This is a genomic window from Shewanella sp. GutCb (genome assembly GCF_002836135.1).
Lineage (GTDB): Bacteria > Pseudomonadota > Gammaproteobacteria > Enterobacterales > Shewanellaceae > Shewanella.
Genome location: NZ_PJBL01000105.1, coordinates 1 through 115343, shown reverse-complemented (window position 1 = coordinate 115343; position 115343 = coordinate 1). Strand labels below are relative to the sequence as shown.

The 115343-nt window shown below is 44.4% G+C and carries 94 protein-coding genes and 3 pseudogenes (1 of these 97 running past the window's edge); 45 read left to right on the top strand and 52 right to left on the bottom strand.

Annotated elements, in window-relative coordinates; translation table 11 throughout:
• On the bottom strand, positions 1-514 hold the 5' portion of the coding sequence (ompR, locus tag CXF86_RS20625) for an osmolarity response regulator transcription factor OmpR (RefSeq protein ID WP_101090787.1). 212 nt of this gene lie to the left of the window's left edge; only the first 514 of its 726 coding nucleotides appear in the window; its start codon is at positions 512-514; its stop codon lies beyond the left edge, outside the window.
• A 355-nt stretch (positions 515-869) separates the two neighbouring features.
• Between ompR and greB the strand changes: the two genes are divergently transcribed.
• The 3 genes from greB (at position 870) to CXF86_RS20610 (ending at position 6150) form a co-directional block, all read left to right on the top strand.
• Positions 870-1355 carry a transcription elongation factor GreB gene (gene greB / locus CXF86_RS20620; protein ID WP_101090786.1) on the top strand — a complete coding sequence of 162 codons (486 nt, stop codon included), beginning with the start codon at positions 870-872 and terminating at the stop codon, positions 1353-1355.
• 152 nt (positions 1356-1507) lie between these two features.
• On the top strand, positions 1508-3847 hold the full coding sequence (locus CXF86_RS20615; RefSeq protein WP_102039914.1) for a Tex family protein: 2340 nt from the start codon (positions 1508-1510) through the stop codon (positions 3845-3847).
• 431 nt (positions 3848-4278) lie between these two features.
• A complete protein-coding gene (locus CXF86_RS20610; protein WP_102039980.1) occupies positions 4279-6150 on the top strand; it encodes an LTA synthase family protein in 1872 nt (623 codons plus the stop codon).
• 19 nt (positions 6151-6169) lie between these two features.
• Here CXF86_RS20610 and CXF86_RS20605 read toward each other — a convergent pair whose 3' ends face one another.
• Entirely contained in the window at positions 6170-6643 is a 474-nt protein-coding gene (locus CXF86_RS20605) for a hypothetical protein (protein ID WP_102039913.1), read from the bottom strand.
• 86 nt (positions 6644-6729) lie between these two features.
• Complete coding sequence (bioH, locus tag CXF86_RS20600; protein WP_102039912.1) at positions 6730-7500, bottom strand: pimeloyl-ACP methyl ester esterase BioH; 771 nt, start codon at positions 7498-7500, stop codon at positions 6730-6732.
• Between the two features lie 71 nt (positions 7501-7571).
• On the opposite strand from bioH, the gene CXF86_RS20595 reads away from it, so the two are divergent.
• Positions 7572-8294, top strand: coding sequence for a ComF family protein (locus CXF86_RS20595; protein WP_102039911.1), 723 nt, complete (start codon positions 7572-7574; stop codon positions 8292-8294).
• Positions 8295-8330: 36 nt separating this feature from the next.
• On the opposite strand, the gene CXF86_RS20590 is transcribed toward CXF86_RS20595, so the two are convergent.
• Positions 8331-10871: a M14 family zinc carboxypeptidase gene (locus CXF86_RS20590; RefSeq protein WP_102039910.1), complete on the bottom strand. Its 2541-nt coding sequence runs from the start codon at positions 10869-10871 to the stop codon at positions 8331-8333.
• Positions 10872-11082: 211 nt separating this feature from the next.
• Between CXF86_RS20590 and nfuA the strand changes: the two genes are divergently transcribed.
• Entirely contained in the window at positions 11083-11661 is a 579-nt protein-coding gene (gene nfuA, locus CXF86_RS20585; protein WP_101090775.1) for a Fe-S biogenesis protein NfuA, read from the top strand.
• A 98-nt stretch (positions 11662-11759) separates the two neighbouring features.
• Here the strand turns inward: nfuA and CXF86_RS20580 are convergent, their stop codons facing one another.
• Entirely contained in the window at positions 11760-13091 is a 1332-nt protein-coding gene (locus tag CXF86_RS20580) for an MATE family efflux transporter (RefSeq protein WP_101090774.1), read from the bottom strand.
• Between the two features lie 18 nt (positions 13092-13109).
• Between CXF86_RS20580 and CXF86_RS20575 the strand changes: the two genes are divergently transcribed.
• Together CXF86_RS20575 and CXF86_RS23135 are read left to right on the top strand one after the other, a co-directional pair.
• Positions 13110-14156: a polysaccharide deacetylase family protein gene (locus tag CXF86_RS20575; RefSeq protein WP_102039909.1), complete on the top strand. Its 1047-nt coding sequence runs from the start codon at positions 13110-13112 to the stop codon at positions 14154-14156.
• A 389-nt stretch (positions 14157-14545) separates the two neighbouring features.
• Positions 14546-14665, top strand: a pseudogene (locus CXF86_RS23135) (polysaccharide deacetylase); the annotation flags it as partial.
• Between the two features lie 121 nt (positions 14666-14786).
• On the opposite strand, the gene CXF86_RS20565 reads toward CXF86_RS23135, so the two are convergent.
• From CXF86_RS20565 to CXF86_RS20540, 6 genes are all read right to left on the bottom strand, one after another.
• Entirely contained in the window at positions 14787-15293 is a 507-nt protein-coding gene (locus CXF86_RS20565; protein WP_180961125.1) for a GNAT family N-acetyltransferase, read from the bottom strand.
• A gap of 672 nt (positions 15294-15965) precedes the next feature.
• Positions 15966-16598, bottom strand: coding sequence for an SCO family protein (locus CXF86_RS20560; protein ID WP_102039908.1), 633 nt, complete (start codon positions 16596-16598; stop codon positions 15966-15968).
• A 66-nt stretch (positions 16599-16664) separates the two neighbouring features.
• Complete coding sequence (gene cyoE, locus CXF86_RS20555) at positions 16665-17570, bottom strand: heme o synthase (RefSeq protein WP_101090763.1); 906 nt, start codon at positions 17568-17570, stop codon at positions 16665-16667.
• A 107-nt stretch (positions 17571-17677) separates the two neighbouring features.
• Entirely contained in the window at positions 17678-18661 is a 984-nt protein-coding gene (locus CXF86_RS20550) for a COX15/CtaA family protein (protein WP_101090760.1), read from the bottom strand.
• A complete protein-coding gene (locus CXF86_RS20545; RefSeq protein WP_101090759.1) occupies positions 18661-19206 on the bottom strand; it encodes a hypothetical protein in 546 nt (181 codons plus the stop codon). Before CXF86_RS20545 ends, CXF86_RS20550 begins: the two co-directional genes overlap by 1 nt.
• 225 nt (positions 19207-19431) lie before the next feature.
• Positions 19432-20220 carry an SURF1 family protein gene (locus CXF86_RS20540; protein ID WP_101090758.1) on the bottom strand — a complete coding sequence of 263 codons (789 nt, stop codon included), beginning with the start codon at positions 20218-20220 and terminating at the stop codon, positions 19432-19434.
• On the opposite strand from CXF86_RS20540, the gene CXF86_RS20535 reads away from it, so the two are divergent.
• The gene (locus CXF86_RS20535) at positions 20168-20386 is read left to right on the top strand and encodes a DUF2909 family protein (RefSeq protein WP_101090757.1); all 219 of its coding nucleotides are present in this window, start codon (positions 20168-20170) and stop codon (positions 20384-20386) included. The two genes, CXF86_RS20540 and CXF86_RS20535, sit on opposite strands and share 53 nt — an antisense overlap.
• Before the next feature lie 30 nt (positions 20387-20416).
• On the opposite strand, the gene CXF86_RS20530 is transcribed toward CXF86_RS20535, so the two are convergent.
• The 6 genes from CXF86_RS20530 to lexA form a co-directional block, all read right to left on the bottom strand.
• Positions 20417-21292, bottom strand: a complete 876-nt coding sequence (locus CXF86_RS20530) for a cytochrome c oxidase subunit 3 (protein WP_102039907.1) — start codon at positions 21290-21292, stop codon at positions 20417-20419.
• Between the two features lie 103 nt (positions 21293-21395).
• Entirely contained in the window at positions 21396-21953 is a 558-nt protein-coding gene (locus CXF86_RS20525) for a cytochrome c oxidase assembly protein (RefSeq protein WP_101090755.1), read from the bottom strand.
• Between the two features lie 2 nt (positions 21954-21955).
• Positions 21956-23560 carry a cytochrome c oxidase subunit I gene (ctaD, locus tag CXF86_RS20520; protein ID WP_101090754.1) on the bottom strand — a complete coding sequence of 535 codons (1605 nt, stop codon included), beginning with the start codon at positions 23558-23560 and terminating at the stop codon, positions 21956-21958.
• A gap of 9 nt (positions 23561-23569) precedes the next feature.
• On the bottom strand, positions 23570-25105 hold the full coding sequence (gene coxB, locus CXF86_RS20515; protein ID WP_101090753.1) for a cytochrome c oxidase subunit II: 1536 nt from the start codon (positions 25103-25105) through the stop codon (positions 23570-23572).
• A 451-nt stretch (positions 25106-25556) separates the two neighbouring features.
• Positions 25557-26069, bottom strand: a complete 513-nt coding sequence (locus CXF86_RS20510; protein ID WP_101090752.1) for a cell division inhibitor SulA — start codon at positions 26067-26069, stop codon at positions 25557-25559.
• On the bottom strand, positions 26066-26686 hold the full coding sequence (gene lexA / locus CXF86_RS20505) for a transcriptional repressor LexA (protein WP_101090751.1): 621 nt from the start codon (positions 26684-26686) through the stop codon (positions 26066-26068). Before lexA ends, CXF86_RS20510 begins: the two co-directional genes overlap by 4 nt.
• A gap of 301 nt (positions 26687-26987) precedes the next feature.
• Here lexA and plsB point away from each other — a divergent pair, with 301 nt between their 5' ends.
• Positions 26988-29411, top strand: coding sequence for a glycerol-3-phosphate 1-O-acyltransferase PlsB (gene plsB, locus CXF86_RS20500; protein ID WP_101090750.1), 2424 nt, complete (start codon positions 26988-26990; stop codon positions 29409-29411).
• Entirely contained in the window at positions 29411-30667 is a 1257-nt protein-coding gene (gene mtr, locus CXF86_RS20495) for a tryptophan permease (RefSeq protein ID WP_102039906.1), read from the top strand. Before plsB ends, mtr begins: the two co-directional genes overlap by 1 nt.
• A gap of 36 nt (positions 30668-30703) precedes the next feature.
• Here mtr and CXF86_RS20490 read toward each other — a convergent pair whose 3' ends face one another.
• Positions 30704-31726 (bottom strand): AraC family transcriptional regulator, encoded by a 1023-nt coding sequence (locus CXF86_RS20490; RefSeq protein WP_232775018.1) that lies wholly within the window; start codon positions 31724-31726, stop codon positions 30704-30706.
• 147 nt (positions 31727-31873) lie between these two features.
• Here CXF86_RS20490 and CXF86_RS20485 point away from each other — a divergent pair, with 147 nt between their 5' ends.
• On the top strand, positions 31874-32239 hold the full coding sequence (locus tag CXF86_RS20485; protein ID WP_101090748.1) for an MFS transporter: 366 nt from the start codon (positions 31874-31876) through the stop codon (positions 32237-32239).
• Entirely contained in the window at positions 32232-33455 is a 1224-nt protein-coding gene (locus CXF86_RS20480; protein WP_101090747.1) for an HlyD family secretion protein, read from the top strand. The genes CXF86_RS20485 and CXF86_RS20480 overlap by 8 nt, the downstream gene beginning before the upstream one ends.
• A 96-nt stretch (positions 33456-33551) precedes the next feature.
• Here CXF86_RS20480 and CXF86_RS20475 read toward each other — a convergent pair whose 3' ends face one another.
• Positions 33552-34745, bottom strand: a complete 1194-nt coding sequence (locus CXF86_RS20475) for a GGDEF domain-containing protein (protein WP_101090746.1) — start codon at positions 34743-34745, stop codon at positions 33552-33554.
• A 481-nt stretch (positions 34746-35226) separates the two neighbouring features.
• Between CXF86_RS20475 and CXF86_RS20470 the strand changes: the two genes are divergently transcribed.
• On the top strand, positions 35227-36006 hold the full coding sequence (locus CXF86_RS20470) for a VOC family protein (protein WP_101090745.1): 780 nt from the start codon (positions 35227-35229) through the stop codon (positions 36004-36006).
• Positions 36007-36392: 386 nt separating this feature from the next.
• Here the strand turns inward: CXF86_RS20470 and CXF86_RS20465 are convergent, their stop codons facing one another.
• From CXF86_RS20465 to CXF86_RS20440, 6 genes are all read right to left on the bottom strand, one after another.
• Positions 36393-39548: an efflux RND transporter permease subunit gene (locus tag CXF86_RS20465; RefSeq protein WP_102039905.1), complete on the bottom strand. Its 3156-nt coding sequence runs from the start codon at positions 39546-39548 to the stop codon at positions 36393-36395.
• Positions 39549-39563: 15 nt separating this feature from the next.
• Positions 39564-41231 carry an efflux RND transporter periplasmic adaptor subunit gene (locus CXF86_RS20460; RefSeq protein ID WP_101090743.1) on the bottom strand — a complete coding sequence of 556 codons (1668 nt, stop codon included), beginning with the start codon at positions 41229-41231 and terminating at the stop codon, positions 39564-39566.
• Positions 41232-41255: 24 nt separating this feature from the next.
• Positions 41256-41642, bottom strand: a complete 387-nt coding sequence (locus CXF86_RS20455; RefSeq protein WP_101090742.1) for a heavy metal-binding domain-containing protein — start codon at positions 41640-41642, stop codon at positions 41256-41258.
• 129 nt (positions 41643-41771) lie between these two features.
• Positions 41772-42188, bottom strand: a complete 417-nt coding sequence (locus CXF86_RS20450; protein ID WP_102039904.1) for a hypothetical protein — start codon at positions 42186-42188, stop codon at positions 41772-41774.
• 112 nt (positions 42189-42300) lie between these two features.
• A complete protein-coding gene (locus tag CXF86_RS20445) occupies positions 42301-42717 on the bottom strand; it encodes a DUF2057 family protein (protein ID WP_101090740.1) in 417 nt (138 codons plus the stop codon).
• A gap of 92 nt (positions 42718-42809) precedes the next feature.
• On the bottom strand, positions 42810-43247 hold the full coding sequence (locus CXF86_RS20440) for a hypothetical protein (RefSeq protein ID WP_101090739.1): 438 nt from the start codon (positions 43245-43247) through the stop codon (positions 42810-42812).
• A 382-nt stretch (positions 43248-43629) separates the two neighbouring features.
• Here CXF86_RS20440 and CXF86_RS20435 point away from each other — a divergent pair, with 382 nt between their 5' ends.
• Positions 43630-44190, top strand: a complete 561-nt coding sequence (locus CXF86_RS20435; RefSeq protein ID WP_101090738.1) for a NapC/NirT family cytochrome c — start codon at positions 43630-43632, stop codon at positions 44188-44190.
• Between the two features lie 239 nt (positions 44191-44429).
• Positions 44430-44627 (top strand): annotated as a pseudogene (locus CXF86_RS20430) (hypothetical protein); the annotation flags it as partial.
• A gap of 251 nt (positions 44628-44878) precedes the next feature.
• Here CXF86_RS20430 and CXF86_RS20425 read toward each other — a convergent pair.
• Both CXF86_RS20425 and rsmD read right to left on the bottom strand, forming a co-directional pair.
• Positions 44879-45157, bottom strand: a complete 279-nt coding sequence (locus tag CXF86_RS20425; RefSeq protein ID WP_102039902.1) for a DUF1145 domain-containing protein — start codon at positions 45155-45157, stop codon at positions 44879-44881.
• Positions 45158-45775: a 16S rRNA (guanine(966)-N(2))-methyltransferase RsmD gene (gene rsmD, locus CXF86_RS20420; RefSeq protein WP_101090735.1), complete on the bottom strand. Its 618-nt coding sequence runs from the start codon at positions 45773-45775 to the stop codon at positions 45158-45160.
• Positions 45776-45999: 224 nt separating this feature from the next.
• On the opposite strand from rsmD, the gene ftsY reads away from it, so the two are divergent.
• The 6 genes from ftsY (at position 46000) to CXF86_RS20390 (ending at position 51856) form a co-directional block, all read left to right on the top strand.
• Entirely contained in the window at positions 46000-47760 is a 1761-nt protein-coding gene (ftsY, locus tag CXF86_RS20415; protein WP_102039901.1) for a signal recognition particle-docking protein FtsY, read from the top strand.
• Between the two features lie 51 nt (positions 47761-47811).
• Entirely contained in the window at positions 47812-48504 is a 693-nt protein-coding gene (gene ftsE / locus CXF86_RS20410) for a cell division ATP-binding protein FtsE (protein WP_101090733.1), read from the top strand.
• A gap of 8 nt (positions 48505-48512) precedes the next feature.
• The gene (gene ftsX / locus CXF86_RS20405) at positions 48513-49478 is read left to right on the top strand and encodes a permease-like cell division protein FtsX (RefSeq protein ID WP_101090732.1); all 966 of its coding nucleotides are present in this window, start codon (positions 48513-48515) and stop codon (positions 49476-49478) included.
• Positions 49479-49692: 214 nt separating this feature from the next.
• Positions 49693-50550: an RNA polymerase sigma factor RpoH gene (gene rpoH / locus CXF86_RS20400; protein WP_101090731.1), complete on the top strand. Its 858-nt coding sequence runs from the start codon at positions 49693-49695 to the stop codon at positions 50548-50550.
• Positions 50551-50611: 61 nt separating this feature from the next.
• Positions 50612-50764, top strand: coding sequence for a hypothetical protein (locus tag CXF86_RS22885; protein WP_180961124.1), 153 nt, complete (start codon positions 50612-50614; stop codon positions 50762-50764).
• Positions 50765-51517: 753 nt separating this feature from the next.
• Positions 51518-51856 (top strand): hypothetical protein, encoded by a 339-nt coding sequence (locus CXF86_RS20390; protein WP_102039899.1) that lies wholly within the window; start codon positions 51518-51520, stop codon positions 51854-51856.
• An 84-nt stretch (positions 51857-51940) separates the two neighbouring features.
• Here CXF86_RS20390 and menE read toward each other — a convergent pair whose 3' ends face one another.
• Genes menE through menD form a run of 4 tightly spaced genes read right to left on the bottom strand, consistent with a single transcriptional unit; the run spans position 51941 to position 56963 of the window.
• Complete coding sequence (gene menE / locus CXF86_RS20385; protein WP_102039898.1) at positions 51941-53398, bottom strand: o-succinylbenzoate--CoA ligase; 1458 nt, start codon at positions 53396-53398, stop codon at positions 51941-51943.
• 6 nt (positions 53399-53404) lie between these two features.
• Complete coding sequence (gene menC, locus CXF86_RS20380; protein WP_102039897.1) at positions 53405-54448, bottom strand: o-succinylbenzoate synthase; 1044 nt, start codon at positions 54446-54448, stop codon at positions 53405-53407.
• Entirely contained in the window at positions 54448-55254 is an 807-nt protein-coding gene (menH, locus tag CXF86_RS20375) for a 2-succinyl-6-hydroxy-2,4-cyclohexadiene-1-carboxylate synthase (RefSeq protein ID WP_102039896.1), read from the bottom strand. Before menH ends, menC begins: the two co-directional genes overlap by 1 nt.
• A complete protein-coding gene (gene menD / locus CXF86_RS20370) occupies positions 55254-56963 on the bottom strand; it encodes a 2-succinyl-5-enolpyruvyl-6-hydroxy-3-cyclohexene-1-carboxylic-acid synthase (RefSeq protein ID WP_102039895.1) in 1710 nt (569 codons plus the stop codon). The genes menH and menD overlap by 1 nt, the downstream gene beginning before the upstream one ends.
• Before the next feature lie 617 nt (positions 56964-57580).
• On the opposite strand from menD, the gene CXF86_RS23170 reads away from it, so the two are divergent.
• Positions 57581-58066: a type II secretion system protein gene (locus CXF86_RS23170; RefSeq protein WP_101090725.1), complete on the top strand. Its 486-nt coding sequence runs from the start codon at positions 57581-57583 to the stop codon at positions 58064-58066.
• On the opposite strand, the gene CXF86_RS20360 is transcribed toward CXF86_RS23170, so the two are convergent.
• Entirely contained in the window at positions 58063-58407 is a 345-nt protein-coding gene (locus CXF86_RS20360) for a hypothetical protein (protein WP_101090724.1), read from the bottom strand. The genes CXF86_RS23170 and CXF86_RS20360 overlap by 4 nt on opposite strands.
• A 50-nt stretch (positions 58408-58457) precedes the next feature.
• The gene (locus tag CXF86_RS20355) at positions 58458-58886 is read right to left on the bottom strand and encodes an Lrp/AsnC family transcriptional regulator (protein WP_101090723.1); all 429 of its coding nucleotides are present in this window, start codon (positions 58884-58886) and stop codon (positions 58458-58460) included.
• Positions 58887-59029: 143 nt separating this feature from the next.
• Between CXF86_RS20355 and yjeH the strand changes: the two genes are divergently transcribed.
• Positions 59030-60283, top strand: coding sequence for an L-methionine/branched-chain amino acid transporter (gene yjeH / locus CXF86_RS20350; protein WP_101090722.1), 1254 nt, complete (start codon positions 59030-59032; stop codon positions 60281-60283).
• 20 nt (positions 60284-60303) lie between these two features.
• Here yjeH and CXF86_RS20345 read toward each other — a convergent pair whose 3' ends face one another.
• On the bottom strand, positions 60304-60762 hold the full coding sequence (locus tag CXF86_RS20345; protein WP_101090721.1) for a tellurite resistance TerB family protein: 459 nt from the start codon (positions 60760-60762) through the stop codon (positions 60304-60306).
• Between the two features lie 109 nt (positions 60763-60871).
• Positions 60872-61381, bottom strand: coding sequence for a DUF2780 domain-containing protein (locus tag CXF86_RS20340; protein ID WP_101090720.1), 510 nt, complete (start codon positions 61379-61381; stop codon positions 60872-60874).
• Positions 61382-61567: 186 nt separating this feature from the next.
• Here CXF86_RS20340 and CXF86_RS20335 point away from each other — a divergent pair, with 186 nt between their 5' ends.
• The 3 genes from CXF86_RS20335 (at position 61568) to CXF86_RS20325 (ending at position 65379) form a co-directional block, all read left to right on the top strand.
• A complete protein-coding gene (locus CXF86_RS20335; RefSeq protein ID WP_102039894.1) occupies positions 61568-62296 on the top strand; it encodes a hypothetical protein in 729 nt (242 codons plus the stop codon).
• A gap of 107 nt (positions 62297-62403) precedes the next feature.
• Complete coding sequence (locus CXF86_RS20330; protein ID WP_102039893.1) at positions 62404-63813, top strand: DUF4145 domain-containing protein; 1410 nt, start codon at positions 62404-62406, stop codon at positions 63811-63813.
• 282 nt (positions 63814-64095) lie between these two features.
• The gene (locus tag CXF86_RS20325) at positions 64096-65379 is read left to right on the top strand and encodes a hypothetical protein (RefSeq protein ID WP_102039892.1); all 1284 of its coding nucleotides are present in this window, start codon (positions 64096-64098) and stop codon (positions 65377-65379) included.
• Here the strand turns inward: CXF86_RS20325 and CXF86_RS20320 are convergent.
• The gene (locus CXF86_RS20320; protein WP_102039891.1) at positions 65369-65692 is read right to left on the bottom strand and encodes a hypothetical protein; all 324 of its coding nucleotides are present in this window, start codon (positions 65690-65692) and stop codon (positions 65369-65371) included. The genes CXF86_RS20325 and CXF86_RS20320 overlap by 11 nt on opposite strands.
• Positions 65693-65810: 118 nt before the next feature.
• Positions 65811-66806: a LysR substrate-binding domain-containing protein gene (locus tag CXF86_RS20315; RefSeq protein WP_102039890.1), complete on the bottom strand. Its 996-nt coding sequence runs from the start codon at positions 66804-66806 to the stop codon at positions 65811-65813.
• Between the two features lie 100 nt (positions 66807-66906).
• On the opposite strand from CXF86_RS20315, the gene CXF86_RS20310 reads away from it, so the two are divergent.
• Entirely contained in the window at positions 66907-68109 is a 1203-nt protein-coding gene (locus CXF86_RS20310) for a multidrug effflux MFS transporter (protein WP_101090714.1), read from the top strand.
• Positions 68110-68272: 163 nt separating this feature from the next.
• Positions 68273-68875 carry a tRNA-uridine aminocarboxypropyltransferase gene (locus CXF86_RS20305; RefSeq protein ID WP_101090713.1) on the top strand — a complete coding sequence of 201 codons (603 nt, stop codon included), beginning with the start codon at positions 68273-68275 and terminating at the stop codon, positions 68873-68875.
• 205 nt (positions 68876-69080) lie between these two features.
• Here the strand turns inward: CXF86_RS20305 and CXF86_RS20300 are convergent, their stop codons facing one another.
• Positions 69081-71192: an EAL domain-containing protein gene (locus CXF86_RS20300; RefSeq protein WP_180961131.1), complete on the bottom strand. Its 2112-nt coding sequence runs from the start codon at positions 71190-71192 to the stop codon at positions 69081-69083.
• A 410-nt stretch (positions 71193-71602) separates the two neighbouring features.
• On the opposite strand from CXF86_RS20300, the gene CXF86_RS20295 reads away from it, so the two are divergent.
• From CXF86_RS20295 to CXF86_RS20285, 3 genes are all read left to right on the top strand, one after another.
• Positions 71603-71962 (top strand): hypothetical protein, encoded by a 360-nt coding sequence (locus CXF86_RS20295; RefSeq protein ID WP_257982820.1) that lies wholly within the window; start codon positions 71603-71605, stop codon positions 71960-71962.
• 155 nt (positions 71963-72117) lie between these two features.
• Entirely contained in the window at positions 72118-72762 is a 645-nt protein-coding gene (locus tag CXF86_RS20290; protein WP_102039888.1) for a class I SAM-dependent methyltransferase, read from the top strand.
• A 71-nt stretch (positions 72763-72833) separates the two neighbouring features.
• Positions 72834-73805, top strand: a complete 972-nt coding sequence (locus tag CXF86_RS20285) for an eCIS core domain-containing protein (RefSeq protein ID WP_145991705.1) — start codon at positions 72834-72836, stop codon at positions 73803-73805.
• A gap of 27 nt (positions 73806-73832) precedes the next feature.
• Here the strand turns inward: CXF86_RS20285 and CXF86_RS22880 are convergent, their stop codons facing one another.
• Complete coding sequence (locus CXF86_RS22880) at positions 73833-74003, bottom strand: hypothetical protein (RefSeq protein WP_157822901.1); 171 nt, start codon at positions 74001-74003, stop codon at positions 73833-73835.
• A 399-nt stretch (positions 74004-74402) separates the two neighbouring features.
• Between CXF86_RS22880 and CXF86_RS20280 the strand changes: the two genes are divergently transcribed.
• Both CXF86_RS20280 and CXF86_RS20275 read left to right on the top strand, forming a co-directional pair.
• A complete protein-coding gene (locus tag CXF86_RS20280) occupies positions 74403-75734 on the top strand; it encodes a M16 family metallopeptidase (protein ID WP_101090709.1) in 1332 nt (443 codons plus the stop codon).
• A 77-nt stretch (positions 75735-75811) separates the two neighbouring features.
• The gene (locus CXF86_RS20275; protein ID WP_374702346.1) at positions 75812-77209 is read left to right on the top strand and encodes a M16 family metallopeptidase; all 1398 of its coding nucleotides are present in this window, start codon (positions 75812-75814) and stop codon (positions 77207-77209) included.
• 106 nt (positions 77210-77315) lie between these two features.
• Here the strand turns inward: CXF86_RS20275 and mutT are convergent, their stop codons facing one another.
• The 9 genes from mutT to nadC form a co-directional block, all read right to left on the bottom strand.
• Positions 77316-77711, bottom strand: a complete 396-nt coding sequence (mutT, locus tag CXF86_RS20270) for an 8-oxo-dGTP diphosphatase MutT (RefSeq protein ID WP_101090707.1) — start codon at positions 77709-77711, stop codon at positions 77316-77318.
• On the bottom strand, positions 77708-77935 hold the full coding sequence (gene yacG, locus CXF86_RS20265) for a DNA gyrase inhibitor YacG (RefSeq protein ID WP_101090706.1): 228 nt from the start codon (positions 77933-77935) through the stop codon (positions 77708-77710). The genes mutT and yacG overlap by 4 nt, the downstream gene beginning before the upstream one ends.
• A gap of 51 nt (positions 77936-77986) precedes the next feature.
• On the bottom strand, positions 77987-78721 hold the full coding sequence (zapD, locus tag CXF86_RS20260) for a cell division protein ZapD (protein WP_101090705.1): 735 nt from the start codon (positions 78719-78721) through the stop codon (positions 77987-77989).
• A gap of 8 nt (positions 78722-78729) precedes the next feature.
• Complete coding sequence (gene coaE / locus CXF86_RS20255) at positions 78730-79335, bottom strand: dephospho-CoA kinase (RefSeq protein WP_102039886.1); 606 nt, start codon at positions 79333-79335, stop codon at positions 78730-78732.
• Between the two features lie 256 nt (positions 79336-79591).
• Positions 79592-80503 carry a prepilin peptidase gene (locus tag CXF86_RS20250; RefSeq protein ID WP_102039885.1) on the bottom strand — a complete coding sequence of 304 codons (912 nt, stop codon included), beginning with the start codon at positions 80501-80503 and terminating at the stop codon, positions 79592-79594.
• 58 nt (positions 80504-80561) lie between these two features.
• A complete protein-coding gene (locus CXF86_RS20245; protein ID WP_102039884.1) occupies positions 80562-81830 on the bottom strand; it encodes a type II secretion system F family protein in 1269 nt (422 codons plus the stop codon).
• A 90-nt stretch (positions 81831-81920) separates the two neighbouring features.
• A complete protein-coding gene (gene pilB / locus CXF86_RS20240) occupies positions 81921-83630 on the bottom strand; it encodes a type IV-A pilus assembly ATPase PilB (RefSeq protein ID WP_102039883.1) in 1710 nt (569 codons plus the stop codon).
• Positions 83631-83700: 70 nt separating this feature from the next.
• Positions 83701-84141 carry a pilin gene (locus tag CXF86_RS23165; RefSeq protein WP_180961130.1) on the bottom strand — a complete coding sequence of 147 codons (441 nt, stop codon included), beginning with the start codon at positions 84139-84141 and terminating at the stop codon, positions 83701-83703.
• Between the two features lie 1665 nt (positions 84142-85806).
• Positions 85807-86691, bottom strand: a complete 885-nt coding sequence (gene nadC, locus CXF86_RS20230) for a carboxylating nicotinate-nucleotide diphosphorylase (RefSeq protein WP_101090700.1) — start codon at positions 86689-86691, stop codon at positions 85807-85809.
• Positions 86692-87199: 508 nt separating this feature from the next.
• On the opposite strand from nadC, the gene ampD reads away from it, so the two are divergent.
• The 9 genes from ampD to CXF86_RS20185 all read left to right on the top strand — a co-directional run bounded on the left by ampD (position 87200) and on the right by CXF86_RS20185 (position 105766).
• Entirely contained in the window at positions 87200-87742 is a 543-nt protein-coding gene (gene ampD / locus CXF86_RS20225; RefSeq protein ID WP_101090699.1) for a 1,6-anhydro-N-acetylmuramyl-L-alanine amidase AmpD, read from the top strand.
• Between the two features lie 93 nt (positions 87743-87835).
• Positions 87836-88687 carry a beta-lactamase regulator AmpE gene (ampE, locus tag CXF86_RS20220; protein WP_101090698.1) on the top strand — a complete coding sequence of 284 codons (852 nt, stop codon included), beginning with the start codon at positions 87836-87838 and terminating at the stop codon, positions 88685-88687.
• A 320-nt stretch (positions 88688-89007) separates the two neighbouring features.
• On the top strand, positions 89008-89760 hold the full coding sequence (pdhR, locus tag CXF86_RS20215) for a pyruvate dehydrogenase complex transcriptional repressor PdhR (RefSeq protein ID WP_101090697.1): 753 nt from the start codon (positions 89008-89010) through the stop codon (positions 89758-89760).
• A gap of 69 nt (positions 89761-89829) precedes the next feature.
• Positions 89830-92496: a pyruvate dehydrogenase (acetyl-transferring), homodimeric type gene (gene aceE / locus CXF86_RS20210; protein ID WP_102039882.1), complete on the top strand. Its 2667-nt coding sequence runs from the start codon at positions 89830-89832 to the stop codon at positions 92494-92496.
• A 12-nt stretch (positions 92497-92508) separates the two neighbouring features.
• A complete protein-coding gene (aceF, locus tag CXF86_RS20205; protein WP_102039881.1) occupies positions 92509-94455 on the top strand; it encodes a dihydrolipoyllysine-residue acetyltransferase in 1947 nt (648 codons plus the stop codon).
• 424 nt (positions 94456-94879) lie between these two features.
• Positions 94880-96310, top strand: a complete 1431-nt coding sequence (gene lpdA, locus CXF86_RS20200; RefSeq protein WP_101090694.1) for a dihydrolipoyl dehydrogenase — start codon at positions 94880-94882, stop codon at positions 96308-96310.
• A 467-nt stretch (positions 96311-96777) separates the two neighbouring features.
• On the top strand, positions 96778-101271 hold the full coding sequence (locus tag CXF86_RS20195; RefSeq protein ID WP_102039977.1) for an EAL domain-containing protein: 4494 nt from the start codon (positions 96778-96780) through the stop codon (positions 101269-101271).
• A gap of 64 nt (positions 101272-101335) precedes the next feature.
• Positions 101336-103552, top strand: coding sequence for a patatin-like phospholipase family protein (locus tag CXF86_RS20190; protein ID WP_101090693.1), 2217 nt, complete (start codon positions 101336-101338; stop codon positions 103550-103552).
• Positions 103553-103708: 156 nt separating this feature from the next.
• A complete protein-coding gene (locus CXF86_RS20185) occupies positions 103709-105766 on the top strand; it encodes a M13 family metallopeptidase (protein WP_101090692.1) in 2058 nt (685 codons plus the stop codon).
• Between the two features lie 79 nt (positions 105767-105845).
• Here the strand turns inward: CXF86_RS20185 and hxpB are convergent, their stop codons facing one another.
• On the bottom strand, positions 105846-106523 hold the full coding sequence (gene hxpB, locus CXF86_RS20180) for a hexitol phosphatase HxpB (RefSeq protein WP_102039880.1): 678 nt from the start codon (positions 106521-106523) through the stop codon (positions 105846-105848).
• Between the two features lie 400 nt (positions 106524-106923).
• Between hxpB and acnB the strand changes: the two genes are divergently transcribed.
• The gene (gene acnB / locus CXF86_RS20175; protein WP_102039879.1) at positions 106924-109521 is read left to right on the top strand and encodes a bifunctional aconitate hydratase 2/2-methylisocitrate dehydratase; all 2598 of its coding nucleotides are present in this window, start codon (positions 106924-106926) and stop codon (positions 109519-109521) included.
• A gap of 148 nt (positions 109522-109669) precedes the next feature.
• On the opposite strand, the gene rsd is transcribed toward acnB, so the two are convergent.
• A complete protein-coding gene (rsd, locus tag CXF86_RS20170; RefSeq protein WP_101090689.1) occupies positions 109670-110137 on the bottom strand; it encodes a sigma D regulator in 468 nt (155 codons plus the stop codon).
• A gap of 522 nt (positions 110138-110659) precedes the next feature.
• Here rsd and hemE point away from each other — a divergent pair.
• A complete protein-coding gene (gene hemE, locus CXF86_RS20165; RefSeq protein WP_101090688.1) occupies positions 110660-111724 on the top strand; it encodes a uroporphyrinogen decarboxylase in 1065 nt (354 codons plus the stop codon).
• A gap of 274 nt (positions 111725-111998) precedes the next feature.
• Here hemE and CXF86_RS23235 read toward each other — a convergent pair.
• Positions 111999-112067, bottom strand: a pseudogene (locus CXF86_RS23235) (histidine kinase dimerization/phospho-acceptor domain-containing protein); the annotation flags it as partial.
• A gap of 646 nt (positions 112068-112713) precedes the next feature.
• Here CXF86_RS23235 and CXF86_RS20160 point away from each other — a divergent pair.
• Positions 112714-113715 (top strand): LysR family transcriptional regulator, encoded by a 1002-nt coding sequence (locus tag CXF86_RS20160; protein ID WP_101097968.1) that lies wholly within the window; start codon positions 112714-112716, stop codon positions 113713-113715.
• Between the two features lie 237 nt (positions 113716-113952).
• Here the strand turns inward: CXF86_RS20160 and CXF86_RS20155 are convergent, their stop codons facing one another.
• Positions 113953-114918 carry a LysR family transcriptional regulator gene (locus tag CXF86_RS20155; RefSeq protein ID WP_101097969.1) on the bottom strand — a complete coding sequence of 322 codons (966 nt, stop codon included), beginning with the start codon at positions 114916-114918 and terminating at the stop codon, positions 113953-113955.
• Positions 114919-115343 lie beyond the last annotated feature (425 nt).

Sequence of the window (115343 nt, the reverse complement as noted above, 5' to 3'; positions counted from 1 at the left end):
CTTTTAATACTGCAAACTCACCGCTGGTAAGGGCAATTGCCTCTTCGCCGTGATGCATTTCACGCGTCGCAAGATTGAGTGAGAATTCACCAAAAGTGATCTCCTCTTCTTGCTGGGTCGGTGCACCGGGTACTTCAGGCGTTTGGCGGCGCATTACCGCTTTAATCCGAGCCAGTAACTCTCGTGGATTAAAAGGCTTGGGCAGGTAATCATCTGCACCCAGTTCTAGACCGATAATCCTATCGACTTCATCTCCCTTCGCGGTGAGCATAACGATGGGGATAGTGTTACCTGTTTGACGCAGTCGGCGACAGATGGAAAGACCGTCTTCACCAGGGAGCATCAAGTCCAGTACCAGTAGATGGAAGTTTTCGCGCTCTAATAAACGGTCCATTTGTTCGGCATTGGCCGCACTGCGGACTTGATAACCTTGCTCCATCAGGTAACGCTCCAATAAGGCGCGCAGCCTCATATCATCGTCGACAACGAGAATTTTTGAGGTTTCTTGTCCCATGCGTAGGATCCTTTTTTTGCTAGGAGGGCCAATAGGTATAGGCAACTGGCTGATATTGAAAATGAATTAGCCTAATATAGCCGCTTTAATATGTTGATGACTAGCGAGTTATTCCGCAATCGCACATTTATGTCGTTAAGACTAAATGAATAGAGTTGTTAAGGTATTGAAACATTTAGTAATAATTCTTTTGTTTGACTGTATTTGAAATTGTAACCAAATTGAACAAATTGCTAATATAAATGCTCACAAGTTGACGCAACATTTCTGCCGCGTTGTAAAGTGCCTCGACAGAGCTGAATTATGCTATGATTTTTGGCCTCAGATTATCGTTAACCTTTAAAAAGTAGTCCGTATGAGAACAAACATCGTCACCCGAGCAGGTTTCGAAAAATTGCAGAAAGAGCTGAATTACTTATGGCGCGAGCTTAGACCTGAAATCACTAAGATTGTCAGTTGGGCTGCGAGCTTAGGCGATCGAAGTGAAAATGCGGACTACACTTTTAACAAGAAGAAACTGCGAGAAATAGACCGTAGAGTGCGTTATTTGCGCAAGGCCATCGAAAATACTAAAGTTGTCGATTATTCACCAGCGCAAGAAGGTAAGGTCTTTTTTGGTGCTTGGGTTGAGATTGAAAATGATGCTGCTGAGAAGCGGGTATTTAAAATCGTCGGATATGACGAGATCTTTGGCCGTAATGACTACATCTCGATTGATTCCCCTATGGCGCGTGGTCTGTTGAAAAAAGAGGTTGATGACGAAGCCGTGATCCATACGCCTGTTGGCGAACAGGTATGGTATATCAACCGTATCTCCTATCAAGGATTTGAGGAGGCTTAGCAAGCAAGATTGCTGCGGCCTCACAGATTAAAGATCAATTAAATTAGCCAAATAGATTCCTCATCGATAAAACAGCGATTAGTGACATTAAAATTGCTTCTCAGCTGTGTTATCTTGAGCGTAATATTACCTTTTTGGCATCACTTCTATATATGCATAACATTGCACAGCTTATTGCTGAAGAACTTAACGTCCGTCTTCAGCAAGTTAACGACACTATTAAATTACTGGATGACGGTGCAACAGTACCGTTTATCGCGCGCTACCGTAAGGAAGCAACGGGTGGGCTTGATGATGTGCAGTTGCGCACGCTGAACAGTCGCCTTAGCTATTTACGAGATTTAAATGAGCGCCGCAATGTTATTTTGTCGAGTATTGAAGCGCAAAGTAAGTTAACGCCTGAGCTAAAAGCTGCAATTAATGCTGCTGACAGTAAAACGCGCCTAGAAGATCTTTATCTGCCTTACAAACCTAAACGCCGTACTAAGGGTTTGATAGCGATTGAAGCGGGAATTGAGCCTTTAGCGGACTTTTTACTGGCTAATCGAGATGCTGATTGTGACGCTAAAGCGGCTGAATATTTTAATGTTGATGCCGGTTTCAGCGAGGCTAAAGCCGTATTAGATGGCGCCCGTTTTATCTTAATGGAACGCTTTGCTGAAGATGCTGAATTACTGCAAAAAATTCGTACTCACGTTGAGCAAAATGCCGTATTAGAAAGCCGCATGTCTAAAGGCAAAGAGAAAGAAGGTGCTAAATATCGAGATTACTTCGAGCATTCTGAAAAGTTAACCAAAGTCCCATCGCATCGCGCCCTTGCAATGCTACGCGGCCGCAATGAAGGCATGTTGAGCCTAAGCGTGAATGCTGACCCAGATAAAGAAGCCAAACAAGCAAGTTACTGTGAAGTCATCATTGCTGAACACTTCAAACTTGCAATTAAAGACACCGCAGTCGATCAATGGTTGAAAACGGTTGTTGCTGCAACTTGGCGAGTAAAAACAGCGTTGCAGATGGAAACCGAGTTTTTTGGACGTATGCGTGATAGTGCCGAAACGGAAGCGATTAACGTCTTCGCGCGTAATTTAGGCGATCTTCTTATGGCAGCCCCAGCGGGCGCCAAAGCCACTTTAGGCTTAGATCCGGGTCTTCGTAGTGGCGTTAAGGTTGCGATAGTGAATAACACTGGCAAACTGGTCGCACACTCCACTATTTTCCCTCATGCTCCGCAAAAACAGTGGGATAAATCGTTAAGAACCTTAGCTAACTTAGCAAAGATGCATAAGGTTGAGCTGATTGCTGTCGGCAATGGCACGGCATCTCGCGAAACAGACAAGCTCGCGGCCGAGCTCATCACCTTAGTTAAAGCCGAACTACCGACATTGACCAAAGTGATGGTCAGTGAAGCGGGCGCTTCTGTGTATTCAGCCTCTGAGCTAGCCTCGGAAGAGTTTCCTGATGTTGACGTGTCTATTCGTGGTGCAGTGTCGATTGCGCGTCGTTTACAAGACCCATTGGCAGAGCTTGTCAAGATAGAGCCAAAGGCCATTGGTGTTGGTCAGTATCAGCACGATGTGAGCCAAAGCATGCTTTCAAGTTCACTCGAGGCGGTTGTTGAAGATTGTGTAAACAGCGTTGGTGTGGATGTGAATATGGCGTCAGCGCCGCTGCTGGCACAGGTGGCGGGCTTAAATAAAACACTGGCACGCAATATTGTCAGATACCGCGATGAACAAGGACAGTTCACCAATCGTAAAACACTGCTAAAAGTGGCACGTTTAGGGCCTAAAGCCTATGAGCAAGCTGCGGGTTTTTTACGGATCAACGATGGTGAAAACCCACTTGATGCATCATCAGTGCATCCTGAGGCGTATTCACTGGTTGAATCTATCGCGAGTGCAAAACAGCAATCTGTTGCGACGTTAGTAGGGAATACTGAGCTGCTAACCAGTTTAGAGGCCAAAGACTTCATCAGTGGCGATTTTGGTTTACCGACGGTGACCGATATTTTGCTTGAGTTAGACAAACCTGGACGCGATCCGCGTGGTGAGTTTAAAACAGCCACCTTTAAAGATGGCGTTGAACAGATTAATGACCTAAAGCCTGACATGGTATTAGAAGGCGTGGTGACCAACGTCACCAACTTTGGCGCCTTTGTTGATGTTGGCGTGCATCAAGATGGCTTAGTGCATATCTCATCGATGACTGAGAAGTTTATTGATGATCCGCATAAAGTCGTGAAAGCGGGCGATGTGGTCAAAGTTAAAGTGATGGAAGTCGATGCTGAAAGGCGCCGAATTGGCCTCAGTATGCGACTTACCGATAAAGCCGGCGAAGCGCCGAAAGCTGCACCTCGGCCCGCAAATAATGGTACTAAACATAAAGGCTCAAAACCACAATCTCAGCCGCAGAAAAATGTTAAGCCAAAGCAGGCGACCAATGCCGCGATGGGCAATGCGTTTGCAGATGCCTTTGCTAAGATGAAAAAATAACGGCTTATATCGACAACGTTATCTGTAACCTCTGTGAATAGAAAAACACCGACAATATTTAATATTGTCGGTGTTTTCGTATATTCCACGTAAATGATTGTTGTTTAAGTAAATTAATCTATTTTTAATATGACTGTATTAAGATGGATATTGAAGATTTTAGCGTGCAGAAATGTGCTCTAAACAGGATAAACCGATAAAGGCTGCAGCATAATGCCTAAATAGCTTGAATTAAACGCAGTAAAGGATATGTTGTAAGCCGTTTGATATTTGAAACTTATTATCGACAAGGAGGTCTTAACTTTACTTTTAAACGCTTTATAGAAAGCGATAATTTAAAATGATTAGGATTAACTATTTTGACACGTTCACATGCGTTAGGGCCATTTCGGTCGATTATCATATTCGCGGCCATCTCTTTGCTGGTTATCATGCTCAGCAGGCTGGGTCTGGCCCTTTGGCAGTTTGACCGGGTTGATGCAACCTCGGGTTGGTTAGAGTTGTTGGTTCAAGGCTTACGTGTTGATTTTGCAACATTTTGCTGGCTTTGGGGCGCAGCTGCACTGGGGACGGCTATCTTTTCTGGCGAGCATGCAATTGGTCGAATTTGGACACTAATATTGCGGGTTTGGTTGACCTTAGGTTTGCTGACGATCGTTGTCCTTGAAATATCGACGCCCTCCTTTATTGCTGAATACGGCATCAGACCTAACAGGCTGTATGTTGAATATCTTATCTATCCCAAAGAAGTGTTTTCAATGCTTTGGGCGGGTAGAAAGGTCGAACTTATTCTGTCGGCATTGATCAGTACTGCGGTGTTCATTGGTGGTTGGAAGCTCAGCGGTAAACTCACCCAAAATCAAACATACCCACGTTGGTACTGGCGTCCAGTGCTTGGTGTTTTAGTCATTGCGATTACTATTTTAGGCGCGCGTTCAAGCTTAGGGCATCGCCCGCTAAATCCATCATTGGTCGCTTTTTCAAGCGACCCATTAGTGAATTCTTTAGTGACTAACTCGGCATACTCTCTTGTCTTCGCAATTAAGCAGATGGGCAGTGAGGCAGATGCTGCCAAGATATATGGCAAACTCCCTGAAGATGAAATTGTGAGTATTATTCGTCGTGAAAGTGGCCGACCATTAGCCGATTTTCAGTCCAATGAATTCCCGAGTGTGTCTTATAACACTGCCAGTTATCAAGGTAAGCCGAAAAACTTAGTTATTATTCTACAAGAGAGCCTTGGGGCACAATTTGTGGGCAGTTTAGGCGGTTTACCGTTAACACCAAACATTGATGAGTTATCGAAAGAGGCATGGGCTTTTGATCGTATGTATGCCACTGGCACGCGCTCGGTTCGTGGGATAGAAGCCGTTGTGACCGGATTTACCCCGACCCCTGCTCGCGCTGTGGTCAAATTAGGTCTGAGTCAAAGTGGTTTCTTTTCGCTAGCATCATTGTTAAAGCAACACGGTTACCACAACCAGTTTATTTATGGCGGAGAAAGCCATTTTGACAACATGCGTAACTTTTTCTTAGGCAATGGTTTTACGGATATTGTTGATGAAGATGATTACGAAAATCCTAATTTTTCCGGCTCGTGGGGCGTGTCAGATGAAGATCTTATGTATCGTGCTAACGATGAATTTGAACGTTTACATAAAGAAGGAAAACCATTCTTTAGCTTAGTGTTTAGTTCTAGTAATCATGATCCATTTGAATTTCCTGATGACCGCATAGAACTGTATGAGCAGCCAAAGCAGACGCGAAATAATGCGGCTAAATACGCTGATTATGCTGTAGGTGAGTTTTTCAAACATGCTAAAAAATCTGATTATTGGAAGGACACTGTATTTGTTGTGGTTGCCGATCATGACAGTCGAGTGGGTGGCGCAGAGTTAGTGCCAATTTCACGCTTCCGTATACCCGGCCTAATTTTAGGTGAGGGGATCGAGCCTAGAGTTGATAAGCGAGTGACTAGCCAGATTGATTTAGGACCGACGTTATTGTCATTGATTGGCGTGAGTGATTCGTATCCTATGTTGGGTCGAGACCTTACTAAAACACCTGAAGATTGGCCTGGTCGCGCGTTAATGCAGTACGACAAAAACTTGGCCTATTTACGCGGTGATGATGTGGTGATCCTGCAACCTGAACATCCAGCATCTGGCTTTACCTATGATCCAGTGGCTGAGAAACTAACTGCTAGCCCACAGTCTGATGAAATGAAAGAAACGGCATTAGGTTGGGCGCTTTGGGGCAGTATGGCTTATCAAAAAGGCTTGCATAGCGACAATAAAAAGTAGCGCTAGTTGCAGTGACTTTTTAAACGCTTGTCAGCATATCGGACTCAGTCTTTGGCTGAGTCCGAGCTTGATAAAAGGCGTCGATATGGGCGCCAAATGCACGATAGAATTGTAATGTTTCATTAGGCATACGCTTACTGTCAGCGCATGCTGGTTTCTCTACTGGCAGGCTTGGCAGTTTAATATCGCTGCGTTTTAATGACGAACGATAGCTTAGCAGTTGTTTTAAATCGAACGGTGCAGGACGTTTTTGCTGCTCTTGTTGCGAGTCCCCTTGTTGCTTACCTTGTACCGATCCTCGTAACTTTGCTTGTGTTTGAGCCTGCTCTGCGGTGCGCTCGTGTTGTGGATTAAAGGCGCGTTCTTCATGGCCTTTACTCGCTTGTGGTGGCGGTAATACGGGTGGTTGTTGTTGATTATCCGTGCGTGCAGCATCGGTCGCTACGTTAGACGTAGAGAGCGGCACGTTGGGATAATTCGTTACCACTTGCATAAACATTTCCACTTTGAGTTGTGGTTAAATCTTAACCAAAAACAACGCAAAAATAAAGCTGTTTTACGCGCTAACCTTATTGTTAATTAGTGTTTTTTAAGCCAGCGGTCTAACGCCGTAACAAAGTCGCCGGTATGGCTTATGAACGGTGCATGAGAGGCTTTCGGCAATATAACATCTTCGCTATTACTCAAATTAGGCATCAACTTAATCACTCTACGTGGCACGAGCCCGTCGAGCTTCCCCCATATCCTTAACCAAGGCTGCTTGATCAGTGGCAGTTGGTTTCTTAAATCAACCCGAGCTAACATATCAAGCCCTTGATCGAGTGCGGTGAATTGCGGCTGAGGTTTAGCGAGTACCCATTCGCGCAGTTGCTTGATGTCGCCCTTAACTGTTTGGCTACCCATGGCTTGTATTGCTAGAAATCGTTCGATGGTTTTATCGAGATCTTGGGTGAGTTGAGTCGCGAACTGAGCGAGCACATTAGGGGGGATCCCGGGCCAAGACTCCTCTTCTCTAGCCATAAAGCAAGGTGAAGACGAGATAGTACACAGGGCACTGACATGTTGTGGATACTTAAGTGCTGCTAAGGTGGCGACCAAACCGCCGAGGGACCAGCCTATCCAGATAGCAGATTTTGGCACATTGGCTATGATGCTTGCCAACCAATCATTAATATCACCAGCAACGACATTACTTTCGCCAAAGCCGGGCAGATCAACAAAGTGAAATCTATACTGAGGTAACAGATCGGGCAAAGCGGTAAATACAGCCCCATTGACTCCCCAACCATGCAGCATTACCACATCGTGGCCTTGGCCAATTGATTTGACATGTAATTTAGTTTGACTCACGTATTAGCCTTGTATTGAATTTATATTAGTGCTGTCGTATTGGCGGAAATCGCGTATGAAAAAGGAGTTTCATGATGACTCAGCCCTCTTTGCAGCGATGGCTCGCGGCTATATTACCCAATCGATGCTTAATGTGCCATCAGCAGATCACGTCCACACAAAGTGGTATTTGTCGGGTTTGCCTACAGGCCTGCCTTTACCAAACACCCGTTTGCTTAGGCTGCGGTAGAGAGATGCCGCTAGAGCTTGCCTATTGTGGAGAGTGTCAGCAGCACAACAGGCTAAAGGTGGTAGCCCCTTGCGGTTATCATGATGGACTCGGTCATTGGGTTGGCCAGATAAAATATCAAGCACAGTTTGCCGTTATCGAGGTGATGGTTGATGCGCTTATCCGTCGATTACATCATTTAATTGAGTTAGGCTTTGTTCAAATGCCACAAGTCATTATCGCCGTGCCATTACACTCAAAACGATTACGGCAACGTGGTTTTAATCAAGCATGGTTAATCGCTCAAACATTGTCACAAAAGCTTGAACTGCCGTTGCTTGACGATGTGCTTATTAGGCAAACCAATACCGCTCCACAAGCGGGGTTATCAGGAAAAATGCGCCGTCAAAATTTATTAGATGCTTTTACGCTAGTGGCTGACATTAATTGGCAACGTATTGCGATTGTCGATGATGTGGTAACCACGGGCACAACGGTCAGTGAGATAGCGCGATTATTTAACAAGCAGTATATTGAAACTCAAGTCTGGTGCCTTGCAAGAGCAGAGGCACCCGGACTTAACTAGTGTTTAACGAGCACTTAGCAAGTTAAACGCTAATACTTAGTGAAGCGCGGGAATAAAGTAAAGTGCATTGGCGTAGAGTTTTTCTGACCCTAGCCATATGTTTCTAAATAGCAGGTTATCAGCAATGGCGACGACTGCGCCTTTTGACCTGGACTCAACAATAATCGCGGGGGTGTTGGCGAAACTGCTTTGATATTCTTGCGCCATATAACCACTTAATAGGGGTTGTGAAGCGTAGCTTGCCGCAACGCTGAAGTCGTTACTGGTGTGCGCAAAACCGAGAGCTTTATTCTTCATCACTGGTAAGCGGTCGCCATTAATACCAAAATTAATCGGGTGACTTTTATCCAGTGTTAATTCGACGATGGCCCCGCCGATCTCTTGTCTTGCACTAAACGATGACTTTTGATCAAAAGCCAGTCCATCAGCGTTAAAGAGTTGCTTGTAAAAACGTTTACCTCGCAGGCTCGTTTTTAGAAAGTTGGCTTTACTCAGCCAAGTTAAGGCTCCCTTTTGGGCGATAACGACACCACCATTAGCAGTAAAGGGCCCCAGTTTACGGCCAAACTTTTCATCTAAGCTTGCATAGCTGCCGCCAGCAAAAATAATATGAGTGTAATCAGCCAGCTTGATTGAGTTGAGTTCACTGGTATCCACTAACGTGGTGGGCACTTTAAGCTGAGAGTCTAGGTAATACCAAATTTGACCCACTTCAGGGATTGATGTGCCTTTGCCGCTGACGATTAATGGCCGTATAGGGCGGATAACGTTAAAGTCAGGGCTGCCTAAATCGATGCCACTGACAGCGCCACTGGTATAAGCGGCTGTGACACTAATGCGAAACTCTTGAGCTAGTTTACTCACTAACTTGCTAAGGTCACTGGCGGAGTAGCCATCTTGTTTTAAGGGGATTTGCAAGGTGCCAGCGGGAAAATCGAGCTGGCCGGGCTTACTTGCTAATGTAAAAGGCTTAGCGGCAAATTTAACTTGCACCCCTTGGCTTAATAATTGTTGTAATACTGGGGCAGCCTGACTTTGACGCCAGTCGATAAGTAATGCGACTGCCTTTTGTGTCCATTTAGACGGCGTAAACGTTGGCGCTGTTTTACTTAAGACGCTGAGCTCGAGCTTAACGTTCTGGCGTATCGTTAAGTCAAATGCATATTGCAAGTTCCAAGTAGAAACATCATAAAAGGTAGGGTCCTCAAACTCAGTTCTATTGTCAAACAGGGCGGTTAACAACGTGGCTTGTGCTTGATGATCGGGAATGAATACACTGTTTTCAACCGTGAATGTTTTGCCCCCTTGAGTGAGCGTGTTGGTTAAATAGTAATATTCAATTTGGTGTTGTGCTAACAGCTCTGTAAGTTGCTTTATCCGCCAGCTGTCGTTGGCAGCAGAGATCAGTCGACCCGCTTGTCTTGGCTTCTTTTTCTTTGATTGCTGGTGTTTTCCGCTGAAGAAATCGGCTTGATACTCTTGCAGTTCAGTTTTAAGTGCCAGCGCGCCTTTTAAGCTCGATATAGACGTTGCGTACTGGTTATCTATCGCCTCTTGAAAGCGAACAATGCCGTTAACAGAGTCTTGCTGCTGGCCACGCGCACTGGCTTGTTCAAACAACACACCGATAGCACCGTTGATGTCTGGATAGGTCGACCCTTTCCCGTAAAAGAAATCATCAAACAGTTGGCGGCTGAAATAGCTCTGTTTTTTATCGTCTAATGCCGCTTGATGATAACCAGCAAGTTTACTGGTTAACGTTTGATTTGCGACCGGCGTTAGTGGATGGGTTCTTTCAGGAACACCCGGCTGGAAGAAGTAGGTTTGGTTGTGGCCCATCTCATGGAAGTCCCCCACATAATGTGGTTGCCAACGATGAAATAGCGCGACTCTTCCCTGAGATTCTGGGTGACGTAGAAACAGCCAGTCTCGGTTTAAATCTGCTAGGTAATGGTTGGTTCTGCCACTCGGCCAGCGTTGCTTATGCTCTTTGTGGTTGGGGTCGCTCACGGCCACTTTACCGGCGTAACCATTGGCCCAAGTGGAAAATCTATCCATGCCGTCCGGATTTTGGCTCGGCGTAATCAGCACTACTGCATTTTTAAGTAGATTGGTCACCCACTTTTCTTCACTAGTGGCCAGCATATGACTCAGCTTCAAAGCAGCATGGGCGCCACTGGCTTCATCACCATGTATCGAATAAGCGAGCCAAATAACGATCGGCCCAGTTTGTTTAGTGTGATATTTGACTTGCTGGCGCTGCTTTAAAATTTCATCTAACTGCTGCTGGTTTTTAGCGGAGGTGATGACAGCGGTGAGTTGCTGGCGACCCTCATGACTCTGGCCAGTATTTTCGAGTGACACTCGCGGATTCTGTTTTGCTATCTCTTTAAGGTAGTAGTTGACCTGATCATGGCGTAGCAAATGTTCCCCCAACGGATAACCAAGAAAAGCCTCTGGGCTAGTAGTGGTAATTCCGTAGAGTGGATTGTCGGTTAGCCGAGTTTTTTTTGCCTCTGCCGAAAGAGAGAGCAACATCATAAAAGCGCATAAAAAAGTGAGAGCAGTTTTCAGCATCGAAATAGTCATTATATTTATAATATTACGGTTAAATTACCAGCTCAGCAGCGACAAAACCACTGCCAATCTAGATAAAAAATTGTGATCAAAATAACGTTAATTTACATAGTGTGAGCATTGGGGGCTACAAAGCGCAGCAGAGTAAGAGTATTATAGGGTTAATTCTCACTAAAACACTCAGGTATATTCCTGACGGAGCTATGTTTTCATGATTACCATTTCCGAAACAGCTCAGGCGCATTTTGTTAAATTGCTATCAGATCAGCCTGAAGGAACTCACATTCGAGTATTTGTTATCAGCCCTGGCACGGCGCAGGCTGAGTGTGGTGTTTCTTACTGTCCACCAGATGCTGTTGAAACAGATGATACCGAATTCGAGTTCAACGGCTTTAACGCTCAGGTCGACGAAAAGAGTGCTCCTTTCTTGGAAGAAGCGACTATCGACTTTGTGACTGATCAGCTTGGTTCACAGCTTACGCTAAAAGCACCTAACGCGAAAATGCGTAAAGTGTCTGGCGATGCACCATTGGTTGAGCGCATTGAATATGTGATTCAATCAGAAATTAATCCACAGCTGGCAAGCCACGGCGGTAATATTTCACTTGTTGAAATAACCGAAGACGGTATTGCTGTGCTTCAGTTTGGTGGCGGTTGTAACGGTTGTTCTATGGTCGATGTGACATTGAAGGACGGAATCGAAAAGCAACTTCTCGATATGTTCCCAGGTGACTTGACGGGCGTTAGAGATGTTACCGAACACCAGCATGGCGATCACTCTTACCAGTAAGCTTGAGATTGTTAAGCATAAAAACGCGACTAATAAGTCGCGTTTTTTTATGGCCGTAAATGCTGATCTTTGTTGATAAGTTCAAATGTAATGGGTTATCAATCGAGTGCTTTTCTAAGCCTGAACCAGTAATGCGCCGTCAGAGTAAGGCTACGGGCCAACATAAATGTGCTCATTGCTGCCCATAGTGCTTGGTTTCCTAACGATTGCAGTAGATACCAGGTGGGAAAGAACACCCCAAATGTGGCAATGATCATGCTATTACGCATGATTTTTCCTTGCGCTGCACCAATATACACCCCGTCAAATAGGTAAGATCCAAACGCGAGCAGGGGTAGGAATATCACCCAAATCAGATAACTGTTTGCGACCTGTTGCACTTCGGTAAGACTGGTTAGCGCGCTGATGACACTGCTACCAGCAAGCGCAAAAAATAGTGTAAAAATAATCGCGGCGATAGCTGACCATGCCCAGGCTAAAGTTACCGACTCTTTCATCAGTCGACTATCTTTTCGGCCATAAGCACGGCCGACTTCGGCTTCGGCGTAATAGGCTATACCATCCAGTGCATAGGAGATTAATAACAGTAGATTGAGCAATATTGCATTGGCTGCCACTGTATTGTCACCAAGGCCGGCACCGTAGAAGGTCATAAAGGCAAAGGACAGTTGCAAACATAAGCTACGCACAAAGATATCGGCGTTAAGGCTAATAAGCTTATGGTAGCTCTGTAATGATAGCTGCTTACAAACAGTGATAAAGTGAAAGTCGCCTAAACGTTTAAGTTGGCGCCTAACGAATGTCAGCGCAACCGCAAAGCCAGCAATATCTGCAATGACGGACGCATATGCAGCACCTCTAACGCCCCAGTCTAGCCCTATAACAAACAGGACATCTAGAATGATATTGACTAAGTTGGCGACGATTAATTGCCACATTGCTGCTTTTGGTTGCTGTCTGCCAAGTAGCCAACCGAGCATGACTAAGTTCATTAATGCGAAGGGCGTAGACCAGATCCGCACTTGAAAGTATTCGCGGCAATATTTTTCAACTTCGACGCTGGCATCGGACAATGTCATCGCCAAATTAACGATCGGGAGTTGTAACAAGACTGCGGCCAAACCTAATATTAGGGCTAAGCTACCCGCTTGGAGCAGCAGTCTATATTGCTGTTGAGTGTCGTTGGCACCATAGGCCTGCGCGACTAACCCTGTCGTTGCCATGCGTAAAAAACCAAGTAACCACAAAATTAGGGTTATAATTGTTGATCCAACTGCCACGCCACCTAAATAATAAGCATTACTTAGGTGTCCAACAACAGCTGTGTCGACCAGTCCCAATAGCGGGACGGTAATATTCGACAAGATCATCGGCAGTGCGAGAGCGAGTAACTGTCGGTTTTTTTGTGGGTTTAGCAGTATGGCATTCATTTTAGAGGTCTAATATTTATGTTTAAAAATATGTTGTTAGCGCTGTTAGCGCTGACGGGTTTTTCGGTGCAAGCCGCGGTGATTTTACAATATCATCATGTGTCTGATGATACGCCAGCAATCACTAGCGTTACGCCTGCGCAATTTAAAGAGCAGATGCAGTATCTAGCGGAAAACAATTTCAATGTCGTGCCACTGTCTGAGGTCGTCGCTTCGGTAAAAGCCAAGCAACAATTGCCCGCTAAAACGATCGCAATCACTTTTGATGATGGTTATCCCAGCATTGCTAACACGGCGCATCCCATCTTAAAGCAATACAAATTCCCCTACACGCTTTTTGTCTCAGTGGAACCTATTCAGAAAAAGTATGGCGAAATGATGAGTTGGCAACAGCTGATTATTTTGTCAGAAGAGGGGGCTGAAATAGCCAACCATACATGGGGACATGAACACCTCATTCGCATGGAGAAAGGCGAGACTGAGCCGCAATGGTTAGCGCGTATAGAGAATAATATTTTGCGCACCGAAGCTGAGATTGCCCAAGCGACGGGTCAGAATCACAAAATGCTGGCTTACCCTTATGGTGAGTACAATCAGCAGATAGAAGATATGCTCAAGAAACATGGTTTTGTGGCATTTGGTCAGCAATCAGGTGCCGCGGGTCCATACTCACCTTTAACGGCATTGCCAAGGTTCCCAGTCGCAGGAGCTTATGCCAACCTCGATAGTCTAAAGGTCAAGCTGCATAGCCTTAATATGCCGGTAATGGAACAGACCCATAGTGACCCACAACTGCAATATGGAAAGTGGCGTCCTGAGATTAAAGTGAAGCTGGATATGGAAGACATTAATGCGTCGCAGCTGATGTGTTTTATTCAAGGGCAGGGGGCAAAAAAGCCCAACTGGATTAGCGACGATGAGTTTACCATTCGCGCTGAACTTGACCTTCCCGCGGGGCGTTCACGTTATAACTGTACTGCGCCCAGTAAGCATCAAGGCGGTTATTATTGGTTTTCACAGCCTTGGGTTCGACCAAAAGCTGATGGTACCTGGATTGCAGAATAAGGTCTCAGAGTCTTAATCTGCAAGGGGTTTGCTGCTAGGGTTTACCAAGGGTGTACAGTTCTTATTTAGGATTGCCCTTGGTAACTCGATTTTGGGCAACAGTGGTTCCAATGACCTGCGGTCGGCGCATGTGTAGACGCAACTGAGGCTCGCTGCTAGTACATCCCTGTAAGCTCAACGAAAACATCCCTGTTTTCGAAGGCCTCAGCCGCATCTACACTGGGTTATAAAAGCGTAAACTTTCAACATTTGAGTTAGAAATAGAAACTAGATGTATGAATGCACAAATCATCTCACAGAAAACGCTAACTCCTCATCGAAGTTGCCGAAGTGCGTTGGAGTAAATGGCGTAAGTCCAGACATGGATGTCTGGCTAGCTTTCGCGTGACCTTCCCGTGGGGCGTTCACGCTATAACTGTACCGCACCCAGTAAGCACCAAGGTGGTTATTACTGGTTCTCACAGCCTTGGGTTAGAGCCAAAGATAATGGCGAGTGGGTAGCGGAATAGGGCACCGATCCTTATCACTCGTTGAGCTAGTGATAAGGCCTCGTGGTCAGTGTCATTCTATGACTTAAAATAGAATGACACTGGCAGAGGAGTTGTTTTGATGTAAGCGAGTTAAACCCAGTTATCCCTTAGCTAAAAATGCCTCATGATAAGTCACAGCTCCCGTTGGGCGGACACCTTGCAGTAATACAGCTTGAAAATATTCAGCTGGAACATCAGCAAGCACTAAGCCCTCTATCGGCTCAAAGCCAAATTGACGATAAAAACCAGGGTAGCCCAGTAATACACAGCCATTCGCGTTGAGATTGTTTAACTCCTTCAGGGCGGCATGCATTAGCGCAGAGCCTATGCCCTTACTTTGCTCTGTTGGAATGACAGAGATTGGTCCTAAACCATACCAATCAACAGAACCATCTGTAATTGTTACTGGTGACAGAGCAACATGGCCAACTATTTTAGCTGAGTCTTCGGCGACAATAGAAACAGATAGCGCTCCGGAATCTCGCAAAGCATCGACAATAAATTGTTCAGTATGATCTGTATGTGGTGCATTAAAAAATGCAGTAGCAGTAACCTGATGAATAGTAGCAATATCGCTAGGTTTTTCTAATCGAATGTTAATGGACACAGAAGCTTCTCCAGGTTGGGTTTTCGCCTGTTAATAGGCGAAGTATAGCTTGGCTAAAGTCGGTTTAGTAATAGCAAAATCCAACGGTATTTTATCTGATTTTAATTGTTTGTTATGTATCGCTTAGGCATAAGTGTGAAGGGGAATTGTAAGTATCGAGTCAGCTTTAGCATCTGTAGTTCCAATGACCAGCGGTCGGCGGATGTGCAGACGCAGCAGAGGCTCTTTATATAAAGAGAGGGACCATGTGAGTTCAAAGGAAACATCTGACCTCCATGGACGGAGGAAATGCTAAATTCTGTATGGAACAGAATTGGGCCTGTTTTGGATGGCGTCAGCCGCATCTTATATGGATTTGAAAGCACAATTTTTCGGCACTTTAGTTTTCAATTTAAGACAAAAGATTAGATAGTTAATCTATAGCTGACGGATAACACCAATCTTCCCCGTTGGAAGTTTCGCTTTTCAGAAATTTCGCCGGGGCGCTGAGGGATTGTCAAGGGGCGCAAGCGCTTTGCCCCTTGGCTCTGGTGTGGGTGAAGCGCCACGACCTTGGTCAAGCTCAGCTTGACGTATTTGTGGTTCCAGTGTTCTACGGTCGGAACTGGATAGCATGTCCTAATTACCGTGATCGCATCGAGGACAATGAAACCGCCAGACTAAACTGGCTAGCTAACCATTATTATACTTATCAATCAAAGCCTTCACATCGTGGATTAATGCACTGTTTTTAATTTGTGGCAGTTTGCCAGGAGTGTCTGACTTTGGCTTGATAATCGCCACTTTCTCACCTTGCGGTGAAATCAGCGCAAATGAAGCACTGTGATCCACTTGGTAATTATCGCCGTCACCCACCATGGCATAAACAAAGCCCAAACTGCGAGTGAGGGGGTAAAGCTGTTTATGCTCGCCCGTTACGGCAACAAACTCAGGATTGAAGAAGTTGGCATAATTGAGCAAGGTGTCAGTCGAGTCCCGGTCAGGATCCACTGATAGGAAAATGACCTGCAGGTCGGTGTTTTCAGATAATAGTGGGTAAGCTGCTGTTAGCTTACCCATCGTGGTAGGACATACATCTGGGCAGGAGGTGTAACCGATGAAAAAGAGGCTCCAATGGCCCGTTAAGTCATCATTACTAAAACGATTACCATGCTGGTCAGTGAGTGTAAAAGGCGCAATGGCTTGTGGTGTCGGAAATTCGAAGCTGGTTTGTAAGGCCAGCGTTTTAGGCTGACTGAATTGTATCGCTGCCAACACCCCCGCTGCTGCCAATATTACAGCAGCAATAATCCATGATAGTTTCATCGTGTTTAGCCTTTTCTTTTGTGGTGCTATTTACCGAGTATGACAGCCAGAATTTAAGCCTATAACTTACACCCAGAGATAGTGGTCAACTAGCAACGCAATAAACAGCAGCATGAGGTGATAGATAGAGAACCTAAATACGTTCATTGCTAAGCCGGGCGTTTCATGGAACTTAAGTTGCCATGCTTTGTAGATAAAGCCTGCGCTTAATAGCGTAGAGCTGACCAGATACACAGGACCACACATGCCGACAAGCACTGGTAATAGGCAAGCAATGGCTAAAAGAATGGTATAGAGGAAAATACAGGTCTTAGTGAATTCAACTCCATGAGTGACTGGCAGCATCGGAATATCAACTTTGGCGTACTCGGCTCTTCGATGAATTGCTAACGCCCAAAAATGAGGTGGAGTCCATGCAAAAATAATGATCACTAGCAACAAAGCATTACCGTGAAACTCACCTGTGACCGAGGTCCAACCCAATAGAGGAGGCATGGCACCCGCAAGTCCTCCGACGACGATATTTTGCGGTGTTGCACGTTTCAAATAAGCAGTGTAAACCACGGCATAACCAATCAAACTGGCAAAGGTTAACCAAGCGGTTAACTCATTGACTAACGTATAAAGAATGACAAAGCCCAATATGCCAATACCAAAAGAGAACACCAGCGCTTTGGCGATAGAGACTTTGCCTTTGGGCAGTGGACGGTTATAGGTTCTTGCCATTAATCCATCAATACGGCGGTCGATAAGATGATTAAAGGCTGCTGCGGCACCTGCCATCATGCCAATCCCCGCCATACCGGCAATCAGTGGTTGTAATGGTACCGTCCCTGGCACAGCCAAGCACATTCCGACCAAAACAGTCAGTAGCATGAGTGCCACCACTTTGGGCTTGGTCATTTCATAATAGGCACGCCACTGGAAGAGTGGCGTAGCTGGGTTTCTGGGTAGTGTTATCTGTTTTTCCATGGCTGAAACCTCGTTATATTCACTCGTGGAACATAAATTAATTAAGTCGGTACATTGATTATTATTGCTTTTTATATCGTAAAACTGTCTCTAGTAAAGCGTTGCCGTTATGCCTTACGCCACAAGGCATAATTGATAAAGACTAACGTCAGTAATAACAAAGCCGCGCCAGCGTTATGGGATACTGCGATGCCCAAAGGCAAATGTAAAACCACATTGCTAATACCAAGAATGACTTGCAATACCACTAGCACGGCCAGTAACCATGCCGCATTGCGGATAGTTGAAGACAGCGCTTTAGTGACTAATCTGAAGGCTAAAAACAGCAACATGGCAGCGGTAATAATGGCACCAATACGATGTGCTACATGAATGGTCATGCGTGCTGAATAATCTAACACACCATATTCATAGCTTGGATGGTCGCCTTGAAACGGTGAAAATGCGCTGCTAAAATTTAAGTTATCGACCCAATTACCTTCGCAAATAGGCAGAGAGGTGCAAGCCAGTGCGGCATAGTTAGATGAAGTCCAACCGCCTAAAACAATTTGTAATAGCAGTACGCCGATGCACATCAAAGCCAAGGTTGATAACTTTCTTGCAGGCGCATCGCCGCCTGGGATCCGCAGTGGTTTACTGCGTAAATAAAGTAGCAGTAGTAACGAGAAAAGAGCGAATCCGCCAATCAGGTGCGACATCACTACAATGGGCATTAATTTCATGGTGACAGTCCACATGCCGAGCACTGCCTGAAAAACAATCAGTGCTGCGATGAACATAGGCAGCTTTTTCGGTGCGTCTGCTTTTCGTAGGCTCATGATTAAGATAACAAGCACCATTAAGCCTAATGCACCGGCAATGTAGCGATGGATCATCTCAAGCCATGCTTTATCAGCCTCAACGGTATATTCAGGAAAGGCATCTTTAACTGCCGTTAACTCATGGCTTGCTGTGGGAACCTTGATCATACCGTAGCATCCCGGCCAATCAGGGCAACCGAGACCAGCATCAGATAAACGCGTATACGCACCCATCATAATCACGCATAGAGTAAAAACTAAGGTGATCTTTAGCAGCGGCTTAATATCCATTAGCCAATCCTCGACAGTTTAAGCATCTTCCTTAAATCGGCAATGATGGCTTTGCCTTGCATTATTTGTGCTTGATGATCGGTTGTTATGGGGTAACTCATCACCATACTGCCGAGGGGGTCAACAATGATGAACTCTTGATTGTTGAGTAGTTTGCTCAAAGCTACATTAGGGGTGGCAGTGACAAAATCAAATGACTCGAGCGCTGCAAGATCACTGTGCTCATTTAGCATAATAATCGTATGAACTCGATCTTGATTTCGCCCGAGTGCAGTATGGCTCTGTTGTAAAATATACAGTCTATCTTTGCAGGTGTTATCGCAAATGGTGGGTAGCTGATAGAGCAGTTGCCACTCTTGAGGTTGGGGGTTGGGCATGTCAAGACTTTGGTAGTTAATCCCAACGTTAAGCAGCTCGCCTTTGTTGGTTGCCCCACCGTTATACAGCTCAAAACTGAGGATCACTTTGGCAGCAATTACAGGGATAGCAAAAGCCAGGCATAGCAGTAATAAAATCTTTTTACCGTTCTTTTGGGGGGAGTTCATTCCATCTCCTCTATGTTATTTTATGTCTCGCATCACCTTTGCGGCCGCTTTACCCGTTTAAAGGAAAGTGGCCAGTCATTACCAATACAGCTTTGTGCTATAAGCAAAACTACGGCGATAGCGAACAGTTTAATATCAACACTTCCCGGAACGGCTAGGAAGTCTATTTTCTAACCTACATTGTCTATTCTTGCTTAGCAATAGCGATGTAAGTTTTTAATTTGGTTATTTATCTTGTTGTTTTAATTTGCGAAAAAGTAGATACAGCATGATGATCCCAAATACAGCAGCCATGCTAAACCATTGCACGGCGTACCCCTGATGTTTCTGCGCCGATAGCGGAATGGGTTGCCATGGATGAATGCGCGTATCGTTTGGGATATTGTTGGGTTGCAGTACCGCGCGCGCTAGCGGCTGGTCTATCAATAAGGCCAACTGCTCAATATTTAAGTTTTGAATACGCTTGGGCCAACCGAGTTCAGGCATTAAATCGGAGCTCATCGGGTTCATCTCTTTTTGGTAGACCCGACCCGTAAGCTGCAGAGGTTTTGTGATTGCTGCGACTTTGGGCAACACCGCACGATCAATGCCGCCTTGCGCAAATCCTAATTCGACTAATAACCAGGGTTTAGCGGGAGCAATTTCAAATGCTTGGTAAGCCAAATAACCGACTCTGCCATCGACCGTCTGATTATCGAGAAGAAAGACCTGTTTCAGAGTTGGTGTGGCTTGAGTGCTAAGTTTGTAGCCTGTTAGATTTTCATTGTTAGCTTGGGCGAGAAGCTGGTCAAAACTGAGCACCGTTGCGTTTTGACGTGCGCTCAGCGCAGCTTGCCATTGTTGCTTTTGCTCCGCGCGCTCCAACTGCCAGAAACCGAGCTTGACCAAAATAGAAAACACTATCAAAGTAGAAAGTACAATAAAGCACCAAGCACCCACAGCCCCTATATTAGGAAACTTAATGAATACACTATTGGTTTTTAAATTGGTTTTAGTACTGCTACTACTGTTCATATTAGTTAATTTAGGCCGTGCCTTGTTTGTGATGGTTAAAGGAGAAAAGAGTGTTCCTATGAGCCAATATTTGGGTCGCCGAGTTGTCTTTTCTGTGCTGGTGGTCATGTTGCTTTTATTGGCATTAGGGACTGGGATTATCACGCCCAATCCCAGACCTTATTAAGCCGTTATTTTTGTGCTATTTATGTTTAAATTAGAGTACATAAACAAATATAAATAGGCACAACCAAACTACGTCAACAAAGTGCCAATACCAGCTACCTGCTTGAAAAGCAAAGTGATGTTCTGGTGTGAAATGGCCTTTAAGCACTCTAAAAAACAGTACAATTAGAAACACAGTTCCTAAGGTCACGTGCATACCATGAAAGCCGGTAAGTAAGAAAAAGGTATTACCGTAGACGCCAGAATCCAGCGTCAGCCCCATCTCTTGGTAAGCGTGAATGTACTCCTCAGCTTGCAGGAATAAAAAGCCAATCCCCAACAAGATAGTGAATGCTAGCCAGATAGTGAGTGCTTTGCGTTTATTGCTCTCTAATCCAACGTGAGCAAAATGCAAAGTGACTGATGACGTTAGTAGGATCAATGTGTTGTATAGCGGTAATCCGGTCCAGCCCATGGCTTCAGTTGTGGTGCCTCCAGGCGTGGTAACCAGTGGCCACACGGCTTCAAATGCTGGCCAAAGCACTTCATGGGTCATCGCATTGTTTGATGCGCCGCCCAGCCAAGGTATAGCAATCATTCTGGCGTAGAACAGCGCACCAAAAAAGGCGCCGAAGAACATCACTTCTGAAAAGATAAACCAACTCATGCCTTGTCTAAATGAGCGATCCATCTGTTTTGAATAAAGACCTGCCATTGATTCTGCAATCACAGTTCTAAACCAGCCAAAAAGCATAAAAATAATGACCGCGATGCCAGCAAGCAAAATATAACCGCCGTTGCCGCCGCCGTTTTTTAATTCAGAGACATAGCTACCCGCACCAAATGCGATGAGGAAGAGTCCAACTGCACCAATAATCGGCCAAGCACTTTGTGCAGGCACATAATAAGGTTCGTGCTTGGTCGTCATGGTGTTGCTCCTTGCTCTACACTATCGACAGCGCCAATTAGCAGCCCGGTGTGCAGTGCTAGCACATTGTTCGGTACATATATTTTGTTCATCTTGCAGCTCCTTACTCTGCAACATTTTCGACATAGCCTTTGTCGGTGATGTTGTAGAGGGTATAAGAGAGGGTCAAGGTTGAAATGGAGTCCGGTAATTCAGGGTCCACATAAAAGATGAGTGGTAGATCTGCGCTAGCGTTTGCGGCTAACACTTGCTGATTGAAACAGAAACATTCAGTTTTATTAAAGTAGGCGGCGCCTAGTCCAGGAGATACTGACGGTATTGCTTGGCCAACGATGTGTTTCGCTGACAAATTCTTAGCAACAAAGTGGGTACGTATTAACTCTCCGGGGTGGACCTGCATGGTGTTCACTTCAGGTTTGAATTCCCAAGGCATATCACTTTGCACTTGGGAAACAAACTCAACAGTGACCGTTCTACTTTTATCTACCGTGATGGGCTTATAAACACTGGCAGTACTTTGGGTTTTGCCATTAATACCTAAGGTGTCGCACAGCACATCATATAAAGGCACCAAAGCAAAACCAAAGCCAAACATACCGACAGCGCCAAGCAGGAGCATACCGATAAGCTTACGATTAGACTTACTCTGTGCCTGATTCATCTCTACTTCACCTCAGGTGGTGTGGTAAATGAGTGATATGGCGCCGGACTTGGAATGGTCCATTCTAAACCTTCGGCTCCTTCCCAAGGCTTGGCAGGGGCTTTCTCACCACCGCGGATACACTTGATCACTACAGCCAAAAAGATAAATTGAGACAAACCAAAGGCAAAACCACCAATCGATACAATCTGGTTTACGTCAGCAAATTGAATCGCATAATCGGGGATTCGGCGAGGCATACCTGCTAACCCGAGGAAGTGCATTGGGAAAAACAGTACATTCACTGAGATAACTGAGCACCAAAAATGCCAGCGTCCTAAAGTTTCGCTGTACATGTTGCCGGTCCACTTAGGCAGCCAATAGTACGCTGCTGCCATGATGGAGAATATGGCTCCGGTGACAAGTACATAGTGGAAATGAGCCACCACGAAGTAGGTGTCGTGATACTGAAAATCAGCAGGGGTAATAGCCAACATCAAGCCTGAAAATCCGCCAATGGTAAAGAGTATGATAAACGCAACTGCGAATAGCATTGGGGTTTCAAAACTGATTGATCCGCGCCACATAGTCGCAACCCAGTTAAAGACTTTTACCCCCGTAGGTACTGCAATGAGCATAGTGCAATACATGAAGAAAAGCTCGGCAAACACCGGCATCCCCGTGGTAAACATGTGGTGTGCCCATACCAAAAATGACAGCACGGCGATACTCGCGGTGGCATACACCATCGACGCGTAACCAAATAATGGTTTGCGACTAAAGGCGGGAACGATGGCAGAGATAATACCGAAAGAGGGTAAGATCATGATGTAAACTTCAGGGTGGCCGAAGAACCAGAAAATATGCTGGAACATCACGGGATCACCACCACCTGCGGCATCAAAGAATGCAGTACCAAAATACTTATCGGTTAATACCATGGTGACGGTGCCCGCAAGCACCGGCATCACCGCGATCAACAAGAATGCGGTTATTAACCAGGTCCAAACAAATAACGGCAGCTTCATCCACGACATGCCGGGGGCGCGCATATTGACGATGGTGACGATAACGTTAATCGCCCCCATTATCGAACTTATCCCCATGATGTGAATGGCAAAAACGAACAGCGCAGTACTGTCTGGGCTATAAGTGGTCGATAGTGGCGCGTAGAAAGTCCAACCAAAGTTGGGCCCTCCACCTTCCATAAACAATGAGCTCAATAGAATTGTGAAAGCAAAAGGTAAGATCCAAAAGCTCCAGTTATTCATACGAGGCAGTGCCATGTCAGGTGCACCGATCATCATTGGAATAAGCCAGTTAGCCAAGCCTGTAAAGGCTGGCATAACCGCACCAAATACCATGACTAGGCCGTGCACTGTGGTCATCTGATTGAAAAAGTTAGGTTCGACTAACTGTAAACCGGGCTGAAATAACTCGGCGCGAATAACCATCGCCATCGCGCCACCCGTAAGGAACATAATAAAACTGAACCACAGGTAGAGCGTGCCGATATCTTTATGGTTGGTGGTTAAAATCCAGCGCATGATGCCTTTCGGCGCACCATGATGATGGTCATCATGGTGATCGTCCTGAGCTGCTGGTGAGTCTTGTGTGATTGTGCTCATTTTAATCCCTTACTTTCCGTGACCAACAACGTCAGAAGCTTGAACAGCATCACCTGAGTTATTACCCCATGCATTGCGCTCATAAGTCACCACAGCTGCAAGCTGTTGTGGTGTCAGTAGCGAGGTAAATGCCTGCATAGCAGTACCCGGTTTGCCATTGATAACAGTATCGAGATGACCCGTTACTGGGCCGGTAATCACTGCGCTCCCCACTAACGATGGAAAGGCGCCGGGTAAACCCGTTCCTGCCGCTTGGTGACAAGCAACACAACTGGTCATGTAGACTTTCTCTCCCATGACCATAAGCTCATCCATTGTTAAGTCATCTAAAGCCACAGCTTTAACTTGTTCTGCCTCAGGTAAGCTGGCAGGTAAAGTGACCGGGATTACGGTGTTGGGATCGCTGGATGCAGCTGGGCTTGAACTCGCGCTAGCAGAGCTCACATCCGCGGCTTGAACTGTATCGCCTGAGTTATTGCCCCAAGCATTACGCTCAAAAGTCACCACGGCAGCAATTTCAGTTGCAGTCAGCTGTTTAGCAAATGCTTGCATAGCAGTACCAGGCTTACCATTGACGACGATATCGACATGGGCGCCGACGGGGCCGGTGGTAATTGGGCTGCCAATAAGAGAAGGGAATACGCCAGGCAGACCTGCACCATTGGGTTGATGACATGCAGCACATTGAGCGAGATAGATTTGCTCACCTTGAGCCATGAGTTCGTCCATGGTTAAGGTTTGCGAAAGTGCGGCCTCTGCTTCAGCTTCAGCATTATTAGCTTGTTGCTGCTGGGCAAGTAACCACTTATCGAAGTCTGCTTCTGAAAGCGCTTCGACAACAATCGGCATAAATCCGTGGTCTTTACCGCACAATTCAGCGCATTGACCACGATAAATACCGGGCTTATCAATTCGTGTCCAAGCTTCATTGATAAAACCGGGGTTAGCATCTTTTTTGACAGCAAAAGCCGGGACCCACCATGAGTGGATAACGTCATCAGATGTCATCAAAAAGCGTACTTTACGATTAATGGGTAATACGAGATGTTTGTCTACTTCAAGCAAATAGTGTTCACCTTTAGCTTCGGTGCCCTCTATTTGTGCTCTAGGAGTCGACATTAAGCTATAAAACTCAACGTCTTTATCGAAATAGCTGTAATGCCACTTCCACTGCGAACCTGTTATTTTAATGGTGAGGTCAGCATTACTGGGGTCTTCCATTGCAATCAAGGTTTTGGTTGCGGGAATAGCCATGATTATAAGAATAATAAAAGGCACTACAGTCCATAAAATCTCGACTTTAGTACTTTCATGAAAGTTGGCGGCGACTGCGCCTTTTGATTTGCGATGGTTGATCATGGCATAAATCATTGCGCCAAAAACAACAATGCCAATAGCACAGCAGATATAAAGGATAATCATATGGAGGTTATAAACCTTACCACTGATCTCCGTCACGCCTTCTGTCATATTAAACGGCATTTCTGATGCAAACAGTGTAGGCGAAAATATTAGCGCCAACACACAGTACAACAATTGCTTCACTAGACTTCTCCTCTGTCAACAAGACAAAGAAGAGTCACACAGTAAGTCTCTGCTCTATGTAAACTCTTCAGTTCCCAAAAAAGCAACGATGACTTCAAAGTGCGCGAGTGGTTTATCCATCGTGTCGTTATGTTTCGACTATCGATTAGACTTTATATAATTTCAGTATTTTAATACTGGTTAGTGTAACCACACTGGCACCTACGGCTGAAATATATCAGGCCGATCTCAGTCTTCATATACTCTTTAAGGATCTACAGTCCATACATAAAGACCGACGACTAAATCGCTCGGATATAACAATATATCGTTGTTATCAGTACCTACCCTACTTGGTGTTGAAATATTGATCAAGATCACTTTTTGATTCATTTGCTTAGCAGCAGTAATAAAAAAGCTCCCGTTAAGGGAGCTTTGCTTTAGAGACTAGATTTGTAATAGAAAGAATTGCTTAATGGACTGCTGCGAACAGTGAACCTTGTTTAAACCGCTCGTCCTGTGTATTTATTGTGCTGTCAGGTAAGTGAGCATTCGCATTTTCAATAATGATACCCACCGCTTGAGCACTCTTTGCGACTAACTGCAGTCGTCTACTGTCTCGTGCATCGACTTCATTCGTCCAGGTTATTACCGCGCTTGATGTGCCACTCGTGAGCGCTTTTTCCATAGCCCAAAGTGTTTCGAATTCATCTTTTGCGTGTACCAGTAGGATTCTATCCATGCGGACGCCAGCAGAAGCGAGCATCTGTTTGTAACCGATATTAGGTGGGCTAATTAATACAATCCAGCGACCTTGTTGGCTCAGTTGAGCAAGTTGGCCACTAATCTGTTTTAATTCAGTGCGCCCCTGAGTGTGAGATACCATAGTTTCGATATCTGTATTTACCTTTTTAGACATAGCTTGAGCAGGTATATCTTGCCAAAGGCCAGGGTGACGCGGGCTTACACCTAATAATTTGTTCATTGCCAATCTCCATTACGGATCACGCCAACGGCTAAACCTTCAATACTTAAGCTTTGGTTTGCCAGATCAACTTCTATCGGTGAATAATCTTCATTCTCAGCATGTAAATAAACTTTATTGCCTTTCTTTTCAAAGCGTTTAACCGTGACTTCATCTTCTACTCGTGCCACCACAACTTGACCGTTGCTTGCATGTTGGATCTTATGCACTGCAAGCAAATCGCCTTCAAGTATGCCGATGTTTTTCATGCTGTCACCGCGTACTTTAAGCAGAAAGTCGGCTGACGGGCGGAACATGGTAGGATCAATTTTATAATGTTGCTCTACATGTTCTTGAGCCAGAATAGGTTCACCTGCGGCCACTTGACCAATAAGCGGTAAACCAAGGTCGGCATCTTCGGTATCATCTTGAATTAACTTAATTCCTCGAGAGGTACCTGGCATGATCTCAATACAGCCTTTCTTCGCTAAAGCTTTTAAGTGCTCTTCGGCTGCATTGGCAGATTTAAAGCCTAAACGTTTGGCTATTTCAGCACGGGTGGGTGGCATACCTGTGTCTGTAATATTGCGTTTAATTAGCTCTAAAATTTCAGCTTGACGTGGTGTAAGTGGTCTCATTATTAAGCCTGTCTTTCCATACAGTAACTGTCAGTATATACAGTATTTCTGTTCGCGCAAGTATTAACCAAATTTATGTTAAAGTTGAATTTATTAGCACTAGGGTGGGGCTGAGAGATTAAGGAGGGATGAACGAGATTTAATCCTGATAGGCAGGATATACATAGACTTATGATGGCTTAAGTCATTGTTCTATAAATACGCAAATGTTTCCGAGTGCCATTATAAAGCAATTGCGCAAACACTCCGAAATTCTGGTATTCTACGGGGTTATTAGAAGCGACTATACTGCAAGCGAATCATGTCGAAAAAAGACTCTCTTTGGTTTAAATCATTACGCTGGATCCAAAAAAAGCTCGTGCACACTATTGTAGTGCCTCATGATCCTTTTGAAGACCTCAATCTCGATCCAAGCAAGCCACTCGTTTATGTCATGAAAACAGAATCTGTTAGTGACATAGCAGCTCTTAGTGAGATAACCGGTAAATTCGGTTTACCTAGCCCATATAATGACTTAGAGGTTAACGGGGTGACTGCGCCGCGCGTTGTCTGCCTTGAAGGTAGCAAGCCTCTATTTGGCGAAAGAGAAAGTGCCGAACAGTATTTGCATTGCTTTAAGCGCCTATTGAGTGTGCATAAGCAAAATGAAGAATTAGATATTCAGCTAGTTCCTGTGAGTCTTTATTGGGGACGAACCCCAGGCAAAGAAGACGACACCATGCGCGCTGCTGTGTTGGAGCGTCAAAATCCGACTTGGTTACGCAAGTGCTTGATGATCTTGTTTCTCGGTCGACACAACTTTGTGCAGTTTTCTAATGCTGTTTCTCTGCGTTATATGGCAGACGAACATGGTACTGATAAGCGCATCGCACAAAAACTAGCCCGTGTCGCGCGAGTGCATTTTCAGCGTCAACGTAAAGTAATGACTGGGCCTCAGCTGCCTAAGCGCCAAGCTCTGTTCCATGCTTTGCTAAAGTCAGAATCAATTACCCGAGCCATTAAAGAAGAAGCGACAAATAAAAAAATCTCCGAATCAGAAGCGCGTGCAAAAGCGATGGAGTATCTAGATGAAGTCGCGGCGGATTACTCCGATAGCTTAGTGCGTATTACCGAGCGTTTTCTTACTTGGTTGTGGAATAAGCTTTATAAAGGTATCAATATTAAGGGTGCGGAGCAGGTTCGTCAGTTGCACCATGATGGTCATGAAATCGTCTATGTACCGTGTCATCGCAGCCACATGGATTATTTGTTGCTGTCTTACATCCTCTATTATCAAGGCATGGTGCCGCCGCATATTGCTGCCGGCATTAATCTTAACTTCTGGCCAGCAGGACCTATGTTCCGCCGTGGTGGCGCATTCTTTATTCGCCGAAGTTTTCGCGGTAATAAGCTCTATACCGCGGTATTCCGTGAATACCTCGATCAACTCTTTACTAAGGGTTATCCGGTTGAGTACTTTACCGAAGGTGGCCGCTCACGCACAGGTCGTTTATTGGCCCCTAAAACAGGCATGATCGCCATGACGCTTAACAGTGTACTGCGCGGTGTTGAACGTCCTGTCACTTTAGTGCCGGTTTATCTTGGTTATGACCATGTAATGGAAGTGGCGACTTATCACAAAGAATTAAGTGGTAAAAAGAAGAAGAAAGAGTCGGTTTGGCAAGTGTTTGGTGCGATTCGAAAGTTAGGTAATTTCGGCCAAGGCTATGTGAATTTTGGTAAGCCAATTACCTTACACAATTTCTTGAACGATGAAGTGCCAACGTGGCGTGAAGATATCGTCCAAGACCCAGAACAAAAGCAACCATGGTTTACACCAGCGGTGAACAAGTTGGCCAGAGAGGTGATGACTAACATTAACGATGCTGCTGCGGTAAGTGCAGTGACGTTAACCAGCTTAGTTTTGCTAGCATCTGAGCAAAATGCGTTAGAGCGTAGCCAGCTAGAAAAGCAGTTGGACCTTTATCTCACGTTATTAAAAGAGTTGCCTTATACCGAATACACATCGGTACCAGAAGGCAGCGGTAAAGACCTTGTATCTCATGGTCTGGAACTGAAAAAGATTAAAATTGAAAGTGATTCGCTTGGGGATATCATTTCCATCGATGATAGCATTGCAATTACAATGACTTATTATCGTAACAACATTATTCATTTAATGGTTGTCCCCTCGCTAATTGCCGCTTGCTTGCTGCGTAAAGAGCAGTGTACTCGTGATGATGTGCTTAGCTTTGTCAGTGATTTTTATCCGTTGCTGAAAGCGGAACTGTTTATGGGCATTGAGGATCCGGCAGCCTATACACACCGCATTCTAGATATTTTTGTCGCGCAAGGCTTAGTGGCTGAAAATGGTCATTTCACTGTTGCTGATAATAAGGTGAATAAGTTGCTGCTGTTGTCTGGCACGATAGACGAAACCATGCAACGTTACGCCATTTTGTTTAATTTGTTGGCAGTAAAACCGAACATGGAACGCTCGGAGCTTGAACGCGACAGCCACCGTCTTGCACAAAGGCTGGGAGCGCTTCACGGTATTACGGCGCCAGAGTTTTACGACAAGAAGCTATACGCCACGCTCAGCGTTAAATTAAAAGAGTTAGGTCATCTAACGGATAGCGAAGGGTGCAGTGATATCAAACGGATTAAAGACAGAGCCAATTTACTGCTGCGTTCATTGGTAAGGCAAACAATAGTCGATAGTGTTAATGCGGAGCAAAATAGCTAATGGCCAATCATATGAACGCGGCCAAGAATAAGTCTGCTGGAAAATCGGTGTTAGGCGGCGCAATGATCATCGCCGGCACCACTGTTGGAGCGGGCATGTTCTCGTTGCCTGTTGTGGGCGCTGGGATGTGGTTTGGCTATTCAATGCTGATGCTGGTTGGCATATGGTTTTGCATGTTGGTGTCGGGGCTGATGTTGCTCGAGACTAATTTGCACTTTAAACCGGGTGCGAGTTTTGACACATTAACGAAAACAACATTGGGTCAGTTCTGGCGTATCATCAACGGGCTCTCAATTGCCTTTGTACTGTATATTTTGACCTATGCTTACATTAGTGGCGGCAGCTCGATTGTTAACCATAGCCTTGCAGGGCTTGGGATTAACTTACCGCAAAGTATTGCCGGACTAATTTTTGCCGCCGTATTAGCGTCAATCGTTATTATCAGCACTAAAGCGGTCGATAGAATTACCACTATTATGCTGGGTGGTATGATTATTACGTTCTTTATTGCCGTAGGTAATCTGCTGATCGATGTGGATACCACTAAGTTGTTTGTGCCTGATGGCGAAACCAGTTATGCGCCATATTTACTTGCGGCTTTGCCCTTTGGCTTAGCAAGCTTTGGCTACCACGGTAACGTGCCTAGCCTGGTAAAGTATTACGGTAATCAACCAAAGACGATTATTAAAGCCATCTTCATTGGTACCTTCATCGCACTCGTTATTTATAGCTGCTGGTTAGTGGCGACCATGGGTAATATTCCACGCAGTCAGTTTATTGATATTATCGCTCAAGGCGGCAATATGGGCATATTGGTTGGGGCATTGTCAGAAGTGATAGCCAGTCGCTGGCTTAACACCATGTTGTCGTTATTTGCCAACCTTGCCGTTGCTTCATCATTCCTCGGTGTCACCTTAGGCTTATTTGATTACCTTGCGGATCTGTTTGGTTTTGATGAATCTCGTCAAGGCCGCTTAAAGACCGCCGCAGTAACATTTATACCGCCAACTATTTTGGGCTTGCTATTTCCCAACGGGTTCTTAATTGCTATTGGTTTTGCAGCATTAGCGGCAACTATTTGGGCAGCGATAGTCCCTGCTATGATGGCCTATAAATCACGACAAATATTTGCAGACAGTGACAGTTTTAAAGTGCCAGGTGGCACGCCTTTGATCGTCGTCATCATCATTTTTGGTTTGGTCACTGGCGCATGCCACTTACTGGCCATGGCTGGTATATTGCCCGTTTACGGTTAATCAGCATCATTCATCTGTATGATTAAAAAGCCTCTTTTATAGAGGCTTTTTGTTTTGTCGGTTTATCTTGCTCATATATTGCGTCGGGGTTTGCTTTCTAAAGCGAGCAAAGGAGCGACTGAAACTATGAGCATTTGCATAGCCTAAGCGTTGTGCTATCTCGGCTAAATCTTTTCCTTCCAACATGTATTTGATTGCTTGATTACACAATATATAACCCGATATGTGGGTGAAGCTAAAGCCTATTTTTAGCAAACGCCGTTGCAGTTGCTGCCCTGAGATCCCAAAGAGTTCTGCGACAGAAACCACCGTGGGTAGATCATAATAGCGAGCATAGTTGATCATTTCGTAGAGCACTTTGGGTAGGTCAGAGGGCTGTGGCATGTTCAAATAACTTTCAAGCTGAGCGAGTGACACTGAAGTGGTTAACGTCTCGGTGGGAAAATAATCCATCGGTGATGAACTGAATAAGTCGTCGATACTTATCCATAACTCAGTTTGTGCGGCATTCCAAGATACGGGGCAACCAAATATCGCTTCAGTCTCTTTTTGCTTAATCGGCGGGCCGCTGAGCTTGAGCTTTTTTAAAGTGTAATGATTGCCGGTAAAGTGTTTGATGGCATTAAACAAAGTGATCGCCACCCGCAGTGAATCATGTGAACGAGCCCTTTCTTTGGCATAAGGGTTGTTGTAGCACCATTTCAATATGTTACCTGATTGCAGCGCATAATAGCTTGCCCCAGAATGAAAGCTACAAATCCCATGGTTAATCCGCCGAAAACACAGGGCTAAATCAGGCGCCGACAAGAACCAGTTTCCCGGTATCTCTAGTGCCGAAATATCCAGGTAATGCTGAATTTTCACCATATAGTCGGTATCACCCGTTAGCATCTCTAGTTGTATAAACCATTTAGATACTTCGGTAAACGGGATGAGTGCCATTCGTTCGTCAAACAGAGCGGCTGGGATCGACAGCTCGTTTAAACTAATTCCATAGTGAGCTTCAACACCCTTAAAAACCGGCGCGATATAGCTAGAGCGGATAAATGCCGTATCCATTGTGATAACCATCTATATTTCGAATGTGGATACCATATTGAATCATAGAATAGAGCTAAATGATATATAGAGGTATCCTGGCTTGTTCTAATTTATAGACAGGGCAAACTGCTTTTTCAATCAGTCGATTTTAAGGTCTAGTTCCCTATGAGTTTATTCAGTATGCCGTTCGTCGATACCGGTGTTGATGCCGCTTTACATGGCGTTGCAGGTGTCGTGATGGTGCTGACAATTGCCGCTGCCGCATTTGGCTTCTGGAAGATCCATGAAATGCCTATTAACAAGGCCCATAAAAAACAGCACCAACAGATAGGGCTCATTACCGCGCTCACCTGGATAGGCTTTGTCTGGCATTGGGTGTGGGTCATTGCGGTGATTGTTGCGTTCGTTGATAGCGAAAAAGCATTGCGCCGTGTGCGAGATATCTGGCGAGAAAACAGTAACGATGACACGAGTGATAACAATGCAGAAATAAAGCCACTTGAGATAAATGAGGAGCAAACCAATGCTTGAAGGTTTAGCGGTTTGGGCTCTATTGATCTACCTGCTGCGTTTAGTCGGCATGCCGTGGAACACTTATAGTAAAAGCTTCGCTTATTTAGGCGGAACGGGGTGGCTGATGTTTGTTTGGGTTGGCCTGCTCAACTACACCCCAATGGACATGTCGGGTGGCTCTTTGGTGCAATCGCCACGTATTCAGTTACGGCCTGCCAATACCCAAATAAAAGGTAAGGTAGATAATATCTATGTACAACCCAATCAAACGATTGAGGCTGGTCAGTTAATCTATGATCTGGATGATGAGCCGTTTCAGATTGAGCTCAATAAGACGTTGGTGGCTAAACAGAGCGCAACAGTGGCACTGTCGCTAGCCAGCGAAGATGTGAAACTGGCACTGAAGCAACATGATGTCGCCATTGCTGATGTGAGCATTAGTCGTAATGAGCTGCATGCTGCAACTAAAGATCTACATTGGAAACAGAAAACGCTCGCCCGCTATATTGAGCAGAATCGCGTAGTGCCTGACACAGTGACCAAGAGTTTACTGGATGAACAACAAACGGCGGTCGATCTTGCCATGGCACAAGTGAACACCTATGGTAGCCAAATCGAAAAGGCAGTTACGGCTGAGCAAACGGCGCTACTCAATATTGAGAAGTCTCACCTTAACGTGCAAGGCCGTGAGTCGGACCTTAATAGCGAGATAGAAAATGTAGCGCAAGCACAGTGGAAGCTAGACAACACCAAGGTATACGCACCTGCGGACGGTTATGTCACTAACTTCATTATGCGTGAAGGTCAGTATGTTGGCGTTGCCCCTAGAATGCAGATGTATACCAACGAAAAATATGTGTTAATGCGAGTCAATCATCAGGCTATCCGTAATGTTAAAGTTGGCCAGATGGCGGAATTTTCCTCGGCTGTTTACCCTGGAAAAGTGTTTAATGCAGAAGTTGAAGGGATAGTCGAAGCCACGGGCGAGTCGCAAGGATCGTTACTGGGTTTTGATGACAATGTGAGGCAAACTACGGGGCTAAATGCCAGTAATAAGCACCATTTTGTCAGGCTAAAGCTGACCGAAACCGGTGACTATGATATTCCCGTAGGCTCTGTGGGGTTAGCTTGGATTTCGGGAACCAAACCCATCGCATTCCTTAATTTCTTGGACATTATTCGCGGTATCGTGATCAGAATGAAATCACAAATCTACTATTTTTATTCTTTATAATAAACGTCGGCCATGTGGGCTTCGAACTGAGACCGTGCATGGCTTTTATACTCAACGCCTTAGAAGCCCTCCTTTAAGAGGCTAGGCTCTGGTTAACTAAGCAAACACTCGATCTCTGCCATTCTTTTTGGCGATATAGAGCGCTTTGTCTGCTCGTTTTAGCGTCTGCTCAAAAGTGGACTCACCGTGATGCTCAGAGACGCCAATAGAGATGGTAATGTTGGCTGATTTGGTTGGAATTTGCGCGCTCTCTTTCCGGTTTGATTTACTGGTTAACATTCGCGAATCATTTCGTATAGCGATCTTATAATCCCTCACTTTAATTCTAATCTCCTCTAAGTGAGGCATAATCTCCTCCACGTCCTTATTGGGGAATACTATGGCAAATTCCTCGCCGCCATAACGGTAGACTTTACCCCCACCTCTAATTTTATTCAGTTTACAGGCGACCAACCGTAAAACTTGGTCGCCAATGTCGTGACCAAAATTGTCATTAAACTTTTTGAAATGGTCGATATCGACCATCGCTACGCTGTAGTGACTATTAAGTGACGGCGCCATGGTATTGAGTGCTCGACGAGAATAAAGCCCGGTGAGATCATCGCGGTAAGCCAACTGGTGAGACTCAAACAAGATGGCAAGCAGATAAACGAGAGCGAGCAAACAGAGTAGCAGTGCCAGTGGTAATTCAGCCGGTAAGTAAAATTGAAATAACCAAATAAACAAGGTGACAGTGATAGTCGAATCGATTCGGCTACCACGTGACACACAGCTAATGCAGGTGACCAGCGTTGCGATTCCTATTGGAACCTGCATCGGCGTTAGTAGCTCCAGTACAGTAGGGATCGTATTGGCAGGCGGTTGGTTAATAAAGGAAATCATCGCTATTGAGCCAAACGCGATGGCAAAACAAAGCGCGATACCGAGTATAATCTTGATTGAATACACTGAGAACAAGGCTCTATCGCGAGTTATCGCGAATAGCATAATGATTAATGTTCCGGCGAGAAAGATAGGTTCGCTTATTGGCTCAATAAGACTCGCGTCAACAATATCACCATACTCAAGCAGGTAATAGCTAAGCAGTAACAGTGCCAGGTAAGTGATGCGGCTAAAGTTAAATTGCAACGCCAACAACGCCGCCACTGGGAGCAGGTAGAGTGGCAGTTCACTTATTGTTGGCATCCACGCTTGCCAAATGTACTCATAATATTGCGCAGCGGCAATACCGCTGAACACAATAAAAATGGGCATAAAGAGGTAGCGGACGCTACGTAAAAATACCGACACTGAATATCCTTATAAATGGCCTCTTCAATATTATAGACGAGGCTCGCAGATATCAGTCATTAGTTGTCCTTTGAGATGTATATACCCGTTCTACTTTAAAGTGCATGTTTCAGAGCTGCTTGAGCGGGTTCAATTCAAGGCGCAGTGTTGTCATAATGGTGGTTCCCTTATAAGAGAATGCAACACGGAAGTGGATCCGCTCAGGCGCTCCCGTTGGGTGGGTTTAAAAGTGATTTATACTGCGTCACAGACCTTGGCAATAGACCTGCTATTCCACAACCGTCTTGGCCTTGTCTAAATCACTTTTAATTCCCACTGAAAGCAAGCATCTTGAGAGAGAACGGGGATATATACCCATCTAAGCAATTGACAAGTCTCACTCAATATTTTAATCAGCCAACAATGCCTCATTAGTTGGACAGTCCGCATAAATCAGTCTTAACTTCAAAGAGGGTAAACTGAGTTTGTGATGGGAATTAAAATGAAAATCGATCAATATTTTCAAGGCCAACCTTGCTGGGTAGAGTTAGCATCGTTAGATATTGCGGTCAGCAAGCCTTTTTATCACGCATTGTTTGCTTGGGATATTGTTGACATGCCCATCCCACAGGGTACCTATAGTATGTTCAATCTAGAGGGGGACGATCTCGGGGCTATGTATCAATTGCCTGTTGAGATGATCAAAACGGGTGAATTAAGCCAATGGCTGATCTACTTTGCTGTAGAGGATCTCGATAATACGTTGGTGGATGTGGCAGGTGCAGGCGGCACCATAGTGCTTGGGCCTCATGATGTTGGTGAGGCAGGAAGAATGGCAGTGATTACTGATCCTGAAGGTGCAAAGTTTGCGCTATGGCAGGCCAACAATCATATGGGCGCTCAGCGCGCTGGTGAGAAAGGTACTTTATGCTGGGTGGAACTGGCTTGTCGTCAGCCTAAGATCGCAAAGCCTTTTTACTCTCATGTCTTTGGATGGGGCTCGCGAGTGACGGACATGGATGGTATGGAGTACACCGCGTGGCAGGTTGGAAGCCAAGAGGTTGGCGGTATGATGACAATGACTGACGAGTGGGGCGATATGCGAGCCCATTGGATGAGCTATTTTACCGTCGGCGATTGTGATGCAAAAGCACTGCAAGTGGTTGAACTTGGCGGCGCGATTTGCGTTCCTCCGACCGATATAGCCAATGTGGGTCGTTTTGCTGTGGTCAATGATCCTAATGGTGCCGTGTTCTCGATCATTGAACTGAAAATCGCGTAAACATCAGTTTTGTGTGAGTAATTGTAAATTAATGGTTTTTTATGTTGTCTAATCTTTATTGTTTGGTTAATTTGTTTGGCTCCGTAGGACGGAGCCTAATCAAAGATGGTTATTTGATTATTAATAAAATTAATTTAGGGAAGACTACAAATGGTAAAGAAATGGATTGGCTTGATGTTGCCTATTGTATTGGTTAGCGTGATGGGATGTGCGTCAACTAGCGACTCAGAGAGTGGAAATGAGACTGTTGAAAAATCAAAGAAAAGCTGTCAAAAAGTGAAAACAACTGGTTCACGGTTAAGTCGCTGTCACTAGCCTTTATGAGTAAAACATAAAAAAGCACTGCTCTAGGCAGTGCTTTTTTGTTTTAGGACTAAAGCAAAGCATTACTCATTATTAGTGGTGATGCCTTTATCTAGATTTCTGCCATAGATAAGCAGGTAAATAGCAGGAATAACAAATAGCGACAGTAATGGTGCGGTCACCATACCGCCGACCATAGGGGCTGCGATTTTCTGCATCACTTCATTACCTGTACCACTACCCCACATGATCGGTAGTAAACCGAAAAAGATCGTCGCTACGGTCATGGCCTTAGGGCGAATACGCATCACGGCTCCGTGGATCAGTGCTTCAGATAAATCGCTACGTTGATTGTATTGCCCTGCTGCTTTGCGATCTCTGATGCTGTTATTCAGGTATACCTGCATCACCACACCAAACTCTGCTGCCACACCTGCAAGTGCAATCATGCCCACCGATACTGCAACCGAGAAATTGAAGTCCAAAAAGTACAACAACCATGCGCTACCCACGAGTGAAAAGGGCAGGCTGAGCATGATCACTGACGCTTGGATGAACGAGCTGAACGTCATCATCAGTAGCATAAAAATCACGATCAGCATCAGTGGTACAACCAACTCCATTTTGGCTTCGACTCGCTGCATATACTCATACTGCCCGGCAAAGGTGTAGCTATAGCGTGATGGTAGCTGGATCTGCTCATCAAGTGCTGTTCTTGCTGCCTTAATGTATTCACCAATAGAGATATCTTTTAAGTCAACAAACACCCAACTGATTAAGCGACCATTTTCACTTGCCAACATGGGGGCACCATCGCTTACAGTAATACTCGCTAAATTGCCTAAAGGTAAGTATTTACCGGTTTTAGTCATTACCGGTAAATCCTTGAGTTTCTCAAGACTATCGCGCAGTTCGCGCGGGTAACGAATATTGATGGGATAGCGCTCTTGGCCTTGAATCGATTGGCCAACTTGCATACCACCAATGGCCATTTGCACCACGTCTTGGATATCTCTAAGTGTCATCCCGTAGCGAGCCGCATTCTTAAGATCCGGTTCAATATCGATATAACGTCCACCACTGGTACGTTGGGCAAATGCCGATGCGGTGCCTGGCAGCTTGCTAACCACAGCCTCAATCTCTGTCCCAATCCGTTGTAGCTCATCGATATCGGCGCCTGATATTTTGATGCCGACAGGCGTTCTCACCCCTGTAGAAAGCATATCAATACGGGTTTTGATAGGCTGCACCCATGCGTTGGTCATGCCTGGTACTTTGACGGTTTTTTGCAATTCAGCAATAATCCCCTCAAGTGTCATCCCTTCTCGCCATGTCTCTGGCGGGTTAAGCATGATGGTGGTTTCTAACATAGTTAACGGCGCGGGATCGGTTGCCGTCATTGCGCGGCCGACCTTACCAAATACCCGTTTAACTTCAGGCACGGTTTTAATCAATCGGTCTGTTTGTTGTAAGATCTCGGCCGCTTTACCCGCACTGACGCTGGGTAAGGTGGTCGGCATATAGAGTAAGTCACCCTCTTCAAGCTCTGGCATAAACTCGCTACCCATTTTCGTCATTGGGTATACAGCACTGCCAAGGGCCACAATAGCCAGCAAAATCGTGACTTTAGGAAAACGTAATACCAAGCGTAGCATTGGCTCGTATATCGCAATCAATACTCGGCTGATGGGGTTTCTGCGTTCGTCAGGAATTTTGCCGCGAACAAAGTAACCCATTAATACCGGGATCAAGGTGATCGCCAATATCGCACTGGCCGCCATGGCGAAGGTTTTAGTAAATGCCAGTGGATGGAATAAACGTCCCTCTTGCGCTTCAAGTGCAAATACAGGCACAAAGCTCAATGTGATGATCAGCAAACTGAAAAACAGCGCTGGCCCAACTTCAACTGAGGCTTGCCGGATGAGCTCCCAATGAGCATCGCCTGTTGGCGCTTCACCGTTATGTTTTTCACGATAGTGCTCTAGGTGCTTATGGGTGTTTTCGACCATCACAATGGCGGCGTCCACCACGGCACCAATGGCGATGGCAATCCCCCCTAGACTCATAATGTTGGCGTTAACACCAATAATATTCATCACGATAAAGCTGATTAATATCGAGATTGGCAGTGAAATAATCGCCACCAGTGTCGAGCGGGCATGCAGCAAGAAGACGAGACAAATAATGCCAACCACTAACATCTCTTCTAGCACTTTATGTGTCAGGTTCTCTACCGAATTGAGGATCAGTGTTGAGCGATCGTAAGTGATCACTAACTCAACCCCATCGGGTAAACCATTTTCAATCTCTTTTAGCTTATCTTTTACATTGTTGATGGTGGCTAGCGCGTTTTCGCCGTAGCGCATCACTACAATGCCGCCAACGACTTCGCCTTCACCATCCAACTCGGCGATGCCACGGCGAGCGGCTGGACCGGTACGCAGCTGCGCGACATCTTTCATCAAGATAGGGGTGCCAGACTCAGACACTATGCCGAGCGGGATCTCTTCAAAATCATCTAAGGTTTGGCGGTAGCCAGACGACGTGATCATGTACTCCGCTTCTGCCATCTCAATGACAGAACCGCCCGTTGAGCTGTTGGAGTTGTCTAAGGCATTTTTAACCGTCATCAAATCGATTTGATATAGGGCTAACTTATGCGGATCGACAATGATTTGATACGACTGCTCCATACCACCGATAGTGGCTATTTCTGATACGCCCTCAACGCTTTGTAACTCAAGCTTTAAGAACCAATCTTGCAAAGAGCGCAACTGAGCGAGGTCATGTTGACCCTTGCGATCGACCAAGGCATATTGAAATACCCAGCCTACTCCCGAGGCATCAGGCCCTAGGGTAGGTGTTACGCTGGCTGGCAGCTGTCCTTGGGTTTGCGACAAGTACTCCAATACTCGAGATCGTGCCCAATAGATATCGGTGCCGTCTTCAAAAATAATGTAGACGTAAGAGTCGCCAAACATTGAAAAGCCACGGACGGTCTTCGCACCAGGCACGGCCAACATGGCAGTTGATAATGGATAAGTGATCTGGTCTTCTACCAACTGTGGTGCTTGCCCTGGGTAAGAGGTTTTCACAATCACTTGCACATCTGATAGATCGGGTAATGCATCAAGGGGTGTCATGCGCATAGCTTGGTAGCCAATTAAGGCGATTATCGCAGTAAGCGCTAACACCATCACCCGCTGTTTAATCGCGGCGCTAATAATTTTCTCTAACATATCGTAGCCCTCCGATTAATGACTTGCGTGTGGATCGTCAGTAACATTGCTATTACTGCCACTTAAGCGCTGCAAACTGCCCTGAATACTGGCTTCTGAATCCAATAAGAATTGGCCAGACACTATCACTTTATCGCCAGCTTTTAGCCCTTCGATAATTTCAGCTTTTCCTTGGGAAATTATGCCCACTTTTACGCTGACAGAGGTAAATTTATTATCGTCTCGTTGCACCACGACTCGGTTCTCTCGGCCGGTAAGAATGAGCGCCTCGGTAGGAATGGACAGTACATTTTTCTTTGGACCACCAAAGAGCGTGACATCAACTAAGGTGCCTGGCTTGAGTAGTTTTTCGGTATTTTCTAGCTTGATACGTACTCGCATTGCCCGCGAGACAGGATCCAGCTCTGGGTAGATGTAATCAATAGTCGATTCCAAATCAAACAAACCTTGAGAGGCGGAAGTGACCTCCACGGGGCGACCTTGTTCTAGCCAGCTTTGTTCGTTTTCAAACACGTCGGCAATTACCCACACACTGCTTAAATCAACAATTTCAAACAGCGTATTGCCAGGTTCAACATACATCCCATGGCGTACTGACAAGAGACTAACAAAACCATCTTGGTCGGCGTAATAAGGGACGCGATAAGTAGTTTCACCAGTTTGCTCTAAATGCTTGATGGTATTGGAGCTAACGCCTAATAGTTCGAGACGTAAACGCGCTTTGCGCAGTAATCCTGCACCGCGATTCTTGTCTTGTTTGAGGTAATCGATAGCTTGCATGTAATCGTCTTGCGCATTAATGAGTTCTGGAGAGTACAATTCATAAAGAAGTTGCCCTTTCTTTACGCGTTGACCAACGGTATGCACCATTAAGGTTTCAATCCAGCCGCTAACGCGTGTATGCGCATGGCCTATAGCGTTTTCATTGTATTGCACGGTACCAATGGTCTTGACCTGCTTCCACAGAGTGCCCTCGGTGACTTGCTCGCTGCGCATGCCAAGAGCTTGCTGCATGCCGCCGGATACGCCGACAACGACCTCTTCAGTAACCCCACCTACAGTGACCTTTTCTAAGTTCATGCCGCATATAGGGCAAGTGCCTGGCACGTCAGAAACGACGTGAGGATGCATTGGGCAGACATATTTTATATTGCCATCCCCATTTGATTGAGCGGCAGGAATTAACGTCGGTTTTGGCTGACTTAGCAATTTCTCTGCTTTAGTTTGTGGCGCAACGGCTATTTTAGAGGCGTCACTTTGATGACTTGCATGATCGTGGCCAGCATGTTCATTAGGGAGAGCTTCCTCCTCCTCTTCCTTGACTAAAAACATGTTACATTTTGGACATCGACCCGGTTCATGGCTCGTGACTTCGGGGTGCATGGGGCAGTAGTAATCTTTGTTCACTGCTGCGACAGTATCTGCTATTGATGTTCCACTCGATGATTCATCTTTGACGAGGAACATCTTACATATAGAACAACGGCCAGCTTCATGGCTGGTCTCTTCTGGATGCATTGGGCAGTAATATTCAGCGTTATGTTGCTGATTTTGTACTGTGGTTTCAGATTGCTCTTGTGATAGAGCTTGGCTGTAGCCAAGTATCGGGGTTGCAGCAACTAATAAGCTGCTTAGCGCACACACTGCGTTTTTACGAAACTGTTTTGATTTGAATAAACTCATAATGCCTTATCTCCACCCTAGCTTTTAGTGATGCATGTGACTTTTTTTATCGGCGTTTTCGCTATTTGCGATAGGCGTTAAGTCCATGCCACATTTAGGGCAGCTATCACCCGCTTTACCCGTAATTGCAGGGTTCATTGGACATGCGTGAGTGTCAGCAGTCATCTTATGATGAGCTGTCTTTCCCTTTTTTGGGCAAGAATCACAGTTATGTCCAGCGGCTTTTGTTGCTTTCAAGTCCATACCGCATTTAGGGCAAGAGTCGCCCTTAGCGCCGGTGACTTCAGGATGCATTGGGCAAGCGTAGCTTTGACTCTGCTCGGCGCCGTGATCATGTGCATGCGCTGATACAGCAGGTGCCCAGGTTAAAAACAAAAAGGTAGTTAATACCATGCTAATAAAGGTTTTCATAACTTAACTCCATCAAAGAGATGGCCGAATGCTGTAAGTGCTAATGCACAAAACAATTAACGGCTTAAATAATTGCTTAATAAGAATAAATAACGTTTTAAAAATGTAGAGACAGGGGGGCGTCTCGATTTACGCTATTGGAGGTCTTAAATCTTGTGGCAATGAGATAGAGTGGAAATGAGGCATTGGAGTGGCCATTGCAATATCGGAGGTGTTGTTGCCAGGCCATGACAACACATTAAACAGTGAACCTGTTACTGAAATTACCAAGCAATGGTTACAATCACTCTGGCATGATCCGTTGCCGTTGCAGCAATTCTTAGAGTTGCCGGGAAGCATTTGCGTATTCTCATCAGAATCACAGCAATGAGTGTTGCTATCTATTTGCTGTTGGTGGCATTCAGCCCCATCTTGCATGCTCATCATTGGCATATCATCAGCCATCGCATTCGGTACCATCAATGATCCATTAGATAGCATTAGCTGACTCAACAAAGCGAGTAGCGTAAAGGCTATTAATGTATGACGGCGAAGGATGCTAAACATGATGGTTCCAAGTAATGTGCTTTGATTAGTCTAACACAGCAAAAAAGTTACACATTGATAAAGTTCACAAATTCACTTTATCAATGTGTTAACAGCAGCGGGAGCTAGATTACTATTTTTGCAGTAATATTTTAGCCATCAGTTGGCTATGAGTCATCAATGCGACCTGTTTCTCGCTACCGCTATCATCGGTTAACTTAATATAAGGCGAGTTGATAAACTGGTAAGCATCCTCTTCAGATAAAATACTCGGGGTGATCGCTTCATAGTTAGCGGCCGTTTCCAGATCGATATAGAGATATAGCGGTTCAGAGCGGACCCAATTAGAGTCATCGGCATTTGATTCAAAAAGATCGCGGTACTGTAGCTCAATTAAGTTTTGACCGTTCTCCAGTTGCAGGTATCGACTGTCAACATTATTTAACCCATTCACTCCGAGTACTTCAAGTGATTCAGGAAAAGAAACAGAGGCTGCCATACTGGTGAAACTGGCAAGAGAAAGTGCGATAACGCTGATAAATTTTTTCATAATAAACTCCAAACAAAACCGGTAACCATGGGCTGAATGCCTATGGATAAATTACATAGATGTAAATTGCGCTGAGCGCTTGTGATTTAAGGTTAAGCTTGCAGTGAGATCGGTGGTGGGTTAATTGATGCTTGTTCCGCAGTTTGAGGAGACCAAAAGATGGTTTGTAGGCTCTGTCCCGCTTGTTGAGAGCCGAGGTTGAGCTGAGCTTGTGCAATAATAGCGGGGATAGAAACACAGTGTGATACACAATCACCCATGCCTAACACCTCACACAGTGCGTCACAATCAACCATGCTCGTGTTAATGCTTAGCATGGCGCTACCACAGCTGGGTGTATCTTGATGGGGAACGGCTATTGAGCTTATCAACACTGGGTTTATCGGTAGCTGAGTTAGTTCGATTTGCTGAACATGTTGGGAAGCGTGCGAGCTGGCATGCAAAAATTTAGGCATAGCCATCGCTGGTGAAAGCAAAAATTGCCCGACCAGTGAGATGAGTAATGCTAAATATGCGATGCGTTTGCACATGTTCAACTTTTCCAAATAATGATGATGTAACTAGATAGACCTTGCTACTAGGTAATTAGTTTCAGGCTACACATATATTTTTTATATTTGTTTGAACGCTGACTCATTTTCACATCTTGAAAAACTCAATTAAATGCTTTAAATACCGCATTATCAAGCCGATAAGACATAATCCTTGCGATAAACAAGGCTTTAGGCTAACTTTAGTGAAAGCGCATATATAGTGAGCAATTTTTGATTCAGTTGAGAGAGTTAGAGCCATGTCTCATTTTGCACTTTTAGTCCCAGATTAATCAGTAGGATATGGTTTATACTAGACCGCATAAATAGAGATGAAGTAAAACTTACATCGATATAAAAATTAAATATTTGGAGATGAGTGATGAACTGGCGAGCACTATTTAAACCTAGCGCAAAATTTTCGATTCTAGCATTGTTGGTCGTTGGTATCGTAGTTGGTGTTGTAGGTTATTTTGCGACACAACAAACTTTGCATGCAACAAGTTCAGATCAGTTCTGTATGAGCTGCCATAGCAATCATTCATTGAAAGATGAAGTGATGGCTTCTGCTCACGGCGGAGGACGCGCAGGTGTTACTGTGCAGTGTCAAGACTGTCACTTACCGCACAATCCAGTTAAGTACCTAGTTAAGAAAATTATTGTGTCTAAAGACCTATATGGTTTCATGACTATCGATGGTTTCAATACTCAAGCATGGTTGGATGAAAATCGTAAAGAGCAAGCCGATCACGCACTTAAGTACTTTAAAGGCAATGACTCAGCTAACTGTCAGCACTGTCATACTCGTATTTACGAAAACCAACCTGAAGCAATGAAGAAGATGGCGAAGAGAATGCACGCTAACAACTTCAAGAAAGCTGATGATAAGCGTAAGACTTGTGTTGATTGCCACAAAGGCGTTGCTCACGTTTACGTTAAATAAGACTCAGTAAACAACAAGCACTATGAATGCCAGTTAGATGAGCTAGCATTCACAGCTTAAAGCCCCATGATAGAAATATCACGGGGCTTTTTTGTGGCTGTTATTTGGGAATCGATAGGGCAGAGACGGTAAGTCGGATGGAACCGAGATGGTGAAGCCGGATAGGGCTGAGACGGTGAAGCCGATAGAGCTGAGACGGTAAGTCGATAGAGCTGAGACGGTAAGTCGATAGAGCTGAGACGGTGAAGCCGGATAGGGCTGAGATGGTAAAGCCGGATGGGACTGAGGTGGTGAAGCCGGATAGAGCTGAGGTGGTGAAGCCGGATAGAGCTGAGATGGTGAAGCCGGATAGGGCTGAGATGGTAAAGCCGGATGGAACTGAGGTGGTGAAGCCGGATAGAGCTGAGACGGTGAAGCCGATAGAGCTGAGATGGTGAAGCCGGATAGGGCTGAGATGGTGAAGCTGGATGGAACTGAGACGGTAAAGCCGGATAGAGCTGAGACGGTGAAGCCGGATAGGGCTGAGATGGTAAAGTCGATAGGGTTGAGGCATAGGCTAGGAATAACCGAAATAGCAAAGAATATGCAGCTTGCTGAGTATCCTTTGCTTTGCCGTCAGCGAAGCGCCCGTCTTAGACTTTTTCGTCTAAGCACTTGTCGACTTAGTATATTTCGGCTGTTAACCGTTCTAGCTTTTTTGTTGAGCCAAAACCTGTTGGCGATATTGCAGTAAGCTAAAGACGCCGAAAATAAACACTTGTAGATAATCGCCCTTTTTTAACGCTATTAGGCTTTTAAAAATAGTGTGAAAGATCATCGTTTGGAAGCTGTGCATAAGCACTGTCACGGCCAGAAGAATATTCAAAATAACGGCAATGTTTCCGTCAAATGGCACCGCTAGATTATAAAACATCATTAACCATGCCAAGGCGGTGGCTAGCTTTCCTAACAGCAAAACCAGTTTCATTTAAACACTCTCCTCAACACCTTGTGTATCGTCAGTTTCCTGCTGCGGACTGTATTGATATAAACGATAGATCACTTGTCCTGCTTTTTTCTCTTTAAGTTGTGTCCAACTCGCGGGCACATCAAGCTGTGCTAATTCAGACTCAGTTTCAACATAGATAAGTGCGTCAGCGAGTAACCATTGTTGCTGATCTAGCAATTGGATACTTTTCTCTGTCAGTGACTTTCTGAAAGGCGGGTCGATAAATACAATATCAAAGCCTTTATCAGGCGTTGTCGCTAATAGCTTTAAGCTATCGCCCTTAATCACATCGGCGTCGTCACACTTTAACGTCGTTAAGTTTGCAACGAGTTGCTTTGCCGCCTGCGGTTGTAGCTCAAATACTCGGGCATAGGCAGCGTATCGTGACAAAGACTCTAAACTCAGCGCACCACTACCACCAAAACAGTCCAGCACTCTGGCGCCACGTACATCGTTTGCTATCCAATTAAACAAGGTTTCACGCACTCGGTCAGTCGTGGGGCGCAATCCTTCTAGATCATGAATAGGCAGTTTGCGTGATCGCCACTGGCCAGAAATAATCCTTACTTGGCCACTTGAGAGTATTTTTTTGACCATGGTGTCCTCGTGATTTTGCCTTATGGCAGAAAGTGGTAGACTATAGCGTCTGATTTAAGGTCGTTATTTTATATCAAAGCATCACTAAAAGGTAAAAAGCCGTCGTGTACATACGATTCGGTTATATTTTTGCTGCTTTAAGCAGCGTAATTTTGCCATGCTTTTGATATAACGTCCTCCTCCTAACGCATTTATGTACAGCTATTTGAGCATCGGTAAAACACATGGCAAAGAAAGGTTTTTTTTCCTGGTTCCGCAAGGATAAATCTACAGAACAACCACAGGAAGCTGAAGCAGAGTTAAACGTATCAGCTTCGGCTGAAACTGAGCAAGCTGACGCTAAACAAATTGAAGCTGATAACGTTGCTGCAGAGCTCGTTGAATCAGAAAGAGTCGCTGCCGAGCAAGTCGCAGAAACGGAAGCTGCACGTATTGCCGCTGAGCAGGCAGAGGCTGAAACAGTCGCTGCCGAGCAAGTCGCAGAAACGGAAGCTGCACGTATTGCCGCTGAGCAGGCAGAAGTTGAAAGAGTTGCTGCCGAGCAAGCCGCAGAAGCTGAAGCTGCGCGTATTGCCGCTGAGCAGGCAGAAGCGGAAGCTGCACGTATTGCCGCTGAGCAGGCAGAGGCTGAAACAGTCGCTGCCGAGCAAGCCGCAGAAGCGGAAGCTGCGCGTATTGCCGCTGAGCAGGCAGAAGTTGAAAGAGTTGCTGCCGAGCAAGCCGCAGAAGCGGAAGCTGCGCGTATTGTCGCTGAGCAGGCAGAGGCTGAAAGAGTTGCTGCCGAGCAAGCCGCAGAAGCGGAAGCTGCGCGTATTGCCGCTGAGCAGGCAGAAGTTGAAAGAGTTGCTGCCGAGCAAGCCGCAGAAGCGGAAGCTGCGCGTATTGCCGCTGAGCAGGCAGAGGCTGAAACAGTCGCTGCCGAGCAAGCCGCAGAAGCGGAAGCTGCACGTATTGCCGCCGAGCAGGCAGAAGTTGAAACAGTTGCTGCTGAGCAAGCTGCACAAGCTGACAATATAGCAACAGAGCCGCAAGCTAAGCCGGTAAAAGAGGGATTATTTGCCCGACTTAAACGTGGTTTAAAGCGTACGAGTGCAAGTATTGGTAGTGGCTTTGTTGGTTTATTTAGCGGCAAAAAGATTGATGACGATCTTTTTGAAGAGTTAGAAGAGCAGCTATTGATCGCTGATGTCGGTGTTGAAACCACCACCCGCTTGATTAAAAATTTAACCGAGCAGGCCAGTCGCAAACAGCTCAAAGATGGTGAAGCGCTGTATGAGCTGATGCGTGATGAGATGCAAAAAATATTAGATCCGGTATCAATTCCACTAATTCCAGAAAATGCAGATGGTCCGTTTGTTATTTTAATGGTCGGTGTCAACGGTGTGGGTAAAACCACGACTATCGGCAAGCTGGCTAAGCAATATCAAGCTGAAGGTAAAACAGTTATGCTAGCGGCGGGTGATACTTTCCGCGCAGCAGCCGTTGAACAGCTGCAAGTGTGGGGACAGCGTAATGATATTCCGGTAATAGCACAGCATACGGGTGCCGATAGTGCATCAGTGTTGTTTGATGCTCTGCAAGCCGCAAAGGCACGTAAGGTTGATGTGCTGATTGCCGATACCGCAGGTCGCTTACAAAACAAAGCACACTTGATGGACGAATTAAAGAAAGTCGTGCGTGTGATGAAAAAGCAGAACCCAGCAGCCCCGCATGAAGTGATGCTCACCCTAGATGCAAGCACAGGCCAGAATGCGATTAACCAAGCAAAAATTTTCCAAGAGGCTGTGGGAGTCACAGGGATCACTATTAGTAAGCTAGATGGCACCGCAAAAGGCGGGGTGATTTTTGCAATTGCTGACAAATTTGGTATTCCTATTCGTCATATTGGTGTTGGTGAGCAGATTGACGATCTTCGTACTTTTGATGCAAAAGACTTTATTGAAGCACTGTTTAGTCAATCAAAAGACGACATAGACACAAAATAGCGTTAGTTTATAAACCTTAATAGCGATATCGACGACGAAGAAATCTAATTAATGATTCGATTTGAGCAAGTAAGTAAAGTTTATACCGGCGGGCAAAAAGCGCTATCGGATGTGAGCTTTCATTTAAAGCGTGGCGAAATGGCGTTTCTTACTGGTCACTCTGGTGCGGGTAAGAGTACCTTGCTTAAGTTGATCACGGTAATTGAACGCGCTAATGGCGGCAAGGTGTCAATTAACGGTCATGACATTGCTAAGCTCCGCCGTGCTCAAGTGCCTTATTTACGTCGGGATATCGGGATGATTTTTCAAAATCATCACCTATTAATGGAAAAGAGTGTATTTGATAATGTCGCACTACCGTTAATTATTGAAGGTTTTTCGCATGGAGAGATCCGTAAGCGAGTGGCTGGTGCACTTGATATGGTTGGCCTCTATGGTAAAGAACGACATCATCCCATCATGCTTTCAGGCGGTGAACAGCAACGTGTCGGTATTGCCCGAGCGATTGTGAATAAGCCGCCGCTATTACTTGCCGATGAACCCACGGGTAACTTAGATCCTAAATTATCGATGGACATACTGCGCCTGTTTGAAACTTTTAATGATTCAGGTACCACGGTATTGATCGCAACGCATGACTTAGGTCTTATCGCCCGCATGAAATACCGCACACTCACGCTTAAGCAAGGTCGTGTGCTTGGCGCTCAAGAATTAGATCAATCTGACAATTTAGGTGCCTACTGAGGATTATGATGAATAAGCAACCTCAGTTAACTCGCAGCAAACTACCCATATCTGGTCAAATAGTGATGTTTTTTATTCGCCATATCCAACACGCTATGGCGAGTTTAGGTGAGTTATGGCGCAATCCCATTTCATCATTAATGACGATGGCGGTACTTGGAGTCAGTCTCAGTTTGCCAGCTGCGTTGCAAGTGCTGGTTAAAAATGCCGAAACTATCACTCAATCATGGAACAGTGCTGCCGAAATATCGTTATTTGTCGATGAAGGGCGCAGTGAAAAAAGTATTCAAAGTTTGATCGCTCGGCTCAAAGTTTACCCCGAAGTGGCAGAGGTTAATTATATTAATCGTGATCAAGCTCTAGAAGAGTTTCAACGGCTTTCAGGCTTTGGTGAAGCATTATCCTATTTAGATGTTAACCCACTTCCAGCTGTCGTGATGGTGACGCCCAGTCTTAAATATTCAAGTGCTACGGGCGCGCGCGAGTTGCTGAGAAAGCTGGAGCAAGAAGCTGAAGTGAGTTTTGGTCGACTTGATATTGAATGGTTAGAACGATTACAAGCCGTAGTGCGTTTACTTGAACGCACGGTATTGGCGATTGCAGCGCTACTGGTGTTAGCGGTTGTGCTTGTTATAGGTAACACTATTCGCCTCGCTATTATGAACCGCCGTACCGAAATCGAGGTGATGAAGCTTGTTGGTGCCACGGAAGCCTTTATACGAAGGCCATTCCTTTATACCGGTATTTGGTTTGGTATCATTGGTGGCATATTAGCCTGGGTGATTATTAATTTACTGGTATGGTATTTAGACTCCGCACTGGCTGAGTTACTTGGTTTGTATGGCAGCCAGCTGCATATGGAATCACTGACATTAACAGAGCTCGGGCAACTGGTTCTATTAGCTTCATTTTTAGGTTGGCTTGGCTCATACCTCTCCGTACGCCAACATTTGCGGGCTATTGAACCTTCATAGTTATATATTAGGTATAGATGAGGCGCAAAGGCAAAGATGAACTATCCTTCATTTGCGTTGTCTCTATGTAGGTGTGAAAATTCAACCGTATTAGATAACGCCGATGGTTGACATATTTTGTCAATTAGTCGATAGTTCACGGTCCATCTCAATAGAGGTGTGATTTTCAGGTTTAGTTAGACCGTAGTATTAGTAATAAGTAGCAGGAGCGTGAATGACAGATCAAACGCAAACAATGGCACTAATGGTTCCTCAAAGTAGTGGAAGCCTCGAGTCTTATATTCACTCTGCGCATAGAATTTCTATGTTGGATGCAGAGACAGAACATGAGCTGGCGAAGCGTCTGCAGGAAACCGGTGACCTACAAGCTGCGAAACAACTGATTATGTCGCACTTGCGCTTCGTGGTACATGTTGCAAAAGGCTATTCTGGATACGGTTTACCGCAAGCCGATTTAATTCAAGAAGGCAATATTGGCCTGATGAAAGCCGTTAAGCGTTTTGACCCAGATGTGGGTGTGCGCTTGGTGTCATTTGCTGTTCATTGGATCAAAGCAGAAATTCACGAATATGTGCTTAAAAACTGGCGCATAGTTAAGGTCGCAACCACAAAAGCACAGCGTAAGTTGTTCTTTAACCTTCGTAAAACTAAAAAGCGTCTTGGCTGGTTTACGGATAATGAAGTAGGCATGGTTGCAGAAAGCCTAGGTGTTGCAAAATCTGACGTGACCGAAATGGAATCACGCATGGCAGCCCAAGATCCCGCTTTTGATTTGGCCAGCGATAACGATGATGAGAAAGACTATGCACCTATGCATTATCTTGAAGATCATTCATCTGATTTGGCTAACCAAGTTGAAAATGATAACTGGGAAAAAAATAATCAAACGCGCCTGCTTTCAGCTATCAAAACACTTGATGAGCGTAGTCAGCACATTCTTCAGGCTCGTTGGTTAAATGAAGATAAAACAACGCTACAAGAGTTAGCGACCACTTATCAAGTATCGGCAGAGCGAATCCGACAACTTGAAAAGAATGCCATGAACAAACTAAAAGGGCGAATGGAAGCTTAAGGCTTTTTATTTGCACTGACTGAAACCTGCTACGGCAGGTTTTTTTATGCCTGGAACATTTATGCCGAAGGCCCATGGATGGGCAGCTTACGGCTTTATGTCTGGAACATTTATGCCGAAAGCCCATGGATGGGCAGCTTACGGCTTTATGTCTGGAACATTTATGCCGAAAGCCCATGGATGGGCAGCTTACGGCTTTATGTCTGGAAGTTAGCCAGACATGCAGGTTGTTTCTTATCAATCAAACTTCGTTTGATACAAGGTCGTGGTGCTTCGCCCCACATTGGTAATGCATCAAGCTGCGCTTGACCAAAGTCGTGGGATTCCATCCCACACCCGGCCAAGAAGGGGTCAACAGCAACCCCCTCTTGGATCACCCCTGCCGCCCCAGACGAAGTTGTCTCCCTCGTACTTATGGATAAATCACTAACGCTTCCGATGGGGCATCCTGCCCCGCGAAAGCTAACCCGACATCCCTGTCGGGCTTACGCGATTTATTCCAACGTACTTCGGCAACTTCGATGGGGAATAGGTGTTTTCTGTTCGTTAGGTATGAAATCTAACTGTTGAGTTCCTATTTTTAAACTCAAATGCTTAATGGATGCGCTTTTCGAAACCAGTGTAGATGCAGCAGAGGTCGTCGAAAACAAGGCCAATTCTGTTCCAGACAGAATTTGGCATTTCCTCCATCCTTGGAGGTCAGATATTTTCGTTGAGCTTACAGGGATGTACTAGCAGCGAGCCTCAGTGGCGTCTGCACATACGCCGACCGCAGGTCATTGGAACCACATAGCTCAAAAACTAACTCGTTTGCTACAAATGCAGATAATGCTCTTTCAAGCATTACGATAGATAATATGATATTTACAACAATACCTTAGCAATGCTAGCGTGTACTCAAATGACTTTGTTGTCGAGAACTATATTGATCGGCTAATGAATAAGTTGTAAGGCGGCGGAAATTACCATGGTTGCTGTAAAAAGGATTCAAGCAGGTCATTACTCTGTTTCTGATGGCCGATATATAGTCAAAGATGGTTCGAGTTGGTACGTATTGAATAGTGAACAACAGCAGGATTTTGGGCCTTTACCAACGCTGGCAGCTGCCAAGGAGTATGTTTCTGACGGCACAACACCTTTAGGTGAACATAACATTGCTTCAAAATACGGGCGTCGACAAAGCAAAAAAGAGTTTAATGCATATCTAGCTTCTGAGACTGAGAATGGAAATCCGGGCCCAGCAATTTTATATGTTCTAGCTATGATTGCTATCTGTGTGTTTTTCTTAGTCGTTCGTGGTTATTAAGCATCGGACAATTTGGCAGGCAATCGCCGAATAAGGCACTTGAATAAACAAGTCACAAATTGCAGCACGTTAGCCAGCTATTACTTACCGCTTAACCGCTGCAATAATCTGTTTGCGTACAACCTTAATCCCTACTGTAGCGACATCTGGCCACGGGTAATAATATCTTGGCCGCTTGAAGCGGGCAATTTTGTCGGCGAGAAACTCTGTTAACTCTGCTTCTGACGGCTGACTTGCTAAATCATTAGCAAGTTTGATAATTGCTACAGGTAAGTGACCAAACTTGTCATCAGCTTTAGCGAAGACGATGGCATCAGCAATCAAAGGGTGCTGCTTTAAGACGGCTTCAATCTCTTCAGGTTGCAGATTTTCACCACCGCAAACAAACATGTTGTCTAAACGGCCGTCAATGCACAGATTGCCGTTTTTATCCCAATGTCCTAAGTCTGTACTGCGAAACCAACCTTGTGTCTCTAATGACATGTCCTGTGGCTTATTAAGGCCATCGACACCAAGGTAGCCAAGAAACAAACAGTCGCCTTTTAGCCATATCTCACCGTCGACTATTTTTAACTCTCGTTGAGGTAAAAGTTGGCCGCTTGAGCTATCTGCACGGGCGATGCCAGTGGTGATCTGTGAGCCCATCTCGGTCATGCCGTAACTGGTAAAGGCGTTAATATTGAGCACTGCAAGTTGGTTGAGTAGATCGGCTGAAATCGCGCCACCACCGAGTAGCATGGCTTTGACTTGGTTTAAACAGTGGGTGTCAGTTCTCAGTAACTGCTGCAGTTGCGCGCTGACCAATGACAAATGGCTGACTTGGTCTCTGGTTAACTGCTCGGCGAGGGTGATTGATTTATCTTCAAATACCACACAGGCACCCACGAGTGCGCAACGATTGAGAATAGCCAGCCCACCGATATGAAACAGCGGCAGCGAGAGTAACCAGCTATCAGTCTCGATAATATCGATCAGCGTTTTAGCACCTTTGGCACTGGCGATATGGTTCTGCAAGCTATGCACCGCGGCTTTGGGTAAGCCAGTACTACCTGAGGTGAGAATGGCATCTACTGCTTGCGCAGGATCGATCTTGAGCGGCTGTTGAGGACTTGTTTTGTCAAACTCAAATTTTAGCAAGCGAGTGTTATCTTGGCCCAATGTTAGTAGTTCAGCTTTTAGATCTGGTAATAGGGCTTGGGTGTTATTGGATAGCCAACAATAGCGATATTGATGAGTTTGGATTAATTCGATTAGCTGCTTTTGTGCAAAACGTGGTGAGACTGGGCAAAACAGTAGACCGTGGTCGACACATGCCCAGTAAAGCTTGAGTAGCTCGGGGCTATTATTGGCAATACAAGCGACTCTATCCCCTTGCTGCAGCCCTGCTTGCTTAAGCTGCTCACCAATAGCGACGACGTACTGGCTTAGCTGCTGATAACTGACGGCGTGGCCGCTAATCTTATAGGCGATTGAATCAGGTCGTTGCGTAGCAATCTGATGAATAGGTGACAGGATAAGGGCGTTAGCAGGACGGTTCGGCATAAGGGTCTAGTCCAACGCTAGTAGTAGTTGCAGATCGTTTAGCTGCAGGCATTTTGCTTTACCTGTACTTTGTACTAGGTCCTGGCTAAATGCGCTTAATGTGTCGATCCCTGGGATCTCATCTGGAGTCATAATGCTGGCCAAACGGCTGAGGGCTGTAATACCTAAACTGGCTTCCAAACTTGAGCTTAATATTGAGCGAACCCCGTGTTCGGTGGCCAAATGCTGCAAAGACTGCAACTTCTGTAAGCTACCCAGTAGCATAGGTTTGATGATGATGGCACAAAGCCCAGCTTGCATCTCAAACTGGTAGTGTGGGTCATTGAGTGACTCATCGAGTGCCCAAGGTGCTCCAATCGCGTTATAAAATATTGGGTTATCGGCAGGTCGGCTGCAAGGCTCTTCAATGTACTCAATCGCATGAATAGGGATACAGGCGATAAACTCGATGGCTTGTTGCAACTCAAAACCACGGTTTGCGTCGAGTCGTAGTTTTAAATCGGGACGTATGGCTAAGATCTGATGGATCAGCTGGATCTCATCTTCAAGGGACGTTTGTGCGACTTTGACTTTAACGGCGTGAATGTTGTTAGCCAGCGCGGCTACGCGCTCGGCAACTGCAGTTAACGGCTCATCCTGGTTTCGGTAAATTAACGGAATGGTGCGAACTTCAAGACTGTGTCCATCGAGTGAGCCCATCAGTTTGGCGTGCAGTAAACTTAAACCATAGGCTATGGCGTTTTGTTCGGTTGTATCGGCAAAATCAAGCAACTTATCGGCAGGCTGTTGATGCAGCGCTGCTAGGTACTCACTGAGTTGTGCACTCGTTTGCAAAAGAGAGTGCTGACTAAAACCGGTGAGCTGATGTCCATCGACATCAATACCAGAAAGCGGTGCAATCTCCACCTGCTCAGTGCGCTCATCGGTACCGGAATTGATAGTCGCACAGAGCACCAAACCATGGCGCTCATCGATGCGTTGCTTACCCACGGGCAATAATCTATCGAGATCAATCGTGTATTGATGAAGGCTAAGTTTAGTGAGGATCATTAAGTGGGCCTATTGGATGATGGATTAAATGACGATGGCTTAAGCAGCTGTAATACTTGTTTGCTAAACGCAATGGGTGCAGCGCTATGGATATTGTGGCCACTAGCCGCAACAGCATACATAGCGATGGGATATTGTTGTTGCCAACTAGTCGCGAGTGAGAGAAATTTTTGGTCGTCAGAACCGGCAATAAAATAGCATGGTGCAGATATTATCGCTGGAGTGTCCCAAAGGTCAGCTTGCTCAGCAAGTGACGTGGCTTGATAACAATTGCCTAGGGCTAAGGCTTGGTTACCACGGCGCTGCTGGATCATTGCTTGACGTTTGCTGGCACTAAGGTCGGCAAATACGGCTTGTTGATACCAAAGCGCTAAGAAATTCTCGATAGTCAGGCTATTTAATTTAGTTGCCCATAGTGCATCACTGGTTTTTCTTGCGGCTCTGTCATCTGCAGATTTAAGGCCTGGATGGCACGACTCGAGTATTAGGCTCAAAATATTCTCGGGGGCTTGCCGCGCAAGGTGCAGCGCAATACGGCCACCGAGCGAATAACCAACCAAGTGATACTGCTGAACCTTAAGCTGTAACAGTGTTTGCTGGATAAGTGCGGTGCAGGCATCAAACCCTGGTGTTGGCAATGTATGGTTAAGGCTCTGGCCGTGGCCAGGTAGATCGATGCTAATGCAATAATATTGCTCCGCGAGCACCTCTATCACCGCGGACCAATCGGCTTTACTGCCTAAAAAACCATGCAGCAGCACCATTGCTGGCATGCTGGGGTTACCTTGGCATTGATATGCCAACATCAGCTTTGTTTCACCCAAGTCGCGATATGCGCAATCTGATCAGTGGCTTGGTTTTGTGAAACGCTCACCTCGATGACTGACGGCCCTGCGTAGGTCATGGCATATTCGTAAGACTCGATAAAGTCATCGAGATCTTCAACTTGGTTGTAGGCTAAACCAAACATTGCCGCACCAAAACCAAACTCAAGCCCATGGGACAAACGATAGTAATCGGTTCGTAGCTGCTCGTTTGGCACTGGCAGTAAATTGAAAATGTTACCGCCATCATTATTGAGGATCACAATGATTAACGGACTGGTGACGCTGCGCGCAATCGCCAGAGAGTTGAGATCGTGTAGTTGTGAAATATCGCCAATAATCAGTGTGGTTGGCTTTTTTTCCGCAATGGCAACGCCGCATGCGGTGGCGAGTAAGCCATCTATCCCTGAAGCACCACGATTGGTGAAGACCGTGGCGTGTTCTGCGCTAATAGGGGCAAACATATCAAATAGTCTGACAGGCAAACTGTTACCAATAAATAACTGGTGCTGGCTCGTTTGGCGTTTGGCTATTGCTCGTATGGCTTGCGCTTCACCGAATTGAGCATGATCAATTTGCTGCTGGTATAAGGTTTCTAGCGCTTCATTCTGCTGCACTAGTGCTAAGGCCCATTGAGCCTGAGATGAGCGTGGCCAAGGTAGCACGCTAAAGGTGTTAGCCTGCGCAATCCATACCTGTTTAGCTTTATGGTTAGGGTCGAGTCTTTGTTGCTGCGGTAATACTTGCCAGTAGTCTTTCCAGTTATGCTCGCTCAAATAACTGCTCAAGCGTTTTGACAAGATACGCCCGCCAAACACAATCACTTTTTCGGCCTGTGCTAGCAAAGATTGCGACTTAGGTTGCAGTAACAATTGGTCGATATTACCAATGGCGGCACTGCTTTGTCGCAGTTGTGATTGGGCATCGGTCACTATGGGCCAGCCGAGCTTTATCGACAATGCGATCAGTTGCTCTGGGTGATGCTCTGGAGCCAGTGTCGCCGCGACAATAATGCCTTTACCATGGACAAACCTTGCTAGCGCATCGTGGGTTGGCAGTTGTGAAGCAGTTTGGGCTGCGTACTGAATATAAGGTGCTTTAGTTTGCTGCCATTGGGCTATCGGCTTTAAGTAATGACTAAAGTCTGCTTGAGGCGCTGCTGGATAGAGTGGCTCGCGGTACATACAGTTTATATGCACGGGTTGTGTTTGGTTACTGACGGCATCATCGATTGAGCTCAGTAATGCCGCTGGGCTAATGCTCTTGTCTGGCGTGGGCAAGTTTAGTGACTTGGCATATTGAGCGAAAATAGCGGGCTGAGTCATCGCTTGGTTAGCGCCACAGTCGATAAGCTCTGGTGGACGATCGCCTGAAAGCACAATCAGTGGCACTTGGGTTAGCCAAGCTTCAATAATCGCGGGGTAAAGGTTAGCCACTGCGGTGCCAGAGGTGGTAATAATAGCCACTGGCGCGCCACTGGCCTTGGCAATGCCCAGCGCCATAAAGCCTAAGCCTCTTTCGTCAAAATGCAGATGTTGGCATAGCTTGTCCTGCTTAGCCGCAGCAAGGGTTAACGGGGTTGAGCGCGACCCCGGCGCCATACAGACATGTTTGACCCCTAGACGAGCAAGCTCCTCTAAGATTAATGTTCCCCAAAGCAGGTTTAATTCAGCTGTATGTTTAGTTTGCATAGTTAATTACCATCCCAATGATAATGTTAGTTTAACTTGCTTTAGTGCAAAGGAATATGATCGTCCTTGGTTTTCTTAAATCTAAGGATTTTCACTGGCAGCGAATAAATCAATAGTCGGTTTTCGACAGTTAAGCACCTAGTAATAGGTGTCATCGTGATTAACATATCGGAGTGTTGAATTTATCGCAGGGCTTATGAATGTACTCACTATAAGTGGAGCTTTTAAATTTATATCCTTTGGCGAAAGCCATCATTTCTGTCTACGACCAAATGCCATTGTTAACCCGCTGTGAGGTCAACACAAAATGTTATTGTCGACTTTGCCACTACTCTAGGTTCTCGCACTTCAATGATTGCTTTAACATGCCGTACAAAGTAATACCAATTGTATTAAATACCTGTTCATTCAGTGCTTTGAAAGCCACCCTACGGGAAGCGCTAAATACTTAATAGAATGACTATAGCGGCGGTTATTTACGCAAGCTATCAAGATGATTTTCCAAGGCATAAATATCATATACGCCATTTGGACGATGCTGTAAAATAGCGGAGTGACAATAATATAAGTTCAAACGTTCTATTTACATCGAGAAGAAAATTGGAGTTAAAAAAACATTGAAAAGTAAGGGCTTTACACTCATCGAGCTGGTGGTTGTTATCATTATATTGGGGATCCTTGCGGTCGCCGCAGCTCCAAAATTTTTAAACATAAGTAGCGATGCACGTATAGCATCCCTAGATGGGTTTGTAGGCGCTGTTAAATCAGCGAATTCAATTGTAATGAGTAAGGCTGTTCTCGCGGGAGTTGCATCGGCTAAAGTTGAAACAAACATCCCGAATACTGATTTATATGTGCTTGACGGTTCTATGAGTATTAAACCTGAACACATAAAGGCTGCAATGAATGTTGATGGGTTTATGATTACTGATTATCCAAACAATTCGACTATGCTAAGTACTTACGTATATTTGGGGGATAAAATATTAGAATCGCAAGAACTTAGAGCCCTGAATTGTTTTGTTCAACTTTCACGATCAGTCGGCGTTGGTAATATTGTTAATAGTGAATTGAAGGTGAACAAATTTTACGATGGCTGTTAAATTGAATTAGACATATGTGGGCCAGAGTACAATTTAGTGCCAAGCGTTCGGCTTTGGATTTGGCCTTTAATCGAAAGTTGGCAGTTACTCCTTAAGACTCTCTTGTCAAAAATAGTGTTAGCAATGACTGATACACTCCTATCGAAGATAGTCATAACCGCGTAAACGCGGGAGTGGTTAGCATAACGCTGACTGCTAACCAGCAGACAGATTGCGACTGATAACCACTTAGAGAGTGTTGGCCAGCTTAGGGCCATTGCTTGATCAAGCATCAAGGCCTGCGCCAAAACTGAGTGCGGAGGGTATTGCCATAACATGCCAGTGGCAATGACCAGCGCCATGGCAAGTCGATTATCGCTTTCCTTCTTACGTCATTTTCAGTTTTATATGATTAACCTTGATTGTCTATCCACTCACTCATCACCACATGGGTTTTAATTTTGGTGATATCGTCTTGAGCATCAATAAACTCACGGATCTCGTGTAGACGTTTCATTGATGCCGCAGTGGCATAGATCAGTAGATCCATATCGCCAGTGATGCCTTTACAAGTAATAATTTCTGGGATGGTATGGAAAATTTTGACGATATCGGCGCAGTTGGGGCATTTGTGTTGGATTTCAAAGTAGGCTGAGACCCCATCAGTTTGGGATGCACTTAATATCACTTGATAACCACGAATAGTACCCGATGATTCCATCTTCTTTATTCGCTCAGTGACCGCAGAGCGTGATAGATTCACTGCCGCCGCAATGTCTGAGATGCTGCGGCGTGCATCTGATCTTAAGGCACTTAAAATGGCATTATCAAACTTGTCCATGATCAATTCCAACATAATGACGGCATTAAAGTAAAATACCGACAAAATGACGGTAGATTTGGTGAAGGTGACGGCGATTAAACGCAGAAAGCTAGTCAGTCTAGAATTATAATGGTGCCATTGTAAACCAGAGCATATAAGACATGAATCAAATACAAGGAACCATAGGCCGTTGGCAAGGTGCCGGGCTTATGGCCACCACTTTGTTGGGTACTGGCGTGTTTATCCTGCCACAAATGACTATCGTGACCGCAGGGCAAGGCGCATTAATCGCCTGGCTAGTATTAACGCTAGCGATTATTCCGGTGACGCTGGTGTTTGGACGTTTAGCCAGTGTGCTACCGCATGCCGCAGGGCCGGCCTATTTTGTAGAGCAAGCGTTTGGTCGTACTGCTGGACGAACGATTGGCTTGATGTTTTTACTGGTGGTGCCCATCGGTGCACCGGCCGCTATTCTAATGACCTTTCAATTCGTTAATGCGCTAGTGCCGATAAATGGTTGGGCGCAAGTTGGCACCGAGTTGTTATTGCTAGGAGTGCTACTGTTACTTAATTTACGCGGCATTCAAGTTTCTGCAAAACTGCAGTTCGGGTTAACTTTAGCAATTGTCTCGGTCGTGGCAGCGCTATTTGGCGGTGTTGGCTTGAGTTTATCGGAGCTTGAATCTTTTACCCATCAAGATGCACCGAATGCGAGCCTGATCATGGCCGCGGTCGGTATTGCATTCTGGAGTTTTTTGGGTATCGAAGCGATGACACATCTTGCCAATGACTTTCGTCAGCCGAAGCAAGATATGATCCCTGCAATGCTCATCGGCACCGTGCTGGTTGGCGTGGTTTATTTAGCCTGTACCTTATTACTATTGGTCGTGCCAAGCGATACACCAGTGGCGATGGTCGGCGTGTTCGACAGTTTACTGGGCGGCTATGGGGCACAGGTGATTGGCATATTGGGGATCGTGAGTGGTTTGGCTACCGTCAATGTTTATACCGCGAGTGTCTCTAGATTAATCTGGAGCTTTAGCCGAGATGGCGTATTGCCAAAATACTTTAGCCAATTGAATCAGCATCATTCACCTGCTCGCGCTGCAATAGCGGTGCTGATTGCGATGGCATTAGTCATTATAGTGACCTACGCAACAGGTCAGCAATTAGAAGATCTTATTGCGTGGAGCAATGGGGTGTTTGTGATTATCTATTTGGCCACTATGTTTGCTGCGGCTAAATTACTGAGCAAGCGTTACTTGCCATTGGTGATACTGAGCTGTGCATTATGCGCTGTTATTGGTTTTGCTTTAGGTTGGAATATGACCTACGCGATAGTATTAATGCTGGTTCTGTTTCCCATGTTGTGGGCGCAGAAAACCCACCTTAATCGAAAGCAATTCGCGTTGTAGCAGCGGCAATAGCCGCTTACTCAAGGTTTTTGTTGTGTTTCAATCGCGATATTGCGCATCTGAATGAGTTCGCTATGCCTAAGGTGTAGCAATTCAGAGGTGCGGCGGATCATCTGGTCTTCATATTGACACAGGTGCCCGTCAACATAGGCTAAACGCCACATTGCGAGGATCAAATGCTGTTTTTGCTCTATATCGAAGTTGTCATTAATCGCTTGAGTAAACTCATAAAGTGAGGTGGAATTCTGTTGTGACACGGTCGCATTGGCGATTAATGCGCTGACATCTTCTATTGATAAGCCCAAAGTGGTGGTGAGAAGCTCAGGTAATATCTTGGCTTCTTCATCTGACATGTTCTCATCGGCCATGACGACTTCTAATAGCAAGCTGGCAGCGGCAAGGTTAAGGTGCTGCGCCTGCTCTTCAGCAGAAAGCGTGTGGTGTTGAGCTTCAAAAAACTGTTTTAGCTTGGCAAGCATGCAAGAGCCTCAAAGGTGATTATAAAAATTAGAGCATTAAATCGCATGAGAGTTCCATCTTGACTTAGCTGAATGCTTCAACAATAGCCAAGATGGATAAATCCTTGGTTTACAATATAGCGCCAAGTCCTTTCATTAATAGGTCAGAGGTGCCAGAGGTGCCATTCGTGTCGAGGTAACCCTTTACGATATCAATCATAGGTGCGGCTAAGTCTTTAGAAATGCCTAGCTTTTCAAAAGCGTCGTATACCATAGCACCGCCCTGCAGTGAATCACCTAATCCACCCGCTTTAGATAATAAGCCTGACATACCTGAATCGTTGTCGAGCTCAGGCACTGCACCTAGCAAACCATCAATACCGGGGATAGAGTCCGAAATTGAGCTGAAATCACTACTGCCCAGTGAAGACTGTGCGAGTGATAACAAACTGCCTAAACCGCCCTCAGCTTGACCTTGGCTTAAGCCTAATTGCGACATAACATTACCGACTAAATCATCAGACTGCGAAGGGGTTGAAATCGCTTTGGTTGCTTCTGCTAATGGGTCGAATCCGTGGGCGTTAATCTGAGTTGAGAATATGCTGAGAAGCGTCAGAATACTTGCAGTCAATAATTTCATAAGGGCCATCCTTTTAAGGTAATTCTGTTGTGTTATTTAACGAGTTTAACGGTTTTAACAAACAGTTTGCAGTTTTTTTACTTTTAACAAATAGCTAATACGTGATTTCAACTGTGCATTAATTACCAAACTTGGGTATCCTTAGCCCTAATTCGTGTTACTCGATTTCATTTTTTGGAAAACTCTATGTCATTATCAGCAATCTTGACTCAAGCATTTAACTTTTTTCGTAATAATATTAGCCAATTAGCGGCTTTGACTGTTCCTGTGTTGTTTATCCAAGTGGGTATTCAACTGTGGTTGAGTTTAGAGATAAACGCTGCTGATCTTGAAAACCCTCAGTTTGGCACCAGTCATATGGTCGCTATGATGGTGTTGTTGCTGGTATTTTCATTTTTAATTGCAGCATTAACGCTGTTTTTAGAGATCCGTTCACAGGGACACAGTCCTAGTAACGGCATGATATTAAAAACCAGTTTGAACTTTGTTCCTGCACTATTGTTGGCTGGCGTCTTTTCGGGTCTAGCGGTACTGGCGCCTTTCTTCGTGCTACTCGCGATCAACCCTATGCTGGGAATCATTGGTTTGGTGATTAGTGTTTATCTTTTTGCTCGGCTGGCCTTTGTTAACTTCATGGTGGTCGTTGAGCGATTGACACCCATGGAAGCTATTAAGCGTAGCTTTGCATTTAGTGGACCGATAACACTGAAAACAATAACGGTATTATTACTGTATATTCCGGTCTCTTTGGTGGGCAGCGTGCTGGCTATGGCGACACAACTTGGCGGTCTACCGTTACAGTTAGTGGGTGAAGTTATTGTGGCATTTTTTGGCTTATTCGTTAACGTGGTTCTATTTCGTTTATATATGGTGTCACGTGAACAGCCAGATACAGCCGGTAATCTAGAGCCATAACCCTCAGTATTGAACATCGGCAATGATGGCGAGTGTTTTAGATGACATGCGCCATTGTTCTAGCTAATTCAACGTAACGCATGTGGTAAACGGCGTGGGAGCATATCTTGTTAAACGATATTGAATTCGTTAATCAGTTTTCAGTCGAGCTGGGACAGGATTATCGCAAGGCTAAAAGCTTTGTAACTGATGTGCCAACGCAAGCTTTGCTTCATGTAAGAAGCTTTAGCCATAAGCTAACCAGCTTACTGGCTGAAGAGTATGCTATCGATTTCGATAGCCCCAACCTTTACGATCGCATTGAGCTGCTAAACCAACGCAGACTTATCGATGTTAAAACCACCCGAGCTCTGCATAAACTGCGTGCCGATGGTAATCGTGGTGCCCATCCCGAAAAGTATCACCTTACTCCTGAGCAATTGCAGGAGTTAAGTCAGCGCGCAATAAAAAATCTACTCTTGCTGGTGGATTCAATGTTCAGTCAGGTGACGAATACGAGCAAGCCTGAATATTACTTTGAAGAGTTTGATGCCTTAGCGGGTAGAGACTTATGCTATCGCGCGGTGATGGAGCGAGACGCGGAATCGCAATATCTAGTCGGTATGTCGCTTAAGACGCGAGCGTTAATGCAAAGAGAGCAGGAATTAGCATTACAGGAAAGCCGTGATGACAAGGTTGAAGATCGCTCTACTGCATCGTTTAAGCAAGCCAGCTATTGGTTTGCGCAGGCCGCCAATGATGATGTGAATGCCTTATATGAACATGGCGTATCATTAGTCCATGGTTACAGCGGTGAATTTGATGTTGTAGGGGGTGAGCAGGCCATTGCTTCAGCGGCAGCTGGAGGCGTCGCTAATGCCATGGCGTTGTTAGGTTACTTCTATTTAGTCGGTAGTCAGCATTTTGAAGCCGATGTGCAGCTTGCTGAGCGTTACTTGAGTCAAGCGGCAAAGCTCGAGCAATCAGAAGCAATGGCAAATCTGGGTGTACTTTATTATCAGCAATCTGATCTGAAAACGGCTTATAAATATATCAGTCGCGCGGCAAAAGTAGGTTTCCCGCATGCACAATACCATCTGGCGCTGATGTTAGCCCGCGGTGAAGGCTGTGATGCTGATGCGGTACAAAGCGAACATTGGTTGGCTGAAGCTGCTGAGCAAGGCCAAGTCGATGCTATGTTCTCTAGAGCACAGTCGATGCTGCATGATGACACTGGATTAGGGGATGATTACTCGCAGGCAGAAAGCTATTTACGTGAAGTGATTAAATACGGTCATAGTGTGCCAGCAATGATAGAGCTGAGTATTGCGCTTGCCGATGGTATGTTAGGGCGTATCGATGTTGTGTCTTCAGCCTCCTTATTAAAACTGGCTCGAGAGCACGCTAATGATGATGAACTGGCGGTGATCGAACCTCTATGGGCTTCACTTGAGCAGCAAGTACTCTCTGTGATGGAAATGACCAACTCACCTCAAGAAAAAGAAGCGTTAGCAAAAGCGGCTGAATTACTTAGCTAAAATGCTCAATACAGATACTCTTTTGCTTCAGTCTTAAAATGCAACTAGTGTGATTTCTATTCCCTTTCCTTCAATAAGCAGTGCGGGCTGCATTTATTGTACAGCTCTAGATTGATATCTATACACACGCCGCGTAGTAGATTTTTCTGTCCTAAATTCTTTCCTAAGTAGAAAACAGGGTAAATGATTCCATACTCATATAATTAACATATTCTCAAATTCCAGTTGTATACATTATTCTATATGTGTACATTGACGACAATCAAAATGCTGGAGCGCCCTATGCCTTATTCTGCTGACAATGAAGCTAAATCAATTCTTATCTCTCCCGCTTATTCAAAAGCGAAAAACCAAGAACTGAATAAGTTTGCAGAGCGCTATACTCGATTTGCACTTGCAATCGGACAGCATGACGAACTCTACGTTGATGCGTATTTTGGCCCTAGAGCATGGCAAGAGGACGCTTTTTGGCAGCCATTAACGGAGCTTAGGTTGCAATACGAAGAGGGTTGCCAGGTGCTTGCGGCTGTTGGTGAAAATCATCTTGATATAGAGTTGAGTGGCCGCTATTGCTTCCTCGAAAAGCAATGGCTATCGATTGGCGCGTATTTAGATCTATTGGAGGGGAAGTCCCTTAGCTTTGAGGAAGAAGCTCGTCGGTTGTACGATTCAGCGGTCGTTGAATACTCATTAGCAGAACTTAACAGCATCCATATAGAACTCAATAACTTATTGCCCGGCGAAGGGACATTCGCAAGCCGTTTGGCCGAATTTAAGTTGTCTTATATTGTACCGAAAAATAAAGCCGCTGCAGTATTTAACGCGGCGATTGATAAGGCGCGTGAATTGACTAAAAAGCAGTTCACATTACCTGCGCATGAGCATTGTGAAATTGAGTATGTTAATGACAAAGTGTGGACCGCATATAACTGGTACAAAGGTGATTACCATAGCCTAATTCAACTCAATCAAGATCAACCGTTAACGATTGACCGATATTTGGAGTTAGCGACTCACGAAGGCTATCCTGGTCACCACGTCTTTAATGCCCTGCAAGAGCAGTTGTTGGTAAAAGAAAAAGGCTGGTTGGAATATTCAATCTATCCCTTGTTCAGTCCGATATCTTACCTTGCTGAAGGCAGCGCTAATTATGCTTTGCGTCTATTGATGAGCCAAGATGAGATTGTGTTGTTTGAGCGTGATGTATTAATGCCGTTGGCTGGCCTCGAGGCGGACCTTACTCTGTTTCACAAGGTGTTTGCTTGTATTAAGCGGCTTGGATACTTTGAAAACCATGTCAGTAAATTATTAACGGATAAAAAGATTAATTATAAAGAGGCGACTCGTCTGCTGGTTGATGATGCATTTTATACCCACTCAAGAGCGGAACAACGCACTCGTTTCTTTGACCAAAATCGTTCGTACATTATTAACTATAGTGTTGGGGAAGATGCTGTTGCTGAGTGGGTGGAGAGTGGAACTGCTGATAAAGCGATACACTGGCAGCGATTTGAGGCCTTATTATCAAGACCTCGTAGCGCATCTGCAATGAAAGTTATTCGTTAGGATTATGCTCAAAGATACGGCCTGCTGCCGTTGATTGAGAAGTATTTTCTCGGGAAACGTTTTCTTGAAAAGCATCGTCTTTCTGAAATTTCTGTCCGGTTTGCTGCTTATTAAAACGCGCGAGTTGACGCTTTAGGTAAACGCGACCAAACAAGCTTAATGCCATAAATGTGATTGCGCCGAAAAGCAGTAAAAAAGGCAGCGCAACGAGCGCTAGAGTCATAAAGGCCAAACCGATAATGAATGCTAACCAGCCGCGAGAGCCAGAAAATCGATTTTGCATTGGGTTGCTTTGAAACGAGTTGTAAATCATATTTTCTCCAAAATGTCTTAGTTGTTAGCTTACACTAAAAAGATGAATAACAACTGAATGGGCAAGTTAACGGATTTAATATTGCCGATTATCTAAGCAGAGATCACGTTAATAAAGGTTAATCTTGTTCTGTTTTCAAAAAGTGTTTTAAGTCTGGTGAATCGAAAGCGGTTGCAACACTTTGACAAATAACATTTTTTACCCACTGATGCCCTGGGTCATCATCGTTTCTTTGGTGCCAAAGCAATACATAGGCTAGTGGCATGAATTCGAAAGGCAGTGGGAGTTCCGCTAGCGGGTACAATTTCTTTGCATGTTGGGAAAAACTCGCGGGAAGGGTAAATATCAAATCACTATGGGCGCAGATACTCGCAGCGCCATAAAAGTCAGGCACAGTGGTACTGATCCGGCGATGGTGCCCTAGATCTGCCAGATGATAATCTAATGCCCACCAATCATTGCCTTCACAGCGCACCTGTACATGAGACATCTCTAAATAGATATTTAGATCCCAGAGGCCGGTTGCTATCGTAGCCAGCAAGGGGTGATCTTGCCTCACTAAGCAAACTTGCTTATCGGTAAATAGGGTCTGGTGTGCAATGCCATCGGGCAGGCGATCAATTTTAAAAGCGGACTGTGGGTGAAGATCACGCCCTGAAATACCGAAATCTATCTGACCTTGCTGAATCGCTAGGGTCGAGTTTTCCGTCCAAACATAGCTGTCTAATTTAAGATTGGGTGCCTTGGTCAGCAAAGGGCCGATAAAGTAGGGGATCAGTGTTTCATATGCACTCTCCACCATAGAAAATGAAAACTGCCGAGTACTGCTACCGGGCTCAAAACTGGGGGGTAAAGTCAGTTGATATAAGCTCTGTAAGCTTTGAGGCAGCAATTTTCCAAGTTGTACAGCATGGGCGGTAGGCCTTAAGCCATGTGCCGTGCGTAAAAAAAGTGGATCGCCTAAGGTATCTCTCAAACGATTAAGGCTCTTACTCAATGCTGACTGACTTAGATGTAAGCGATTTGCAGCTCGGGTAACACTTTGCTCCTCCAATAGTATTTGTAGAATGACGAGTAGGTTTAAGTCGATACGTGCCAAATTCTCTAATTTCACGAGATATTCCTCAATGGAAATTCATTATGGAAATAATATCATTTCTGTTCATACCATAGTTTGATTAATATAGTCGTGTTTACAATATTTGAGAAAGATAATGCGCCGTAATTTACTCCCTATTTTAATGTCGATGGTTGTACTCAGTCCATTGGCTATCGATATTTACCTTCCTTCTATGCCTGCTATGGCGACTGAATTTGCTGTTTCGGCGAGTCAAATACAGTCGACTTTAGTGTTGTTCCTTTTTGCTATGGGAACGGGACAATTATTAATTGGACCGTTAGCCGATAGATATGGCAGACGACCTGTCGCATTGGGCGGTATTATTCTTTACATCGCCAGCAGTATCCTTGCCGCCGTTTCCGTTGAATTTCACTGGTTGCAGTTTGCGCGTGTATTGCAGGGCTTAGCGGCTTGTTCGACCTCTATTGTGGTCTTTAGTGCGGTACGTGATTGCTTCACTCCAAAAGAGAGCGCGCGTTATTATAGCTATCTTAACGGCATGATTTGCGTTATCCCTGCATTGGCACCAACCTTGGGTGGTTTACTGGCGCTGCAATTTGGTTGGCGCTCGACCTTCGTGTTTATGACGCTCTACGCGATATTAATCCTGATCTTTGTGGGTTATCGCTTACCGGAAACACGCCCTAAAAGTACCGATAGTTCAGGGCCATTATACCGTTGGGCTCGCTATAAACCCGTAGTGATAGAGACACACTTTTTGTTCTATGCATTTGCCTGCATGGCGGGAATGGCCGCGATCTTAAGCTATGTTTCATATGCGCCGGTGTGGTTGATTGACCGATTAGGGGTATCAGAGTTGATGTTTAGTGGATTGTTCGGTTTAAATGCTGTCGTCAACATCGTCGCTTGTTTTGCTGCACCTTTAGTCATCAAAAAATTAGGTAACCGTCCCACTGTAATTGTCGCACTTTGGTTTATGTTAGCGTCTGCAGCCACTCAAGTATTGGTGCAGGTGGTTGGCCCACAAACTGGCTTAGCGGCAGCGATTAGCTTTATGTTGCCAATGATGTTGCTCTGTATTGGCTTTGCTTTATTGCTTGGCCCTGCAACCAGTATGGCGTTATCTGCATTTGGTGAGAGAGCAGGCACTGCGACGGCAATGCTCGGTTTTATTCAGATGAGCGGCGCGTCACTGCTGACTGCGATAGTGCAACAAACGAGTTTGCCTGCACCTTATGCTGTTGCCATTATTATGGGCGGATTGGCGATTATCTTGTTGGTTATGATGGCGATGTCTCGCTTTGATCATTGGCACCAAGAGCAGTATGCTCACTAACAAATTAAGGATTAACCGTTAGCGTACAGCGACGATTAACCGTAAAACACCCTTTGACCTGTATGAATTAACCATTCATGCAGGTTTTTTTTATCCATAAATTGGCTTGGAATTGGTATAAACTAAGCACTATCGAGTTTGTCCCATTATTAGGTTTACACTTTTGTCTCGTCCTAACTGCCCTTCGTGCCACTATCCACTAAAAGCCTGTTTGTGCGCCAGCATAAAAAAAATGCAGGTTAAAACTGAGCTGATCATTTTGCAAGATCCTACTGAAGTGGGTCACGCTAAAAATAGTGTGCGGCTGTTGGAGTTAGTTATTCCTCAGACGCAAGTTGTGGTCGGTGAAACCGCAGAGGACTTTGCTCTGCTACGTGAGCAATTGGCTTTGGCCAATAAACCGATATATTTGGTGTACCCATCAACGGCAAGTCAGTCAGTGGCTGATATCGTCATTGATACGGATGTGATTCTAATCTTGCTCGATGGTACCTGGCGCAAGGCATATAAATTATTGCAATTGAATCCATGGTTACAGGCTTTTCCGGCTTTGCATCTTGATTTAGATTGCGCTTCTAACTACACGATTCGTAAAGCCAGCCGCAGTGATAGCGTGTCAACATTGGAAGCGAGTGCGATGATGCTAAAGGTGATAGAGCCTCAGCAAGATGTGACACCACTAACCGATGCGTTAGCGGCTTTAGTCGAACAGAGGTTAGCGTCAATGCCGGCTGATGTGCGCGCACGATACCAAGAAAATAAATAGAGGTAGGATTTGTGAATTGCATCGTCTCTTACTTAATAAAACCCTATTCAAGTCACGCTAATTCATTAAGAGATAGGGTTTAATAGAGATGTCAGCTAGATTAGTTGAATATAAGAGGCTGCCTCATTCACCGCTTTTGCAGGGAGCGACACTGAATTTATTCAGGTGATTGATGCAGCCATCTTTTAGTCAAATCGTACTTATTTTAAGCTTTTTTGAGCAAGCTTAATGACTCAGATGCAAAAACCTCGGCCGTTGCTGGCCAGCCAAAGTAATAACCTTGGCCATATCCTTTGCCCATCATCAGTAATAGATCTTTTTGAGCTTCGGTTTCGACCCCTTCAGCGATATAGCAAAGATTCAATGTATGAGCCAGTTGCACCATGGCTTTGCATAACTCTTTGCCTTGAGGTTCATGCAGTCGCTGTGCGAAACTGGAATCGATTTTTAAACAATCAATTGGCAAGCTGCCTAATCGACTTAGCGAGAATAGACCGGCGCCAAAATCGTCGATGGCTATGCTGATATTAAGTTGTTTGAGCTCGTTTAATACTGCTGACATCATTGTGGGTTTGCGGATCAAAGCTGACTCTTCAATTTCAATCACCAACTTGTCGGAAGGTAATTGAGTTTGCTGCAGAACCTTGGTTAACATCGACACAAAGTCTGGGTGTTCTAGTTGTGAAGTGGATATATTGACCGTGATTTTCAACTGGTCATTGTACTGCGCATGCCACTTGCTCATTTGTTCGCAAGCTTGCTCTAGAGCCCATAGCCCTACGCTCACCATTGAGTTGGTTTCTTCTAGTAATGGGATAAATTCACGGGCTTCTAATATTTCGCCGTTACTGCGCTTCCATCTTAATAGTGCTTCGACAGCAATCAAATTATTGTTTTCGAGGTCAATAATCTGTTGGTAAACCAAACTGAATTGACCCAGGCTTTGCGCATGCCTTAAATCATTGAGTATAAGCAGTTTCTTCTCTGCTGCTTCTCTGATCGCCGCATTATAGAATCGAATATGATTTGGGCTTTTCTTAGCGGAATACATGGCTGTGTCAGCCATGCTGAGTAATTGATTTGCCTCGTCGCTTTGCTGTGGAAATAACGATATGCCGATACTGGTGCTTAAATAAAACTTTTGACCATCGATCTCAAAGGGGACATCAAACAAGGACAGTACCAGATCTGAAAAAGCTTCTATCTCTTGTTTGTTTTTGCACTTTGGCAGCACTAAGGTAAATTCATCGCCCCCTAAGCGGGCTATCTCTGCATCGTCTAGACAACAGGTTTCTAATCTTGCGGCCACAAGTTGTAAGACTTTATCACCCGTGGCATGACCAAAACTGTCATTAATATTCTTAAAACCATTGAGATCCAAAAACATCAAGGCACCAATCATTGTGCTGTGTTGCTTGATATTATTAATGGCTTTATTCAAGATTTTAATAAGGTGGAATCGATTAGGCAGGCCAGTCAGTTTGTCGTACATTGCTTGCTGAGTGAGCTTGGCTTCCAGTCGCTTCTTTTCACTGATATCGCTGAATAAGTTAACAAAATAGACGGTATTGCTAGCATAAATGCGCCTGCAACTTTGCCAGGCAGGAAATTTTGAGCCGTCGGAACGATATTTCCACACCTCTCCTTGCCAGCTACCTTTGCTTTTTAATGGATTTGGAGCAATGCCATCATTAATCATCGCCTCAAGGTTAAGCTCACTGGGTGTTTTACCCAACATGTGCTCAGCGCTATAGCCGCAAATGCGGCACATCGCCTTATTTACCGCAAAAATGTGACTGTCTTCGTCAGTAATATAAACAGCTTCAGCACTGTCTTCTAAGGTGATCGACATTAACTCTTTGGGTAGATTTTCAAAGCCATTACTTGAGTGTGAACGTCGTTTCCCACGTCTATCCATAGGCGTAAATTGGATTAATACCACATTATTATCATCAAGACTAAACGGATAAAGCGTGACTTTTGTTGGGAGTTCAGTGCCTTGCTGACTTAAGTATAACCAGTTAAAGGAAACGATCTTTCCTTTGGCTGCTTCACGCAGCTGTTGTTGGCCATATTCGACACTATTTCTTCCAGAAGATTGGATCCTCGGGGAAAAATCATAGGGTGTGGAATGGATGAAGTTTTGCTCAATGCTTTCGAAATAGCTTAGGGCGACTGGGTTGGCACCAATAAAGCGGTGGTCTTGTACAATCGCCAGAGCAGGTAAAACATCAGCAATTTCAAATTGAATAAGCTGATCGGAAAGAGAAGGGGTGGCAGATTTCAGACGAGAGTATAACTCTGACCACTTTTGCATACTCATTTTTCCCGTTCCTTCATTACATTATTCAAATAGCAGACACTGGCTAAAAGTGAATAAATCTAGCGTTTAGCAACTGCTTTCCATAAGCGTCAAAAATACCTTTATTTGACGCTTTGTACAAACTTGTTGTAACAAAAATTTTATATTTTGTGAGTTTATGGGGCATGAATCTTATTTGTTAAGGAGCTTCTAGCTAAGAACTAACGTTCACACAAAAGCATAGCATTGTTTGAACGTTAGTTACTTGATGCCATCGTCACTATGTCTTTGTCGGTTTTAGGTTTAATTGGCGTGTCCATGAACTTGTGGAGCTTAGACATACGGCACAAATAAAAAGCGATAAATGAGCCAGGCTGTTGTTAGAATGTGAATTATTGACTGACACTGATCAAAGGACTTGTTCGATGATGGTACTTAAACGACCTTATACAGCATGGTTATACGCAATTGTCTTGTGCTGCCTCAGTAGTAATATCATGGCAGCTGATAAGCCTTCACTCGCAGAAAAAGGAGAGTTAGCTAAAGAGCGCTCTTTGACAATAGAACAAGAACAGTTGAAAAAAGCACGCGAAGCGTCCAGTTTACATGCTGAACAAGAGGAAAAACTGTTGTCGAAGGCTGAGCCAAGCGATTGGGAAAGTGAGCAGTATGAAAAAGCACAGCAGCACTTTGAAGGGCGTGAATCTAGAGAAGAGAAGTACTTACGTGAGGCAAAGGAAGCGGCGAGTAAAGAGCATAAAATGGCTAAACCTATTAAGGACTAACTCATTATGTTGAGGTTAGTCTTTTTGTGGCTGTTGCTTATCAGTAGCAATAAATAAGCGCGGTATGAGTGCAAATATGCGATGAAAGTTAAACTGCCCCTTGGTACTTATCATCAAAATAATAGCTAAGACTAACCTGAGTAGTGAGACGTCATTTGAGTTTATGTCCTTTATGCCAACAACCAAGTTTGAGCGCATTTCATCAGGATAACGTTCGGGCGTATCAACGCTGTGACAACTGCTATTTAGTCTCGGTGGCGGCTGCGTTTAGATTGAGTGTGATAGACGAAAGAGCGATTTACGATCAACATCAGAATGATCCTGATGATCAACGCTATCGACAATTTCTTGCTCGAGCCATTAATCCGCTATTTGAGCGAGTAGAGCCTGATGCAGAAGGGTTAGATTTTGGCTGTGGTCCGGGGCCGACCATTAGTGTGATGGCTGCGGAGTTAGGGCTCAAAACTCACAATTATGACCTGTACTACTTTAACGATCTTGAGTTGCTTAGTCGCCAGTATGACTTTGTCACTATGACTGAAGTGATTGAGCATGTGGCAGATGCACTGCCATTGTTGCAAACGTTAGACTCATTGCTTAAGCCTGGCGCCATTTTAGTGGTGATGACTAAGCGTGTTATTAGTGAAGCCGCATTTTCAACATGGCACTATAAGCAAGATTTAACTCACATCAACTTTTACTCAATCGAAACATTTGAGTGGATCGCGGCCAAGTTTAATTGGACGCTTGAAGTGATAGGTGCCGATGTGGTGTTTTTGACAAAAGCCGCTAATAGCTGAGGTTAATCGTTATACTTAACGGCTGAGTGTTTCCCCTTTTTATCCATCATGATTTTAACGGAATAATAAATATGATAAATCGAATGTCACGTGTTATTGGTTACGCAGTATTGGTCTCTGGGCTGCTATTAAGTGGCATTGTGCAGGCAAAGGCGCCTTATTCAATTGCATTTCTCAATAAAACTGAAGCTGCACTGGTGCTGACCCAAAATGATGATTTCATTCAGCGTGTGAGTCAGTTTGATATCGACGCCAGAATGAAGCAGCCCAATGCGCAGTCAAAAAGTGATTACCTTGCTTTTGTCGCGCAGCAGACAATGGATTGGAATGAGCAAGAGCAGTCAGTGCTCACTAAGGCATTTGACAGTATTAGCGCTAAGCTAGTGGATTTAAATATTCATTTACCTGAACCGATTCAGTTTATTAAGACCACAGGATTAGAGGAGGGCGGTGCCGCTTACACTCGTGGGCAAGCGATAATTTTACAGGCTCGCCAAGTGGCTAATGAAGAAGAGCTTCCACGGTTATTAGCGCATGAACTGTTGCATGTTTATTCTCGATTTAACCCCAAAGTTAAACAGCAATTGTATCGCGCGATTGGTTACCACTATATTGGTGATATTGATTTTCCGAGCAAACTTGCACAGCAAAAAATCACTAACCCCGACGCACCGGTCAATGACTTTGCAATACGAGTTAACTATAAAGACCAGCCAGTGTGGGTTGTTCCCATTTTATTTGCTGACGTTGCGCAATATGATCTTGAAAGGGGCGGTGAGTTCTTTGATTATCTAACCTTTGAATTTGTCATTGTTGGCCGGGATACTGAAGCTAGCAAAAGCACTTATGATGCCGCTGCAGTTGAAATAGTTGCAGTGCCTGAGCTAAAGGGCTTCTTTAGCCAAGTGGGTCGTAATACCAATTATATTATTCACCCCGAAGAGATTATTGCCGACAATTTTGCTTTATTGGTTATTGAAGAAACCGAATTGAAATCACCAAAAATCCTGTTCAAAATTGAACAGGTCTTTAAGCAAAACTAACCGCCAGTCATCATAGATTACTGATTTTTAGGGTTCTGTAAATAAGTGGTGCAAGATAACCTTTTGCACCATTTTTTCTGTTTCATCGTGTTCAGTTTCTAAAATTAGCCCATATTGGATCTGTCCTGTTTTACCCTCAAGGTCGACTGGCAACAGATATTGACGACCAAGTTCGAAGCCTTCTATCTCGTCACCCACAAAAGTGCCCCCTAGTGTAAAAACTTCATTTTAGCGGCGCTGATCATTACCTTTTATTAACCAATGTTACGATTGATTTACCGAGCGTTACAAATAATAAGCTGGCTTAATTTGATTTTCTCGACGATTTGCTTTGTTATGTCAGCTGAATAATACCAATCAGATTAAGTAAGTGGTCTATTTATTAATGTTAATCAATGGGTTTATACCAGACGTGAATGGCGATAACGAGTGCCTTAATTATAGCGTTCACCACAAGGTATAAGTGCATTCTAGCCATTAACAGTGACCAGATAATAAATGCGATTGATATCAGTCAATATCGGTAATTAAAACTGATATTTATAGTCATTTAGTTGCTTGCGACGATGACGTAAGTGCTTAAACAAGGAGCGAATAATGAAGCGCTATACAAAGGCATTGTTAGTGTCTGTGGGTATGCTATTGACAGCACCTGCAGCTCAGGCAACAGAAGCCAAAGATATTCAAAGTTTCACGCTGGATAACGGCATGAAAATAATGGTGTTGGAAGACAGTTCAATCCCTAACGCCAACATGTACCTTTTTTGGAAGGTCGGATCTCGAAACGAGGTACCGGGTATTACCGGTATATCGCATTTCTTTGAGCATATGATGTTCAATGGCGCGAAAAAGTACGGCCCGAAAATGTTTGACCGCACCATGGAGGCGGCAGGTGGAGCAAACAATGCTTATACCACCGAGAATCTAACGGTGTATACCGATTGGTTCCCCGCCACTGCGATTGAAACCATTTTTGAGTTGGAAGCAGATCGTATCGAGAACCTCGATATTAGTGCCGACATGGTTGAAAGCGAGCGAGGCGTTGTTGCCTCAGAGCGATTAACCGGGCTCGAAAACTCTAATTGGCGTAACTTGCAAGAGGAGCTTAAAGGCGCTGCCTTTAGAGCGCATCCATATAGTTGGTCGGTGATTGGTCATGAGTCCGATATTGCTGCTTGGACTTTAGATGATTTAGTTCAATACCATAAAACATACTATGCACCGAATAATGCAGTCGTGGTTATTGCGGGTGATGTGAAATTGGCTGACGTTAAACGTCTTGCGGATCAATACTTAGCGCCTATTCCTGCACAAGCCCCGCCAAGAGAAGTTAAAACGGTGGAACCGCTGCAAAAGGGTGAACGTCGTGTCTATGTTCAAAAAGCTTCGGTGAGTACACCCAATGTGATGTTGGGCTACCACGTGCCTTCGACTTCAAATGCTGATTATTACGCACTAGATCTGTTGTCTTCTATTTTAACGACCGGTAATAGTTCACGCATGTATCAAGGCTTGGTCGATAAGCAAGTCGCGATTGAAGTTGAAACCTACATGCCAATGTCTTTCGATGCCAACCTATTTTATGTGATGGGCGTCGCCAATCCTGGCGTGACAGCAACTGAACTTGAAAAAGGCATGATTGCTGAGATCAATCGCGTTGCGCGTGAAGGTGTGACTGAAAATGAGCTTGAGAAGGTTAAAAACATTAAGTTAATGGGCTTTTATCAAGCGATGGAAACCATTAATGGTAAGGCTAATACAATAGGGACGTATGAACTGTTCTTTGGTAGCTACGATAAGCTGTTCAATGCACCGCAAGCCTATAACAAGGTAACGCCTGCTGATATTCAACGTGTGGCGCAAACTTACCTTAAACGTTCGAATAGAACCGTTGCTGTGCTGGCTGCTATTGAGGAGACTGACGAATGAAAACACTAACGACAGCACGAGCACGTACTTTGGTATGGTTGCCCAATGTGGCGAAAACAAAACAAGTTGTGAGTGCAATGACCATTGCAAGTGTTATGGCACTTACAGGTTGCGCAGCAACAGACATGAAAGCCACCACTGTAGATACTGGCAGTTTTAGTATGCCTGCCTATCAGCAAATGACGCTTGATAATGGCCTGACTATCTATCTTATGCCGCAAACAGAAGTGCCGTTAATAACTGTGAATGCGACTATCCGTGCTGGTGCGGTGAACGACACTACATCGGGCGTCGCGCAGGTTACAGCAGCGAGTTTGATGTTGGGCGCTGCGGGTAAAACGAAGCTGGAAATAGAACAAGAGATCGACTTCTTAGGCGCCAGCCTTTCAAGTGGTGCGGGTAAAGAGGGCAGCTATCTCAGTGCTGACTTTATGGCAAAAGATGCTGATATCATGCTGCCTTTGATCCAAAGTATCCTGTTATCACCAGATTTTGACGCGACAGAGTTTGATAAGCTGCGTCAAAGAGATATCGCCGGATTAGGGCAATCTAAAGAGAGTCCTCGCGCTGTAATCAGCCGTTATTACGACAAATTAATTTTTGCTGACCACCCTTATGGTAATGCCACGTCAGGTAACAGTCGTTCGCTAGCAGAGCTTAATGTGTCACAGTTGCGTGCTTTTCATAAGAGTTACTACCAGCCATCAAATACCGCCATTAGCGTCGTGGGGGATTTTGATGCAACGGCAATGAAAGCTAAATTGCAGCAGTTATTCGCTAAGTGGCAGGATACTGAGACAGTCACTCGTTTAAACCTAAAGCAGGGCTTGCCACAGCTTGATTCAAGCAATGTGTTGTTAGTCGATAAAGGCGATGCTGTTGAAACGACTTTCTTGGTGGGCGGCATGGGTATAAGCCGTGACAATCCTGATTTTGTTGGGTTAACCGTGGTCAATACTATTCTGGGTGGGCGTTTCACTTCATGGCTAAATGATGAGTTAAGGGTCAATGCAGGGTTAACCTATGGCGCCCGTTCAGGCTTTAGCGCTTATTCTGCGGCGGGGACCTTTAGAATTAGTACCTTCACTAAGACGGCGACGACTAAAGAAACCATCGATTTGGCTTTGAAAACCTATAACCGCTTATGGGAGCAAGGGCTAGATCAAGCCACGTTAGATTCGGCTAAGGCTTACGTTAAAGGGCAATTTCCGCCTAAGTATGAGACCAGTGGCCAGTTAGCTGGGCTAATGTCGGATATGTATCTTTATGGTTTCGATGATACGTTTATCAATGAATTTCAGGCAAAGGTCGATGGCTTAACGTTGCAAGAGTCAAAACGTTTAATCGATACTTACTTCCCTAAAGATAACTTACAGTTTGTTATTATTGGCAATGCCGCCAAGATAGCGCCTATTGCTAAGCAATACGGCACGGTAAAGCAGGTTGATATTAAAGATGTTGGTTTTGGTGGTTAACCGATAATCAGACACTCATTATTTCGAGTTTAGATTAGGTTACCAATAAGAAAAGCCGCGATGAATGTCGCGGCTTTTTTACGCTTAATTTTTGATTAAAACATAATTAGTCTGTCGCTAAGATCTTATCGACAATCGCTTTATTGGCTGCGGGGAACTCAAACGAGGCTAAATCTTTCTTAGCGACCCACTGCACCTCTTGGCCTTCTACGCCATTGGCAATCCCCGAAAAATCGGTCACCCAATGAATATCAAGCATGACTTTTTTATCACCGTAATCATGATGGATCTCCATCATAGGCGTAGTGCTTGATACACTGAGGTCGACCTCCTCTTTAAGCTCTCTTATGAGCGCTTGAGAAGTGGTTTCACCAGACTCTACCTTACCGCCTGGAAACTCCCATTTTCCGCCTTGATGTAGGTGTGCGTGACGTTTAGCCAACAAAATTTGCTTGGCGTTGTTTTCAATCACCCCTACCGCGACGTGAATTTGTTTACTCATTGCTTATTGTCATCGTCGTTGAGAAAGAAGTCCGCATCATCGTAGCCGAGCTGATCGAGCATCTCGGGATCAAATTCAGGCTTAACAGGGATCGCGTGCTTCTCTGACGCCCAATCTCCGAGATCAATCAGCTTGCAGCGGTCACTGCAGAAAGGCTTAAATTTAGCATTGTTGTCCCAAGTGACTTCTGCTTGGCAGGTCGGGCATTTTACAGTAAGAGGCATAATTTAATTAGCTAGTGCTTCAAAAATGAGGGTGCCACGATTTTATCGCTTTTAAGGACAGGTTGCCATCTGAAACTGAAAGGATTGATCTGAATGCTTTTGTTTATCAAATTGCACAAAATGGATTGCATAACGGTTTTTATGACCGCTAATCGTAGGGTAGCAGCCTTGTTCGGCAGCAAGCTTAACTCTGATCAGCGATAACGCCTGGTCGCTGTTGCCTTGATAAAACCCAGCCACCGCTTGGTGCTCTGTATACTCGGTTGATTGTCGTGTTAAGTCGAGTAGCAACTTAATCGGTGATAGAAGGCAAGCAAACTGGCTCATCCATTCTTGATACTCAGCCTGACGAGTTTCCCAAGGTTTAGCCAGCCAAAAATGCAGTTGCGGCAGGTCAAAGTTACAGCTTGCACCAGGCATGTTAAAGCGTTGTCTAAGTGCTGAAAGAAAGCGATCCTGCTTTAACTGCATACCGGTGCGCTGCGAAACTTGTAAAATCTCTCGCGCTACACTGAGTTTGTCGATATACGTTTCGACCTCTGCGTTATCAATAGTGGGTAGAGATTGCCATTTAGACAACGCAAAAAGCTGCCTGTCTAAGTCTTTAAGCACTTCACCACGATAATCGCAGCGCTCGGTGAGTTCACATAGTGAGAATAGAGGATAGAAGCAGCGGTGCTGGTGGTCATGATCTAAGTTGGCCTGCAATTGTTCAGCCAAATACTCTAACCGTAAATAGCGGCGTATTTTTTCGTTGAGCGGTTGTTCATAGATCAAATCAGTCATGGCGTTATTTAAGCACTACTTGATAATTTTAAATAAAGTGTGTTTAGTGCATTTACCTTGCACTTTAACGCTGATACCTCTCCATGATTGTCTATGACATCATCAGCTTGTGACAGTTTCTCGGCTCTAGTGGCCTGGCTGCCTATTATATTTTTTACTTGTTTAGCAGACACCGCATCTCGCGCAATGGTTCTCTGCTGTTGTAGCTCCGGTGAAATATCCACCAAAAGTGTACGATGCACTAACCTATCTAACCCGTTCTCAAATAGCAAGGGAACAACCATAATTACATAATTTGATTGTGCTTCTTTACATTTTTCCAGCATGGTTTTTCGGATCAACGGGTGCAATAAGCCATTCAACCATAAGCGTTCGTCATTGTGATTAAAGATACGCTCTCTTAGCTTGGAGCGGTCTAAATTACCATCGCTGAGCAAGATACTGTCGCCAAAATGGCTCACAATTGCATTGAGTCCTTCAGAGTCGATACTGACCACTTCTCGCGCTACAATATCGGCATCCACTAAGGTGACGCCAAGGTCCGCAAACAGGTTCGCCACCGTGGTTTTACCGCTGCCGATCCCTCCCGTTAGCCCTACGATATAATCAGCCATTTTAGCTATCTCACTATTGGATTTTGTAGGTTGATAAGGTCCTAGGTACTAGGACGTTCGCCTGCTCACTGCTAGGACGGACTACGTCCTGCTAGGAAATCAACAGAAAACACCCTTTGGTTTTTGATGTTGATTTTATGCCGTCGCTTTTCTCTTTTCTAGTTTTCACCGTAAGCGAAGCGTTCCGTAGTGACGAAGTCACGTGCCCTAGGCCGTTCGCCTAAGATTTTACCGTCTTTGCTAGAACCTAGAAGCCTTATAACGTTGATATGTACCATTGGGTAATAGACTCTCCCCATATCATTGCAATCCAGCCTGCGACAGCAATGTAGGGCCCGAAGGGGATCGGGGTGCCTTGGTTAAGCTTTTTAAACGCAATCATGGTAATGCCAACAATGGCGCCGACTAATGACGAAAGCAATATCACCAATGGTAATACTTGCCATCCAAACCATGCGCCAAACACGGCTAACAGCTTAAAGTCGCCGTAACCCATACCATCCTTACCAGTGAGCAACTTAAAGCCCCAGAACACACTCCAGAGGCTCAAATACCCTGCGGCGGCACCAATAATGGCATCTGACATTGGTACAAACGTTCCGCTCAAGTTTAAGATCAGGCCTAGCCATAATAGTGGCAGCGTGATTTGATCTGGCAGCAGCATTTCATCAAGGTCGATACCGGTGAGAACCACAAGTGCAAAGGTCAGTATGCTGGTAAATACAAATTCAGGTGTTGGGCCGAAATGCCAAGCAAGAAAGGCGACTAAACCGCCAGTGAGCAGTTCAACAATCGGATAACGTGCCGATATGGGATTACTGCAAGCCGCGCATTTGCCCCTTAATGACAGCCAGCCGAGTATGGGCAAGTTATGCATTGGCTTAATATTGGTTTTGCACTTTGGGCAAGCAGAGCCCGGCACCACCAAGTTATACTTTTCTGGAAAAGCATCAATAGGCGCGTTGAGGGCTTTTTCGTTCTGTTCAAATACTGATTTCTTATATTCGGCTAGGTAATGATTACACTCCTGTTGCCAGTCTCGTTTCATCATCACCGGCAATCGATGGATCACCACGTTCAAAAAGCTGCCGATAACGGCGGCAAATACAAAGCTAAGCGCAACAAATAACCAAGGGTGCTGGTTAAAAACAGTTATTAATTCAGTCATTATTTTTCTTTATGTTGTTATGTGTGAATGCTTTAATTCAATGACGCTACACATGTAGCTAGCTAACAATCTTACCCATTTGGAAAATGGGCAAATACATGGCGACAATCAGTCCACCCACTACGGTACCAATCACTACCATCATAATCGGTTCTATCAGGCTTGATAAGCCATCGACGGCATCATCGACCTGCATCTCATAGATATTGGCGACTTTATTGAGCATATTATCTAGCGAACCTGATTCCTCACCAATCATTACCATCTGGATCATCATGTCCGGAAACAGCCCAGTGGTGCGCATCGCCACATTCATCTGCATCCCCGACATCACTTCGGTGCGAATATCAAGTACCGCTTTTTTATACACCGCATTACCAGAAGCGCCGGCAGCAGATTCTAAACCATCGATTAATGGCACACCCGCAGCGAAGGTGGTGGCAAGGGTGCGAGCAAATTTTGCCATCGCGCCTTTGTGTAAAATAGTTCCAATGAGTGGTATTTTTAATAGCAAAGCATCAATCTGGTTTCTAAAGTGCTGAGAGTTATTATGAGCTCGCTTGAAGAGAAAAATACCGATCATGATCGATAGAGCGAAGAAGTACCAGGAGTTTTGTAAACCTCGAGAAATACCTAAAACAAATTGGGTGAAAGCGGGCAGTTCAGCACCGAAGCCCTGAAAAATCGATTCAAATTGTGGTACGACAAATAGCAAAAGCAAAGACGTTACCAGTATGGCAACGATAACTACCGCCGCGGGATAGAACATGGCCTTTTTTATTTTCGACTTTAGCGCTTCGGATTTTTCTCTATAAGTGGCGATGCGATCAAATACCGTTTCCAATGCTCCAGAGTGCTCACCGGCGGCGACTAAATCGACATACAGGTCGTCAAAGTAAAGCCTATGTGGTCTGAGCGAGTCAGACAGCGGAATGCCCGATTGTACGTCATTGATGATAGTGGTCAACAGCTCGCGCACTTTAGGCTTTTCATGGCCTTTGCCAAGCAGTTCCAAGGTAGTCACAATCGGTACACCGGCGGCGAGCATGGTGGCTATTTGGCGGGTGATCATGGCGATATCCATGGGCACTATTTTTTTTTCAAAATTGAACAACGGCGCCGATTTTTTACGCACCGCTTTGGGGATAACACCTTGGGCTTTTAGCTGGGCGCGAATCTCTGCGCTAGAAGTTCCACGCAGTTCACCACTGGTGCGGCGGCCATCACGGCTGACGCCTGCCCATGTATAAGTGACGACCTTGGGTTGGCTTTTTTGCTTTTTTTTTCTATCTCTAATTTGCTTAGATTGTTTGCTTGCAATAGCCATAGGGGCCCTTGATGCTCTTTAGTTAGTGTTATTATTGGCTTTGGTCAACTTGTATAAAATCTCAAAAAATAATGCTTAGAAATAAAAAGCTTAGAAACTGGTGACGCGGTTGATCTCTGCAATGCTGGTTACGCCTTGAATCACTTTTAACAAACCGGAATCGCGCAAGTCGCGCATCCCTTGTGATTTGGCTTGTTTGAGAATTTGCAGTGAATTACCGCCTTCCATGATGGTGCGGGCAATTTCATCGGACATTTTCATCACTTCATAAATACCGACGCGGCCCTTATAGCCGCCAGAGCAAAGCTCGCAGCCGACGGGTTTATGTGGGGTAATGCCCTCTTCTATCTGTTGCTGGCTAAAACCAAGTTTGAGCAGCTCATCCTCGGGAATCATCTCGGGTGTTTTACATACTGGGCATAAGCGTCTTGATAGACGTTGGGCAATAATTAAATTAACCGAGCTGGCAATGTTATAACCTGCCACGCCCATATTGATCAAGCGGGTGAGGGTCTCTGCCGCGGAATTTGTGTGCAAGGTCGATAATACCAAATGACCGGTTTGTGCGGCTTTAATGGCGATTTCGGCGGTTTCTAGATCGCGAATTTCTCCGACCATTACCACATCGGGATCTTGACGTAAAAATGAGCGTAGCGCCGAGGCAAAAGTGAGCCCCGCCTTTAAATTAATATGAACTTGGTTAACGCCTTCGAGGTTTATCTCTACTGGATCTTCGACGGTAGAGATATTACGCTCTTCGGTGTTAAGAATATTGAGCCCAGTATACAGGGAGACCGTTTTACCGGAACCTGTCGGGCCGGTCACCAAGATCATCCCTTGCGGCTTGCTGAGCATCTCTTCATACATCAATCTTTGGTCATCTTCGTAACCGAGTTTTTCGATACCCAATTGAGCCGAAGAGGAGTCCAAGATGCGCATTACGATCTTTTCGCCCCAAATAGTGGGCAAGGTGCTGACGCGAAAATCAATCGATTTAGTGCGCGACATCTTCATCTTGATGCGGCCATCTTGTGGTACGCGACGCTCCGCAATATCAAGTTTGGACATCACCTTTAAACGTGCCGATATACGGCCTGACAAGTTGACTGGCGGCTCAGAGACCTCTTTTAAAATGCCATCAATACGAAAACGGATGCGGTAACGCTTCTCATAAGGTTCAAAATGTAAGTCCGATGCGCCTTTACGTATTGCGTCAGTGAGAATTTTATTAATATAGATAACAATCGGTGCGTCATCTTTACCATTCCCAGTTTGCTCTTCATCGCGCTGATTGGTATCGGCAACCTCGATTCCTGCAAGGGCTTCTTCATCGATACCATCGAGATCGAGAGCACTGATATCCTCTTCAAGCACCTTCTCAAGCGCTTTCATCAGCTTATCATCTTCAACTAATATCGCTTCAGCGTGCAGACCCGCACTGAACTGAAAATCTTCCAGTGCGGCAATATTAGTCGGATCAGAGGTAGCGATATAGAGGCGATTACCGCGCTTAAACAGCGGCAAACATTTGTGCTTTTCTATCAGCTTTTTATTGAGAAATTCATCGGGAATGGTAGCAATATCAAATTCGTTAAGATCGAGTAGCGGAGTGGCATACTCTTCATAACACAATTCAGCTATGGTGCGAGCTGAAATTAATTTTTCGGAAATAACTGCTGAGACAAGAGATTGCTTTGTTTGACGTGATTTTGTTATAGCTGCTGCTATCTGCTCTTCTGACAGCAGATTTTTACGAAGGAAAAGAGTGGATAGACCTAAGTGTAAGCCTGTAGTCGGCATTTTCAACTCATAAATTGATTATTGTAGAAATTGGGTGAAGCAATATCGCTTCACCCATAATTACTAAAGTTTAAGCATCTGCGCCTGCGCCTGCGCCTGCATCTGCGCCTGCTGGTGCATCAGCGCCAGAACCTTCTTGACAAAGAGTATTATCATCACCGGTGCCTGATTTACTTACAGCTGTATAAGTAACACTGCCATCGATAGCTACGATACCGTTAACTGTGCATTTGTCGTTTGACATACTAATGGTAGCTGTCTTACCTTCTTCAACGGTTACTGCCGTTCCTGTAACTGCTGCTACATTTTTAGTAACAGTTGCACAATTAATTCCTGAAGTTACACAAGCTGATGCTGTGGATGTAAGTGAGCTAACTCCTTTCATTGCTGCACCACCGCTTGAAGAAGTAATGTAGTCTTTATAGGCAGGCAATGCTACTGCTGCCAAAATACCGATAATCGCCACAACGATCATCAATTCAATTAGGGTGAAGCCCTTAGCGTTGTTCATTTTTGCTCTATTCATCATCTTGTTCATGTCTATCTCCATTAGAAAGCTTTAAGGCTGCGTGGTTTATGGCAGCTGCTTAGTTTAATAGCGCTTCAACCTTGCTTGATGCTCCTGCGCTAGCGTGTCGCAATATCCAAAGCTATGAGCCAGTGGTTGAGGTTTTTAAAAAAGACCTATATACCGATGTTGGCTGATAGCGCGACCTAAGGTGTCAGTGTCTATCTTGTTATTAATTCTTATTACTCTTTATTTCGAACTTTTTACTGACTCATTCCTTTTAGCTACTACATGAATAAAGCCGCTTTTGGTGACTTCATCTATGTCAGTTTTCAAGTTGTCCGAAAAGTTAGTCCCAACGTATCTGCGCGATATTTTGGGGCTCTCTTTTGTTGAACCTAAAGCACTAATTCAATCTACTCGGCTGATGCAATATGCTACTTACTTGATGGTGCATTGAGCATTCTCATTTGTTGATATCGCCAAGAATAACTTCAGCGTTATATAGCCACTTGAGATAAAGCACGTTTTACCGTACTCGATAGCAGTTAATAGCAAACAAATAACACGCTGGTGTAGCTGCCAGTTTGTCTATAGGCAAAGTTAGTACAAAGTTAATGTAATTGGAATAGGTAATGACGACAAAGTTGCAATATAACGGATAATTAATCTATAAGTTGCGTTTTTGCTACTAAAAAGTGATAACAGTATATTGGCAGTCGTAGGGTTATTGACGAATTATGACAAAACGTCATTTTTACGACGCATGGAATAGGCTGAGGTAATTTAGAGCGCGCTGAAGCTATGCGGGCTGTTTGTGGTTTTAATACTGCAATAGATGTCGTATTTTCGACATCTGACGTTAACCCAGCAAGTGAATCTGCTCAGGCTGTTTTTATATAAAATCGCGATCTTTTTGTTTACTTTTTCGCAACATAAAGGGCCGTCAAAGTACATTGCATTAGCCAGTATAAATTGAGCTGCGGGTTATTCAGCCGTAAATAACTGCAGCAATTTATGCTCCCAATACGCCTTGTACCCTCAGTACAATATCCTCTATATGCGGTTATATGATGTGACGAGTGAGGCCTAGGTACCACTCGGCCGAATTTGATATTGGGCCGCTGATGCTATTAGCTGCTGATGCTATTAAAAGCGGTTCTATGTTTTATCACCTAGCTGGAGTAGGCATGAAAGCACAAATAATAAACAACAAACCATAGAGCGCTTATTATTTATGCGGTATTGATGCTTGTCCAATTATAGTCACTTTACACCAGCAACTGATTTCGATTGTTTAATAATTCCGCTAAATGGGTCATTGTTATTCTAAGGCTATTTTAATCTTGACTAATTATTCATCAAATAATTAGTCATTAGGAAGATAGTCATTAGAACATTAGTAATCAAAAAATCAGTTCAATACGGTTCAGCTTTGGTCTATTGATTTGTGCTTTTAATTAGGTTGTTTATTGAGCTGTTTAATTGAAAAATGAAATAATGCTTTAACTCAGCGGTTACGCTTAACTGCTTGAGTCTTGCTTGAGTCGAGTGAAAAGTGAGGTTGGGGGGAAAGCAAAAAGGTCTCAGCGATGAGTCGCTAGGACCTTCTTTATATTGAGTGCTCAATAAATACTATATCAACACTATATCAATGCCATGTCAGTACTATTTAAGCCTTAAGGACAGATCCAACGCGCGCACGTGTTTGGTGAGGGCCCCGACGGAAATATAGTCGACACCGGTTTTGGCAAAGTCGCTAATGGTATTGAGTGTCACATCGCCAGAGACTTCAAGCTTTACGCCCATGCCTTTGGCTTTGTAATCATTGTTGAGCTCTACCGCTTCTAACATCATGGTGACATCAAAATTATCGAGCATGACGATATCTGACTCTGCGTCTAATGCTTGAGTTAGCTCATTGATACTCTCAACTTCCACTTCGACCGGCTTATTAGCATGTAACGCTCGAGCAGCAGCAATCGCTAAGGCGATACTGCCACAGGCCATGATGTGGTTTTCTTTAATTAAGAACGCATCAAATAGCCCAATACGATGGTTTTTACCGCCACCACAAGTGACTGCATATTTTTGCGCGGTTCTGAGCCCTGGAATCGTTTTGCGAGTATCTAATAGGTGCGTATGCGTCCCCGATAGACGATCGACATAATGCTTAGTTAATGTGGCAACACCAGAAAGCGTTTGAATAAAGTTCATCGCGGTGCGCTCACCGGTCAAAATAGCGCGTGCTGGCCCTTCTAGCTCACATAATAGTTGGTTTGGCACCACTAAATCGCCATCGTCCACATGCCAGTGCAGGGCGACATTACCACCGAGTTGATTAAATACTTGCTCGGCCCATGCTTTACCACAAAAAACACCCTCTTCACGCGTTATTAGCGTGGCTTGGGCTATTTTGTCTGCTGGGATGAGCTGTGCGGTAATATCGGCATCGAAACGTTGTGATAAAGATAGATTGGAGTGGTCATCTTGATGGCCTAAATCTTCGTCTAGTGCGGCTTTGACTGAGAGTCGGATGTCATTTTCAAGCATCTTAGGCTGTCCTTACTGACTAAATGTAGCAATGGAATAAGTGTATTTTATATCTGTAATCTTAACATAAAGCCTTGTGATATAGCCTAGCAATATTGTTTGAATGTTTTAGATGAATACATTTTTTATGCTACTTATTGGGGACGCTTTTTCATGGCGTTATTTTCTGGTGCTAGTTTCATCGCGGTGGTTTAAGCACCGTTTTATACGACCGTTTACCACTGTTTGGTTTGCCGTTTTAGTAAGGCTGAGTCGTTTAGCGGGTCTACAGTCATCAACTTTAACAGCGTGAAAGCGCTAACACTGGGCTGACTAGAGCGGCTATTATTGATGTGGCTAAGCCTAGATGTATTACATTAAAGCTTTGAATTTTAACAACAGCTTAGCTCAATTTATTAACTCAAAAAACAGCCCGAAAGATTGACCGCTACGATTAGGTTAGCTGCTATATTCATAGGGATAAACCTGATAAAGTGTGCATTATCTACGTCGGTTAATCGGGGTGTCTTTGCGTTATTCTCTTATTGATGGTTGGTTTACGCAGGCGCGCTTGTGTTTATCGCCACATTTTAACGCGCGGCCGCTAAATGAGGTCAGCTTATTAGTGGTGCATAATATAAGCTTACCAGCAGGTCATTTTGGTTTGCCTTATATCGACCAGCTTTTTCAAGGCTGTTTAGATGTGAGTGCACAGAGTGGTTTTAATGATTTGAACGGGCTACAAGTGTCGGCGCACTTTTTGATCCGGCGTGACGGCGAGCTAGTGCAATATGTGTCGTGTGATGACAGAGCTTGGCATGCTGGTGTGTCTCAATATGACGGGCGGACGGGCTGCAATGATTTTGCCATCGGCATTGAGCTTGAAGGCACAGACGATATTGATTATACCGATAAGCAATATGTGTGTTTGGCACAGCTAGCTCACAGCCTTATTGAGTATTATCCTAATTTAACGCCTGACAGCATTGTCGGGCATTGCGATATTGCACCCGGGCGGAAAACAGACCCCGGTGACAGTTTTGATTGGCAGCGTTTTAAAGGGTTGCTTTAGCACTTTTTATAACTGTTTTAGCAGCGTTTCTAGCACTGCTTTGACGGTAAATGGTCACACTTTTTAGGTTAGGCAATCGAGGGTGGAAAATCTATGGCTTTATTTTCATTATTAATCGCAATTTTTGTTGAACGCATGCGCTTGTTACCAGACGCTTTGCAGTTTGATGTGATCTTGTCTAAATACCATCAAACCCTGTTTGGTGATAAACAAGTTCGCTCAACCTTTATGATGGCACTGGCGCTGCTGTTACCAGCTTTATCAATCAACATCATCTCTTGGTTTATATCCGGAATGTTCTGGGGCGCGATTAGCTTAGTGCTGTGGGTGGCAATTGCAGTGTTATGCTTTAGTCATAACCAGCAAAGACAAGCGTTTAAACGCTATATTCAAGCGGCTTGTCGTGGTGATTCGCAGGCCTGTTTTAACTATGCTGCAGAGCTGGATTCGAGTACGTGTCTCGAGTCCGTCAGTGAGCAAGATCTTGGTGAACGTGTCGGCCAGAGCGTGGCTTGGATAAACTACCGTTATTACGGTGCCATTGCTTTGTATCTTATTCTGCTCGGCCCGGTGGGTTCAGTACTGTATTGTACTGTGCGCTTTTACAGTGAAGAGAATCGTAATCGCGATCTTGAATTACCCTTGGTTGATACGCTGTTATTTATTCTAGATTGGCTTCCAAGTCGCATCTTTGCATTTGGTTATGTACTTAGTGGTCACTTTAGACTGGCTATTTCATCTTGGATTAGCCTGGCCTTTAACCCTAAAACGGCTGCCAGAGACATTATTACTAAAGTGGCTACCAAAGCGGAAACGTTGCCAGAATCCTCTTCAGCCCCCGTTTGCGTGCAATCGACCATTGCACTTTTACAGCTCAGTAAGCGTAATTTCATACTGCTTATTACCGTATTATCGCTGATGACTATTTTTGGTGTCGTGAGTTAAATACGATAGCAACTCGTAGACTAAAATGTGCTGGATAAGAGGGCTTGCTATATAACGGTAGCCCTCTTTTTATTCGGGACCCTTATATCATTGCGGATGTTTCCGTGAGGCGTTAATGAACCACGGTTTGACGCGTTGCTCAACAACAATCAGCTAATTGGAACATTGGTCTGACCCCATCTTGAAAAAAATCAGCTATGCTCACACATCGCGCATGAATATGATGCAGATCACTAACTAGACATATAAAGTGTGATTTGATAAAGTGCGCTCAGTTAATGAAATTGGTAAGACCAATTTACAATAGGAGCTGAGGCCATATGGCTTATAGCAAAATAAACCAGCCAAAAATATCTGACGTCATCATGGGTCAGTTGGAACAGATGATCCTGGAAGGCAGTATTCAACCAGGGCAGAAGCTTCCACCTGAACGTGAATTGGCGCTGCAGTTTGAGGTTTCACGCCCCTCTTTGCGTGAAGCGATTCAAAAGCTAGAAGCAAAAGGCTTGTTGATGCGTCGCCAAGGTGGCGGTACCTATGTAAAAGAACAGTTATGGCAAAGTCTTGCCGATCCCATCGTTGAGTTAATGCATTCTGATTCAGAAAGTCAGTACGACTTACTGGAGTTTCGTCATGCCACTGAAGGCATGATGGCTTATTTTGCTGCACTTCGTGGTAACGACGCTGATATGCAAAATATCCAGCGTTGCATATTAGAAGTGGAAACAGCAGAAGAGATAGAAGCGCAAGCCGATTCAATTGTACGTTTTTATCGTGCAGTCGCCGAAGCATCTCATAACGTGGCGATGCTACACCTTGTCTTAAGTTTATCTCCTGTGCTGCATAAAAACGTGGCACAGAACTTAGAGCTTTTAAGCCGACGCGAAGAAGCCTCTACTATGGCGAACGAGCACAGACGAGCTTTGCTCGCTGCTATCGTGCGTCGTGATCCTGAAGCAGCCCGAGAAGCTTCCAATGAACACTTAAGTTACATTGAAGAAGTGATGTTGTCTGTAAGAGAAGAAGATAGCCGGTTGCAGCGTAGTCTGCGCCGCTTAAAAAGTGGTGCTTAGGGACTAAGTCAAACACCACTTTATTCATATAATTCATTATTATTAATGTATATAGGGAAGGACAGCGTCATGTCTGAACATATGCTACACGATTTAGATCCACTAGAAACTCAAGAATGGGTAGATTCACTGCAAGCGGTATTAGAGCAAGAAGGCCCTGAACGTGCGCACTACTTATTAGAAAAGTTGATTGATAAAGCCCGTCGTAATGGTACTCATCTACCTTATAAAGCGACGACCGCTTACTTGAACACGATTCCTTCAGGCCAAGAGCCACATATGCCTGGCAACCAAGAGATGGAGCGCCGTATTCGCGCTATCGTCCGTTGGAATGCGTTGGCGATGGTGCTACGTGGTTCTAAGAAAGATCTGGAGCTGGGTGGTCACATCTCAAGCTTTGCCTCTAGTGCAACCATTTATGACGTTTGTTTTAACCACTTCTTCCGCGGTCCAAATGAAAAAGACGGCGGCGATTTGGTTTATTTCCAAGGCCATATTGCTCCTGGTATCTATTCACGTTCTTTTCTTGAAGGGCGTATCACTGAAGATCAGATGAATAACTTCCGTCAGGAAGTTGATGGTAAAGGTCTGCCTTCGTACCCACACCCTAAGTTAATGCCTGACTACTGGCAGTTCCCTACGGTATCTATGGGTTTGGGTCCTATCCAAGCTATCTATCAAGCACGTTTCCTGCAGTATCTGACTGACCGTGGTATTAAAGATTGCTCTGATCAAACGGTATATTGCTTCTTAGGTGATGGTGAGTGTGATGAGCCTGAAACATTAGGTGCTATCGGTCTTGCTGCACGTGAAGAGCTCGATAACCTTTGCTTCATCGTTAACTGTAACTTACAGCGCCTTGATGGTCCTGTGCGTGGTAACGGTAAGATCATCCAAGAACTTGAAGGCGAATTCCGCGGCGCAGGCTGGGAAGCGGTTAAAGTGATTTGGGGTCGTTATTGGGATCCACTACTTGCCCGTGATACTAGCGGCAAGTTATTGCAGTTGATGGAAGAAACCGTTGATGGTGAATACCAGAACTGTAAAGCTAAAGGTGGCGCTTATACGCGTAAGCACTTCTTTGGTAAGTACCCAGAGACTGCTGAAATGGTGGCTAACATGTCAGATGATGACATTTGGCGTCTAAACCGTGGTGGCCATGATCCAGTGAAGATTTTTGCTGCGCTTCAGCACGCTAAAAATACTAAAGGCCGTCCAACCGTTATCCTTGCTAAAACCGTTAAAGGTTACGGTATGGGTGATGCTGGTGAAGGCAAAAACATCGCGCATAACGTGAAGAAAATGGGCCTTGATTCCCTTAAATACTTCCGCGATCGTTTCAATATCCCAATTAGTGATGATCAGTTAGAAGATATTCCTTTCTATCATCCAGGTGCCGATTCAGAAGAAGTTCAATATCTTCAAGCGCGCCGCGCAGAATTACATGGTGCTATCCCTTCACGTCGTCAGAAGTTCTCTGGTGAGATTGAAGTGCCATCATTGAAGATCTTTGATTCGGTACTTAAAGGCTCAAACGGCCGTGAAATTTCAAGCACAATGTCATTTGTGCGTATTCTTACTGCACTGCTTAAAGACAAGAAAATTGGTAAGCAAATCGTACCGATTATCCCTGATGAAGCACGTACCTTTGGTATGGAAGGTCTATTCCGCCAGGTAGGTATCTATGCTCACGAAGGGCAAAAGTACATCCCACAAGATTCAGATCAAGTGGCGTACTACCGTGAAGATAAAACCGGTCAAGTACTGCAAGAAGGGATTAACGAGCTAGGTGCTATGTCATCTTGGGTCGCTGCGGCAACGAGTTACTCTGTTAACGACACGCCAATGATCCCGTTCTATATCTACTACTCAATGTTTGGTTTCCAACGTATTGGTGACATGGCTTGGGCTGCAGGTGATATGCGTGCGCGTGGCTTTATGATTGGTGGTACATCGGGTCGTACAACGCTTAACGGCGAAGGTCTACAGCATCAAGATGGTCACAGCCATGTGTTGGCTAACACGATTCCAAGCTGTATCTCTTATGATCCAACCTACGGTTATGAAATTGCGGTTGTAGTTCAAGACGGTATTCGTCGTATGTATGGTGAGCAGCAGGAAGATGTTTTCTACTACTTAACTACAATGAACGAAAACTACGAGCAACCAGCAATGCCTGAAGGCAGCGAGGAAGGTATCGTTAAAGGTATCTACAAGCTAGAAACCCTTCAAGGTAGCGGTAAAGGCGCAGTCCAGTTAATGGGCAGTGGCACCATTCTAGAGCAAGTGCGTAAAGCGGCAATTGCACTGTCTAAAGACTTCGGTATCTCTACTGACGTATACAGTGTTACTAGCTTCAATGAGCTAACACGTGATGGCCAAGCGGCAGAGCGTTACAACATGCTGCATCCAACTGAAACACCAAAAGTGCCTTATATCACTGAAGTGTTATCTAGCGATGCGCCGGCGATTGTAGCCACAGATTACATGAAGATTTACGGTGAGCAGCTACGCGCTTATATCCCAACAGATTACAAAGTGCTGGGTACCGACGGTTTCGGCCGCAGTGACAGCCGCGAGAACCTACGTCATCATTTTGAAGTTGATGCTAAGTTTATCGTTATTGCTTCACTTAAAGCGCTTGTTGACCGTAACGAGCTACCTGTTGATGTGCTTACCAAAGCCATCAAAGAATATGGTATCGATGTTGACAAGATCAACCCACAGTACGCGTAAGAGGGAAACAAAATGGCTGAATTAAAAGAAGTTTTGGTTCCTGATATCGGTGGTGATGACGTTCAGATTATCGAAATCTGTGTTGCTGTAGGCGATACGCTCGCAGCAGAAGAATCAATTATCACGGTTGAAAGCGACAAAGCGACCATGGATATTCCTGCACCTTTTGCTGGCGTATTAAGCGAGCTTAAAGTGGCAGTAGGCGATACCGTATCAGAAGGTACTTTGATTGCGATGATGTCTACCGCAGCAAGTGCAGCACCGGCAGTTGAAGTATCGGCTCCAGCGCCAGTCGCTGCAGCAGTTGCAGCTCCGGCTCCAGCTCCAGTAGCTGCACCTGCTACTCCGGTTGCTGGTGGTACTAAAATTATTGACGTGATGGTTCCTGATATCGGTGATGCAAGCGATGTTGAGATTATTGAAGTCCTAGTGGCTGTTGGTGACAAGATTGATGTTGACACCGGCTTGATTACTTTAGAGACAGATAAAGCGACCATGGAGGTGCCTGCACCTTCAGCGGGTATCGTTAAAGCACTTAAAGTGACCTTGGGTGACAAGGTCTCGATGGGGTCTTTAGTACTGACACTCGAAGTTGGTGATGCCGCTCCGGCAGCATCAGCTCCAGCGGTTGAGGCTCCTGTAGCCACGACTGTTGCCGTTAGCTCTGTGCAAGAGATTGCAGTACCAGATATTGGTGATGCAGCAGATGTCGACGTGATTGAAGTTCTGGTTGCCATTGGCGATGAAGTGACGCTCGATCAAGGTCTAATCACGCTTGAGACAGACAAAGCGACCATGGAAGTGCCTGCACCTGTTGCCGGTAAACTGGTTGGCCTGACGGTTAAAATCGGTGACAAGGTATCTCAAGGTAGCGTGATTGCGACCATTGAAGCGGTTTCTACCGCGCCAGTTGCCGCTGCTCCTGCAGCAAGTGCTCCGGCTCCGGCTCCAGTGGCAGTTGCTCCAGCTCCTGCAGTAAGCAAGCCACCCGTTCCGCATCACCCAAGTGCAGGTAGTCAACCTAAAACAGGTGCTGTACATGCTTCACCTGCAGTGCGCCGTTTAGCACGTGAATTTGGTGCTGACTTAACTCAGGTTACTGGTACGGGTCGTAAAGGTCGTATTCTGAAAGAAGACGTTCAAGCGTTCATCAAGTATGAGCTCAGTCGTCCTAAAGCATCTGCCGCTACTGCTGTAGCGGGTGGCGCTGGCGGATTAAACGTGATTGCTGCACCTAAAGTTGATTTCGCTAAGTTTGGCGAAGTTGAAGAAGTGCCGTTAAGTCGTATTCAGAAAATATCCGGTCCTAATTTGCATCGTAACTGGGTGACTATTCCCCATGTGACGCAGTTTGATGAAGCCGATATCACTGAAATGGAAGCATTCCGTAAAGATCAAAACGCGATTGCTGCGAAGAAGAAAGCGGATTATAAGATCACGCCTTTAGTCTTCATGATGAAAGCGGTTGCTAAAGCGCTAGCTGAGTTCCCAGTATTTAACTCAAGCTTAAGTGCTGATGGCGAGTCGTTGATCAAGAAGAAGTACTTCCATATTGGTGTTGCGGTTGATACGCCGAACGGTCTTATGGTGCCAGTGGTGCGTGATGTCGATAAGAAAGGCATTATTGAACTTTCACGTGAGCTGATGGACATCTCACTCCGTGCGCGTGACGGCAAGCTTAAGTCTGCTGATATGCAAGGTAGCTGTTTCACTATTTCAAGTCTTGGTGGCATTGGTGGTACGGCATTTACCCCTATCGTTAACTACCCTGACGTGGCCATTTTAGGTGTGTCTAAATCTGAAATAAAGCCGAAGTGGAACGGTAAAGACTTCGAACCTAAGTTAATGTTGCCGTTGTCATTATCTTACGATCACCGAGTTATTGATGGCGCGATGGCGGCACGATTCAGCGTCATGCTTTCAACCGTCCTCAGTGATATTCGCACGCTTATTTTGTAAAGTTGAAGGCTGCTCATGATGAGCAGCCTTTTTTCTATTACGACTAGGATTGTGATCAGTATCAAACAAAGGTTAAAATGCGGTCACCTACAAAGGGTCTGTTGATCTTTCATGGTTGTTTTTGCCACAGATTATTGGCTATTTTGGCAAGGCGAAGACTATGCGGTTTAGTCATTCTCCACAAATTGGCTGTAACGCAGTAAAAATAGCCAAGAAGCGCGGCCCTTCGGGTTCGTTTCAATGCCTTTATTACAGCGTTGTAAGCTTTTCGCTTAGCGAGCTAAGCGTCATCGCTAAAGCCTTGTACTAAAAGCATTGAATTCGAACAAAAACTAAGCTCGAAAGGTAAACAGACCCTAATTTGGCCACACTTTATCGTTGAGACGGTGCTCCCGCCAACGAAATAAAAAGAATAGAGGAAAACATGAGTAACGAAATCAAAACTCAGGTAGTTGTACTAGGCGCAGGCCCTGCGGGCTATTCATCGGCATTCCGTGCTGCGGATCTCGGCCTAGATACTGTCATCGTTGAACGCTTCAGCACATTGGGTGGCGTTTGTTTAAACGTTGGCTGTATCCCATCTAAAGCACTGCTTCATGTTTCTAAAGTGATTGAAGAAGCAAAAGCTGTTGCTGATCACGGTGTCGTTTTTGGTGAGCCAAAGATTGATCTTGATAAGCTTCGTGGCTTTAAAGATAAAGTTATTGGTCAGCTTACTGGCGGATTAGGCGGAATGTCTAAAATGCGTAAAGTTGATGTTGTTAATGGTCTAGGTAAGTTCACTGGCCCAAATACAATGGAAGTGACTGCGGAAGATGGCACGGTTACAGTGGTTAACTTTGACAATGCGATTATTGCAGCGGGTTCACGTCCGATTAAACTGCCTTTCATTCCCCATGAAGATCCACGGATCTGGGATTCAACTGACGCGCTTGAGCTTAAAGAAGTTCCTGCTAAGCTGCTAGTTATGGGCGGCGGTATCATCGGTCTAGAAATGGGGACCGTTTACTCATCTCTAGGAAGCGAAATCGACGTAGTTGAAATGTTCGATCAAGTTATTCCTGCTGCAGATAAAGACGTTGTACGCGTATTCACTAAGCAAATTAAGAAGAAGTTTAACTTAATCTTGCAAACTAAAGTGACTGCAGTTGAAGCAAAAGAAGACGGTATCTACGTTACAATGGAAGGCAAGAAAGCACCTAGCGAACCTGTTCGTTATGATGCAGTACTGGTTGCTATTGGCCGTTCTCCAAACGGTAAAGGGCTAGACGCAGAGAAAGCAGGCGTTAATGTTGATGAGCGTGGTTTCATTAACGTTGATAAGCAGATGCGTACTAACGTCCCTAACATCTTCGCTATTGGTGACATTGTTGGTCAACCAATGTTGGCACACAAAGGTGTGCATGAAGGGCATGTTGCTGCTGAAGTTATTTCAGGTCTTAAGCACTTCTTCGACCCTAAAGTTATCCCTTCTATTGCCTATACAGACCCAGAAGTTGCTTGGGTTGGTCTAACTGAGAAAGAAGCAAAAGAGCAAGGTGTTGCTTATGAAACTGCGACTTTCCCTTGGGCTGCAAGTGGGCGTGCAATCGCATCAGATGCAAGCGAAGGCATGACTAAGTTAATCTTCGACAAAGAGACTCATCGTGTTATCGGTGGTGCTATTGTGGGTGTTAATGGCGGCGAATTACTCGGTGAAATTGGCCTAGCAATTGAAATGGGTTGTGATGCTGAAGACTTAGCATTAACCATTCATGCTCATCCAACATTGCACGAATCTGTTGGTCTTGCTGCAGAAATGTATGAAGGTTCAATTACTGACTTGCCTAACCCTAAGGCAAAAAAGAAAAAGTAAGCTTTTTCTAATGAATAAAGCGCTCTTATGAGCGCTTTTTTAATGCCTGTAACCCAGTAAATTCGGAGTTTTTCCAATCAAAGCGTGATTCTGTGTTACCTAAATGATACATTCAAGTTAATCTAATAAAGCCTAATATCCAAGCCACTTCAAAATACCCGTTTTAAAGCTTCTGTAGGGCCGCTGAATATGGCTGTGATTGAGAGAATGGTTATTTCCTTTTTTGATATCACTAACGCAGTGCAGGAATTTCACGGGAACTCCAGAAGGGTAAGGCATGAAGTCACATTTTTCTGCATTTTTGCTTATATAAGAATAAATATTGAACTCGAATAATGAGTATCAATTTCATGAAACCACCAAGGACGGTGGGAATGTCGTTTATGCAGGAGCAATTAACGACCTTTAACTCTGTCACTTCTCGACTTGCTGAATCCAGTATTTCGAGCTTGTATGGGGAAATACCTGTGAGAATAAGAATTATAAAAACATGGTTTAGCGTTGTCGTATTAGTGCTTATCTGTTCCGTACCGGCGTTCGCCAGTGGCGTTGTTCAGCGTATTTTTACCGCAAGTGATGGGTTGATTAACGGCACAGTATGGGATATTAGTTTTGATGCCCATGGTTTCACTTGGCTGGCGACAGAAGAGGGGCTTTACCGTGTTAGTAGCACCAAAATTAGAAGAATCGATCAGGTTGGTTTAGACTCAAAACTGAGTGATAACTTGATTCATTTAGTCTCTCCTTTAAGCAAACGTCATCTGCTGGTTAGTAGTTTCTACGAAATTTACCTTTACGATATTTACACCAATACTTTTACCGCTTTTGGTAGTAACACTCTTTTTCCTGAATTTGAAGGCTTGGGGATCATCTCTCAAGTTGAAGATGACTATGGCAACCGAATTCTGCTCACCAGAGAGGGCGAATTATTACGCTTTAACTACAGAAGAATGTCGTTAGAGCGGGTTAATTTTTTAAGCAGCAATCAGGATTACCCTTGGCGGGCAATATCAGCTATTTCAGACAATCGATTACTAGTGGCGACAGAAGGACGCATTGAGGTTAGAGATGAGGTTGGCGAACGGGTGGCAGTGTTGCCTTGGTCAGAAAGCGATGGTCGAATCGAGCAGATATTTAGAGATTCAAATAATCGAGTTTGGATCAGCTCCAGCAAGGGCTTCTTTGAGTTAATACAGCAGGATTTATCAATCCGCAAGGTTACGCAGCTACCTTATTATATTACCCATATAGCAGAGGACCAAAAAGGTTTTTTATGGTTGGCAACGCGATCAGGTTTATTAAAATGGTTGCCAGATGCACCGTCAGGCCAGCTTTATGGGAATGAGATAAAGCAAAAGTCGAATATCGATTACATACACGATATTGCGGTTGATGATACTGGCCTTATTTGGATCGGTGGCTCAGGCGATGGGGTTGCTGTATTGGCGGATAACCCCGACTTTTTACTGGAGCAATTTAGTAAGGCTGCACCCTACCAACTGCCAGATGAAGTCATTTGGTCTATCTATGCAGATAAAGAGAACGTGTGGTTTGGCACTGACGCTGGATTATTCCTCATCGATAGGCAAACGAAGCATCCCTATGTTATAACGCCGAAGAATATTGATCTAAACGACAGCATCTATCACATTGAGCCACTGGATGAACAAAACATTCTGTTATCCAGCACCAACGGACTCTCTATCGTCAATAAAACGACTTTTCATACGCAGACGTTTGGCGATTGGATGGGAGGTTCGGGCACCTTAGAGAGTAAAACTGTTTACAGCACCTATTTTGATACACTCATTCAAGGTCGGATTTGGTTCGCTACCAATAGGGGACTATTTTTTTGGGATCCTGGCTTGGCAGAGCCGCAGTATGTCAACTTGAGTACTGATAGGAGCATCGTTCAACTACAGATAATTAAGCATGTAAACCGAGATAGTGCACAGAGGTTGTGGCTCGGGGGCGATCGGCTACTTGGGTATCTAGATAAACAAAACAATTTTCATGCCGTTACCATACCGCAGGCACTAGGATTGGACACTATTTCGGTTAAGACGATGAAAGAAGTCGAACCGGGTCTTTTTTGGATTGGGTTCAAAGATCATGGCGTTGTTGAATACAACTCGCAAACGGGTGATGCTCGGTCTTTGACTGAAGAGTGGAAGGTAAGCTGTGATAGTGTGTATTTTATTGAAGACGTTGAACAATATCGCATTATAGGTTGCCCACGTTCGATTATCCGATTCGATACTATGACGGATGAGATAATTGTTGTTGCCGCTGAAGATGGGTTCATTAGTGATGAGCTAAACGAAGGGGCGGTGTTTGTCTCTCCCGAAGGGCTATATGTAGGTACGCCAGATGGGGCGATGCTACTCGATGTAACTAAATTTAAGAACCGTATAGTAAAAGATACTATCTTGCTTGAGTCGATGGAAGTCTATTTCGAAGATCGCACCGAGGTTAACTTATTACCGCAAGAGGGTCATCGGATTTTACCCGGTGCACAATTGGTGAGCTTTCAACTGGCGAGAAACAATTACCTCAATGAGAAGCCGTTGCAGCTACAGTACCGCTTACGCCGCGCTGAGGATAAAACAGGCGGTAGTTATATCTATCTCGACGGTCAATCGCAGTTAAATATTTCTGGCTTAGATGCGGGGACGCATGTGCTTGAAATTATTAGTGTGCAGAACGAAGTATGGTCAGCCGCTCCATTTTCTTTCTCTTTTGAAGTGGAAATGTACTGGTGGCAAACCCGCTGGTTTAAAGGTTTATTGCTGGTTGTCGTCTTATTGCTCGGGCTAGGCATTATCTTTGTTCGGCAGCGGCAGGTAATGACATTTAGAGGGATGAACTCCGCGCTTACTGAGAGCGAAAATAGATTAAAACAAGCATTAAGAGGCAGCAACTCTGAGTTATGGGAATGGCATCTAGAGACTGATATTTTTAGACTTGAAAATGTGGGCGGTTTATTGAGTAAGCAAGAAGCTCAGGTTCATCTTAAACTTGGCGAATTTCCTATTCATAACGAAGATAAGAGTAATGTGCTTACCGCTTGGAAAGATATGCTCGATGAGCGTACCGATCGCTTCGAAGTCGAGTACCGCTATTTGCGAAGTGATAAGCTTTGGGGTTGGGTGCGAGTATTAGGTAGACCTGTTGAACGTAATGAGTTTAATGGTAAAATTGAGCGTGTTGCAGGTATTTATACCGATATTTCTGAACAGCGCCAGCTAAAGGATGATGTCTATCTGTTGGCTCAAGCATTTGAAAATACATCTGAAGCGGTGCTTATCTACGACAGAGATGAATTAATCCAAGTCACCAATAAAGCAGCGCAAGATATATTAGGTTTCAATGCTAATACGCTCATTGGCCGATCATTTGCTGAGGTACTAAGGGGCAAAGAGTCGGGTACTCATATTGCTGATTTACTGCAACATGGCTTGAGCTGGACGGGGGAATGCACCGTGGCGTGCGCCAATGATCAGCAGTGCGTTGTTTGGCTTAATGTATCGTCTATTTTAAATGCCACTGGGGAAGCGACGCATTATGTTGTGGTGTTCTCTGATATTACTGATCGTAAGCGCACTGAAGCTGATCTTCGTCGTCTGGCTAATTATGATGTACTCACAGGTTTGCCAAATCGTTCTTTGTTTTCGAGCAAATTATCTCATTCTATTTATCAGGCTGAAAAAGAGGGCGGTAAGCTCGCCTTGCTGTTTTTAGATTTAGATCGCTTTAAGCACGTTAACGATTCTTATGGTCATAGTATGGGCGATGCTTTGCTTGTTGAAGCCTCAAACCGCTTACAAGCGTTTATCACTAATGACAATGTTTTATGTCGTTTTGGCGGTGATGAGTTTGTTATTTTGCTGCGTAGCGATACGGAGCTCGATAGCATTAATCTACTCTGTGAACAGTTATTGGCGAGTATTCAAAAACCGTTTGATCTTTATGGGCGTGAGTTTTATATCTCAACCAGTATTGGTGTCAGCCTGTGGCCAGAAGATGCTAAACAGCCAGAAACACTGATCAAAAATGCCGATTTGGCGATGTATCATGCTAAAGATGAAGGCAAAGGAAACTTTAAATATTATTCCCAAGAGCGTAATGCCGAGGCGCTTTATCATTTAAGGTTGGAGACAGATCTACGTAAAGCCATTGAAAGAGATGAGTTTGAGCTTCACTTCCAACCACAGATAGATATTTTACAAAATGATAAGCTTGTCGGAGTGGAAGCCTTATTGCGGTGGAATCACCCTCAAGATGGCTATGTACGTACCGACATTTTTATCAAAGTCGCCGAAGCATGTGGGCTTATTGTTGATATTGATCGTTGGGTTATGCGTGAGGCTTGTCGCCATGGTGCCCGTTGGGCACAAATTTTAGATGAACCGCTTAAAGTCTCAGTTAATATCTCAGCATTGCATTTTCGCCAGCCCGATTTTATTAATGGTGTCGAGAAGAGTTTGGCAGAAACTGGAATGCCAAATCGTTCACTATCGCTTGAGATCACTGAAGGCGTATTGATGAAAGAGCTTGAAGTTGCTAAACAACACCTAAAAGAGCTTAAGAGTTTAGGGATTGATGTCGCGATCGATGATTTTGGGACCGGTTATTCCTCCTTGGCTTACTTACGTCATTTTGAAGTGAATACCTTAAAAATTGATCGCTCTTTCCTTATTGATATTGCGACTAATAAAGCCGACCAGGCCATTGCTAGCAGTATTATTGAGCTCGCAAGAAACTTAAAATTAGATGTAGTGGCTGAAGGTGTCGAAACTCATGAGCAGTTAGAGCAGGTCTTTAGTCGAGGTTGCTATGTCATACAGGGTTACTACTTTGCCAAACCGATGTCATGTACTGATTTAGATACTTACATGGCGATACGGCCAGAAGTTAATTTGCAGTCTAAGGCGGACCAACTTATGGCTCCTAGTGCCTAAGCCTTGCACAAGTTAATTAAATACCCTACGTTAAAACATCATTAGAAGAGTTGAATAAGTCATTATGAACCATAGAATTTTTATTCTTTGTTTGCTGGTATTTTGTCAGTCATATGCTAGCGCTACAGAACGGCCAAAAATTGGTTTAGTACTCAGTGGTGGCGGTGCAAAAGGTGCCGCGCATATTGGGGTGCTTAAAGTTCTGGAAGAGAACAATATTCCGATTGATTACATCACTGGTACCAGTATCGGTTCCTATGTTGGTGGCATGTATGCATTGGGTTATAGTGCTGCCGAAATAGAAGCTATCATGATGAAGACTGACTGGAATAAGGGCTATTCAGATACCATCCCGCGTGAAGAGCTGAGCTATAAAGATAAAGAGATCCGCGACAAATATAATATTCCGGTCAATGTCGGTTATAGCGATGAACAAGTCAAAATGCCTGCGGGTTTACTGCGCGGTCAGTCGATGTCGCAATTGCTGCGAAGCTCTACCAATTTGGTACATCAGTTTGGTCATTTCGATGATCTTTCAATCCCCTTTAGAGCGGTGGCTACCAACTTAGCGACCAGCCAAGCAGTGGTGTTAAGTGAAGGTAGCCTTGTGGCTGCAATGCAAGCCTCTTCATCGGTTCCGGGTGCACTACAACCTGCGGTTATCAACGGTATGTTATTGGTCGATGGTGGCATCGCCAATAATATGCCAATAGATGTGGTTAAAGCGATGGGCGCAGATATTGTTATTGCGGTCGATATTGGCTCGCCACTTGTCGGTAAAGAAGAGCTAGACAGTGCCATTGCAGTGCTCAATCAGTTATCGACTATGCTCACCAATGCCAGTTCTGAGAGACAAAAAGCGTTATTGTCGGATAAAGATATTCTTATTAGACCTAATATTGGTGAGTTAAGTACCACCGATTTTAGCATCATGCCCATCGCTCTCCCTTTAGGAGAGATAGCGGCAAGAGACCAATTAGATAAGCTAGGCAAATACAGTGTCTCTAAGCAGGAGTTTAGCGAGTATCTTGCTGCAAAGCGCAGCAAGAGCAAGGTATGGCTCGATGAGTTGAACCGGCCACTCATTAAGGTTATCTACGACAACGACTCTAAAGTGAGCGAAAAGTTACTTGCCGATAGCCTCAATTTGGATGTGGGTGATCATGTCACCGTCCAAACGCTTGAGGCGGGCATCGCCCGGATCTATTCGTTGGACAAATTTGAGCGAGTTGATGCCGAGTTTGAAGATACGCCTGATGGAAGAGTGCTAACCGTTTCAACTAAAGCAAAGTCTTGGGGACCGAATTATTTCCAATTAGGTTTTAGTTGGGAAGATGATTTTAGCCTCGATTCAGTCATTTCATTAGATGTGGCGTATACCATGACGGACTTGACTGAAAATGGCGGTGAATGGCGCAATGAGATCTCCTTAGGCTTCGATAAATTATTAGGTTCTGAGTTTTATCAACCTTTGTCTAAAGATCAAGATTATTTTAGTCGAGCACGAGTGGAGTACGAACTTAAAGATTGGGGCTTTTTTGAAGATAACAACCGTATTTTTGAACTGAAACAAACCGCTTACCGAGCTGAGGTAGGCATCGGTTGGAATTATACCCAAAACGGTAAATTAGAGGTTGGATTATTAGGTGAGGTCGGCAGTTTAGAGAACGAAATTTGGCAACTTGGTACGGTCGATTACGATGGTTATGGTGGCTATTTTAAGTTTGCCTACGACGATCTCAATAGTATTAACTTCCCGACATCGGGTAATCGCTTTACGCTAAATATGTATCTTAGAAAAGAGGGTTACGAGCAAGATATTAGCTCGAACACCTCTGATACTTCATTGCAAATTGAAGCCGATTGGCGTGGTGCCGTGGGTGTTGGTAACCATGCCTTTGTCGGTATAGCTTCTTTTGCAACCGTTGATATAGATGGTGCTTTCACGGTCAATGTTTCTGAGTTAGGTGGGTTTTTAAATCTTTCTGGTTACCATAAAAATGCCCTATATGGCTCACATAAAGTGTTTGGGGCTTTTGTATATCAATATGATTTAGGGCGAGATGTATTAGGCATGACAGAGTATCCACTCTATCTAGGAACCAGTATCGAAGCGGGTAACGTCTGGAATCAAAAAGATAATGTGTCATTAGATGATCTTATTTATGCAGGTAGTATTTTCCTTGGTATAGACACTAGCGTTGGGCCTGCAGCACTTGGCTTTGGTGCTTCAGATGACGGTGAGAAAACGATATTCCTGTTTATTGGTAAGAACTGGTAATCAAGAAGTGAGCGGCTTCAGACCGCTTGAAATAACATTAATATAATGTGACAAGAATGGGCTTAATAGTCTAAAACATAGAGAGAAATATGAATTAGACGATTGTTTTTACGAAAAGTAGAAGCAATTTATTAAAGGACTAAATCGGGGATAAATATGAATAAGGTAAGTCAATTAGCATTGTGCGTAGCATTAACGTTAGGTGTTGCAGGATGTGGCAGTAGCGATAAAGACAGTATTACAGAAAGTGCCACTTCAATGGTGGTTTCTGGAGTTGAAAAAGCCAATTTTGACCCAGCTGTGCGTCATCAAGATGATTTCTACTACAGCGTGAATGGCACTTGGTTAGCGAACACACCTATCCCTGCTGATAAATCTAATTACGGTTCATTTTCCGTTCTTTATGAACAAAGCCAAGAAGCACTTAAAAAAATTATTGATGCCGCAGCTGCTAAGCCAAACAAGGCAAAAGGTAGCAGTGAGCAAAAAGTGGGTGATTTTTATGCGAGCTTCATGGATACCGACGCCATTGAGGGGTTAGGGATCTCACCGCTAAAAGATCAGCTGTCAGATATTGCCTTTGCATCAACTCACAACGATATAGCGACTTTAATGGGAAGTTTATTGGTACATGGTTCAACGGTGCCATTCGGTTTTTACGTCAATAACGATGCTAAAAACTCGAGTCAATATGGGGTCTATCTGTATCAATCAGGTCTCACATTGCCAGATAGAGATTACTACCTAAAAGATGATGAGAAATTTACTGCAAATCGTGCAGCATTAATTCAATACGTCGATGACCTGATGGCCAAAGCGGGCTATAGCGATCCAAAGCGCGCGAGCGAAAGTGTGGCTAAGATTGAAAAGTTTATCGCCGCAAGTCAATGGAGCCGTGTTGAGTCGCGTGATGCCAATAAAAGTTATAACAAGATGGACCGTCAACAGCTGCAAGATTTAGTTGAAGGTTTTGACTTTGTGCAGTTCTCAGCGGGAGCAGACATCGACAAAGTGACGGACGTGATTGTGCGTCAGCCATCTTACTTTGAAAAGTTTGGCAAAGAGTTTAGTCAATTTAGCGTGTCCGAGTGGCAAGACTATTTAGCTTTTCATCTGGTGGATGATTACGCAGAACTATTGAGTAAAGATTTCGTTGATCTCCATTTTGCTTTCCATGGTAATACCTTAATGGGTATCGAAGAGCAGAAGCCACGCTGGAAGAAGGGTGTTGATGCAGCTGACCAAGTGATTGGTGAGCTGGTGGGCGAAGAGTATGTTAAGCAAAACTTTAAGCCCGAAGCTAAAGCCAAAATGGAAGAGATGATCCAAAACCTGATCAAAGGATTTGAGGTCAGCATCAATGAACTGGAGTGGATGACGCCTGAAACTAAGCTCGCCGCTCAAGAAAAACTGGCGAAGTTTACCTATAAGATCGGCTACCCTGATAAGTGGAAAGATTATACGGCACTCGACATTGAAGCTAACGACTTAGTCGGCAACTATCAACGCTATGCTCAATTTGAGTACAAAGCGATGTTAGCTAAATTGGGTCAACCGATTGATCGTACTGAGTGGCACATGACGCCACAAACGGTGAACGCTTACTATAGTCCTGTGATGAATGAAATAGTGTTCCCTGCCGCAATCCTGCAACCACCATTCTTTAATATGGATGCTGATGATGCGATTAACTATGGTGGCATCGGTGCTGTTATCGGTCATGAGATCAGCCATGGTTTTGATGATCAAGGCGCTAAATATGATGGTGACGGTAACCTTCGCGATTGGTGGTCAGATAAAGACCGTGAAGAGTTCCAAAAGCGTGCCGCGCAGTTGTCAAAGCAGTACGCAGGTTATGAAGCCATGCCGGGTAAGTTCGTTAATGGTGATTTAACCTTAGGCGAAAACATTGGCGACTTAGGCGGTTTAACCGTGGCAGCTCGCTCTTATGCGATGAGTCTTAATGGTAAACCATCGCCGGTAATAGAAGGCTTAACGGGTGAACAACGCTTGTTCATTGGTTGGTCTCAAGTCTGGCGTCGTAACTACCGAGATGAAGAGCTTGGCCGCCGTTTAATGACCGATTCACATTCACCGAGCCATTTCCGCGCGATGGGCACACCACGTAATATCCCTGCTTTCTATGAAGCATTTGATTTGAAAGAGGGCGATAAAATGTTCTTAAGCGAAAGCGATCGCGTTAAGATTTGGTAAGCTAACATTAGATACTGATCTCAATAAGTAAAAAAAGCCCATCTTTCGATGGGCTTTTTAATTCTCGCTGAATTCGCAACTATTTAATGGAATTGGTATGTCGAGCGAGGAACTCAGGTAGTTGCTCTAGACTCGCTAACTGATGATGAGCGATGACCCACTTGGTTAAATCCGCCAATTTGGGCTCAGGGATGGCAATTGTTTGCATATTGGCAGCGCGGGCTGCGACCAGTCCATTAAATGAATCCTCAATCGCTAAGCAATGGATAGGATCAATATTGAGCGCAGCAGCGCAATTTAAATAGACCTCAGGATGCGGCTTACCATAAGTTAAATATTCAGCAGACTTAATGGCTTGAAAGTATGAATTTATTGATAGTTTGTTTAAAACAGCATTAATAATATCGCTAGAAGAGGACGTCGCCAAGCCGATTTTAAGGCCGTGTTCTTGGCAAGTATCAAGCGCGGCGATGACGCCTCGCATAGGTGTACCTTCGACTAAAATATGCATGATAACTTGCTCTACAATGGCTTGGGCTGTTTGTTCGTTGTCATAGTTAGGCCAAGGAAAGCGGGCATACCAAAATGCGACGACGTGATCGATTCTTAGTCCGGTCGTTTCGACAGTATCTTCAATTGAGATGTTTAAACCGAGTTCCGACATCACCTTATGTTCGGCAATTTGCCATACAGGTTCAGAGTCAATTAGCACTCCATCCATGTCGAAAATAACGGCTTTTAACTCAGGTGTGGTCATAAGTCTCCAATTATGTTCATTATAACATTGGTGAATAGTAGTAGTTTATTCTAGTGAATATTCAAATAATACTAAGGTTAATGGCATATTTAACGACATCAATAGTGAGATATAACCAATAATAATGGCAGTTTATTAGTGCTTAACTCTTTGAATAAAATAACGAATAAATTCATTTAACACTATGGTCTAGTTTTCTTTTTGGGATGAACCGCTTAAAGTGTGACCATCTTGCCTCTTGAGCATGATTTATCACTTGTCCAAGTGTGATCTGATTCATACTTTTGCAAAGCTGTAGTATAATACGCCTCGAAATAAGGGTCGAGCCTGCCGAGTCGTCAGTTCCAATGTGAAGACGAGCAGTTTCGTTGTGAGAACGCCAAAAAAGAGGAATATTGCCATGCTAGAAGCATATCGTAAACACGTCGCAGAACGTGCTTCAGAGGGCGTAGTCCCTAAGCCATTAGATGCCCAACAAGTGGCACTACTAGTCGAATTGGTAAAGAATCCACCTGCAGGTGAAGAAGCGTTTCTTCTTGATCTGATTGAAAACCGTATCCCACCAGGTGTTGATGAAGCTGCATATGTAAAAGCAGGCTTTTTAGATGCTGTCGCCAAAGGCGAAGTCTCATCAAGCATTCTGTCATCTGCGCGAGCTGTTGAGCTGCTTGGTACTATGATGGGTGGTTATAACATTGAACCGCTTATTGCTCAGTTAGATAACGATGCGCAAGCACCGCTGGCTGTTAAAGCGTTGTCTCACACGTTATTGATGTTTGATTCTTTCCATGACGTAGTGGAAAAAATGCAGGCGGGTAACGACTACGCTAAACAAGTTGTTCACGCATGGGCTGACGCTAAATGGTTCCTATCGCGTCCTAAGCTTGCCGAAAAGATATCTCTGACCGTCTTTAAAGTGTCAGGCGAGACTAATACCGATGATTTGTCACCTGCACCAGATGCATGGTCACGTCCTGATATTCCTTTGCACGCATTAGCGATGCTAAAGAATGCTCGTGAGGGAATTGTTCCTGATACAGCTGGTACCGTTGGTCCAATTAAAGAGATTGCATCACTTAAAACCAAGGGTTTCCCATTGGTTTATGTCGGTGATGTTGTTGGTACGGGTTCTTCACGTAAATCAGCGACTAACTCAGTGCTTTGGTTCATGGGTGATGATATCCCTAATGTGCCTAACAAGCGTGCGGGTGGTTTCTGTTTAGGTGGCAAGATCGCACCAATCTTCTTCAACACAATGGAAGATGCTGGTGCGTTACCTATTGAGCTAGACGTTAGCAAGATGGAGATGGGTGATGTTATTGATATCTACCCATACCAAGGTGTTGTTAAGCGTCACGATAGCGATGAAATTATCTCTGAATTTTCGCTAAAGACCGAAGTGTTGATGGATGAAGTTCGTGCAGGCGGTCGTATTCCATTGATCATTGGCCGTGGTCTTACTGACCGTGCTCGTGAAACACTCGGCGTTGAAGCTTCTACTGAATTTGTGCGTCCAAAAGATGTGGCAGATACAGGCAAGGGCTTTACCCTTGCCCAGAAGATGGTCGGTAAGGCGTGCGGCGTTAGTGGTATTCGTCCAGGCCAGTACTGTGAACCTAAGATGTCATCTGTTGGTTCACAAGATACTACGGGTCCTATGACGCGTGATGAGCTTAAAGACCTTGCATGTCTTGGTTTTAGTGCTGATTTGACGATGCAGTCTTTCTGCCACACAGCCGCTTATCCAAAGCCTATTGATGTGAACACACATCATACTCTGCCTGATTTCATTATGAATCGTGGCGGTGTTTCTCTGCGTCCTGGTGACGGGGTGATCCACTCATGGTTGAACCGTATGTTGTTGCCAGATACCGTAGGTACGGGTGGTGATTCACATACTCGTTTCCCAATTGGTATCTCATTCCCAGCCGGTTCAGGTCTGGTCGCATTTGCTGCGGCAACAGGTGTAATGCCACTGGATATGCCTGAGTCGATTTTGGTGCGCTTTAAAGGCGAAATGCAACCGGGTATGACGTTACGTGACTTGGTACATTCTATTCCGCTTAAAGCCATTGAGATGGGTCTGTTGACGGTAGAGAAGAAAGGTAAGGTCAACGCCTTCTCTGGTCGTGTATTAGAAATTGAAGGTCTTGAACAACTTAAAGTTGAGCAAGCGTTTGAGCTTTCTGATGCATCCGCTGAGCGTAGTGCTGCGGGTTGTACTATTAAGCTTGATAAAGAGCCAATCATCGAATATCTAACCTCTAACATCGTGATGTTGAAGTGGATGATTGCTGAAGGTTATGGCGATCGTCGTACTATTGAACGTCGTGTCATTGCGATGCAAGAGTGGCTAGCAAACCCTGAATTAATGGAAGCTGACAGCGATGCTGAATACGCAGAAATTATCGAAATTGATTTGAGCGAAATCAAAGAACCTATTCTTTGTGCGCCAAACGATCCAGATGATGCCGTGTTACTTTCATCAGTGGTTGATACTAAGATTGACGAAGTCTTCGTTGGTTCTTGTATGACTAACATCGGTCACTTCCGTGCAACGGGTAAGATGTTGGAGAAGTTTGCTACGACTTTGCCTACACGTTTGTGGATTGCGCCTCCAACTAAGATGGATCGTGATCAACTTACTGAAGAGGGCTATTATGCTATCTTCGGTCGTGTCGGTGCTCGTATTGAGATCCCTGGATGTTCGCTGTGTATGGGTAACCAAGCACGTGTTGCTGAAGGTGCAACGGTAGTTTCTACTTCTACCCGTAACTTCCCCAATCGTCTTGGTACGGGTGCCAATGTATATTTGGCGTCAGCTGAGCTTGCGGCTGTTGCAGCGTTACTCGGTCGTTTACCATCGCCTGATGAGTACCAGACATACGCTAAAGAGTTAGATGCAACTGCAGCTGACACTTACCGTTATCTGAACTTCGATCAAATTGCATCGTACACAGAAAAAGCGGGCGAAGTTATCTTCCAGTCTGCTGTTTAAGATGTAAGTTTGTGTCTAGTACGAAAAAGGCCAGCTAATTAGCTGGCCTTTTTTATGACTCGACATTTATAACTTATAGACAATAAGCACCTTAGGGATATAGGCAGATATTGCTCAGTACCGCAAATTTCAAATACTTAATGACTGGTTAAGTGTGCTTAGTGTGCAGCACTTCTAACAGCTTATCTTCAAGCGCAAAACGTGTTTCCATCGCATGCCCAAGTGATGACAAATCTTTATCTAGGTGAAATAGCACTTTTTCGTCGTCGGCTTCGGTGTACTTGTCGTTGAAGTCGAGCGCAGTGTCAGTTGTTTCGCTAATCTGTGGCACCAATTGCTGCGCAATCTCTTGGCTTGAGCTGCCATTCTTCTCGCAAGCCGTGACGACTTGATTATAAATTTCGAAATGGCCTTCAGAGACGTAGTCCATTAATTGATCGCAAAATGCTTTAACGGAATCAAATGCAGGTAAGGAATTCTCTGAAACTTCATATGGAGGAATACCAGCGATTTGGCAGTAGTTGATCAGTAGCTTACGACGATTGTTTAACCATTGATCTATAAGAGTATTTGAACCACCCCATTTTTGTTCGGCTTTCTCTAACTTTCTTAGCATGATCTTCCCCAGTAAGAATCTATCCCTAACATCTAATGTAGGGACAAGTACTGTGTTGATCAACTACTTTTCGACGATTTAGGCGGAATAACTGAATGGACATACCAGCTAGCAGGTAAGGCTGGGGCGCTAAAAAGAAAAAGCCCAGTGATAGAATTCTATCGCTGGGCGAGTATAGTTTTTGCAGGCTCGATGCGACGAGCTCTTGATTGTTCTTGCTAGCGCAGACTTTTTATACCAAAGCTAAGCACTGGGTGCAACTTTTTTCTGTCACATTGAGAGCTATACAGCGTGCGTTAAGCTCTATTGTGGGCCTATATCGCACTTTTACTTGATATGAGATCTAACATTAACGACTTACAAATAAGGTGGTTAGGCAGATAATAATGTTAACTTCGACCTCGCTGGGGCTATTTGTCGAGTTACGGGTCACATAATTTCACCGATAGAGGTTACTTTATTAACGTAAATGCTAAACTACTGTGCAAGTGGATATCAATATAAGTTTAGGAATCAAGCCAAATGGCAGAATTAAAGAATGATCGTTATTTACGTGCTTTATTAAAACAGCCTGTCGACAGAACACCTGTCTGGATGATGCGTCAAGCTGGTCGTTATCTTCCTGAGTACAAAGCAACCCGCGCTCAAGCCGGTGATTTCATGTCGCTTTGTAAAGACAAAGATTTGGCTTGTGAAGTGACCTTGCAACCACTACGTCGTTATGACCTAGATGCTGCGATTTTATTCTCTGATATTCTTACTATTCCTGATGCGATGGGACTTGGTCTGTATTTTGAAACTGGCGAAGGCCCACGCTTTCAACGTCCAACCGATACTATCGACTCAATCAAAAAGCTTTGCATCCCAGATCCAGAAGACGAGCTTGGTTATGTGATGCGTGCTGTCAGCACCATTCGTCGTGAGCTTAAAGGCGAAGTGCCTTTGATTGGTTTCTCTGGCTCTCCTTGGACACTAGCGACTTACATGGTTGAAGGCGGTTCAAGCAAGACTTTCGAAAAGATCAAGAAAATGGCTTATGAAGAGCCAAAAACATTGCACATGTTGCTTGATAAGCTAGCTGACTCAGTCATCTTGTACCTGAACGCTCAGGTTGCTAACGGTGCTCAGTCACTTATGATCTTTGATTCATGGGGCGGTGCACTTTCTCACCACGCTTACCGTGAATTCTCACTGCGTTATATGCAGAAAATCGTTGATGGCTTAACTCGCCATGCAGACGGTCGTCAAGTGCCAGTGACTCTGTTCACCAAAGGTGGCGGACTATGGCTTGAATCTATGGCTGAAACAGGTTGTGATGCCTTAGGTCTAGATTGGACTGTTGATATCGGTGATGCACGTCGTCGTGTTGGGCATAAAGTTGCTCTTCAAGGAAACATGGACCCATCTGTACTTTACGCCTCTCCTGAGCGTATTCGTCAAGAAGTAGAACAGATTCTATCTTCTTACGGTGAAGGTACTGGCCACGTATTTAACTTGGGCCATGGTATTCACCAACATGTTGATCCTGAGCATGCGGGCGCGTTCATCAACTCAGTTACTGAGTTGTCAGGTAAATACCACAAGTAAGCCACTACTTCAGTAGTTTGGTTTAAAAGGCTCAGTTTACTGGGCCTTTTTTGTGGACGCTATTTGATGATATCTAGAGTATTTTGTGCTTCGATAGGAGTCGGTTTAACACCTAATCGGTTGCTGTTCAATTCTAAAGTCACTGCCTTTTCTGGGCTGACTTTCGATTTCACCGTTTTAAAGCGATAACTGTTGCCTCACAATCGACAGTCGCACCCCAAGTTGTGGCAATGCCGTTTGAGTCGCTGCTGCTTTCCTGTAGTGGCAATAATAGCTAAGTGTCGATATAACCTTGCAGTGATGTGAGCGGGGTCTTTAAGTCGTGCGACAGGTGCAACATAAACTCATGCCGTTATTCTTCTTGTAGGTAAATAGCTTTAATAATTATTATTAAAAATCAATAATGGTCATTATATTTCTACTTGAGGACTCGTGCTTTATAAAATAAAACATGTGTTAATGAATAGTAATAATTAGGAATGAATATCATTTAAATTAATGTATTAAAATGGTAGTCGATGAAATGTTCTGAGCAAGGTTTAAGATGTAATTATTACTGCATCGTAATATACAATTTCTTTGTTTTATTAAGTTTATATGCAATGAGTAAATTAGGGCTAGTGAGTTTTATTCTAAACGATTTCATACGAAAGTACGTAACATTGAGAATGCAGGCGCTTACTTTAATAGAACGCCACATCTAAATTGAACGTTTGCAAATGTAAGGTTTTTAAGTGTAAGTTATTGATATAAATGATTTACATTTTTTTACTTCTATATTCGTTGTTGATATTTTAAAGCCATTTTTTGTTTTATATGACGAGGAGTGTGACTGAATGTATCATTGCTATTGTAATCTATATAGCTTGGGTAATGATTTAATTACATTTTATTTTTTGTATTCATGTCTATATGTGATTACTATAGCTGCAAGTGCTATTGTTTAGTAATAATTTAAATATATAATATATATTCATGGATGTATTGTAATGCGAAAGGAACTCTCTAAATTAGATTATTTCACACTTAAAGTTCTCATAGGTTTATTTGAATTTAAGAACTGCAGTGTCGTAGCTGAGAAACTAAATACAACTCAGCCTAAAGTCAGCCGTGCCTTAAGCAGCCTCCGTGAAGTCATCCAGAATGAACTGTTTGTGCGTCAGCAGTATGGTTTACAACCCAATTCGATGGCCGAAAAAATCTATCCTTTGGCTAAATCGATAGTCGCTACACTGGAAGAAATAGATCAGGTGGCTATGAGTCAATCAGGTGTAAGACGTGTTGTTAATGTGGCGGTTCAGGAGCATATGTCTGCATTTTTTTTGGAGGCAATATCGGAAGTTTGTGTTCATTTGAAACAGGAAGTGAGCGTTAACATTCAGCCCTGGTGTGATAATGTTTCCCAACTGATTGCCCAAGGTAAGCTGGACTATGCAATCACTGCTAACTCGACTTATCACGAGATGATAGAAAACCTTGAACTGGGTGAGGTAAGTTATCGGTTCGTTGTCGCCAAGAAAGGTCATCCCATTTTTCGAAAGCCCCTGAGTTATTCATCGCTTATCGAAAATCGACTGGTTTTTATCAATTATTGCCAGGTGGGCTCAAAGCCTAACTGGTTCGAATCCATTGTGAAGCTACGAGGTGAGGAATTAAAGCTAATCTTAAAGACCTCTTGCCACAACATGGCGCTGGATCATATCGTTAAATCCGATGACGTGTGTTGTACCGCATCCATTTTTGCCTATCAATATTTTAAGAATCGTGATGATACTGACTTTATCGATGCGACAGACTTTTGTCATGTTGAGTTAGCTAAGGCTAAAAAAGAATTGGAGCCGGCAGAGCATCAAAAATATTATTATTACCTGCAATATCATCATTCTAATGAGAATGAATTTACACATCTTTTGTCGGAAATAATGAAGCGAAAAATTGACTTTATGCAAGACGAATATGAGCAGGCAAAATCACTCGTCACTATAGAATAGACCCCACTAACATCAGGCTATCGATAGTTTAACGCTAATGGAATCTTTCTAGATGAAAGGTTTCATTAGGGAGTCTAACTTGCCGTTTAATCGCTAGGGGAAAATGGTATACCTGCGTTTAACTTGAATCCGTATGTTCTGTGTCGATATTTCCTCAAAAAAATAGTGAGTACTTGTTCACTCACTATTGATGTCCAAGGACAGATGGCTAAGCCCATTATTAATAATGCCAAAGTCTCAGTGCAGTGCAGTGTTGACCAAACCTTGAATTTGAGTGGATAACCATTGCTGGTTAGGCTCTGCTTTGGCCTTATTGTAAACCAGATATAAAGTTGGCACCTTGATTTGCATATAGAGTCGCTCTGACTCGACATCTGAAATCCGACAAGCATGCAGGTTGTGGGTACTGTTTATCATGTTATATATGGAGCTGTAGGGGAGCAAGGCGACGGCTTGGGTTGATCTTAGGTATTCAAATAAGCCGGATAGACTGCTGAGATCCATCTCAGTGTTAAGTTGAATACCGTTTAAATGGCAATAGGCTTGAAATGGACTCATTTTTTGTTTAGTAACATCAACATTCACATTAACAAATGGATACTCAGCAATCGATTCTAAGGTGATCTCTTGTTTGAGTATTGGATGTTCATGGTGGCAGATGAGAAATAATTTATTCAGTTTTTTTAATGGAATGGCTTCGAGCTGCTCATCTATGTCCTTGATGTCCTCAATCATGTTGCAGCAGCACAGACCTATATTGACCTCACCGGTGACGATACTATCTATTGAATTTCTTGTGCAGGTTGAGATATTAAAGCTCATATCTTTTCCCGCGTTTCTAATCGAAGTTAATAGTACTTTTGGGAATGTGTAGGAGATTAGATCAGGTGAAGCTATTTCAAAGTGATGAGTCTGTTCGACACTATTTTCTCCGTGTAGCTTTTGCAGGTTTTTCGAACATTCTACAATCTCCTTCACAATAGGGTATATTTTCCCTGCGAATTCATTTGGTACTAGCCCATGTTTTTTTCTGATGAATAGCTCATTGCCAAAGATTTCCCTAGCATGCTTGAGGCATCGACTTATTTTCGGCGCGGGTATGTTTAACTGGTGAGATACTGACGTTGCCGATTTACTCTCATAGAGATGAACTAGTATATTTAAACTGAGTAAATCCAAGTCGCTAAAGCTTATATCCCTCATTTATAATGCCTCTTTAAAATAGTTTTTACTTATTTAATAATAATCTTTTTTCATTCTTTATGTTGTTTTATTTAAATTGATTTGTAAAATTGTCTATTAAGTCACTTATTTCGTTATTCACATTTTTGATAACAACTATCTCTATATTAAATATCTCAATGTTGATTTTCTGATAAGGAATTAAATTTGTAAATTAACCAGCGCCACTTTAGGTTGTTGTTTTTAAATGATAATAATTAGGAACTCTATCTGAGTTGTACTAGTTTGTTGTTTATTTGTTTTGTAATTGATTTTAGTCTGTGAGTGTTTTTGTGTGGTTATATTTGAAATTTAAATTTTAAATATATGTAATTTCAATAACTAAAATTGTCTTTTGTAAATTTTAGTTTTTAGAAGTCAAATTTGATCTTGTTATTTAAATATAA

Bases quoted from the DNA above. Each gene is read 5' to 3' on its own strand.
- CXF86_RS20325 (WP_102039892.1), top strand. From the start codon at position 64,096: ATGCCTTATTCTGCTGACAATGAAGCTAAATCAATTCTTATCTCTCCC.
- CXF86_RS20360 (WP_101090724.1), bottom strand. From the start codon at position 58,407: ATGGCGCTGGTCATTGCCACTGGCATGTTATGGCAATACCCTCCGCAC.
- rsmD (WP_101090735.1), bottom strand. From the start codon at position 45,775: ATGGTCAAAAAAATACTCTCAAGTGGCCAAGTAAGGATTATTTCTGGC.
- CXF86_RS20615 (WP_102039914.1), top strand. From the start codon at position 1,508: ATGCATAACATTGCACAGCTTATTGCTGAAGAACTTAACGTCCGTCTT.
- CXF86_RS20245 (WP_102039884.1), bottom strand. From the start codon at position 81,830: ATGGCTATTGCAAGCAAACAATCTAAGCAAATTAGAGATAGAAAAAAA.
- CXF86_RS20535 (WP_101090757.1), top strand. From the start codon at position 20,168: ATGAATACACTATTGGTTTTTAAATTGGTTTTAGTACTGCTACTACTG.
- CXF86_RS20335 (WP_102039894.1), top strand. From the start codon at position 61,568: ATGTCATTATCAGCAATCTTGACTCAAGCATTTAACTTTTTTCGTAAT.
- CXF86_RS20545 (WP_101090759.1), bottom strand. From the start codon at position 19,206: ATGAACTCCCCCCAAAAGAACGGTAAAAAGATTTTATTACTGCTATGC.
- acnB (WP_102039879.1), top strand. From the start codon at position 106,924: ATGCTAGAAGCATATCGTAAACACGTCGCAGAACGTGCTTCAGAGGGC.
- yjeH (WP_101090722.1), top strand. From the start codon at position 59,030: ATGAATCAAATACAAGGAACCATAGGCCGTTGGCAAGGTGCCGGGCTT.
- CXF86_RS20450 (WP_102039904.1), bottom strand. From the start codon at position 42,188: ATGTTTAGCATCCTTCGCCGTCATACATTAATAGCCTTTACGCTACTC.
- CXF86_RS20310 (WP_101090714.1), top strand. From the start codon at position 66,907: ATGCGCCGTAATTTACTCCCTATTTTAATGTCGATGGTTGTACTCAGT.
- greB (WP_101090786.1), top strand. From the start codon at position 870: ATGAGAACAAACATCGTCACCCGAGCAGGTTTCGAAAAATTGCAGAAA.
- CXF86_RS20295 (WP_257982820.1), top strand. From the start codon at position 71,603: ATGATGGTACTTAAACGACCTTATACAGCATGGTTATACGCAATTGTC.
- hemE (WP_101090688.1), top strand. From the start codon at position 110,660: ATGGCAGAATTAAAGAATGATCGTTATTTACGTGCTTTATTAAAACAG.
- CXF86_RS20345 (WP_101090721.1), bottom strand. From the start codon at position 60,762: ATGCTTGCCAAGCTAAAACAGTTTTTTGAAGCTCAACACCACACGCTT.
- CXF86_RS20285 (WP_145991705.1), top strand. From the start codon at position 72,834: ATGATAAATCGAATGTCACGTGTTATTGGTTACGCAGTATTGGTCTCT.
- ftsE (WP_101090733.1), top strand. From the start codon at position 47,812: ATGATTCGATTTGAGCAAGTAAGTAAAGTTTATACCGGCGGGCAAAAA.
- CXF86_RS20445 (WP_101090740.1), bottom strand. From the start codon at position 42,717: ATGAAAAAATTTATCAGCGTTATCGCACTTTCTCTTGCCAGTTTCACC.
- CXF86_RS20605 (WP_102039913.1), bottom strand. From the start codon at position 6,643: ATGCAAGTGGTAACGAATTATCCCAACGTGCCGCTCTCTACGTCTAAC.
- CXF86_RS20580 (WP_101090774.1), bottom strand. From the start codon at position 13,091: ATGAATGCCATACTGCTAAACCCACAAAAAAACCGACAGTTACTCGCT.
- CXF86_RS20390 (WP_102039899.1), top strand. From the start codon at position 51,518: ATGGTTGCTGTAAAAAGGATTCAAGCAGGTCATTACTCTGTTTCTGAT.
- CXF86_RS20485 (WP_101090748.1), top strand. From the start codon at position 31,874: ATGAGTTTATTCAGTATGCCGTTCGTCGATACCGGTGTTGATGCCGCT.
- ftsX (WP_101090732.1), top strand. From the start codon at position 48,513: ATGAATAAGCAACCTCAGTTAACTCGCAGCAAACTACCCATATCTGGT.
- mutT (WP_101090707.1), bottom strand. From the start codon at position 77,711: ATGAGTAAACAAATTCACGTCGCGGTAGGGGTGATTGAAAACAACGCC.
- menH (WP_102039896.1), bottom strand. From the start codon at position 55,254: ATGTTGGCATATCAATGCCAAGGTAACCCCAGCATGCCAGCAATGGTG.
- CXF86_RS20575 (WP_102039909.1), top strand. From the start codon at position 13,110: ATGTTTAAAAATATGTTGTTAGCGCTGTTAGCGCTGACGGGTTTTTCG.
- zapD (WP_101090705.1), bottom strand. From the start codon at position 78,721: ATGACTGATTTGATCTATGAACAACCGCTCAACGAAAAAATACGCCGC.
- CXF86_RS20550 (WP_101090760.1), bottom strand. From the start codon at position 18,661: ATGGATATTAAGCCGCTGCTAAAGATCACCTTAGTTTTTACTCTATGC.
- yacG (WP_101090706.1), bottom strand. From the start codon at position 77,935: ATGCCTCTTACTGTAAAATGCCCGACCTGCCAAGCAGAAGTCACTTGG.
- aceF (WP_102039881.1), top strand. From the start codon at position 92,509: ATGGCTGAATTAAAAGAAGTTTTGGTTCCTGATATCGGTGGTGATGAC.
- CXF86_RS20250 (WP_102039885.1), bottom strand. From the start codon at position 80,503: ATGACTGAATTAATAACTGTTTTTAACCAGCACCCTTGGTTATTTGTT.
- aceE (WP_102039882.1), top strand. From the start codon at position 89,830: ATGTCTGAACATATGCTACACGATTTAGATCCACTAGAAACTCAAGAA.
- pdhR (WP_101090697.1), top strand. From the start codon at position 89,008: ATGGCTTATAGCAAAATAAACCAGCCAAAAATATCTGACGTCATCATG.
- CXF86_RS20440 (WP_101090739.1), bottom strand. From the start codon at position 43,247: ATGTGCAAACGCATCGCATATTTAGCATTACTCATCTCACTGGTCGGG.
- cyoE (WP_101090763.1), bottom strand. From the start codon at position 17,570: ATGGAAAAACAGATAACACTACCCAGAAACCCAGCTACGCCACTCTTC.
- nfuA (WP_101090775.1), top strand. From the start codon at position 11,083: ATGATTACCATTTCCGAAACAGCTCAGGCGCATTTTGTTAAATTGCTA.
- CXF86_RS20340 (WP_101090720.1), bottom strand. From the start codon at position 61,381: ATGAAATTATTGACTGCAAGTATTCTGACGCTTCTCAGCATATTCTCA.
- ampE (WP_101090698.1), top strand. From the start codon at position 87,836: ATGGCTTTATTTTCATTATTAATCGCAATTTTTGTTGAACGCATGCGC.
- CXF86_RS20540 (WP_101090758.1), bottom strand. From the start codon at position 20,220: ATGAACAGTAGTAGCAGTACTAAAACCAATTTAAAAACCAATAGTGTA.
- CXF86_RS20610 (WP_102039980.1), top strand. From the start codon at position 4,279: ATGCTCAGCAGGCTGGGTCTGGCCCTTTGGCAGTTTGACCGGGTTGAT.
- CXF86_RS22885 (WP_180961124.1), top strand. From the start codon at position 50,612: ATGCCGAAGGCCCATGGATGGGCAGCTTACGGCTTTATGTCTGGAACA.
- CXF86_RS20465 (WP_102039905.1), bottom strand. From the start codon at position 39,548: ATGTTAGAGAAAATTATTAGCGCCGCGATTAAACAGCGGGTGATGGTG.
- coaE (WP_102039886.1), bottom strand. From the start codon at position 79,335: ATGGCTGATTATATCGTAGGGCTAACGGGAGGGATCGGCAGCGGTAAA.
- ftsY (WP_102039901.1), top strand. From the start codon at position 46,000: ATGGCAAAGAAAGGTTTTTTTTCCTGGTTCCGCAAGGATAAATCTACA.
- CXF86_RS20275 (WP_374702346.1), top strand. From the start codon at position 75,812: ATGACCATTGCAAGTGTTATGGCACTTACAGGTTGCGCAGCAACAGAC.
- CXF86_RS20530 (WP_102039907.1), bottom strand. From the start codon at position 21,292: ATGACGACCAAGCACGAACCTTATTATGTGCCTGCACAAAGTGCTTGG.
- CXF86_RS20280 (WP_101090709.1), top strand. From the start codon at position 74,403: ATGAAGCGCTATACAAAGGCATTGTTAGTGTCTGTGGGTATGCTATTG.
- CXF86_RS20190 (WP_101090693.1), top strand. From the start codon at position 101,336: ATGAACCATAGAATTTTTATTCTTTGTTTGCTGGTATTTTGTCAGTCA.
- CXF86_RS20300 (WP_180961131.1), bottom strand. From the start codon at position 71,192: ATGCAAAAGTGGTCAGAGTTATACTCTCGTCTGAAATCTGCCACCCCT.
- CXF86_RS20435 (WP_101090738.1), top strand. From the start codon at position 43,630: ATGAACTGGCGAGCACTATTTAAACCTAGCGCAAAATTTTCGATTCTA.
- CXF86_RS23165 (WP_180961130.1), bottom strand. From the start codon at position 84,141: ATGAACAACGCTAAGGGCTTCACCCTAATTGAATTGATGATCGTTGTG.
- CXF86_RS20160 (WP_101097968.1), top strand. From the start codon at position 112,714: ATGCGAAAGGAACTCTCTAAATTAGATTATTTCACACTTAAAGTTCTC.
- ctaD (WP_101090754.1), bottom strand. From the start codon at position 23,560: ATGAGCACAATCACACAAGACTCACCAGCAGCTCAGGACGATCACCAT.
- menE (WP_102039898.1), bottom strand. From the start codon at position 53,398: ATGCCGAACCGTCCTGCTAACGCCCTTATCCTGTCACCTATTCATCAG.
- CXF86_RS20590 (WP_102039910.1), bottom strand. From the start codon at position 10,871: ATGCTGAAAACTGCTCTCACTTTTTTATGCGCTTTTATGATGTTGCTC.
- lpdA (WP_101090694.1), top strand. From the start codon at position 94,880: ATGAGTAACGAAATCAAAACTCAGGTAGTTGTACTAGGCGCAGGCCCT.
- CXF86_RS20595 (WP_102039911.1), top strand. From the start codon at position 7,572: ATGATGACTCAGCCCTCTTTGCAGCGATGGCTCGCGGCTATATTACCC.
- CXF86_RS20480 (WP_101090747.1), top strand. From the start codon at position 32,232: ATGCTTGAAGGTTTAGCGGTTTGGGCTCTATTGATCTACCTGCTGCGT.
- CXF86_RS20470 (WP_101090745.1), top strand. From the start codon at position 35,227: ATGAAAATCGATCAATATTTTCAAGGCCAACCTTGCTGGGTAGAGTTA.
- CXF86_RS20490 (WP_232775018.1), bottom strand. From the start codon at position 31,726: ATGGATACGGCATTTATCCGCTCTAGCTATATCGCGCCGGTTTTTAAG.
- CXF86_RS20510 (WP_101090752.1), bottom strand. From the start codon at position 26,069: ATGAACAAATTATTAGGTGTAAGCCCGCGTCACCCTGGCCTTTGGCAA.
- CXF86_RS20320 (WP_102039891.1), bottom strand. From the start codon at position 65,692: ATGATTTACAACTCGTTTCAAAGCAACCCAATGCAAAATCGATTTTCT.
- CXF86_RS20425 (WP_102039902.1), bottom strand. From the start codon at position 45,157: ATGAAACTGGTTTTGCTGTTAGGAAAGCTAGCCACCGCCTTGGCATGG.
- lexA (WP_101090751.1), bottom strand. From the start codon at position 26,686: ATGAGACCACTTACACCACGTCAAGCTGAAATTTTAGAGCTAATTAAA.
- CXF86_RS20560 (WP_102039908.1), bottom strand. From the start codon at position 16,598: ATGAAACTATCATGGATTATTGCTGCTGTAATATTGGCAGCAGCGGGG.
- plsB (WP_101090750.1), top strand. From the start codon at position 26,988: ATGTCGAAAAAAGACTCTCTTTGGTTTAAATCATTACGCTGGATCCAA.
- rsd (WP_101090689.1), bottom strand. From the start codon at position 110,137: ATGCTAAGAAAGTTAGAGAAAGCCGAACAAAAATGGGGTGGTTCAAAT.
- mtr (WP_102039906.1), top strand. From the start codon at position 29,411: ATGGCCAATCATATGAACGCGGCCAAGAATAAGTCTGCTGGAAAATCG.
- CXF86_RS20185 (WP_101090692.1), top strand. From the start codon at position 103,709: ATGAATAAGGTAAGTCAATTAGCATTGTGCGTAGCATTAACGTTAGGT.
- menD (WP_102039895.1), bottom strand. From the start codon at position 56,963: ATGCAAACTAAACATACAGCTGAATTAAACCTGCTTTGGGGAACATTA.
- nadC (WP_101090700.1), bottom strand. From the start codon at position 86,691: ATGCTTGAAAATGACATCCGACTCTCAGTCAAAGCCGCACTAGACGAA.
- CXF86_RS20455 (WP_101090742.1), bottom strand. From the start codon at position 41,642: ATGAAAACCTTTATTAGCATGGTATTAACTACCTTTTTGTTTTTAACC.
- hxpB (WP_102039880.1), bottom strand. From the start codon at position 106,523: ATGACCACACCTGAGTTAAAAGCCGTTATTTTCGACATGGATGGAGTG.
- CXF86_RS20460 (WP_101090743.1), bottom strand. From the start codon at position 41,231: ATGAGTTTATTCAAATCAAAACAGTTTCGTAAAAACGCAGTGTGTGCG.
- CXF86_RS20355 (WP_101090723.1), bottom strand. From the start codon at position 58,886: ATGGACAAGTTTGATAATGCCATTTTAAGTGCCTTAAGATCAGATGCA.
- rpoH (WP_101090731.1), top strand. From the start codon at position 49,693: ATGACAGATCAAACGCAAACAATGGCACTAATGGTTCCTCAAAGTAGT.
- CXF86_RS20155 (WP_101097969.1), bottom strand. From the start codon at position 114,918: ATGAGGGATATAAGCTTTAGCGACTTGGATTTACTCAGTTTAAATATA.
- pilB (WP_102039883.1), bottom strand. From the start codon at position 83,630: ATGCCGACTACAGGCTTACACTTAGGTCTATCCACTCTTTTCCTTCGT.
- menC (WP_102039897.1), bottom strand. From the start codon at position 54,448: ATGATCCTCACTAAACTTAGCCTTCATCAATACACGATTGATCTCGAT.
- CXF86_RS20525 (WP_101090755.1), bottom strand. From the start codon at position 21,953: ATGAATCAGGCACAGAGTAAGTCTAATCGTAAGCTTATCGGTATGCTC.